The 114,498-nt window shown below is 37.2% G+C and carries 120 protein-coding genes, 1 pseudogene and 2 riboswitches (1 of these 123 cut by a window edge); of the genes and pseudogenes, 84 read left to right on the top strand and 37 right to left on the bottom strand.

From position 1 onward, the window contains the following. A partial coding sequence (locus MWJ95_RS20485; protein WP_249075658.1) for a hypothetical protein occupies positions 1-331 on the bottom strand: 331 nt, incomplete at its 3' end. Positions 332-496: 165 nt separating this feature from the next. Here MWJ95_RS20485 and MWJ95_RS20480 point away from each other — a divergent pair. From MWJ95_RS20480 to MWJ95_RS20405, 16 genes are all read left to right on the top strand, one after another. Further along, positions 497-1,204 (top strand): lantibiotic protection ABC transporter ATP-binding protein, encoded by a 708-nt coding sequence (locus MWJ95_RS20480; RefSeq protein WP_249075659.1) that lies wholly within the window; start codon positions 497-499, stop codon positions 1,202-1,204. 1 nt (position 1,205) lies between these two features. Then, positions 1,206-1,934 (top strand): lantibiotic immunity ABC transporter MutE/EpiE family permease subunit, encoded by a 729-nt coding sequence (locus MWJ95_RS20475; protein WP_249075660.1) that lies wholly within the window; start codon positions 1,206-1,208, stop codon positions 1,932-1,934. Positions 1,935-1,937: 3 nt separating this feature from the next. Continuing rightward, positions 1,938-2,693, top strand: a complete 756-nt coding sequence (locus tag MWJ95_RS20470; RefSeq protein WP_249075661.1) for a lantibiotic immunity ABC transporter MutG family permease subunit — start codon at positions 1,938-1,940, stop codon at positions 2,691-2,693. Positions 2,694-2,721: 28 nt separating this feature from the next. Then, positions 2,722-3,384 (top strand): response regulator transcription factor, encoded by a 663-nt coding sequence (locus MWJ95_RS20465; RefSeq protein ID WP_249075662.1) that lies wholly within the window; start codon positions 2,722-2,724, stop codon positions 3,382-3,384. Further along, positions 3,372-4,814: a sensor histidine kinase gene (locus tag MWJ95_RS20460; RefSeq protein WP_249107119.1), complete on the top strand. Its 1,443-nt coding sequence runs from the start codon at positions 3,372-3,374 to the stop codon at positions 4,812-4,814. Before MWJ95_RS20465 ends, MWJ95_RS20460 begins: the two co-directional genes overlap by 13 nt. A gap of 170 nt (positions 4,815-4,984) precedes the next feature. Continuing rightward, positions 4,985-5,362, top strand: coding sequence for an ELKS/Rab6-interacting/CAST family protein (locus MWJ95_RS20455; RefSeq protein WP_249075664.1), 378 nt, complete (start codon positions 4,985-4,987; stop codon positions 5,360-5,362). Between the two features lie 745 nt (positions 5,363-6,107). Continuing rightward, positions 6,108-7,652 (top strand): tRNA (N6-isopentenyl adenosine(37)-C2)-methylthiotransferase MiaB, encoded by a 1,545-nt coding sequence (gene miaB / locus MWJ95_RS20450; protein WP_249107118.1) that lies wholly within the window; start codon positions 6,108-6,110, stop codon positions 7,650-7,652. Next, positions 7,653-8,090 (top strand): YlbF/YmcA family competence regulator, encoded by a 438-nt coding sequence (locus MWJ95_RS20445; protein WP_249075666.1) that lies wholly within the window; start codon positions 7,653-7,655, stop codon positions 8,088-8,090. Between the two features lie 127 nt (positions 8,091-8,217). After that, on the top strand, positions 8,218-8,835 hold the full coding sequence (gene cotE / locus MWJ95_RS20440; RefSeq protein ID WP_249075667.1) for an outer spore coat protein CotE: 618 nt from the start codon (positions 8,218-8,220) through the stop codon (positions 8,833-8,835). Positions 8,836-8,953: 118 nt separating this feature from the next. After that, on the top strand, positions 8,954-11,530 hold the full coding sequence (gene mutS, locus MWJ95_RS20435; RefSeq protein WP_249107117.1) for a DNA mismatch repair protein MutS: 2,577 nt from the start codon (positions 8,954-8,956) through the stop codon (positions 11,528-11,530). Between the two features lie 14 nt (positions 11,531-11,544). Further along, entirely contained in the window at positions 11,545-13,431 is a 1,887-nt protein-coding gene (gene mutL / locus MWJ95_RS20430; RefSeq protein WP_249107116.1) for a DNA mismatch repair endonuclease MutL, read from the top strand. A 515-nt stretch (positions 13,432-13,946) separates the two neighbouring features. Then, a complete protein-coding gene (locus tag MWJ95_RS20425; RefSeq protein WP_249107115.1) occupies positions 13,947-15,593 on the top strand; it encodes a glycerol-3-phosphate dehydrogenase/oxidase in 1,647 nt (548 codons plus the stop codon). A gap of 3 nt (positions 15,594-15,596) precedes the next feature. Further along, the gene (locus tag MWJ95_RS20420; protein ID WP_249075671.1) at positions 15,597-16,511 is read left to right on the top strand and encodes an alpha/beta fold hydrolase; all 915 of its coding nucleotides are present in this window, start codon (positions 15,597-15,599) and stop codon (positions 16,509-16,511) included. Next, entirely contained in the window at positions 16,498-17,400 is a 903-nt protein-coding gene (gene miaA, locus MWJ95_RS20415; protein ID WP_249075672.1) for a tRNA (adenosine(37)-N6)-dimethylallyltransferase MiaA, read from the top strand. The genes MWJ95_RS20420 and miaA overlap by 14 nt, the downstream gene beginning before the upstream one ends. A 91-nt stretch (positions 17,401-17,491) precedes the next feature. After that, positions 17,492-17,722 carry an RNA chaperone Hfq gene (gene hfq / locus MWJ95_RS20410; protein WP_249075673.1) on the top strand — a complete coding sequence of 77 codons (231 nt, stop codon included), beginning with the start codon at positions 17,492-17,494 and terminating at the stop codon, positions 17,720-17,722. A gap of 356 nt (positions 17,723-18,078) precedes the next feature. Next, positions 18,079-18,381 carry a rhodanese-like domain-containing protein gene (locus MWJ95_RS20405; protein ID WP_249075674.1) on the top strand — a complete coding sequence of 101 codons (303 nt, stop codon included), beginning with the start codon at positions 18,079-18,081 and terminating at the stop codon, positions 18,379-18,381. Between the two features lie 57 nt (positions 18,382-18,438). Here the strand turns inward: MWJ95_RS20405 and MWJ95_RS20400 are convergent, their stop codons facing one another. Next, the gene (locus MWJ95_RS20400; protein WP_249075675.1) at positions 18,439-18,834 is read right to left on the bottom strand and encodes a PaREP1 family protein; all 396 of its coding nucleotides are present in this window, start codon (positions 18,832-18,834) and stop codon (positions 18,439-18,441) included. A 271-nt stretch (positions 18,835-19,105) separates the two neighbouring features. On the opposite strand from MWJ95_RS20400, the gene MWJ95_RS20395 reads away from it, so the two are divergent. Together MWJ95_RS20395 and cobT are read left to right on the top strand one after the other, a co-directional pair. Then, positions 19,106-19,975, top strand: coding sequence for a DMT family transporter (locus MWJ95_RS20395; protein ID WP_249107114.1), 870 nt, complete (start codon positions 19,106-19,108; stop codon positions 19,973-19,975). A 114-nt stretch (positions 19,976-20,089) separates the two neighbouring features. Further along, positions 20,090-20,266: riboswitch (cobalamin riboswitch) on the top strand. Between the two features lie 114 nt (positions 20,267-20,380). After that, complete coding sequence (gene cobT, locus MWJ95_RS20390) at positions 20,381-21,436, top strand: nicotinate-nucleotide--dimethylbenzimidazole phosphoribosyltransferase (RefSeq protein WP_249075677.1); 1,056 nt, start codon at positions 20,381-20,383, stop codon at positions 21,434-21,436. Positions 21,437-21,539: 103 nt separating this feature from the next. On the opposite strand, the gene MWJ95_RS20385 is transcribed toward cobT, so the two are convergent. Then, the gene (locus MWJ95_RS20385; protein WP_249075678.1) at positions 21,540-22,145 is read right to left on the bottom strand and encodes a trimeric intracellular cation channel family protein; all 606 of its coding nucleotides are present in this window, start codon (positions 22,143-22,145) and stop codon (positions 21,540-21,542) included. Between the two features lie 566 nt (positions 22,146-22,711). Between MWJ95_RS20385 and MWJ95_RS20380 the strand changes: the two genes are divergently transcribed. Together MWJ95_RS20380 and MWJ95_RS20375 are read left to right on the top strand one after the other, a co-directional pair. Beyond that, a complete protein-coding gene (locus tag MWJ95_RS20380; RefSeq protein WP_249075679.1) occupies positions 22,712-23,962 on the top strand; it encodes a methionine gamma-lyase family protein in 1,251 nt (416 codons plus the stop codon). Between the two features lie 355 nt (positions 23,963-24,317). After that, positions 24,318-24,692, top strand: coding sequence for a MerR family transcriptional regulator (locus MWJ95_RS20375; protein WP_249075680.1), 375 nt, complete (start codon positions 24,318-24,320; stop codon positions 24,690-24,692). A gap of 12 nt (positions 24,693-24,704) precedes the next feature. On the opposite strand, the gene MWJ95_RS20370 is transcribed toward MWJ95_RS20375, so the two are convergent. After that, complete coding sequence (locus MWJ95_RS20370; protein WP_249107113.1) at positions 24,705-24,902, bottom strand: hypothetical protein; 198 nt, start codon at positions 24,900-24,902, stop codon at positions 24,705-24,707. A gap of 185 nt (positions 24,903-25,087) precedes the next feature. Here MWJ95_RS20370 and glnA (MWJ95_RS20365) point away from each other — a divergent pair, with 185 nt between their 5' ends. Next, positions 25,088-26,422: a type I glutamate--ammonia ligase gene (glnA, locus tag MWJ95_RS20365; protein ID WP_249075681.1), complete on the top strand. Its 1,335-nt coding sequence runs from the start codon at positions 25,088-25,090 to the stop codon at positions 26,420-26,422. A 122-nt stretch (positions 26,423-26,544) separates the two neighbouring features. On the opposite strand, the gene MWJ95_RS20360 is transcribed toward glnA (MWJ95_RS20365), so the two are convergent. Next, positions 26,545-26,949: a CotD family spore coat protein gene (locus MWJ95_RS20360; protein WP_349294160.1), complete on the bottom strand. Its 405-nt coding sequence runs from the start codon at positions 26,947-26,949 to the stop codon at positions 26,545-26,547. A gap of 598 nt (positions 26,950-27,547) precedes the next feature. On the opposite strand from MWJ95_RS20360, the gene MWJ95_RS20355 reads away from it, so the two are divergent. Both MWJ95_RS20355 and MWJ95_RS20350 read left to right on the top strand, forming a co-directional pair. Beyond that, positions 27,548-28,903: a YjiH family protein gene (locus MWJ95_RS20355; protein WP_249107121.1), complete on the top strand. Its 1,356-nt coding sequence runs from the start codon at positions 27,548-27,550 to the stop codon at positions 28,901-28,903. Positions 28,904-29,076: 173 nt separating this feature from the next. After that, positions 29,077-29,634, top strand: coding sequence for a hypothetical protein (locus MWJ95_RS20350; RefSeq protein WP_249107112.1), 558 nt, complete (start codon positions 29,077-29,079; stop codon positions 29,632-29,634). 175 nt (positions 29,635-29,809) lie between these two features. Here the strand turns inward: MWJ95_RS20350 and MWJ95_RS20345 are convergent, their stop codons facing one another. From MWJ95_RS20345 to MWJ95_RS20335, 3 genes are read right to left on the bottom strand one after another with little or no spacing between them, the layout of a single operon-like run. Next, positions 29,810-30,490: a hypothetical protein gene (locus tag MWJ95_RS20345; protein ID WP_249107111.1), complete on the bottom strand. Its 681-nt coding sequence runs from the start codon at positions 30,488-30,490 to the stop codon at positions 29,810-29,812. Continuing rightward, a complete protein-coding gene (locus MWJ95_RS20340) occupies positions 30,487-31,353 on the bottom strand; it encodes an ABC transporter ATP-binding protein (protein WP_249107110.1) in 867 nt (288 codons plus the stop codon). Before MWJ95_RS20340 ends, MWJ95_RS20345 begins: the two co-directional genes overlap by 4 nt. Positions 31,354-31,356: 3 nt before the next feature. Further along, complete coding sequence (locus MWJ95_RS20335) at positions 31,357-31,716, bottom strand: GntR family transcriptional regulator (RefSeq protein WP_249075685.1); 360 nt, start codon at positions 31,714-31,716, stop codon at positions 31,357-31,359. 278 nt (positions 31,717-31,994) lie between these two features. Here MWJ95_RS20335 and queF point away from each other — a divergent pair, with 278 nt between their 5' ends. From queF to MWJ95_RS20300, 7 genes are all read left to right on the top strand, one after another. After that, positions 31,995-32,495 carry a preQ(1) synthase gene (gene queF, locus MWJ95_RS20330; protein ID WP_249075686.1) on the top strand — a complete coding sequence of 167 codons (501 nt, stop codon included), beginning with the start codon at positions 31,995-31,997 and terminating at the stop codon, positions 32,493-32,495. Further along, positions 32,495-33,121, top strand: coding sequence for a queuosine precursor transporter (locus tag MWJ95_RS20325; protein ID WP_249107109.1), 627 nt, complete (start codon positions 32,495-32,497; stop codon positions 33,119-33,121). The genes queF and MWJ95_RS20325 overlap by 1 nt, the downstream gene beginning before the upstream one ends. 749 nt (positions 33,122-33,870) lie before the next feature. After that, positions 33,871-34,122, top strand: coding sequence for a phage holin (locus MWJ95_RS20320; RefSeq protein ID WP_249075688.1), 252 nt, complete (start codon positions 33,871-33,873; stop codon positions 34,120-34,122). Positions 34,123-34,214: 92 nt separating this feature from the next. Continuing rightward, a complete protein-coding gene (locus tag MWJ95_RS20315) occupies positions 34,215-36,320 on the top strand; it encodes a DUF2339 domain-containing protein (protein WP_249107108.1) in 2,106 nt (701 codons plus the stop codon). A 364-nt stretch (positions 36,321-36,684) separates the two neighbouring features. Further along, positions 36,685-37,437: a prepilin peptidase gene (locus MWJ95_RS20310; RefSeq protein ID WP_249075690.1), complete on the top strand. Its 753-nt coding sequence runs from the start codon at positions 36,685-36,687 to the stop codon at positions 37,435-37,437. 83 nt (positions 37,438-37,520) lie between these two features. Next, on the top strand, positions 37,521-38,246 hold the full coding sequence (locus MWJ95_RS20305; protein WP_249107107.1) for a gamma-glutamyl-gamma-aminobutyrate hydrolase family protein: 726 nt from the start codon (positions 37,521-37,523) through the stop codon (positions 38,244-38,246). 24 nt (positions 38,247-38,270) lie between these two features. Further along, positions 38,271-38,435 carry a hypothetical protein gene (locus MWJ95_RS20300; protein ID WP_249075692.1) on the top strand — a complete coding sequence of 55 codons (165 nt, stop codon included), beginning with the start codon at positions 38,271-38,273 and terminating at the stop codon, positions 38,433-38,435. A 497-nt stretch (positions 38,436-38,932) separates the two neighbouring features. Here the strand turns inward: MWJ95_RS20300 and lexA are convergent, their stop codons facing one another. Then, complete coding sequence (lexA, locus tag MWJ95_RS20295) at positions 38,933-39,550, bottom strand: transcriptional repressor LexA (protein ID WP_249075693.1); 618 nt, start codon at positions 39,548-39,550, stop codon at positions 38,933-38,935. 161 nt (positions 39,551-39,711) lie between these two features. Between lexA and yneA the strand changes: the two genes are divergently transcribed. Together yneA and MWJ95_RS20285 are read left to right on the top strand one after the other, a co-directional pair. Continuing rightward, positions 39,712-40,026 (top strand): cell division suppressor protein YneA, encoded by a 315-nt coding sequence (gene yneA, locus MWJ95_RS20290; protein ID WP_249075694.1) that lies wholly within the window; start codon positions 39,712-39,714, stop codon positions 40,024-40,026. Then, positions 40,023-40,691 carry a YneB family resolvase-like protein gene (locus MWJ95_RS20285; RefSeq protein WP_249075695.1) on the top strand — a complete coding sequence of 223 codons (669 nt, stop codon included), beginning with the start codon at positions 40,023-40,025 and terminating at the stop codon, positions 40,689-40,691. Before yneA ends, MWJ95_RS20285 begins: the two co-directional genes overlap by 4 nt. A 221-nt stretch (positions 40,692-40,912) precedes the next feature. Here the strand turns inward: MWJ95_RS20285 and MWJ95_RS20280 are convergent, their stop codons facing one another. From MWJ95_RS20280 to MWJ95_RS20270, 3 genes are read right to left on the bottom strand one after another with little or no spacing between them, the layout of a single operon-like run. Next, positions 40,913-41,425 carry a GNAT family N-acetyltransferase gene (locus tag MWJ95_RS20280; RefSeq protein ID WP_249075696.1) on the bottom strand — a complete coding sequence of 171 codons (513 nt, stop codon included), beginning with the start codon at positions 41,423-41,425 and terminating at the stop codon, positions 40,913-40,915. A gap of 46 nt (positions 41,426-41,471) precedes the next feature. Next, positions 41,472-41,909 carry a DUF3021 domain-containing protein gene (locus tag MWJ95_RS20275; protein ID WP_249107106.1) on the bottom strand — a complete coding sequence of 146 codons (438 nt, stop codon included), beginning with the start codon at positions 41,907-41,909 and terminating at the stop codon, positions 41,472-41,474. A gap of 5 nt (positions 41,910-41,914) precedes the next feature. After that, positions 41,915-42,367, bottom strand: a complete 453-nt coding sequence (locus tag MWJ95_RS20270) for a LytTR family DNA-binding domain-containing protein (protein ID WP_249107105.1) — start codon at positions 42,365-42,367, stop codon at positions 41,915-41,917. Between the two features lie 243 nt (positions 42,368-42,610). On the opposite strand from MWJ95_RS20270, the gene MWJ95_RS20265 reads away from it, so the two are divergent. From MWJ95_RS20265 to tkt, 3 genes are all read left to right on the top strand, one after another. After that, complete coding sequence (locus tag MWJ95_RS20265) at positions 42,611-43,228, top strand: CPBP family intramembrane glutamic endopeptidase (protein WP_249107104.1); 618 nt, start codon at positions 42,611-42,613, stop codon at positions 43,226-43,228. A 279-nt stretch (positions 43,229-43,507) separates the two neighbouring features. Further along, positions 43,508-43,741, top strand: coding sequence for a DUF896 domain-containing protein (locus MWJ95_RS20260; protein WP_249075697.1), 234 nt, complete (start codon positions 43,508-43,510; stop codon positions 43,739-43,741). A gap of 126 nt (positions 43,742-43,867) precedes the next feature. Continuing rightward, a complete protein-coding gene (gene tkt, locus MWJ95_RS20255; RefSeq protein WP_249075698.1) occupies positions 43,868-45,862 on the top strand; it encodes a transketolase in 1,995 nt (664 codons plus the stop codon). A gap of 28 nt (positions 45,863-45,890) precedes the next feature. Here the strand turns inward: tkt and MWJ95_RS20250 are convergent, their stop codons facing one another. Further along, a complete protein-coding gene (locus tag MWJ95_RS20250) occupies positions 45,891-46,238 on the bottom strand; it encodes a hypothetical protein (RefSeq protein ID WP_249107103.1) in 348 nt (115 codons plus the stop codon). Between the two features lie 135 nt (positions 46,239-46,373). Between MWJ95_RS20250 and MWJ95_RS20245 the strand changes: the two genes are divergently transcribed. Then, a complete protein-coding gene (locus tag MWJ95_RS20245; protein ID WP_249107102.1) occupies positions 46,374-47,360 on the top strand; it encodes a serine hydrolase domain-containing protein in 987 nt (328 codons plus the stop codon). A gap of 20 nt (positions 47,361-47,380) precedes the next feature. Beyond that, positions 47,381-48,040: an HAD family hydrolase gene (locus MWJ95_RS20240; RefSeq protein ID WP_249075701.1), complete on the top strand. Its 660-nt coding sequence runs from the start codon at positions 47,381-47,383 to the stop codon at positions 48,038-48,040. Between the two features lie 217 nt (positions 48,041-48,257). On the opposite strand, the gene MWJ95_RS20235 is transcribed toward MWJ95_RS20240, so the two are convergent. The 6 genes from MWJ95_RS20235 to MWJ95_RS20210 all read right to left on the bottom strand — a co-directional run bounded on the left by MWJ95_RS20235 (position 48,258) and on the right by MWJ95_RS20210 (position 52,942). Continuing rightward, complete coding sequence (locus MWJ95_RS20235; protein WP_249075702.1) at positions 48,258-48,890, bottom strand: response regulator transcription factor; 633 nt, start codon at positions 48,888-48,890, stop codon at positions 48,258-48,260. Continuing rightward, positions 48,865-49,902, bottom strand: a complete 1,038-nt coding sequence (locus tag MWJ95_RS20230) for a sensor histidine kinase (RefSeq protein WP_249107101.1) — start codon at positions 49,900-49,902, stop codon at positions 48,865-48,867. Before MWJ95_RS20230 ends, MWJ95_RS20235 begins: the two co-directional genes overlap by 26 nt. Then, complete coding sequence (gene liaF, locus MWJ95_RS20225; protein ID WP_249107100.1) at positions 49,899-50,591, bottom strand: cell wall-active antibiotics response protein LiaF; 693 nt, start codon at positions 50,589-50,591, stop codon at positions 49,899-49,901. The genes MWJ95_RS20230 and liaF overlap by 4 nt, the downstream gene beginning before the upstream one ends. Before the next feature lie 93 nt (positions 50,592-50,684). Continuing rightward, positions 50,685-51,839: an alpha/beta fold hydrolase gene (locus MWJ95_RS20220; RefSeq protein WP_249107099.1), complete on the bottom strand. Its 1,155-nt coding sequence runs from the start codon at positions 51,837-51,839 to the stop codon at positions 50,685-50,687. Positions 51,840-51,934: 95 nt separating this feature from the next. Then, on the bottom strand, positions 51,935-52,573 hold the full coding sequence (locus MWJ95_RS20215) for a PspA/IM30 family protein (protein ID WP_249075706.1): 639 nt from the start codon (positions 52,571-52,573) through the stop codon (positions 51,935-51,937). 15 nt (positions 52,574-52,588) lie between these two features. Further along, on the bottom strand, positions 52,589-52,942 hold the full coding sequence (locus MWJ95_RS20210) for a lmo0954 family membrane protein (protein WP_249075707.1): 354 nt from the start codon (positions 52,940-52,942) through the stop codon (positions 52,589-52,591). Between the two features lie 284 nt (positions 52,943-53,226). Here MWJ95_RS20210 and sirA point away from each other — a divergent pair, with 284 nt between their 5' ends. From sirA to MWJ95_RS20195, 3 genes are all read left to right on the top strand, one after another. Further along, the gene (sirA, locus tag MWJ95_RS20205) at positions 53,227-53,652 is read left to right on the top strand and encodes a sporulation inhibitor of replication protein SirA (RefSeq protein ID WP_068983025.1); all 426 of its coding nucleotides are present in this window, start codon (positions 53,227-53,229) and stop codon (positions 53,650-53,652) included. Positions 53,653-53,753: 101 nt separating this feature from the next. Next, positions 53,754-53,972, top strand: a complete 219-nt coding sequence (locus MWJ95_RS20200; protein WP_249075708.1) for a YneF family protein — start codon at positions 53,754-53,756, stop codon at positions 53,970-53,972. Positions 53,973-54,138: 166 nt separating this feature from the next. Beyond that, on the top strand, positions 54,139-54,609 hold the full coding sequence (locus tag MWJ95_RS20195) for an S-ribosylhomocysteine lyase (RefSeq protein ID WP_249075709.1): 471 nt from the start codon (positions 54,139-54,141) through the stop codon (positions 54,607-54,609). Between the two features lie 311 nt (positions 54,610-54,920). Here the strand turns inward: MWJ95_RS20195 and MWJ95_RS20190 are convergent, their stop codons facing one another. Then, positions 54,921-55,892, bottom strand: a complete 972-nt coding sequence (locus MWJ95_RS20190) for an alpha/beta hydrolase (RefSeq protein WP_249107098.1) — start codon at positions 55,890-55,892, stop codon at positions 54,921-54,923. A 247-nt stretch (positions 55,893-56,139) separates the two neighbouring features. On the opposite strand from MWJ95_RS20190, the gene MWJ95_RS20185 reads away from it, so the two are divergent. Beyond that, entirely contained in the window at positions 56,140-57,324 is a 1,185-nt protein-coding gene (locus MWJ95_RS20185) for an acetyl-CoA C-acetyltransferase (protein ID WP_249107097.1), read from the top strand. 23 nt (positions 57,325-57,347) lie between these two features. After that, complete coding sequence (locus tag MWJ95_RS20180; RefSeq protein WP_249075712.1) at positions 57,348-57,614, top strand: YqkE family protein; 267 nt, start codon at positions 57,348-57,350, stop codon at positions 57,612-57,614. Positions 57,615-57,671: 57 nt separating this feature from the next. On the opposite strand, the gene MWJ95_RS24750 is transcribed toward MWJ95_RS20180, so the two are convergent. Then, a complete protein-coding gene (locus MWJ95_RS24750) occupies positions 57,672-57,983 on the bottom strand; it encodes a Fic family protein (protein ID WP_481817364.1) in 312 nt (103 codons plus the stop codon). A gap of 282 nt (positions 57,984-58,265) precedes the next feature. Between MWJ95_RS24750 and MWJ95_RS20175 the strand changes: the two genes are divergently transcribed. Beyond that, positions 58,266-58,769, top strand: coding sequence for a GNAT family N-acetyltransferase (locus MWJ95_RS20175; RefSeq protein WP_249075713.1), 504 nt, complete (start codon positions 58,266-58,268; stop codon positions 58,767-58,769). Positions 58,770-58,790: 21 nt separating this feature from the next. On the opposite strand, the gene MWJ95_RS20170 is transcribed toward MWJ95_RS20175, so the two are convergent. Beyond that, on the bottom strand, positions 58,791-59,261 hold the full coding sequence (locus MWJ95_RS20170; protein WP_249107096.1) for a VanZ family protein: 471 nt from the start codon (positions 59,259-59,261) through the stop codon (positions 58,791-58,793). Then, positions 59,258-60,157 (bottom strand): aldo/keto reductase, encoded by a 900-nt coding sequence (locus MWJ95_RS20165; protein ID WP_249107095.1) that lies wholly within the window; start codon positions 60,155-60,157, stop codon positions 59,258-59,260. The genes MWJ95_RS20170 and MWJ95_RS20165 overlap by 4 nt, the downstream gene beginning before the upstream one ends. A 76-nt stretch (positions 60,158-60,233) precedes the next feature. On the opposite strand from MWJ95_RS20165, the gene MWJ95_RS20160 reads away from it, so the two are divergent. From MWJ95_RS20160 to MWJ95_RS20105, 12 genes are all read left to right on the top strand, one after another. After that, positions 60,234-60,770 (top strand): NUDIX domain-containing protein, encoded by a 537-nt coding sequence (locus tag MWJ95_RS20160; protein WP_249107094.1) that lies wholly within the window; start codon positions 60,234-60,236, stop codon positions 60,768-60,770. 73 nt (positions 60,771-60,843) lie between these two features. Next, on the top strand, positions 60,844-61,356 hold the full coding sequence (locus tag MWJ95_RS20155; protein ID WP_249107093.1) for a hypothetical protein: 513 nt from the start codon (positions 60,844-60,846) through the stop codon (positions 61,354-61,356). A gap of 118 nt (positions 61,357-61,474) precedes the next feature. Next, positions 61,475-61,939, top strand: a complete 465-nt coding sequence (gene fur / locus MWJ95_RS20150) for a ferric iron uptake transcriptional regulator (RefSeq protein WP_004232171.1) — start codon at positions 61,475-61,477, stop codon at positions 61,937-61,939. Positions 61,940-62,085: 146 nt separating this feature from the next. Beyond that, the gene (xerD, locus tag MWJ95_RS20145) at positions 62,086-62,988 is read left to right on the top strand and encodes a site-specific tyrosine recombinase XerD (protein ID WP_249075718.1); all 903 of its coding nucleotides are present in this window, start codon (positions 62,086-62,088) and stop codon (positions 62,986-62,988) included. A gap of 84 nt (positions 62,989-63,072) precedes the next feature. After that, positions 63,073-64,254, top strand: a complete 1,182-nt coding sequence (deoB, locus tag MWJ95_RS20140; RefSeq protein WP_249075719.1) for a phosphopentomutase — start codon at positions 63,073-63,075, stop codon at positions 64,252-64,254. Positions 64,255-64,268: 14 nt separating this feature from the next. Continuing rightward, a complete protein-coding gene (locus MWJ95_RS20135; RefSeq protein ID WP_249075720.1) occupies positions 64,269-65,519 on the top strand; it encodes a thymidine phosphorylase in 1,251 nt (416 codons plus the stop codon). Positions 65,520-66,414: 895 nt separating this feature from the next. After that, positions 66,415-66,768, top strand: coding sequence for an anti-sigma F factor antagonist (gene spoIIAA / locus MWJ95_RS20130; RefSeq protein WP_249107092.1), 354 nt, complete (start codon positions 66,415-66,417; stop codon positions 66,766-66,768). After that, positions 66,761-67,201, top strand: coding sequence for an anti-sigma F factor (spoIIAB, locus tag MWJ95_RS20125; protein WP_249075722.1), 441 nt, complete (start codon positions 66,761-66,763; stop codon positions 67,199-67,201). The genes spoIIAA and spoIIAB overlap by 8 nt, the downstream gene beginning before the upstream one ends. 10 nt (positions 67,202-67,211) lie before the next feature. Beyond that, positions 67,212-68,003, top strand: coding sequence for an RNA polymerase sporulation sigma factor SigF (sigF, locus tag MWJ95_RS20120; RefSeq protein ID WP_249075723.1), 792 nt, complete (start codon positions 67,212-67,214; stop codon positions 68,001-68,003). Between the two features lie 15 nt (positions 68,004-68,018). After that, complete coding sequence (locus tag MWJ95_RS20115; protein WP_249075724.1) at positions 68,019-69,464, top strand: spore germination protein; 1,446 nt, start codon at positions 68,019-68,021, stop codon at positions 69,462-69,464. Positions 69,465-69,666: 202 nt separating this feature from the next. Further along, a complete protein-coding gene (lysA, locus tag MWJ95_RS20110) occupies positions 69,667-70,986 on the top strand; it encodes a diaminopimelate decarboxylase (RefSeq protein ID WP_249075725.1) in 1,320 nt (439 codons plus the stop codon). Between the two features lie 199 nt (positions 70,987-71,185). Continuing rightward, a complete protein-coding gene (locus tag MWJ95_RS20105; protein ID WP_249075726.1) occupies positions 71,186-71,560 on the top strand; it encodes a GNAT family N-acetyltransferase in 375 nt (124 codons plus the stop codon). A gap of 380 nt (positions 71,561-71,940) precedes the next feature. Here MWJ95_RS20105 and MWJ95_RS20100 read toward each other — a convergent pair whose 3' ends face one another. After that, complete coding sequence (locus tag MWJ95_RS20100) at positions 71,941-72,447, bottom strand: DUF309 domain-containing protein (protein WP_249107091.1); 507 nt, start codon at positions 72,445-72,447, stop codon at positions 71,941-71,943. A 55-nt stretch (positions 72,448-72,502) separates the two neighbouring features. On the opposite strand from MWJ95_RS20100, the gene MWJ95_RS20095 reads away from it, so the two are divergent. The 13 genes from MWJ95_RS20095 to MWJ95_RS20035 all read left to right on the top strand — a co-directional run bounded on the left by MWJ95_RS20095 (position 72,503) and on the right by MWJ95_RS20035 (position 87,644). Then, entirely contained in the window at positions 72,503-73,282 is a 780-nt protein-coding gene (locus MWJ95_RS20095; protein WP_249075728.1) for a segregation/condensation protein A, read from the top strand. Beyond that, complete coding sequence (scpB, locus tag MWJ95_RS20090; protein ID WP_249107120.1) at positions 73,254-73,847, top strand: SMC-Scp complex subunit ScpB; 594 nt, start codon at positions 73,254-73,256, stop codon at positions 73,845-73,847. Before MWJ95_RS20095 ends, scpB begins: the two co-directional genes overlap by 29 nt. Positions 73,848-73,925: 78 nt before the next feature. Further along, positions 73,926-74,996: a D-alanyl-D-alanine carboxypeptidase family protein gene (locus tag MWJ95_RS20085; protein ID WP_249075729.1), complete on the top strand. Its 1,071-nt coding sequence runs from the start codon at positions 73,926-73,928 to the stop codon at positions 74,994-74,996. A 723-nt stretch (positions 74,997-75,719) separates the two neighbouring features. Then, on the top strand, positions 75,720-76,451 hold the full coding sequence (locus tag MWJ95_RS20080; protein ID WP_249075730.1) for a pseudouridine synthase: 732 nt from the start codon (positions 75,720-75,722) through the stop codon (positions 76,449-76,451). A gap of 348 nt (positions 76,452-76,799) precedes the next feature. Further along, positions 76,800-77,333: a thiol-disulfide oxidoreductase ResA gene (gene resA, locus MWJ95_RS20075; RefSeq protein ID WP_249075731.1), complete on the top strand. Its 534-nt coding sequence runs from the start codon at positions 76,800-76,802 to the stop codon at positions 77,331-77,333. Between the two features lie 13 nt (positions 77,334-77,346). Further along, positions 77,347-79,008, top strand: coding sequence for a cytochrome c biogenesis protein ResB (gene resB, locus MWJ95_RS20070; RefSeq protein ID WP_249075732.1), 1,662 nt, complete (start codon positions 77,347-77,349; stop codon positions 79,006-79,008). Further along, on the top strand, positions 79,005-80,192 hold the full coding sequence (ccsB, locus tag MWJ95_RS20065) for a c-type cytochrome biogenesis protein CcsB (RefSeq protein WP_283164819.1): 1,188 nt from the start codon (positions 79,005-79,007) through the stop codon (positions 80,190-80,192). The genes resB and ccsB overlap by 4 nt, the downstream gene beginning before the upstream one ends. 153 nt (positions 80,193-80,345) lie before the next feature. Then, positions 80,346-81,062 carry a response regulator transcription factor gene (locus MWJ95_RS20060; RefSeq protein WP_049668637.1) on the top strand — a complete coding sequence of 239 codons (717 nt, stop codon included), beginning with the start codon at positions 80,346-80,348 and terminating at the stop codon, positions 81,060-81,062. Further along, the gene (locus tag MWJ95_RS20055; RefSeq protein ID WP_249075733.1) at positions 81,055-82,830 is read left to right on the top strand and encodes an ATP-binding protein; all 1,776 of its coding nucleotides are present in this window, start codon (positions 81,055-81,057) and stop codon (positions 82,828-82,830) included. Before MWJ95_RS20060 ends, MWJ95_RS20055 begins: the two co-directional genes overlap by 8 nt. 72 nt (positions 82,831-82,902) lie before the next feature. Then, positions 82,903-83,436, top strand: a complete 534-nt coding sequence (gene sigX / locus MWJ95_RS20050; RefSeq protein ID WP_249075734.1) for an RNA polymerase sigma factor SigX — start codon at positions 82,903-82,905, stop codon at positions 83,434-83,436. Then, positions 83,433-84,689 (top strand): RNA polymerase subunit sigma, encoded by a 1,257-nt coding sequence (locus tag MWJ95_RS20045; protein ID WP_249075735.1) that lies wholly within the window; start codon positions 83,433-83,435, stop codon positions 84,687-84,689. The genes sigX and MWJ95_RS20045 overlap by 4 nt, the downstream gene beginning before the upstream one ends. A gap of 245 nt (positions 84,690-84,934) precedes the next feature. Beyond that, positions 84,935-85,132, top strand: a riboswitch (FMN riboswitch). Positions 85,133-85,353: 221 nt separating this feature from the next. Further along, the gene (locus MWJ95_RS20040) at positions 85,354-85,941 is read left to right on the top strand and encodes an ECF transporter S component (RefSeq protein ID WP_249075736.1); all 588 of its coding nucleotides are present in this window, start codon (positions 85,354-85,356) and stop codon (positions 85,939-85,941) included. Positions 85,942-86,297: 356 nt separating this feature from the next. Then, positions 86,298-87,644, top strand: coding sequence for a sodium-dependent transporter (locus MWJ95_RS20035; RefSeq protein ID WP_249107090.1), 1,347 nt, complete (start codon positions 86,298-86,300; stop codon positions 87,642-87,644). A 65-nt stretch (positions 87,645-87,709) separates the two neighbouring features. Here the strand turns inward: MWJ95_RS20035 and MWJ95_RS20030 are convergent, their stop codons facing one another. Genes MWJ95_RS20030 through MWJ95_RS20015 form a run of 4 tightly spaced genes read right to left on the bottom strand, consistent with a single transcriptional unit; the run spans position 87,710 to position 91,440 of the window. Then, complete coding sequence (locus tag MWJ95_RS20030) at positions 87,710-88,096, bottom strand: STAS domain-containing protein (protein ID WP_249075738.1); 387 nt, start codon at positions 88,094-88,096, stop codon at positions 87,710-87,712. Between the two features lie 57 nt (positions 88,097-88,153). After that, positions 88,154-89,848, bottom strand: coding sequence for a methyl-accepting chemotaxis protein (locus tag MWJ95_RS20025; protein WP_249107089.1), 1,695 nt, complete (start codon positions 89,846-89,848; stop codon positions 88,154-88,156). A gap of 23 nt (positions 89,849-89,871) precedes the next feature. Next, positions 89,872-90,294: an ATP-binding protein gene (locus MWJ95_RS20020; protein ID WP_249107088.1), complete on the bottom strand. Its 423-nt coding sequence runs from the start codon at positions 90,292-90,294 to the stop codon at positions 89,872-89,874. A 3-nt stretch (positions 90,295-90,297) separates the two neighbouring features. Continuing rightward, positions 90,298-91,440, bottom strand: a complete 1,143-nt coding sequence (locus MWJ95_RS20015; RefSeq protein WP_249107087.1) for a SpoIIE family protein phosphatase — start codon at positions 91,438-91,440, stop codon at positions 90,298-90,300. A gap of 437 nt (positions 91,441-91,877) precedes the next feature. On the opposite strand from MWJ95_RS20015, the gene glnA (MWJ95_RS20010) reads away from it, so the two are divergent. After that, positions 91,878-93,212 (top strand): type I glutamate--ammonia ligase, encoded by a 1,335-nt coding sequence (gene glnA / locus MWJ95_RS20010; RefSeq protein WP_249107086.1) that lies wholly within the window; start codon positions 91,878-91,880, stop codon positions 93,210-93,212. A 140-nt stretch (positions 93,213-93,352) separates the two neighbouring features. On the opposite strand, the gene MWJ95_RS20005 is transcribed toward glnA (MWJ95_RS20010), so the two are convergent. Continuing rightward, positions 93,353-94,474 (bottom strand): hypothetical protein, encoded by a 1,122-nt coding sequence (locus tag MWJ95_RS20005; RefSeq protein WP_249107085.1) that lies wholly within the window; start codon positions 94,472-94,474, stop codon positions 93,353-93,355. 47 nt (positions 94,475-94,521) lie between these two features. Next, positions 94,522-95,340 (bottom strand): MBL fold metallo-hydrolase, encoded by an 819-nt coding sequence (locus MWJ95_RS20000; protein ID WP_249107084.1) that lies wholly within the window; start codon positions 95,338-95,340, stop codon positions 94,522-94,524. 171 nt (positions 95,341-95,511) lie between these two features. Between MWJ95_RS20000 and MWJ95_RS19995 the strand changes: the two genes are divergently transcribed. Both MWJ95_RS19995 and MWJ95_RS19990 read left to right on the top strand, forming a co-directional pair. Next, entirely contained in the window at positions 95,512-95,688 is a 177-nt protein-coding gene (locus MWJ95_RS19995) for a sporulation protein Cse60 (RefSeq protein WP_249075745.1), read from the top strand. Positions 95,689-95,710: 22 nt separating this feature from the next. Continuing rightward, positions 95,711-95,920: a hypothetical protein gene (locus MWJ95_RS19990; protein WP_249075746.1), complete on the top strand. Its 210-nt coding sequence runs from the start codon at positions 95,711-95,713 to the stop codon at positions 95,918-95,920. Positions 95,921-96,028: 108 nt separating this feature from the next. Here MWJ95_RS19990 and MWJ95_RS19985 read toward each other — a convergent pair whose 3' ends face one another. Beyond that, on the bottom strand, positions 96,029-96,421 hold the full coding sequence (locus tag MWJ95_RS19985) for an NUDIX hydrolase (protein WP_481817363.1): 393 nt from the start codon (positions 96,419-96,421) through the stop codon (positions 96,029-96,031). 429 nt (positions 96,422-96,850) lie between these two features. On the opposite strand from MWJ95_RS19985, the gene MWJ95_RS19980 reads away from it, so the two are divergent. Beyond that, complete coding sequence (locus tag MWJ95_RS19980) at positions 96,851-97,714, top strand: AraC family transcriptional regulator (RefSeq protein ID WP_249107082.1); 864 nt, start codon at positions 96,851-96,853, stop codon at positions 97,712-97,714. Between the two features lie 43 nt (positions 97,715-97,757). On the opposite strand, the gene MWJ95_RS19975 is transcribed toward MWJ95_RS19980, so the two are convergent. Further along, positions 97,758-98,282, bottom strand: a complete 525-nt coding sequence (locus MWJ95_RS19975; protein WP_249107081.1) for a GNAT family N-acetyltransferase — start codon at positions 98,280-98,282, stop codon at positions 97,758-97,760. 173 nt (positions 98,283-98,455) lie between these two features. Here MWJ95_RS19975 and MWJ95_RS19970 point away from each other — a divergent pair, with 173 nt between their 5' ends. From MWJ95_RS19970 to MWJ95_RS19950, 5 genes are all read left to right on the top strand, one after another. Next, entirely contained in the window at positions 98,456-99,226 is a 771-nt protein-coding gene (locus MWJ95_RS19970) for a GNAT family N-acetyltransferase (protein WP_249107080.1), read from the top strand. 160 nt (positions 99,227-99,386) lie between these two features. After that, on the top strand, positions 99,387-99,557 hold the full coding sequence (locus tag MWJ95_RS19965; protein WP_249107079.1) for a hypothetical protein: 171 nt from the start codon (positions 99,387-99,389) through the stop codon (positions 99,555-99,557). An 85-nt stretch (positions 99,558-99,642) separates the two neighbouring features. After that, entirely contained in the window at positions 99,643-99,915 is a 273-nt protein-coding gene (locus MWJ95_RS19960) for an HAD family hydrolase (protein ID WP_249107078.1), read from the top strand. An 87-nt stretch (positions 99,916-100,002) separates the two neighbouring features. Continuing rightward, on the top strand, positions 100,003-100,554 hold the full coding sequence (locus MWJ95_RS19955; RefSeq protein WP_349294164.1) for a GNAT family N-acetyltransferase: 552 nt from the start codon (positions 100,003-100,005) through the stop codon (positions 100,552-100,554). 547 nt (positions 100,555-101,101) lie between these two features. Then, positions 101,102-101,446: a hypothetical protein gene (locus MWJ95_RS19950; protein WP_249107076.1), complete on the top strand. Its 345-nt coding sequence runs from the start codon at positions 101,102-101,104 to the stop codon at positions 101,444-101,446. 724 nt (positions 101,447-102,170) lie between these two features. Here MWJ95_RS19950 and MWJ95_RS19940 read toward each other — a convergent pair. After that, on the bottom strand, positions 102,171-102,734 hold the full coding sequence (locus MWJ95_RS19940) for a hypothetical protein (RefSeq protein WP_249107075.1): 564 nt from the start codon (positions 102,732-102,734) through the stop codon (positions 102,171-102,173). Between the two features lie 43 nt (positions 102,735-102,777). Continuing rightward, positions 102,778-103,512 carry a hypothetical protein gene (locus MWJ95_RS19935; RefSeq protein WP_249107074.1) on the bottom strand — a complete coding sequence of 245 codons (735 nt, stop codon included), beginning with the start codon at positions 103,510-103,512 and terminating at the stop codon, positions 102,778-102,780. A 566-nt stretch (positions 103,513-104,078) separates the two neighbouring features. On the opposite strand from MWJ95_RS19935, the pseudogene MWJ95_RS19930 reads away from it, so the two are divergent. Next, positions 104,079-104,407 (top strand): annotated as a pseudogene (locus MWJ95_RS19930) (transposase); the annotation flags it as partial. A 430-nt stretch (positions 104,408-104,837) separates the two neighbouring features. Here MWJ95_RS19930 and MWJ95_RS19925 read toward each other — a convergent pair. After that, positions 104,838-105,035, bottom strand: a complete 198-nt coding sequence (locus MWJ95_RS19925) for a hypothetical protein (RefSeq protein WP_249107073.1) — start codon at positions 105,033-105,035, stop codon at positions 104,838-104,840. A 488-nt stretch (positions 105,036-105,523) separates the two neighbouring features. On the opposite strand from MWJ95_RS19925, the gene MWJ95_RS19920 reads away from it, so the two are divergent. From MWJ95_RS19920 to MWJ95_RS19895, 6 genes are all read left to right on the top strand, one after another. Next, the gene (locus tag MWJ95_RS19920) at positions 105,524-106,270 is read left to right on the top strand and encodes a MerR family transcriptional regulator (RefSeq protein WP_249107072.1); all 747 of its coding nucleotides are present in this window, start codon (positions 105,524-105,526) and stop codon (positions 106,268-106,270) included. Further along, the gene (locus MWJ95_RS19915; RefSeq protein WP_481817365.1) at positions 106,263-107,981 is read left to right on the top strand and encodes an ABC transporter ATP-binding protein; all 1,719 of its coding nucleotides are present in this window, start codon (positions 106,263-106,265) and stop codon (positions 107,979-107,981) included. The genes MWJ95_RS19920 and MWJ95_RS19915 overlap by 8 nt, the downstream gene beginning before the upstream one ends. 391 nt (positions 107,982-108,372) lie before the next feature. Beyond that, positions 108,373-109,833 carry a beta propeller repeat protein gene (locus MWJ95_RS19910; protein ID WP_249107070.1) on the top strand — a complete coding sequence of 487 codons (1,461 nt, stop codon included), beginning with the start codon at positions 108,373-108,375 and terminating at the stop codon, positions 109,831-109,833. Between the two features lie 1,017 nt (positions 109,834-110,850). Continuing rightward, positions 110,851-111,417: a hypothetical protein gene (locus MWJ95_RS19905; protein ID WP_249074442.1), complete on the top strand. Its 567-nt coding sequence runs from the start codon at positions 110,851-110,853 to the stop codon at positions 111,415-111,417. A gap of 178 nt (positions 111,418-111,595) precedes the next feature. Then, on the top strand, positions 111,596-112,096 hold the full coding sequence (locus tag MWJ95_RS19900) for a pyridoxamine 5'-phosphate oxidase family protein (RefSeq protein WP_249074441.1): 501 nt from the start codon (positions 111,596-111,598) through the stop codon (positions 112,094-112,096). A 223-nt stretch (positions 112,097-112,319) separates the two neighbouring features. Beyond that, positions 112,320-112,733 (top strand): hypothetical protein, encoded by a 414-nt coding sequence (locus MWJ95_RS19895; RefSeq protein ID WP_249074440.1) that lies wholly within the window; start codon positions 112,320-112,322, stop codon positions 112,731-112,733. 748 nt (positions 112,734-113,481) lie between these two features. Here MWJ95_RS19895 and MWJ95_RS19890 read toward each other — a convergent pair. Then, entirely contained in the window at positions 113,482-114,000 is a 519-nt protein-coding gene (locus tag MWJ95_RS19890) for a GNAT family N-acetyltransferase (protein WP_249107069.1), read from the bottom strand. Between the two features lie 143 nt (positions 114,001-114,143). Next, on the bottom strand, positions 114,144-114,498 hold the 3' portion of the coding sequence (locus MWJ95_RS19885) for a carbon monoxide dehydrogenase (RefSeq protein WP_249107068.1). The gene runs 197 nt beyond the window's last position; only the last 355 of its 552 coding nucleotides appear in the window; its start codon lies off the right edge, out of view — the gene reads right to left on this strand; its stop codon occupies positions 114,144-114,146.

The following is a 114,498-nucleotide window of genomic DNA, read 5'->3' as shown; positions in this document are numbered from 1 at the left end:
ACAGATAAAACATTTGTTGCTGTCGCTTCGCTTTCGCACAGATAAAACATTTGTTGCTGTCGCTTCGCTTTCGCACATAAAACATTTGTTGCTGAAGTTTAGTTTTATCATTATAAATGAGTAGATACATGCACTGTGAAGTAGTTGATTGGAGTGGAGACTGAGCGACTCCTTGGGGATTAGCAATAGAGGAACGAAGGCTAAAACCATCACATCCTGTGATAACGCCTTCGTGACCAACATCGTGTTGGCCCGAGACCCTGGAGCGCAGCGGATGTTTTCTGTGCGAAAGCGTAGTGCTAACGTAGCGGTAGCAACAAAAGCGGCTCATCGGACGCCCCCAGGAAAGCGCTCAGTCGGAACGAAATTCAACGCCCTCGTTTTGCCGACCAATTTGGTTTTTATAGTGTTGTTCTTCAAAAAATTTTCGATATCCTTATAAAATCCTTATAATCATTTTCTACACTATAATCATCGAAAGGAAGATGATTATCAGATGGAAGATATTATTTTACAAACAGAAAATCTTAGTAAAAGTTTTAAAGGACAAAAAGTTGTAGAGGATCTGTCATTAACGATACCTCGCAATACTGTTTATGGTTTACTTGGTCCGAATGGTGCTGGGAAATCAACAGCGTTAAAAATGATAACAGGGATGCTGCGTCCGAATGCAGGAAAGATACTTTTTAATGGGCGTGAGTGGAATCGTAATGATTTAAAAGACATTGGTGTATTAATTGAAACACCACCTTTATATGAAAATTTAACGGCAAGAGAAAACCTCAAAGTTCGTACAATTGCTCTCGGATTGCCACAGTCACGTATTGATGAAGTATTAAGAATCGTAGACTTGACGAATACAGGAAAAAAACGAGCAGGACAGTTTTCGTTAGGGATGAAACAACGTCTTGGAATAGCAATTGCGCTATTAAACTATCCAAAGCTTTTAATTCTTGATGAGCCAACAAATGGTCTCGATCCAATCGGCATTCAAGAGCTTCGTAAACTAATTCGTTCTTTTCCAGAGCAAGGCATTACAGTCATTTTATCTAGCCATATACTATCAGAGGTAGAGCAGGTTGTTGATGAAGTCGGCATCATTGCTGGAGGGAAATTAGGCTATCAGGGAGTTGCTCCACAAGGTCAGGAATTAGAATCATTGTTTATGCAAGTAGTGTCTGCTAATAGAAAGGTAGGCATGTAACATGATTTCAATTATGAAGGCTGAAAGATTAAAGTGGAAAAAGACTTTTATTCCTAAATTAGTTTGGCTAGCACCCATTGTGACGATCTTGCTAACTGCATTATTAATGGGAGGGAGTTTTTTTCAAAGTGGCGCTTATAATTGGTGGTATACAATGCTCTTACCAGGTGCTCTAACGATATGTTGTGCATTGGTGATCGAAAAAGATTCTAAATTGAAATATCATAGTATTCTCGCAATGCCACTCGATCTGAAGAAGATTTGGTTTGGTAAAATACTTGCATGTAGTACATGGTTGTTAGTAATTATACTTATTTTCTTTGCAGGAATAACTGCTGGTGGAATACTATTTGGCAATAGCTATTCTTTCATAAATAGTCTGACAGGTAGTTTATTAATTTTTGTCACGTTTTTATGGCAAATTCCGCTTTGTTTATTCCTTGCGGCAAAATTAGGAACTTATATGGCTATTTTAATAAATTTAGTCGGCAATATTGCTGGTATGATTGCATTTGCGAATGGGAATTATTGGTATAGTGTTCCTTACGCCATTACAGCAAGACTAATATGTCCAACATTAAAAATCTTACCAAATGGTCTGCCAGTACCTGAAGGCAGCCCGTTATTAAGTATGTCGGTGATAGTTCCGGGTATATTAATTGCTTTAGCGTGGTTTGCAATAATTAGCTACCTTACTGCCCGTTGGTTTCAGAAAAGGGAGGCGAAATAGTGCATGGTAATGTTAAGATTACTGAGAGCAGAGTTTCTTAAAACAAAAAGAACGCCATTTTTGCTTACGCATTTAATAGTACCTATTATTATTTCAGGGATGTTTTTAGCATACTATTCTTATTCACCATGGAATTTTGATTGGAAAATATCCGGTTATTTTCAGGCTCTTTCATGTGGGTTTCCGATTATTATTGGATTAGTTTGTGCAATGGCAGCGGAGCAAGAAGCAACTGCAGGACATTTTCAGGAAATGCTAACAGCTACAAAAACAAAAATAGTGGTCTATTTAAGTAAGTTGATACTGTTATTGTTATTTAGTTTTGGAGCAATATTACTGTCCTTCGGTATTTTTAGTGTTGGTTTTATTGAACTGTTGCATGAAGATACTTTTGGTTATCAATTTTATTTCATAGCGGGATGTATTTTATTTGTAGGCTATGCATTTTTATATATTTTACATTTTTTTGTTAGTCTTCATTTTGGTAAAGGTGCCTCAATCGGATTAGGTATTGTGGGATCGCTATTAGTAGCCTTACTACTCACTGGACTAGGTGATGGGATTTGGTCATTTATACCTTATGGTTGGGGTGGTCACTTTGTTTCGTTATGGACATTGAAGGCGTCAGGGCTTGACCTATCAACGGTGGAATTAGGACTACCAGAAGGTATTATTACTTCCGTTTGCGGAACATTGCTAGCGTTAGTATTATCTTGTTTGTGGTTTTGGAAATGGGAAGGTAGAAAGTCTGATAATTAGGGTATGAAGAAATGATGAGGGTAGAAATATGGCAAAAATATTAGCAGTAGATGATGAAAAAGGTATTTTAGTATTGATAAAAAATGCATTACTAAAAGATGAACATTTAGTAACGGCAGTCTCTGATGCAACAGAAGTAAGTAAAATGGATCTTGGTGCCTTCGATTTAATTTTACTGGATGTGATGATGCCTGAAATAGATGGGTTTACTCTATGTGGCCAAATACGCCATGCGGTAGATTGTCCTATTCTTTTTTTAACGGCTAAATCATTGGAGGAGGATCTAATGTATGGTCTTGGTCTCGGCGCTGATGATTATATTATCAAGCCGTTTGGCATTGGGGAGCTACGTGCAAGAGTGAATGCACATTTGAGGCGCGAAAAAAGAGAACGACGTAGTATCCTTTTTGTAGATAACATTCACTTCAATCTATCTGGCAAAGAGCTGTTTGTAAATGATGAAAAGGTTATGCTGACAAAAAGCGAATATGAAATATGCGAATTTTTAGCTCGAAACCGAGGACAGGTGTTTTCGAAAGAAAAGATTTATGAAACTATTTTTGGGTTTGATGGGAAGAGTGACAGTACCGCTATTACCGAGCATATTAAAAATATTCGTTCAAAGTTACATACCTTTCATGTTGACGCCATTGACACTGTTTGGGGGATCGGATATAAATGGAGACAATAAAGCCAACTAAAGGAACTCGACTACATACTTTTTTTCTACGATATCTCCTTTTACTGTGTTTAGGCACTATTCTATTAGTAGTACTACTGTTTAGTATATTTTTATTTACCTTTTCTGCCAACATCGTGTTGCCAGCAAATTATGCAGAAAATCAAATTTCATTATCTAAGGATCGCATTGCATCTAGTAGTTCGGTAACAGCTGATATTATTCCAGACCTTGTTGATTATGCCGTCTATTCTAAAAATGGACAATTTCTTGCAGGGAATCTTTCAGAAAAGGAAGCTTTTAAAGCCTGGGATGTAATGAAAAAAGGGGAAACTCAAAGTGGTTCCCAATTTTACTCGTTTATAGAGCGAGAAAATGAGATTTGTATATTACGATATTATTTAGTACCCCAATATCGTTCAGAAATTTTAAGGAAATACTTGCCTAATCCGCAAATGTTAGAATTTCTACTATTTATTATAGGAATAGTAGCTTATGCAACTGTGCTTGCTATTCACTTTGGCAGAAGTTTAAAGAAAAAAATGTTTGGCTTGCAGGAAGCGATTGAAAAAATACAAAATCAAAATTTGGATTTTACGATTCACCATTCAGGAATTCGTGAAATAGATGAAATATCGATTTCTCTTGAGCAAATGAAAGAAGCCTTAAACAACTCGTTAAAACAGCAATGGGAAACAGAGCAGACCCGTAGAGAACAAATTTCTGCTCTTGCTCATGATCTGAAAACACCGCTCACAATTATTCGGGGGAATGCAGAGCTTTTGCAGGATACCGATCAAGATGATAGTCAAAGAGAATATAATGACTATATTTTGAAAAATACAATGGAAATAGAAAAATTCACGAAAGAGCTAATTGATTTATCGAAAATGGAGAAAAATATCGTTCGTGAAAAAACGAATGTTAAAACGGATGCATTTATAACAGGTGTAGAAGATCAAATGAGAGCTCTTACGTTGGAAAAAAGGCTTCAAGTAGATGTTCAAAAGGAATCCCTTCCTGTATGTATTTTTATCGATGAAGAGCAGTTCTATCGTGCGATTATAAATGTTATTGCTAATGCTGTAGAGCACACACCTGAAAACGGAAAGGTGACATTAACTGTTCAAAGCGCTTCTGACTTTATTCAGTTTACCGTTACCGATAGCGGCCGTGGATTTTCTCCGAGAGATTTAAATGAGGCTACCAAACAATTTTATCGCGGAGATCCAAGCAGAAATGCGGGAAATCATCATGGGATGGGACTTTATATTGCCCAATCAATTGTTCAGAGTCATGGTGGAAAACTGCTAATTTCCAATGATTCATCAGCTGGTGGAGGTAAAGTGACCATTACAATCCCAATCCCAACCCCAACCCCAATCAAAGAAGCGCCCAGCCAGAACGGAAATCAACCCCACGCTATGATGACGAGCCTTTAATTAATAAAAATGGTTGGGTAGCACACCTGATAAAATACCTTGAGAAAAGAATGATTATGGCAAATTTGCTACGATCATTCTTTTTGTTTTGGTAAATGGAAAAAATGGGGAGTGTGTTCGGGCAATAGTATTGTGAAAAATGATACAATAAAAGAAAAAAAGAAGAGGCGATGCACGTGGATAACGTCATTGATTTTGTTGCGAAGAAAAAAGAACGTGAAGAAAGACAGCGCGCCCAGGATTTAGAAAGGTATGTTGCGACACAATGTAATTTCCAACAACCAGAAAATATTGATGCACTAGTTGAAGGAAAAGTGATTGAAATCAAGGACCATTCGTTGTTTTTAGGTTTTCTCTCAATATTAAAAGATGAAAAGATTGATCCACTGGATATTTTTCAGGATGTTTTTACATTAGAACCTGCTCGCTTTGAGATGTCCTACAATATGAGATGGTGGTCAGTTGTACAGCTTGCCTTTACATTTTTAACAATTTTAAAGGAGAACGAGCCGCATACATATGCAGATTTTCTTGGTTTACAAAATTAATCTAGAGTATGTGCACGTCTTGGAAAGCTACATAAACGTGCGCATACAGGGCTAGATTCCTTGGAGGACGACTAGAGTCGTTGATAGGAACTGATGAAGTGACGGATAGAATATGCGAAGCGACGGAAAGAATTCAAGGCGACGGATAGAACCGACGAAATGACGGAAAGAGAAGTCAAAGGGACGGATAAAATCGTCGAAGCGACGGAAAGAATTCAAGGCGACGGATAGAACTGGCGAAGCGATGGAAAGAGAATTCAAGGCGACGGATAGAACCGACGAAGTGATGGAAAGAGAAGTCAAAGCGACGGATAAAATCGGCGAAGTGACGGAAAGAATTCAAGGCGACGGATAGAACCGACGAAATGACGGAAAGAGAAGTCAAAGGGACGGATAAAATCAGCGAAGCGACGGAAAGATGTCAAGGCGACGGATAGAACCGACGAAATGACGGAAAGAGAATTCAAAGCGACGGATAAAACCGTCAAAGTCGTGGATAGAACCATCAAAATGACGGATAGAGTCCTTAAAATGGTGAAAATAACTGTTAAGCCGACAAAGAGCCCCTCCCGTAAAACTGACGCCCCCCGCAACCAAATGAAAATAGCCATCTAGCTAAGAGTAATTAAGTCTAAACCGCGACATTTAGTACACAAGCCTTGTAGGATGTTGCCATTATTCAGTATAATAGTGAAATGGGATTTCAAATGTATGGAATTCGTTTGAAAGGAGTTACCTGATTGCGATGAATGAGGAACAACGCTTAGCTAATCAACAAGTCAATCAACCAAAAAAAGAAGACAAGCCTGAAAAGGATTATAGTAAATATTTTGAAACGGTTTTTACAGCACCTTCATTAAAAGATGCTAAAAAACGTGGGAAAGAAGAAGTTAAGTACCATAAGGACTTTAACATTGCTGAAGAGTTTGCTGGTATGGGGACGGGGCGTACTTTTTATATTCGTACGTACGGCTGCCAAATGAACGAGCATGATACGGAAGTGATGGCTGGGATTTTTATGCAGCTAGGGTACACGCCTACAGATATTATTGATGAAGCTGACGTCGTGCTACTGAATACTTGTGCTATTCGTGAAAATGCAGAAAATAAAGTATTTGGGGAACTGGGCTTCCTTCTTAAATATAAACGTAAAAATCCAGAAATGCTGATCGGGGTTTGTGGCTGTATGTCACAGGAAGAATCCGTGGTCAATAAAATTTTAAGAAGTTATCCGCATGTTGACATGGTGTTTGGAACACATAATATTCACCGTTTACCGAACATTTTAAAGGAAGCCTATATGTCTAAGGAAATGGTCATTGAGGTTTGGTCTAAAGAAGGCGATGTTATTGAGAATCTGCCGAAAAAACGTCTTGGCTCCATCAAAGCTTGGGTAAATATTATGTACGGTTGTGATAAATTCTGTACGTATTGTATTGTCCCTTATACGCGTGGTAAGGAGCGTAGTCGCCGTCCAGAGGAAATCATTGCTGAAGTTCGTGAGCTAGCGGCTGCGGGCTATAAAGAAATTATGCTACTAGGACAAAATGTCAACGCTTACGGCAAAGATTTTGAGGATATTGAATATCGACTTGGTGATTTGATGGATGAATTACGTAAAATTGATATCCCACGTATTCGTTTTACAACGAGTCATCCACGCGACTTCGATGATCATTTAATCGAGGTTCTTGCAAAACGTGGTAACTTAGTAGAACATATTCATTTACCAGTTCAATCTGGTTCAAATGACGTGCTGAAAATTATGGCGCGTAAGTATACACGTGAGCATTTCCTTGGATTAGTAGCAAAAATTAAAGCGGCTATTCCGGAAGTAACGCTAACAACTGATATTATCGTAGGTTATCCTAACGAAACAGAGGAGCAATTTGAGGAGACATTATCCTTGTACCGAGAAGTCGGCTTTGAAATGGCCTTTACTTATATTTATTCTCCTCGTGAGGGTACACCTGCTGCCAAAATGGTGGATAATGTACCTGAAGAAGTGAAAAAAGAACGTCTTCACCGATTAAATCAGGTTGTAGGGGAATACTCTCGCAAAGCATTAGAAGGCATGAAGGGTGAAGTAGTAGAAGTCTTAGTTGAAGGTACAAGTAAAAAACGCGAAGATGTGTTAGCTGGATATACGCGTAAAAATCGTCTTGTAAACTTCAAAGCGCCAGCAGATCTAATTGGTCAATTAGTGAAGGTAAAAATAGTTGAAGCTACTTCGTATTCACTTAGTGGTGAGTTCGTAGAAGTAGTAAAAAATGAAAAGGTGGAAGCGTAAATGTCACAAGTATTATATACAAAAGATGATTTAATCAAGAAGTCACACGAAATTGCGCATATGATTGCCAATACGCCAGAAGTTGAATTTTTCAAAAAAGCAGAAGCACAAATTAATGAAAACCAACTAGTACGTGAACGTATTGCAAGTCTAAAAAGCCTACAAAAACAAGCTGTTAACTTCCAACACTTGGGAAAAGAAAAAGCGCTTAAATTAATTGAAGACAAAATCGAAAAAATCGAAGAAGAAATCAACGCAATCCCAGTGGTTCAACAATTTAAAGAATCTCAAGGTGATGTCAATGATTTATTGCAATTAGTGTCGAATACAATTGCTAACAATGTAACAAATGAGATTGTTCGCTCAACTGGTGGGGATTTACTTTATGGTGAAACTGGCTCACAAGTAGCAAATAGAAACCCAGGCAGCTGCTCTTAAAAATAATAGAAGGAATAGCTCGAATGAATGATTTCATTCGAGCTATTTTTATGATCATATGAAAATCCGCAATTCGATTCTATAAAAATATATGTTCACCCAATAGGCGCTACCTGCATATGATGGAGTGAAAAGAGTCGAAGGAGGAATTGCGCTGAAACGTTTACGACAAATCGTGACGAGAGCAGTAGTTGCCAAAGGGAAGAAGAGAACGGAAGAACGAGTAACATTAAGTCCATCAAATAAGCCGACGAGTATTCTCGGTTGCTGGGTGATCAATCATACTTGCTCCGCAAAAAAAGTCGGTAAATTTGTAGAAGTATCAGGGAAATTTGATGTCAATGTATGGTATGCCTATAGTAATCATTCGAAAACAGCAGTGTTTTCTGAAACGGTTCACTATAAAGACAAAGTGAAGCTTTCTTTTAGAGACGGTGAAGTGAGTGTTGGTGATGATGTTCGTGTACGCGTTATTCAAGAGCCTAACTGCATAGAGGCAATCATCTCTCCATGTGGAACGAAATTTGAAATCGTTGTAGAACGCGAAGTCATTGTAGAGGTAATGGGAGAAACGACGATTTGTATTAGTGTACATCCACTAGATTTCGAAGAAGAATGGAACTTTGATGATGAGAGCTCATCCTCGTCTTCATCTAGCTCTAGTTCCAGCTCATCGTCTAGTTCAAGTGGTGAAGGAAGGTATGCTTTAGAGTCCTCATCGTTTCCTGATGAAAGACCAAGATAATACGAAAGATTTTATACATGCGAAGCGCTAACATCTTTAAAAGGTGAATGAAGCGTTTCGCATGTATCTTTTGTTATAATAAAAATATCTATATTGTTAGAGCGAGGTAAATGTTTAAATGACAACGTATACACCAATGATGCAACAGTATTTGCAGGTAAAAGAAGATTACAAGGATGCCTTTTTATTTTTTAGATTAGGCGATTTTTACGAGATGTTTTTTGAGGACGCTATAAATGCCTCTCAACTTTTAGAAATTACATTAACGAGCCGGGATGCGGGAGCAAAAGAGCGTATTCCAATGTGTGGTGTTCCACATCATTCGGCAAAAAATTATATAGAAACACTTGTGCAAAAGGGCTATAAGGTTGCAATTTGTGAGCAAACAGAAGATCCGAAACAAGCAAAGGGTGTAGTGAAGCGTGAAGTCGTACAGCTTATTACACCGGGTACAATCATGGAAGGTAAGTCGCTTGAAGGTAAATCCAATCATTTTATTGGTGCTGCGGAACAATTCGACGATACGACATTTGGCTACGCTTATTTAGACTTATCTACAGGTGAAGCAGTAGCCTCCTCGATGGAGGGCGACGGTAAAGCGCTATTAATGCAAATGCAGGCTTACGGTATTCGTGAGTTAATTGTCACAGAAAGTTTACAGCTTCTATTAGCGGAGCATGCAGTAAACGCAGGTATCGTCCTTTCTATTGAAACAGATGAAATGATGTCGGATAAAGCTACACATTATTTAGAAGCGGTACCAAATGATTTAAAAATTGCTTGCTTGCGTTTGCTAGCTTATATCGATAAAACACAAATGCGTTCATTAACACATATTCAAGCATTTACTTATAATGAAATGAAAAATTATTTACGTATAGACTCTAGCTCGAAGCGTAATTTAGAGCTTATTCAATCTATTCGCGGTGGCGATCAAAAGGGTACACTTTTATGGTTATTAGATGACACCGTGACGGCAATGGGAGGGCGAAAGTTAAAGCAATGGTTACATCAACCTCTTGCTTCACGTTCTGCGATAGAAGAGAGACTAGCAACTGTCACTGATTTATTGGAGGAATATTTTGTAAGAACAGAACTCCAAGCTTCTTTAAAACAAGTATATGATTTAGAGCGTTTAGCTGGGCGTGTAGCTTTTGGTAATGTAGGTGGACGTGATTTAGCACAGCTACGCGATTCATTACGTCAAGTACCTACCATTCAGCAACAATTACTTAGCTCCAATAAAGCAACATTACAAAAGCTAGGCGCAGCGCTTGATACGTGTGCGGATGTTGAGGAACTATTGGCTCGTGCGATTACAGACAATCCTCCAATTGCGATTAAAGAGGGTGACGTCATTCGTGATGGCTATGATGGTCGCTTAGATGAACTACGCTATGCTTCTCGTAATGGGAAGGATTGGATCGCACAGCTAGAGCAAGAGGAACGGACAAAAACAGGCATTAAAAACTTAAAAATCGGCTACAATCGAGTTTTCGGCTACTATATTGAAATTACGAAATCTAACATCCATTTAGCCGATTTAACGCGCTATGAACGTAAGCAAACTTTGGCAAATGCTGAGCGTTATATTACTCAGGAGCTTAAGGAAAAAGAAGCGTTAATTTTAAATGCTGAGGAAGAAAGTTTAACGTTAGAGTATAACTTATTTGTGTCCATACGTGATGAATTAAAGGTGTTTATTCCACGTGTCCAAGCGTTAGCGGCAAGCATTAGTGAGTTAGATGTGTTATTAAGCTTTGCGAGTGTTTCAGAGAAATATCGTTTTACGAAGCCTGAGTTTCATGGCGGGCGTTCGCTAGAAATTATCGAAGGACGTCATCCAGTTGTTGAGAAAATGCTTAATAAGCAAATGTATGTACCAAACGATTGTGTACTTGAGGATAATAACAATATGATGCTTATAACAGGTCCGAATATGTCCGGTAAAAGTACGTATATGCGTCAGGTTGCACTCATTGTTGTGATGGCACAAATGGGCTGCTATGTGCCTGCTGAAAAAGCTAGATTACCAATTACAGATCAGATTTTTACACGTATCGGTGCTGCGGATGATTTAGCTGCAGGACAATCAACATTTATGGTGGAGATGTTAGAATCTCAGCACGCGATTACGCATGCTACAAAAAATAGTTTAATGCTCTTTGATGAAATTGGCCGTGGGACATCTACTTATGATGGCATGAGTCTTGCTCAATCCATGATGGAATACATCCATGACAAAATCGGAGCAAACACACTGTTTTCAACGCACTATCATGAATTAACGGCACTCGAAAACGAGCTACCACGACTGCAAAATGTACATGTATCTGCTACTGAAAAAAATGGCACAGTTGTCTTTTTGCATAAGGTGAAAAAGGGGGCTGCCGATAAATCTTACGGAATTCATGTAGCGCAGCTTGCACAATTACCAGAGGAAATTTTAACAAGAGCACAAGTGTTACTTGAAAACTTCGAATCTGGAAACGAAGTAGCTGTGGCACAAGAGGTTGTTGAAAAGCCAATGCAAATGTCACTATTTACAGAGGAAGAACCAACCTCTCAAACTTCTCCGGCAGAGGCAGAGGTACTTAAAAATCTTGAAAAAGTAAATATTCTAGGTACCTCACCAATGCAAGCGATGAATATTTTATATGAATTACAGCAGCAATTATTAAACATAAAAAAATAAAGGAGTGAAGCGCTATGGGAAAAATACAAATTATGGACGAGTGGCTGTCCAATAAAATCGCGGCAGGGGAAGTAGTTGAAAGACCAGCCTCTGTCGTTAAAGAGCTTGTTGAAAATGCCATTGATGCTGGGAGTACGTCCATTGATGTTTTTTTACTAGAAGCGGGCCTCACTTCAATTCAGGTCATTGATAATGGTAGTGGTATGGATGAAGAGGATGCACTTATATCATACTCTCGCCATGCAACAAGTAAAATTCATCAGGAACATGATTTATTTCGAATTCGTACGCTTGGCTTCCGTGGTGAGGCATTAGCATCCATTGCATCTGTGTCTAAAATGACACTCATTACATCAAACGGAGAATCAGGAACGTATTTAGAGCTTGAGGGTGGACATGTCGCTACGCATAAACCAGGCCCTTTGCGTAAGGGAACAGATATAACAATCGCACAGTTATTTTTCAATACACCCGCGCGGTTAAAATATATGAAAACAATACAAACCGAGCTTGGACATACAATTGATCTAATGAACCGTCTTGCACTCGGAAATCCACAAATTGCCTTTAGATTGCTGCATAACGGCCAGCAATTGTTACAAACAAATGGACGTGGTGACGTGCAGCAAGTATTAGCTGCAATTTACGGTGTGCATAATGCTAAGAAAATGATGGCGTTCAATGGAGAGTCACATGATTATAAAATTTCTGGATACGTCACTCTACCAGAGGTGACTCGTGCTTCAAAAAACTATATGTCGTTATTTGTAAATGGTCGCTGGGTGAAGCATTATTTGGTGCAAAAAGCGATTGTAGATGCTTATCATACGTATTTGCCCATCGAACGTTTTCCAATTGTCGCGCTCTATATAGAGGGAGACCCTTATTTAACAGATGTCAATGTTCATCCTGCCAAGCATCAAGTACGTTTAAGTAAAGAGCCTGAACTTCTTAAGTTAATTGAGGAAACGATACGAGAGAAAATCCGCAATGTTATTCGAGTCCCTCAAATGGAGAAGAAGGAGAAGGTGGCAAAACCTGCAACAGAGCAGTTAAATATTTGGAAACCAGCACCAAAGCTGAGTGTGGAGAAAATGAATGCTATTGTAGAAAAACTTTATGATGTGCAAACAGTTCAGGAATCGAACACATTAGATCCTATAGTGCCACAACCTGAATCCGCCCCTACTATCATTGAAGATAGCTGGAAACCGACACCGGTGATGGAAGTAAATAGTCCCGAGGGAGTAAATCCTCCAGAAGAAGTGAAGCTAGAGGAACCAATAGAAGTTCTACAGGATGAACCAGAAAAGGAACCATTCCCTACGCTCGAAGTGGTAGGACAAATTCATGGTACGTATATTGTTGCGCAAATGGAGGATGGCTTTTATTTAATTGATCAGCATGCCGCTCAGGAGCGCATCAAATATGAATTTTTCCGTGAAAAGGTCGGTCAGGTGAACCCAAATGAACGCCAAACTTTATTGCTTCCATTGACCTTCCACTATGCTGCTGACGAGGCTCTTATATTAAGAGAAAATAGGCAGGAGTTAGAAGCTGTTGGGGTGTTTTTAGAGGAATTTGGACAGGCTTCATTTGTCGTGAGAGAGCATCCTAGCTGGTTCCCTAAAGGAGAAGAACAGGAAATTATTGAAGACTTGATTGAACAGGTGCTGACAACTAAAAAGGCAGACGTCAAAAAATTACGTGAGGCAGCAGCGATTATGATGAGCTGTAAAAAGTCGATAAAGGCCAACCATTATTTAACGAAAGAACAAATGGACACGTTATTGCAAGATTTGCGCAATGCCGACAATCCGTTTACATGCCCTCACGGACGTCCAGTACTGATTCATTTTACAACGTATGAAGTAGAAAAAATGTTTAAACGGGTAATGTAGTTGGGACGCCTAACAAAGGTTCAAGAGCAAAATGAATAGATCATGCGCATAAAAGGAATTTTGTAGGTAAAGCATATACAAATGATTCATCATCAAAAGTTGTGAATGACATTTTAAAAAATGTATGCCGTTTATCTTCATTCAGTAGAGACTTCTACCTTATTAATAATGAGGTGAATGTGGATATGCTTTGCAGTGGGGCATCCAAGCATCTATTGAAATAGAGGAACTCAGTCTAAGAACGCCACGTCCTGTTGCAACGACTGAGTGACCAACATCACGTTGGCCCAAAGGCTCCGGCAGATATCACGGATTTTTAAAGCGATGAATTGTGCGGATACAATTCAAAATCCAAACGTAATTACGCCAAGGCGAAATCAACCACACGTTATGGTGATGAGCTATAAAAATGACATTAGAATTTCTATGCTTAAGGTCATTGCTAGTTAATAGGCTAACATACGCAATAGAGGTTACACGTATTTTCAAATTATAGCTAATGGGGGGAGAAAGATATGTTTTCATTTGAGCATCGTCCTAAAATTATAAATTTTTTAGAGCAATATAGCTTTGATGTTTTAGTTATTGGTGGAGGCATTACGGGTGCTGGTATTGCGCTAGATGCCGCATCTAGAGGATTATCAGTCGCTTTGATTGAGAAGCAGGATTTTTCTGCTGGCACATCAAGCCGTTCAACAAAGCTTATTCATGGTGGACTTCGTTATTTAAAGCAGCTGGATGTTAGTGTAGTAGCTGAGGTTGGGCGTGAGCGTGAAATTGTCTATGACAATGCTGTTCACGTGACAACCCCTGAAAAAATGTTACTACCATTATATAAGAAGGGCTCACTTGGACCATTTACTACATCAATGGCATTGAAGGTATATGATCGATTAGCCGGTGTTAAAAAGCATGAACGTAGAACAATGTTAAACGCCCAGGAAACGGCAGAGCTAGAGCCTTTACTCAATCGAGATGAGCTTATTGGTGGAGGGTATTACGTTGAATATCGTACAGATGATGCCCGTTTGACAATTGAAGTGCTGAAAAAAGCTGTGGAATATGGGGCGCTTTGTTTAAATTATGCGGAGATGACAGAATTTTTATATGAGAAGAAAAAGCTTGTTGGGGTACAAGTGAAGGATCATGTTACAGGGAAAACAATCGAATTGCATGCTGCGCAAATCGTCAATGCTACTGGACCTTGGGTAGATGAGGTCCGCCACAAGGATAAAGTAGTAGATAAAAAACAATTACGTCTGACAAAAGGGGTCCATATTGTCCTTGATCAAAAGGATTTTCCATTAAGGCAGGCAGTGTATTTTGATATAGTGGATGGGCGTATGGCTTTTGCTATACCACGTGATGGTAAAGCCTATGTAGGGACAACAGATACAGTTTACGAGGGAGACCCTGTTCATCCTGTCGCTACCCAAGAGGATGTTGATTATTTAATTGCTGCTGCAAAAACAGTCTTTCCAACTGCAAATATATCAAGAGATACGATTGAATCGTCGTGGGCAGGTGTGCGTCCACTTATATTTGAAAAAGGCAAGGATCCATCTGAAATTTCACGCAAAGATGAGATATGGATGGCACCAGGTGGACTAATGACGATCGCTGGTGGTAAATTAACGGGATACCGTCAAATGGCAGAAACAATCGTTGATAAAATTGTGAAAAATCATAAATTTAAGCACGCAAGTCCATGTGTAACACGTGAGTTATCGCTTTCGGGTGCAAAGGGTATTAATGCCATCAATTTCTCTGATTATAGTACTTATAAAGCTAAAGAGGGCGTTCAGTATGGTCTTAATTATGATGAAGCAAAACAGCTTGTACAAAAATATGGTACAAATGTTGATGCCTTATATAACCAAGTGAAATACTTACATGAGCACGGAAGTACGATGCCATTAGCCTTACATGCCATGCTACTTTATGCCATAGAAGCGGAAATGGTATACACACCAAGTGATTTCTTTATTCGTCGAACAGGCTTATTATACTTTGATATTGATGCAGTAAAACGCTATAAACAGCAGGTCATTCAAGTGATGCAACAACATTTTCACTATACAGAGTCACAAAGAAATACTTATATAGCTCAATTAGAGCAAGCCATTTTAGATGCAACAAATTTTGCGGAAGAAGGAGTGTAAGTAATGCGTTATATTGAAATGTCAGATGGCCATTTTCTGTTTACTCGAACATTAAAGCCAACGAAGCCATGTATTGGCCATATTCATATTCTGCATGGTATGGCGGAGCATAGTGGACGTTATGTTAAATTTGCCAATAGCCTAAATGAAGCTGGCTATGCAGTGACAATGCATGATCATCGAGGGCATGGAGAAACGGCAGCCTATAATGGCACACTAGGTTTCTTTGCTGAAGAAAATGGGTTTGAACGTGTCGTAAAGGATGCGCATGAAGTAGTAACAATATTGCATGAACAATTTGCTGATGTACCTTTGATTTTATTTGGACATAGTATGGGGTCGTTCATTACTAGAAGGTATATTCAATTGTACGGTGATCAAGTAGACAATGTGATTTTATGCGGAACAGGTAATGTTACAGCATTGCATACGATGGGGAACTTAGTAGCAAAAGTATTGGCCAAACAGTCCGGTAAAGAGACGGAGAGCAAGTTATTAAATAAGCTGAGCTTTGGTAGCTTTAATAAACAGTTTCCAAATTCGAAGACTGCATATGATTGGTTATGTTCAGTAGAGGATGAAGTGGAAAAATATATCGATGATCCATATTGCGGTTTTATCCCAACAAATCAATTTTTTGTCGATTTAACAACAGGTTTTATGTCGTTAAATCGTAAAAGTGAGATAGCAAAAGTAAAGAAAGATTTACCGATATTATTGATAAGTGGTAGCAAGGATCCAGTCGGAGAACAAGGCCAAGGTGTGTATGCTGTTGCTGAACAATTTGCAGAAGCGGGTCTACAAGATGTGACGGTTTACCTATTTGAGGATAAGCGACATGAAATCCTAAACGAAGATAACCGAGAGGCAGTCTATCAACTTTTATTACGGTGGTTAGAAAAATATGATACAAGATAAATTACAGCAGGCAGAGGTCGTAGCAATCGTAGGGCCTACTGCTTCTGGGAAAACGGCATTAAGCATTGAATTAGCCAAAAAATATAATGGCGAAATCATCAACGGTGATTCCATGCAAATCTATCGAGGCTTAGATATTGGTACAGCGAAAATTACTGAGGAAGAGATGGAGGGTGTCCCCCATCATTTATTAAGCTTCAAAGAGCCAACGGAGTCCTTTTCAGTAGCAGACTATCAAAAATTAGTACGAGCTAAAATTGCGGAAATTCAAGAGCGGGGAAAGCTACCGATTATTGTAGGGGGCTCAGGCTTATATGTGCAGGCAGTTCTCTTTGATTTTCAATTTACGGAGGAGCAGGTAGATGAGGTAGCTCGGAAAGCCTATTATGAAGAGCTAGAGAAATTAGGTCCAGAGGCCATGCATGCTAAGCTTAAAAAACTTGATCCACAAACAGCTGAGGCAATTCATCCAAACAATACCCGCCGTGTTATACGTGCATTAGAGATGATTGAGCTTAGTGGCGTTTCAAAGGCTTCTGAAGCACAAAATCGTGGAGAAGTTCCACTTTACAATCATGTGATTATAGGGCTTGGGCAAAATATGTCACGTGAAAAGCTCTATGATCGTATTAATCTTCGCGTGGATATTATGATGGAAAAAGGGCTTTTAGAAGAAGTAAAGGGCTTATGGCAGCAAAATATTCGCGGCGTGCAGTCCATCCAAGCAATCGGCTACAAGGAATTATATGATTACCTTGATGGAAAATGTTCATTAGAAGAAGCCGTTGATAGTTTAAAGCAAAATTCTCGCCGTTATGCGAAAAGACAACTAACTTACTTCCGTAATAAAATGGATGTCTATTTTGTTAAAAATGACGAAAAACTTTAATTAATTTCTGAAAATTACTAATTGCCAAATTGGGAGAACATGCTACTATAGGAATGAAGAGGTAGAAAGAGAGTATAGGGAGGCATTTTTGATGAAATCAATTAACTTGCAAGATACATTCTTAAACCACCTACGTAAAAATAATGTTTTTGTAACTGTGTTTTTGTTGAATGGATTTCAATTAAAAGGAACGGTGAAATCCTATGACAATTTTACAGTATTATTACTAGATGCTGATAGCAAACAACATCTTATTTACAAACACGCTATTTCAACATTTGTTCCAGGAAAGCAAGTGGATTTTTTAGAGACAGATGAATAGATCATTCATCATCAAAAGTTTTGGAATCAGATTTTATAAAACGTTTACTATGTGTATAAGTTGATTGGAGTGAAGACTGGGCGACTCCTTAGGGATTAGCGACGCCCCTAGGAAGCTCTGTGCGAAAGCGAAGCGTCAGCTACAAATGTTTTATCTGCGCGACAGCAGCAAATGTTTTCTGTAGCGAAAGCGAAGCGTCAGCTACAAAGCGCCCAGTCGGAACGGAAATCAACCCCACGTTATGATGAAGGGCCTTAAAAAACTAGATTAAAACAGTTAGTGTTCTTGACACTAGCTGTTTTTTTGCCTACAGGCTATAATGTAAGAGGAAATCGACATATTGGAGGACAACACAAATGAAATCAATGGATACAACTGAAATAGTAGCACTATTAGATGCAAACGAAGACCTATATATTATTGATGTTCGTGAAGATGAAGAGGTGGCACAGGGCATGATTCCTGGTGCTCAGCATATTGCACTTGGGACAATCCCAGAGCGATTAGATGAATTAGATGCTTCTAAGCCATACATTATCGTTTGTAAGGCAGGCGGTCGTTCAGCAAATGCTTGTGCATACCTTGAAGCTCAAGGCTTTGACGTAACAAACCTTGAAGGCGGCATGCTTGCTTATGATGGAGAGTTAGAATTTAAATAATGACGTACTGTAAAGAGAAAGAGCCTATCAATAGTTGCTCTTTCTTTTTTCTTGTTCTTATTTTTTTAGTGAGTTCATGATAAGGCTAAAGTTTTTTTCGAAATTCTTGTATGGATTAACATTTTTTTGCCCGCGAATCTTTGAAGTGTAACTAGCAAAGTTTAAACCAGCACCGTAAATTTGTAATGCGCCATTCGCAAGATCTCCTTTCTTAAGAAGTTCAATACCTTCCTTTAAGAAGTTTTCGCTCTCATCTAAGTGACATTCAGTAATGTTTTTATCGCCACTGTGAAATAACTTTAAGTTTTCAATGATTTTATTTGCCGTATCTTCTCCTATAGAAGCGTCTACATTGATTAATATTTGGTTTATCGGTTTTACTAGCTGAGCATATAGGCTATCATAATTTTCGCATGTTTCAGCAATTGCGTTTCTTAGCTCTTTTGTGTCCATCGTCTCTTCTCCTATCTTTTGATTTTGTCCTACCCTTACATTGTATGAACGCCCAAACTTATCTAGCATTAATATTCTTGTGCATGAATATTCAGAAATATGTTACAATTAAATCCGTTAAGGAGGGATAAGTATGTATCGAACGATTGCACCCCCAGCAATGTCTTTACAGTAGAATCTACTGTTTAGGCATTCGATAAATGCTTGCTAATTCTCAATAGATTCTACTGTATATCGAAGACTTTATACATGTAGAAAGTAGGAATTAGAAATGAGCGGAAAACTATCTTTTATTTTATCAATGGTTATTTTTGGCGCTGTCGGTGTTTTTGCAAAATATATTAAGTTACCTTCAAGTGAAATTGCCTTTTGGATGAGTCTCATTGGCACTTGTTTTTTACTATTGATGTTCTTTTATAAAAAAGAAAGATTTACGAAAACTACAGTTTTGCAAAACAAATGGCCATTAGTACTTTCGAGCTTAGCCTTATGTGGTAATTGGATTTTTCTTTTCCAAGCGTACAAGGAAACAACCATCGCAAATGCAGCTCTTAGCTACTATTTTGCTCCAGTACTAGTGATTTGTTTATCACCGATCGTTTTGAAAGAGAAAATAGTAGTAAGAAAAATTTTTTATGTTTGTGTTGCACTAGTAGGGCTGTTTTTTATTGTCCAAAGTCAAACTACCGAAACGAGTGGACATTATATCGGTATTATCTATGGGCTTATTGCAGCTTGCTTCTATACAATAGTGACATTCACCAATAAGTATATTCGTGGATTAAAAGAGCCAAATAATACGATTATTCAACTTGCTTTAGCAGCGTTATTTCTTGCCATTTATCTTTTTGGGACTAATGGGTTCCAAATAGTTCAAATCGATATAAAATCAATTAGTTTACTTATAGCATTGGGCATTGTCCATGCTGGAATAGGCTTCTATTTGTTCTTTTTTGGAATGCGTCATCTAAAAGGGCAAAGTATAGCTATTTTAAGCTATATTGATCCACTAACATCATTAGTAATTTCGACGATGATTCTAGGAGAGAAAATGACGGCCCTACAAATATTAGGCGCTATCCTTTTACTTGGCGCAACATTTCTGAGTGAAATAGATAAAACAAAGCGAATTTCACAATAGTAAACTAACAAGAAGCCTTTTGTAGATATCCAAATTTAGAAATATTTTTGATGTTTAGGTTTTCGGAAAAATTAAAACATTGACACAAAAAACACTTTGCCGTAGATTTAAAGTAATTGCATAAAAGCATTAGGTGCCCATTGCGGGAGAATAGGGAATAAAGTGAAAAGCTTTAGCGGTCCCACCACTGTAAAAGAGAGTTTCATAGAGAATGCCACTAGCATCGTGCTGGGAAGGTTCTATGAAATGTTGAAATTGAGCCAGGAGACCTGCCTATCTGCTTCGTATTATATAGACGATGGAAAAGTCTGTAGTTTATTTGTTATGAATAAACTACAGGCTTTTTATTTTTTTCTCTAAATCATTCTTCGAGTAACAAGGGCAAAAAAGAAAGGGGAAATTTTCATGCAATTATTACAACAAACGATTCAAAACATTCAAAGTGCTGACCACAAAATGATGGAGGCAGCAAGGGAACGCATAGATGCACTTTGTAAGCCGCCTAGTAGTTTAGGGAAGCTGGAGACTCTAGCTGTGCAATTATCAGGAATTACAGGCGAACTATTTCCTGCAATTGATCATAAAGCGATGATTGTTTGTGCCGCAGATCATGGTGTTTGTGATGAAGGGGTGACCTCAAATCCACAAAATGTGACGGTCTTTCAAACATTAAACTTCCCTAGAGGAGGAACTGGTGTCTGTGCTATCGCAAAAATCACAGATGCTAAAATTGTCACAGTAGATGTTGGCGTAAAAGAGGATATTCCACATGATGCGGGTGTCATTATTAAAAAAATTAAATACGGAACGGACAATATGGCAAAAGGTCCTGCTATGTCAAGGGAAGAAGCCATTCAATCCATTGAAGTAGGAATTGAAGTAGCTTCGGAAGAAATCCAAAAAGGGGTCAATGTACTCGGGACAGGTGAAATGGGCATTGGTAATACAACACCGAGTGCTGCCATATTATCGGTTCTTCGCGAATGTCATCCGAATGAAGTAACAGGCTTTGGCGCAGGTGTTGGACCAGGGGGAATAGCGCATAAAGTAGAAGTCATTCACAATGCTATTGCATTAAACAAACCAAATCGTCAGGATGCAATAGATATTCTTGCGAAAGTCGGAGGGTTAGAAATAGGTGCTATGGCTGGGGTAATACTTGCTGCTGCTGCACATCGCAAACCTGTTGTTATTGATGGCTTTATTTCTACCATCGCTGCCCTTATCGCTTTCGAACTCGAACCAAACGTCAAAGACTATATTATTCCTTCGCACGCCTCAGAAGAACCAGGTGCTAAAATTGCCGCTGAAATGCTCGGAATTGAACCGATGCTACAAATGAATATGCGATTGGGAGAGGGCTCTGGTGCAGCGTTAGCCTTTCCTATTTTGGACGCAGCTTGCTCGATGATGAAAAATATGGCTACTTTAGAAGAAGCTACGTTGTTGTTGAAAAAGTAACTTTATTAATTTTCGGGTGCTTATTGTCGCTGCCGTGGATAGATAAATAAGAAATAACAAGCCCAAATTTGATATTTGGGCTTGTTATTATGCAACAGTATAACTATGCTCGATTCAACCTCCGCAACGGTAATCGCCATTTCTTCATATAGGAAAGTATTCTTAGTACTGTGATCACACCAAATAATACATATAAAAAGAGATCCCCTGAAAATAGTTGAAGTCCGATGATAAGCCCAGCTAGTGCTGCCCAAACACCATAGATTTCATCACGGAGGACTAATGGTTGTCGTCTAGCTAATAAATCGCGAATAATTCCACCACCTGACCCTGTTAAGACAGCAGCTACAATAACCGCGCTAATTGGCATGTCGAGCTTTACAGCATACAGAGCACCTTGAATCGCAAATGCAGATAATCCAATAGCATCAGTGATATTGCCCCAGCGATGCCAATGTTGAATAAGTCGATGCGGAAATAAGAAAAAAATTGTAATGGCTGCAATGGCAATTTGAAACATCATATCCTGCCCCCACAGTGTAGTTACAGGTAACCCTATCAATAGATTTCGTATAGCTCCACCACCGAATGCGGTTACGATACCGAGTATATAGACACCGAATAAATCGTATTCTTCCTCCATTGCAATTATTGCCCCGGAAATAGCAAAGGCGATTGTTCCAATGATACTAAAAACCTCCCAAGCCAACCCTGTCACCCCTTAGTTGAATAAATCATTTTGTTTTCATTCAGTAGGTGTTTGGACACCTACTGAATGAAGATAAAGCCTCCGTACGCAATTTCGTCCAGAAAAAATTGATGTTGTTGTAATTAAAAATCATGAAAGACTTCTTTTTGGTATATAAGAGTTATTACAAAGAAAGTAACGCCTTATAATTTGGAATTATCCGACATTAAATAACGGGCGTGTTGATTAGGAAAAAATAGGTTTATTATGTATTCCCATTTTAACTGATTGTAGCGAAGGGCTACTCGACGCTCGCCCGCAGGAAGCTTTGCTCTGCGCGAAAGCGAAGCGTCAGCGACAAAGCGAGTAGCCCGTAGCAGAAATCAGCCTCTTCAAATTAATTTGGATGTATAAAAAATGGTTTTTAACACACCTAATTAAATAACTTATTATAACAAAGAAAAATAGTTTAAGTTTGCAATTTGAACTTTGCAAGTAATGCAATCAGAAACGAAAGCAATTTTTGCAGGCAGGCTCACAAATTGTTAAGATAAGATTTGAACAAATGTGAAATGGAGAAGAACAGTATGACTTTTACAACCAATCTAACAGAAGAGACATTAGCATTAGCTGCTAAAATAGAAGCAAAGGTACGCCCTTTTCATGCAAAGGTAGAAGAAATGGCGTTCTTCAATCAACAAAAAGTGCTTGCTGCGTTCCGTAAGCATCAAGTAAGTGATTATCATCTGCACCCATCTAACGGTTATGGCTATGATGATGAGGGGCGTGACAATTTAGAACGTGTTTATGCAGAGGTCTTTGGAGCGGAGGCTGCCATTGTACGTCCGCAAATTATTTCTGGTACACATGCAATCACACTTAGCTTATTCGGAGTGTTACGTCCTGGTGATGAATTACTTTATATTTCGGGTCAGCCGTATGATACATTGCAATCAATCGTCGATGGTGGAGACAAGGATACTGGCTCGTTAAAAGATTATAAAATCGGTTATAGCCATGTGGATTTAATCGATAATCAAAAGATCGATTGGAAAGGCGTTGCGGCTGCCATTACAGCAAACACAAAAATGATTGCTATCCAGCGTTCGAAAGGCTATGCAACACGCCCATCCTTTACCATTTCGCAAATTACAGAAATGTGTGTAAAGATCCGTGAATTAGCACCAGATGCAATTATTTTTGTTGATAATTGCTACGGTGAATTTGTTGAGGCGCAGGAACCGACAGAAGTTGGGGCTGATTTAATGGCAGGCTCGCTCATTAAAAATCCTGGTGGAGGCTTAGCAAAAATTGGTGGTTATATTGCGGGTCGTGCGGATTTAGTAGAGAAATGTGCTTATCGTATGACATCACCAGGTATTGGTGCTGAAGCAGGAGCAACATTAAATACACTTGGTGATTTCTATCAAGGATTTTTCCTTGCCCCACATGTTGTATCGCAAGCTTTAAAAGGTGCTATTTTCACAGCTGCTATGCTAGGAGAAATTGGCATGAATACATCACCAAGATATGATGCTAATCGTACGGATTTAATTCAATCGGTTTCTTTCCAAACTGCGGAACAAATGATTGCTTTTTGTCGTGAAATTCAAGCAAATTCACCAATTAATGCGCATTATGCACCGGAGCCAGCGTATATGCCTGGCTATGAGGATGATGTCATCATGGCAGCTGGAACATTCATCCAAGGTTCAAGTATTGAGCTTACGGCAGACGGTCCTATTCGTCCGCCATTTACAGCATTTATTCAAGGCGGGTTAACATACGAGCACGTAAAGTTTGCTATTTGCAGTGCTGTTCAAAAAATCCAAAAATAAGTAACGAAAAACTATTCAAAATTTCCGTTTTGAATAGTTTTTTCTTATGGATGAAAGAAGATGATATTTTATAAATGTCATTTATATAAGTTGATTGGAGTGAGGCTTAGCGACTTCTTGGGGATTAGCGTTAGGGGAACGAAGGCTAAGAGCATCACATCCTGTGATAACGCCTTCGTGACCAACATCGTGTTGGCCACGGAAATCAACCCCACACTAGAATAGTAAGTTTAGTTTTTTACAATTTTTCATCATTTCAAAAAAATTATTTTATTCCATGTTAGGAAACCTTACATGAACTGTTGACAGTGTGAATTATTCGTTATATTATTAGCAGGTATTGGAGGGGACTTAAATGAGTCGTGAAATTAGACGAACTATGCCGTTATTATCAATGAATATCGTAATGCAATTGACCGAGCTTTCGGCACGTCAGATTCGTTATTATGAAGAACACCATTTAATTGAGCCGCACCGAACAGAAGGCAACCGTCGAATGTTTTCATTAAATGACGTCGATACATTGCTGGAAATTAAAGATTACTTGGAACAGGGCATGAACATGGCAAAAATTAAAAAGCTGTTCGCTAAAAAGAATGAACCTGTTTCAACAGATGAACCTAATTTAAGTGACTCAGAATTACGTCGCATTATGCGTGAGGAAATGCTTCAAGCACAACGCATGCAAAAATCATCCATCCGTCGTGGGGATTTATCTCGATTCTATTAATAAAAGGCAACATCACCAAAAGTAGTGGATGACTTTTGTTAAACGTCTACTATGTAAATAAGTTGATTGAAGTGGAGGCTGGGCGACTCCTTGGGGATTAGCGTCACAGATGAGACCCTGGAGCGAGCACATAGAGGAACGAAGGCTAAGAGCATCACATCCTGTGATAACGCCTTCGTGACCAACCTCGTGTTGGCCCAAGCGGCTCATCGGACGCCCCCAGGAAGCTCTGCTCTGCGCGAAAGCGAAGCGTCAGCGGCAAAGCGCCCAGTTGGAACGGAAATCAACCACACGTTTTGGTGATGATCCAATAAAAAGGCAATATTATTCATGTCTTTATTAATAGAGTAGGGTAATGATAAAAAGCTAGACAATTTATAGGAGTGTGGAAAACTGTGGGTAAATACACTAAAGAGGACATTAAACGTCTAATCGAAGAAAAAAACGTAAGCTTTATTCGTCTACAATTTACAGATATTCTTGGCACTATCAAAAACGTTGAGATTCCTGTAAGCCAATTAGACAAAGCACTAGAAAACAAAATGATGTTTGATGGCTCATCCATTGAAGGCTTCGTACGTATCGAAGAATCAGATATGTATTTATATCCTGATTTAGATTCTTTCGTAGTGTTCCCTTGGACTTCTGAAAAAGGGAAAGTAGCACGTTTCATCTGTGATGTATACACTGCTAAAGGCGAGCCATTTGCTGGTGACCCACGAAACAACTTAAAACGCATCCTTAAGAAAATGGAAGATATGGGATTCTCAAGCTTCAATTTAGGACCTGAGCCAGAATTCTTCTTATTCAAATTAGATGCAAAAGGTGAACCGACATTAGAAGTAAATGACCATGGTGGTTACTTCGACTTAGCACCAACTGATCTTGGTGAAAACTGCCGTCGTGATATCGTATTAGAGCTAGAAGAAATGGGCTTCGAAATTGAAGCATCTCACCATGAGGTAGCTCCAGGACAACACGAAATTGACTTTAAATATGCAGACGCAATTACAGCTTGCGACAATATCCAAACGTTTAAATTAGTTGTTAAAACAATTGCTCGTAAACACGGTCTACATGCTACATTTATGCCAAAGCCATTATTCGGTGAAGCTGGCTCTGGTATGCACTTCAACGTTTCATTATTCAAAGGGAAAGAGAATGCATTCTACGATGAATCTACTGAACTAGGTCTTTCAGAAACAGCAATGCAATTCATGGCAGGTGTCCTTGCTCACGTTCAAGGCTTCACTGCTGTGACAAACCCAACAGTTAACTCTTATAAACGTCTTGTACCGGGTTATGAAGCACCATGTTATGTAGCATGGTCTGCTCAAAACCGTTCACCACTTATCCGTATCCCTTCAGCACGTGGTCTTTCAACTCGTGTAGAAGTACGTTCAGTGGACCCATCTGCTAATCCATATTTAGCGATGGCTGTTATTTTAGAAGCTGGACTTGAAGGTATTCGCCGTAGCTTAACACCACCAGCTGCTATTAACCGTAACATCTATGTGATGTCTGATGAAGAGCGTAAAGCGAATGGTATCGCAAACTTACCACCAGCACTTGATGATGCTCTAGCATTACTTGCTAAGGATGAAGTAGCTCAAGCAGCTTTAGGTGAGCATATCTATGCAAACTTTAAAGAAGCAAAAGAAATCGAGTTCGACATGTACCGTACAACAGTACACCAATGGGAACGCGATCAATATTTAAAAATGTACTAAAATTAGTAAACCGAGTACCTAGTAAAAGGTGCTCGGTTTTTCTAATGAAATGAGCGTTAAATAGTAAACCACATTATAGAGTAAATATGCGATGAGGTATTTTTATCCTCATCGCATATTTATTAATAGCCCATATGATGATGACCCATATGATGATGACCCATATGATGATGGTCCATGTGATGGTGATGGTGTCCCATATGGTGATGATGATGCATATGGCAAGGATCAGGTGGCATTTCACAAAGTGTATGAGTTTCGCAACATTCATTCACTACAGACTCCGTGCAAGGGAAATGATACTGATGATCAATTATATGTTTATTTACTGTTGTGACATGTGCTGGCTGTACATGTGGTACAACTGTATGGATGTAATTAGTGCGTACAAATTCCTCCGGTGGACAACAATGTGGTGGTTCAAATTGAGTTGGACATGTAACTGGTGGACAACAATGTGGACCTTTTGCATGATGATGGTGATGCATATGTTGCATATGTTGCATATGATGCATACGTCTATCCATGGTAAAACCTCCTGTTTTGATAAGTTGTGGTTCATAATTAACATATGAGATGAAAGACAATGTGGTCTATTTGTATGCCTATTAAGGGCTGGTTAAATCTCTTAGGCAATTAAAATAGATATGATTCATGGAGGGTTTCACCAAATTTTAACTTCTTTTAGACTTCAGTTACTGTAAAATTGAGCTTTGTTGAAAGGGAATGGTGCAAAGAAGAAATGCAAATAATATTAGCAGAGAATAATAATAATATTAAAATTTTTGATTGAATAAAAATGCATTTTGTTGTAGAATTAACCGAAGTATTGTAGGTTTACGATATTTTTTAAGTTCATAAAAATGAAAGATAATGATTATTCTAAAAGACTTAATGCATAAAATTTTGCATTGAGGATGTTAATTATAAAAAGTAGTGTTTGGGCATTCCTTTATTACTTTTTAAAGGAATGTTTTTTATTTTATCCTTCATTAACTACTCGTAAATGCCCGATTGATGAATGAAACATTTTATACAGATATACATTTCTTGGTGGTTTTACAGTACCTAACAAGCTAGATGTATAAAACTTCGAAAAAACCAAAAGAAATGAGGCTTTAAATGATGAAAAAATATCCTACTTCTTCATACTTTTTCTTCATAATTCCGTCTCTTATTGGTGTACTTTTATTTATGACACCAATCTTAACGGAAGATGGATGGAAAGTTCCAATTGCTATTTTAGCAAGTTTATTAGCAGGTTTTGTTGCGCCTGTTATTAGTTATTTTACTATAATTATGTTTGCGATTTCGGCAATTGGTTCACTCATTGCTAAACTTATTCCTCGAAATCATACAAAAGAGCCTAGTATTTTATCTACATTATTTTATGTAAATTGGTTTTGGACAATTATAAGAGTCATTGGTTTAGTATTTGCTTCAATGGTAGTGTTTGATTTTGGACCATCAATGATTAATAATAAAAATACTGGTGGATTATTAATGAATCCAGATGATGGTTTAGTTACATTTTTATTTACGATTTTCTTATTTGCTGGAATACTATTACCATTTTTAACGAACTTCGGATTACTTGAATTTTTCGGAACGATGATGGTAAAAATTATGCGTCCGCTCTTTAAAAGCCCTGGCCGTTCATCGGTTGATGCACTTACATCGTGGGTTGGTGACGGAACAATTGGCGTTCTGATGACGAGTAAGCAATATGAAATGGGGAACTACACAAAGAAAGAGTCTGCCATTATTGCAACGAGTTTCTCTGTAGTATCTATAACATTTTGTATTGTAGTATTAGATACAGTGGATTTAGCACGCTATTTTATTCCATATTACTTAACGGTTGTGCTTTGTGGTCTTGTGTTAGCAGTAGTGATGCCACGAATTTTCCCGCTTGCTAACAAAGAAGATACTTATATCGACGGTACACCAGTAGATTTATCACGTGAGGAATTACCTGAAGGTTATAATTCGGTGTCCCATGGCTTAGAAAATGCTTTAGCTGTTGCGCATGCCAATCGTAACCCACGCCAATTTTTAAAAGATGGGATTAGAAATGTCTTGGATTTATGGGTTGGTGTAGCACCAGTCGTTATGGCATTTGGTACGGTTGCTTTAATGCTTGCTGAATTCACGAATGTTTTTGCATTTTTAGGCAAGCCGTTTGAACCAATTTTAACTGTGCTTGGTTTACCAGAAGCAGCTGAGGCAGCACAAACGATGGTTGTTGGCTTCGCTGACATGTTCTTACCCTCCATTTTAGGAGCAGGAATTGAGGCTGATTCTACACGCTTTGTGATTGCTGTTGTTTCTGTGACACAGCTTATTTATATGTCTGAAGTCGGTGGCCTTATTTTAGGTACAAAAATTCCACTGAAGTTTTTAGATCTAGTTATTATTTTCTTAATGCGTACAATTATTTCACTACCAATCGCAGCATTAGTTGCACATATACTCTTTTAGACTAAAAAGGCAATTGTTCGAATTTTACTAACGCGAACAATTGCCTTTTGCTATAGTAAAATTCATACGAAAAAGGAGAGTATATAAAAAAATAACAGTGAACAAAAGACAACTTGCACATAAATTCAAGGAGTTGGGAAAAACTACGCTTAAAGTGATACTGAGGTGATAAAATGGACAGAATTTTTTCTCTCTGCTTAAGTTCCTGTTATTTGTTATTTTCTCAACCTAGTGATGCCTATATAAAAGACTCGCCCAGTTCATATGAAGAAGTCTATCCTGAAATAGGCTATAAAACGGTTGAAGGAGCTGCCTCCGATTTTGAACGGCACTTTCATCAAGGACTAAAGCTACCACTTCGAGTACCTCCTATTAGTTTTACACATCATTTTGGTCGCTTTAATGACCTTGATGGTGACATGAACGATTTTTTTGAAGTGACATTTATTAATCATCAACTTCCGGAGCATCATTATAAAATAACGGTTCGACCTATTCAGTATAAGTTTCCAGTTAAAAAGGAAAGTGTTGTCAACACTTTCGTTTTGAAAAATGGAACGACTTCAATTTATATGGAAATTTCAGGTTTTAATGTACTTATTTTCGAAAGAGAAGAATGGCAATATATGTTGTGGATTGACAAGAGAGTTTCAAATAAGGTGACACCTGAAGTGTTAGTGGATATTGCCAATTCAATTGACTATACAACGCAAGAGGATGAACAGGATTAATATAAAAAATGCCAAGTTCAAGATGTACTTTGTAAAAAAGCATTGGGTATTAATTTCCCAATGCTTTTTATTCGGTGTTACACATTATATAAAATTAGGAGATACTTTTAATGGTATTTGACCACGAGTAAACATCGAGCAATAAAGGAGCCTTTATCCACTCATTCAGTAATCATTATGCTGGATTGACTGAAGCATTTCGCATTGCCATTGTTATGATAGAGTAGAGTAATGTACTAATAACTAATAAACCACTTAATAGAGCAAAGCCTGATATATTTGATAGGAAATCAAACAAAGAAGAATACCACTTGAAAATGATTGTAACAATTGTCGTTAAGCCGAGTAACCCTACAAAACTGTAACCGCCAATAGTTCCTAAGCGATAAAAGACAACATTCAGCAAAAGGCCAGCAGTTAAGAAGAAAATCAGTAAAATAGAGTCTAATGCCATCGTTTGAAAAAATGATGGGGAATGATTTAAAAGTAAAATAGGATGAATAATGAAAATTTCAGAGACAGAAGTAATTACTTTTTGAATACAACCAATCATAAAGGAACCAATTAAGCTCCAACAGATGAAAAAGAGCCCCACATTCAACATAAATTGTAAGCGACTTAAACCAAGTCTTAAAAAATAGGATAAGGTTTTATTTAGTAATTTTGCTGTCATGACACAGGAAAAAATATAAACAGGGATAGAAATCATGATGGAAAAAGAATAAACATGCAGTTCAAAAAAAGTATCTATGAAAAGTGAAAATAGGACGATTGAAAATAAAATGCACCAAAAAGTTATAATTTGTTTTTTATAGCTTTGAAATAATACATACAAACTGCCCTTTACTGTATTCATTTACTAGTCCCCGCTTTCTGTTGTTTACTTAAATACACCAACATATCGTGTAATGAAACACGTTCGAGCCTAATATTTTGTCCTTCAATGGATTGACCATCAGTGAAGATAATTGCCGTTAGCTCCTGCATAAACGTATGCTTATAAATAATCTTTAGACCATTAATTGCCTGCTCAACATCAGAAGGACTACCTTTTACTGCAACAATTTGCTCATGCCATTCCTCAGCAGTTTTCTGAAGCAATAATTGTCCTTCGTGTAAAATAAGTATTTCTTCAAATAGCTCACTTGCCTCATCAATTAAATGGGTAGATAAAATAAAAAGTCTTGGATTTTCGGTTTGTTGTTCAATCAATAAATCATAAAAAGTATTTCGTGCAGCTACATCAAGTCCAATATAAGGTTCATCGAAGATCGTAATCCCTGCATTACTTGCAAAGCCTGTGATAATGCCTAACGCAGACACCATTCCTTTCGATAAACTGCGAACCTTGTCCTTTGGATTTAGCGCAAAAACCTCTAGTAGCTCCATTGCAAGATTCTCATCCCATTTTGGATAAAAGAAGCTATTCGCCTTTAATGTTTGGGCAATTGTCATTTCCTCTTGAAAGTTTCCGCTCTCTGCAACAAAACAAATATCACGTAGCGTTAAAGGTACATTGAAAACATTCTCTCCATTGACAGATAGGTTACCGTTAGTTGCAGTAATAAGCCCTGATAATAAGTTTAAGAATGTGGTTTTACCAGCACCATTATGACCTAAAAATCCTATAATTTTAGGTCCTTCAATTGTAAAAGAGATATTTTTTAAAGCTTCCTTTTGTCTATAGGATTTACTAACATTTTTCGCTTCGATTTTCATAAGTTAACCCCTTTGTAACATATTTTGTAATTCTTTATCTGAAATACCTAATCGTATCGCTTCTTTTTTCAATGGCTCTATATGTTGCTTAAAAAAAATTTCCTTGCGCTCCGCAATTAATATGTCACGTGCGTCAGTACTAACAAACATGCCGACGCCACGTTTTTTATAAATTACCCCTTTATCTACTAATTCGTTCACTCCCTTTCCAGCTGTTGCAGGATTAATTTGATATTCCTTTGCAAATTCATTAGTGGATGGAATGCGATCTTCGGGTTGTAGGTGTCCATCTAAAATTCCATCCTCTATTCGTTCGCGAATTTGTTGGAAAATGGGCTTTTCATTGTTTAAAGAGTGAATCACAATCCACCTCCTTGTGTTAATTGGTTAATTACTTGTGTAACTAACTGTATAACGTGAGGATATTTTTGTCAATGCCATATTGTGAAAAAATTGGTTGACTGAATGCGTTTATTAAGTTAATATAACTAGCGAATAAGAAAGAGGTTCATAGCGCATACCCTCTATAAAAAACTATGGATGATGTCATCTACGCCATATCCCAAAAATGCGGATATGGCGATTTTTTTTTATTAGGATTCACGCACAATGGACTTCTCACAATTGAGGAGGCATTTTTTATGACAGGAAGAAAAGAAGAACAAGGCTTACAGGACTTAACACTCCTTGGTAACCAAAATACAAAATATTTATTTGAATACTCACCGGAAATACTTGAAGCAGTCGATAATTTACATACGACAAACGATTTTTTTGTGAAATTTAATTGCCCGGAATTTACGAGTCTATGTCCAATGACAGGGCAGCCTGACTTTGCGACAATGTATATATCGTTTATTCCAGATAAAAAGCTAGTCGAGAGTAAATCATTAAAGCTCTATTTATTTAGCTTCCGTAATCATGGGGACTTTCATGAGGATTGCGTGAATATCATCATGAATGATTTAATAAAACTAATCGAGCCACGTTATATTGAAGTATGGGGTAAGTTTACGCCGCGTGGTGGCTTGTCCATTGACCCTTGGTGTAACTATGGTCGCCCAGGTACAAAATATGAAAAAATGGCAGAGCATCGTTTGATGAACCACGATATGTATCCTGAAAAGGTGGATAATCGCTGATGCTTTACTATTTAAACGGATTGTTTGTTGGCTTTTTAATTTTAGCTAATGTGTTAGCTGTTAAAGTGTTTAGTATAGGTGAATGGATAGTACTTCCGGGTGCAGCAATTTTAATCATTTTCACTTATCCTCTTATTGATGTGATTTGCGAGGTATATGGTAAAGAAGCGGGCAGTCGCACGGTCAGAACTGGGCTTATGGCACAAGTGTTTGCAGTATGCTTTATCGCTATTGCCATTGAACTACCACCAGCACAAGCTTTTGCTCATCAGCAGGAGTTTGAGATAATTCTCGGTGGGAGTATGCGTGTCATTATTGCAAGTCTTGTAGCCTATACGGTCAGTGTTAATTTGGATGTAGTCATATTTAATAAACTAAAAGAAAAGCATGGAAACGGTAAGTTATGGCTTAGAAACAATGCGTCTACGATGTTAAGCCAACTCATCGATACGGTCATATTTATTTCGATTGCCTTTTATGGAATAATGCCATTTAAAGTGTTACTGACATTATTTATCACACAATATCTGTTTAAATTTTTAGCGTCTATTGTAGCAACACCACTTGTTTATGGGTTAGTTTTCGTTGCAAGAAAACGTAAAGGCTTAGAACCTTCTCATTACTAAAGTGTTGAAAATGGTTTCTATCGCTTCGTCATCACTCCGCCAAATAATGTCGGTTCAATTTATCGCTATAATTTTTGACTTAATAATATCTCGACAACAAAAGCCATCTCAATACTGAGATGGCTTTTACTTGCCAATTAAATAAGCACTAAAAGGCAAGAACGAAAGTATTTTTAGAATGAAAAGTTATTGAAATTATAAGTGGATTCATCATCATGAAGTGTTGTGTTTGCTGCATAGAAAATACTTACTACTACAAATGGAATATAACAAATTGATCTAAAAAATTTAGGAGGCAGCTTAACTTAATAGCATTTTGCTAAAATAATATAAATGCTGTCGTCGCGAAACATAATAGTATCCTAAAAAATTGATAGTACGAATTTTTGATATAGCCATTAATAATTTCCGTATTCGTTGTAACAGGTAATAACACAATCGATAAGCAGGCAATTGCCCTCAAAACATTCCGCGCATTTACCATCTCATTACTCACATATGTCAAGTTTGAAGGCATCAATCAACAAGATGCACCCTAAATCTATATGACTAAAGTACTCATCGTAAAACCATTTGATATATAAGTTTGGAAATTTTTTATAACAGGTTCCGAGTTACATAATCTGCTCTGAAGTTGATGGAACGCTCATCGAATCTCTGTTATTCCACGTTTATCGCTCCATTTTTGCATATGTGCCATATGAAGGTGAAACATATACTAGGGTGAGAAGGGGGGGAGGTGAGCAATTATGAGAATTAACTGGAAGATCCGTTTTCAGCATAAACCATTCTTAATTGCGTTTTTTTCGTTGATTGTATTACTCGCTCAGCAAGTAGCTGCTATTTTTGGCTACGATATAACAAGTGCAATGAGTGAGCAAGCAATGACGATCGTCAATACCGTATTATCAATTTTAGTTTTAATAGGAGTTGTCATAGATCCAACTACACGGGGAACCAGCGATAGTCAACGTGCTTTAATGTATCGAAGACCTAGATAATAAAAAGTAAAATTAAATTAAAAGTGTAATTTTACAATATAAATAAATGTGTTATAATGGTAAAAAATTGATAAAGCAGGGAGGATGATTGAGTGTCACTTGAAATGGAGCGGAGGGTTGCCAAGCTCGAGCAAGAAATGATGGATTTACGGCAGGAAGTAGAGAGCTTAAGGCGTCAGCAAAATGTTGAAAAACCTAGTACATTAAGTGCCAAGAAACCCATGATTGATCAATTTGCGCCAAAACCAGCGCAAAACCTAAAGCCAAATTCAGAGTTGAAACCGAAGCCAAGAACTATGACAGATCCAGAAAAAAAGGTGCAACCACAGCGATCGTTGGAAGAGCGTATGATGTGGGCACTTCCAAAATTATTTATGGTCATTTTAGTGATGGGTGTGCTGTGGGGTCTTAAGCTTGTGAGTGATTATGGCTATTTATCGAATGAGGTTAAAATCATCCTCGCCTACGCATTATCGCTTGCCTTAGCTGCAATAGCTTATATGCTAGAGCGTAAAAAGATTGGCTCATCGGCCGTGACCATTTCTTTATACGGTGGGGCATTTATTGTTGGAATCTTAACAACAGCTGCTAGTGCGATATTGTATGAAATCATCGGTTTAACGATGGCACTTTGCATTACCGTAGTTTATATCGGCTATGGTATTGTTATTAGTTATTTAAAGAAAAACGAAGTACTAACTATATTTGTAGCGTTTACCTCATTATTGCTACCTTATTTACTAGAATATATGAACTTTAGTCCTATAATTATCTTAATCTATGTGGTTGTGCTCTTTACGATGCTGCAATTTGTCATTTATCAACATAAGCAGAAATTGGCACTCTATATAGCTTCCTTTTTCTCCGTGCTAGCTGTCAGCATTATAGCGTTTATGAACCAGGATAATCGAGTTGTTTTTGCAATAGGTTTCCTGATTGTTCTATCTATTTTTTACACGAGTTGGTGCCGTTTATACAATGCAGAATCGAAATTGAAATATATGCATGTCGGACTTCAATTTAGTATAGGAGCCTTTAGTTTATTGCTCTTAAACTTTATTATTCGTCCCATTAATTATAGTGAGGCACTTTTACTCATAGTAGTTTGCTTGTTTGCAGCTTTAGCGGGTTATGGCTATAAGCAAAAATGGCAGGAGGCATTTGATAGTGCCGTAACACTCGCATTTATGACATTATGTAATACGCTACTAGTTATGAATTTGCCGGAGAAAGTGGATTATTTGCTAATTCCGTTCATTACCTTTGCTGGCGTTATGATGAGTTTACGCCTACGAATTAGTATGATGAAGGTTGTCAGCTCATTTTCTTTTATGATTACACTCGCTTTAAGCTTTATAATTCATGAGCCAACACCATTTTTCAGCATAGATCATGCTAGTTTGATCATGCCAGGAATATATCTCCTGATTATTTATCTATATGCAAGACGTCCAAAAGAGACACTGACATCCTTTGAAAAATTTATGAAAGAAATGTTTATGGTAGATATTGTGGCAGTTCTGACGACTGGTTATTTCTTAGCCTATATCGGAAAGCTCGATGTAACGTACTTTGCAGGTGTTGGTCATATTCCACATCTAATGTGTATTATCCTAGCTTTACTTTTTACAGGATCACTTTTAGTGTCAACAAAATACAAAGGGCGTGCATTAACACCTGTCCTTAGTGTATTTTTCATTCTTTTTACACTAATGCTTGAAGTTATTCCGTATAATATGCAGGGTATCGAGTGGTTAAATATAGTAACGAGAATCGTCTATATCGCTGTTATCGTAGCAATTATGATTGATTTACTGATGAAGGGACGCATTTATCAGACCTATCATGCGCAAATGGAGAAGTTACTAGACCCGATCGTAAGTGCAAGTGTTGTATTTACGATGATATCCATTTGGGGTCTCATATCACAGCTTTCCTACAACAGTTTGCTTGATTGGAAACTAAGCATTGCCTTCACAACGATTACATTATTCCTAACAGCCAGTATTTCACTATGGCTTAGCACCGTGCGTGACTTACGAACATTACGCATGACAGGTCTTGTCATCTTAGTCTTTGCGTTTATTAAGCTTATATTCTTTGATTTGTCAGCACTAGACTTACTAATACGGGCTGTTCTATTTATCACGATCGGTGGGATAGGGTTGCTGTTGTCGGGTAGGTTGTTAAGGAAATAAAACAGAGTTATTTAGAGTATCATTCAATTACGATACTCTAAATAACTCTTTATTGTTTAATAGCATTGTATACATCGAATATTGAGGTAAATGGAAGTTTAGATTATGATAGATAATAAAGAGTGGTTAGAATATTTGTAATTATTAGTATAATGAATAGAACCTGAATTAACGGTAGAGCCTCAAAATACATGCGCTTCGAATACAGCATTATTTGTAATAACATTTAGCTGTTCTTGCGTATCCGTACGAGTAACGACGTTTGATAATGAAGGACAACCATAAATTTAGGCCTAAGCAAAAAGTCGAATCCAGACGCAATACTTTAAATGTATGAGCGTCTATTAGTATAGGAGGACCTGAAATGGAAATTGCTTATACAGTTACAGTTTTAATACTTGGGTTCGTTCTTGGCTCATTTTTTAATGTCGTTGGCTTACGTGTGCCGTTGAAGGAGTCCATTGTCCATCCACCATCGCATTGCACTTCTTGTAAAAGGCAGTTGACAGCGCTTGATTTGGTGCCTGTTTTGTCTTATGTATTTTTAGGTGGAAAATGTCGTAGCTGTGGACAAAAAATTTCTTGGATGTATCCATTGATGGAACTTATCACGGGCGTATTATTTGCATTTGCTTATTGGCAATTAGGCTTTAGTGCAGAATTTTTCGTAGCGCTTTTATTCATTTCATTATTAGTCATTATTGTTGTGTCGGATTTTGCTTATATGCTTATTCCCGATAAGGTGTTATTATTCTTTTTACCATTGCTAGTTTTTGGACGAGTGATCTCTCCTTTGTCTCCATGGTGGGACAGTATAGTAGGTGCTGTAGTGGGTTTTAGCATATTGTATTGTATAGCTGTTCTATCAAAAGGTGGAATGGGTGGAGGCGATATTAAATTATTCATTTTACTTGGTCTCGTACTCGGTTCAATACATACAATTCTTACACTGTTTATAGCTGCTGTGATTGGTATGATTGTTGGAATCGTTGTGTTAAAGGTAAGCGGACAAGGAAGAAAAACGCCTATACCCTTCGGACCTTCTATTGCTGTAGCTGCTATTATTATCTATTTCTATGGGGATGCGTTGATGAATTGGTATCTCGGTTTTTGGTAATTAATCGTGGGGGATTCCTTCAATATAGTCTTCCCTAAATAAGCTTTTACAGGTAGTTCCAAAGATATGATCATGGAGGAGATATGATGAAACCAATTATCGGTATAACGGCTTTTGCGGAGGATGATTTGTCCTCAAGATTAAATGCTGCTTATAGCAAAAGTATAATTGAAGCTGGGGGTGTCCCACTTATAATTCCGCTTGGGGTGGAAGAGGATGTAGCGCAAGTTTTATCGTTGACAGACGGATTATTACTATCGGGTGGCTATGATGTACACCCATTCCTTTTTAACGCAGAACCTACACCAAAATTAGGGAAGGTTCATCCAGAACGAGATTCAGTGGAGCTTGCTTTAATGAACGCGGCCAAAATTCGCAAAATGCCGATTCTAGGAATCTGTCGAGGGCTTCAAATACTAAATGTTGCATTTGGAGGCACGCTCTATCAGGATATTGAAAGTGAATATCATAGCAGAAAATTAATAAAGCACACGCAACAGGCAGCACGAGGCATTACAACACATTATGTAAATTTAACACCTGATACATTATTAAAGACGATTATTGAGGAAGAAAAAATAGCTGTAAATTCATTTCATCATCAGGCCATAAACGTAGTAGCAGAAAAATTGAAAGTGGTAGCGAAATCAAGCGATGGCATTGTTGAAGCGGTAGTACACGAAGATTTACCATTTTGTCTAGCAGTACAGTGGCATCCTGAAGAGCTAGCTATTGCAGGAGATGAAGGTTCAAAGAAACTATTTGCTGCATTTGTAAAGGCAAGTTTGAAGTTTAAGGTAGAGGCATAAAAGAGGATTTAGAAGTAGCAGAGAATGAAAATATTTGTAAAAAATGGGGTAAAAGCATTATATCAGCCAAACGAGAGTCAACTAACTTTTGTTCATGACAGTCTAAAATATTCAATTCGTATGGAAAGTGAAATAACACAAGATTTCACCATGCAGGATTTGCTTGAAATGGCTAATTCAATGTTTTAAAGGCTATCACCATAACGTGTGGTTGATTTCCGTTCCGGCTGGGCGCTTTGTAGCTGCCGCTTTGCTTTCGCACAGATAAAACATTTGTAGCTGCCGCTTTGCTTTCGCACAGATAAAACATTTGTAGCTGCCGCTTTGCTTTTGCTACAGAAAACATTTGTTGCTGTCGCTTCGCTTTCGCACAGATAAAACATTGCCGCTGCCGCTTTGCTTTCGCGCAGAGCTTCCTGGGGGCGTCCGATGAGCCTTCGTTCCCCTATCGCTGATCCCCAAGGAGTCCGCCCAGCCTCCACTCCAATCAACGTATATACATGTAGTACGTTTTTACAAATGTCAACCTCAACTTTTCGTGGATGAGCTATAAACCCTAAGTGTAGGAATCCATTTTAAAGTGGGTTCTTTTTTAGTGTAAATAGCACTCAAAACATAAGAAAAAGAGGAATATGCCCATCTGTGAACATAATATCCTCTTGTTATATTTTAATATTGAGATACTTTTAATGTACACGACGATAAAGACCTACAACATGTCCCAAAATAGAAACTTGGTCTACGATAATTGGCTCCATTGTTACATTTTCAGGCTGTAAACGAAAATGATTTTTTTCCTTGAAGAAACGTTTTACAGTTGCCTCATTTTCCTCAGTCATTGCTACGACAATATCACCGTTATCAGCAGTAGCTTTTTGTTTAACAATCACTAAATCCCCGTCTAAGATGCCAGCTTCAATCATTGATTCACCCATAATTTCTAGCATGAATAATTGATCTTCACTTGTACCATAAATATCTGGTAGCGGGAAATATTCATCGATATTCTCAACAGCAGTTATCGGAGAACCTGCAGTAACCTTCCCGACTAGTGGGACATGTATAACTTGTTGCTTTTGAATAGAATCCTCAGGTTCTAAAATTTCAATTGCACGGGGTTTAGTTGGATCGCGTCGAATTAAGCCCTTTTGCTCTAAACGAGCTAAATGTCCATGAACTGTTGAGCTTGAAGCAAGTCCAACTGCTTCACCAATCTCGCGGACAGATGGTGGATACCCCTTTGAGCGCACTTCTTCTTTAATGAATTCTAATATGGCCTCTTGTCTTTTCGAAACTTTTTTCATAATTGCTCACCTCTTTTTTAATCATTCTACTTATTAATAGTATAACAGAATGCGAACACTTAAGCAAACATAGGTTCGAAAAGTGTTTGACAAAAACATTTGTTCGTATTATTATGAGAACATATATTCCGAACAAACATTCTCGAAAAGGGGTTATAAACATGAACTGGTTAAAGAAAAATCCACATATTACAACTTTATTAGGAGCTTGTCTACTTTTTGCAGCATACCTTTTTATAACAGACCCAGGTGATGTAACGTACACAGAAATTGAAATCGCACATGGTGATAGCTTATGGTCGTTAGCCGAACAGTACCGTGGTAAAATGAAAACGGATGAATGGATTAAGCTTGTAAAGGCGGAAAATGAATTAACGAACGTACAAATTATTGCGGGTAAATCCATAGTAATCCCAGTAGTAGGTGACCAACCTTACCCTATAAATTCAATTGAAATTGCGAGAAACGAAAAATGATAAATAATCAACAATCGGCTGTTGTCTATTGCCGTGTGAGTACAGAAAAAGAGACACAACATTCCTCGTTAGAGCGTCAGCAGGATGAGTTGATGCGCTATGCTAAAGAACAAGGTTACGTAGTTAAACATGTTTTTAAGGACAAACATAGCGGCTATGATGTAGAACGTGAGGGTCTGCTAGAAATGCTCGATTTCATAAAAGAAAAAGAAATAAATGCATTATTTGTGCAGGATGAAACACGTTTAGGACGTGGAAATGCTCGAATGGCAGTGTTGCACTTATTGCAGAAAACTGAAACGGATGTTTTTTCGATGCGAGATGCGGGACCTTTACAATTAAATGAAATGGATACGATGCTCCTAGAAATTTTAGCAATTGTTGAAGAGTATCAGCGCAGAATCCATAATGCTAAAATACGTCGTGGTATGCGTCGTGCCGTTGAAAATGGCTATCGCCCTGAAAATAATTTATCTAACCGTGGAAATCCAAACGGTCAGGAACGTAAGGATGTACCTGTGGAGGAAATTGTCAACCTGCGTAATCGAGGCTTTACCTTTGAGGAAATTGCTATGACTCTTAGAGGTCTGGGCTTTGATGTAAGCAAAGCTACAGTCCATAGGAGATATCGGGAACATCAAAAGGGAATCGAATCAATAAAGTAACGTTTTAATCAGTGGGCGTTTCATCGTCCTACTGATTTTTTGTATGTTTAAAGGTCTAGACAAAGATAAAGGACCGAGCAGGAACGAGTCGAGAGACGAATACCATTATCGCAATGATAAAGAACTGTTTCCAATAGAAAAAAAGAGAAGTAGTGATTTTTCTACCTCTCTTTCTCGTATTTTCTCTTTACCCACAAAATTGAGTTGATTCAATCAATCTCTTAAGCCCATTCCTCATCTAAGGCAGCATAATAGTATTCATCCCACCACTCATCCTTGTATGGGATGCATTTTTTAAAATAACCTTCGCGTCTCATACCGATTTTCTCCATCACTCGATAGGATGGGATATTTTCTGGCTGGCATGTGGCAATAATTCTATGAAGTTTCATTTCATTAAATCCGTAGTCCAGTATAGCTTTTGCCGCTTCAGAGGCGTATCCGTTATTGTAATAGTTCGGATTTAAAACCCAGCCAATCTCATAAGTATGATCACCAAAATATTGATGGAAGGCAATATGACCAATCACAGTATTTTCGCTTTGTAAAATAACAGGATAGTGTTTTGCTTTTTCACCGCTATTTTCAGAAACAAACTTTTTTGCTGCTTCCTCATTAAAAACGCCCTCTGGAATATACTTCATCACATCTGGATTTGACGTATATTCATAGACAGCTTGCCAATCTTGAATTTCAAATTCTCTTATTACTAGTCTGTTTGTTTTGATAAACATTTCTCTTTCCCCCAAGTAATGAAAATTTCAAACCTTTATAAAAATATTATAGAGTATTATTCTTATTAATCAGCTCATTAATCTTTTTATTCATTTTTTTTACTTCAGATTGGTTATATAAATAAAATAACAGCCAAACAAGAGTAAAAAGCAAAACGCTAAAGAATAGCATTAATATAGTTATTGCTATAGATGATGTTGGAAGCCAATTTAAAAATAGCGCAACAACAATAAAAGTACTTATAGTAATTGAAAAATGGATACCTGTTTGTAATAAAAAAGTTAAACGTTCTACTTGATAAATATAGGATGGTAATACACAAGCAAGCCCCACAATAATTGAACCTATAGCTTGTTGTATAAAGTTAGCTGTAGTAGCTTTAAAAAAAATATTTCCAAAAATCCAAGAACCAAAAAGATTAATAAATACAAAAACTGTACAGCCCATACTTACACCAAACGCTACATTTTTAAAAAAATGCATCTATCTTAAACCCCCAAACGCTTTTTAAATTGCTTTCGATAATTACGAGAAATAACTTCTTTAATTCCTAAAACTAGCTCAATTTCCATTGTTCCGTTAAATGAAGCTTCGATATTTTTGACTTTTGCTAGATTAATAATTGCAGATTTAGAAATCCGTATAAAATTATTCCCTAATTGTCGCTCTAATTCATATAAAGGTTTGTTCACAATGAGTCGATTATTTTCTTCATCATATAAAGCTAATTCTCTTCCTTCGGTTCGAATAACAATTATTGAATTTGGATCAACGATATATGTTTTATTATTTGCTATTCCTGTTAAAATTTGTTCTTCTTGCTCTTGTTGTAATAAAGAAATAGCAGCTTGTATCGTAGGAGTAAGTTTTGCTGTACAAATTGTTACATGCGGCTCTTCATACTCTGAATCTATTTGTACCTCTATTTTCAGCTTTATCACCTCCCAAAAAAATTATAGCATATACAGCATTTTGGAAAATGCAGGTCATGCTTTGTAAAAGGCAACTTACACAATCATAACAACATGTTACGCCAAACGTATTGTTGGCATATTTTGCGTTCGTTATATTGAGTTCAGGTAAGATGTACTGCAAACGAAATAGAGGTCTAAACAAAATTGGGGCATGAATTTTTCGGAAAAATGAGTATTCGGCAAGTTCATGGTTAGGAGGCTAGGGCTATTATGAATGGATTAACTACTTCAAGTGAAAGAAATAAAACTAGTTGGATACTAGTATGTATTTCAACGATGCTCACAGCAAGTATAATCTTTTGGTATTTTAATAATCCTGAAGGTTTTATTGAAAATGGAATTGGCTTTAGGACAGATGTATTTTCGAATATATTTATTTGGATTTTTGCGCTTTTTATTTTAATGGGATACATTGCTTATACATGCATTGCAATACCTTTCGTAAAAGCACACTTATTTACTATTTCTTGGCTTAAAGTAATTGGAGTATGGGCTGCTATTGTGGGAGGGATAGTGGAAGAAGTTATATTTAGACATTTACTTATGGAATACTTATTAACTATTGGAGCTTCAGACGTAATGCAAATACTAATTTCGGGGATACTCTTTGGAATTGCTCACGGTCTATGGGTACTTTTGAAAGGGGATTGGAAGTTTGCTTTACCTGCTATTATAAGTACCACAATTTTGGGAAGTCTTCTCGCAATGCTTTATATTATGGCTGGAAGAAGTACATTTGCACCAATCTTAGCTCATATTTTGATTAACATGTTTATTGAACCATGGCTAATGTTATCTGCTGTTTCTGGAAAATGGGCTAGTAAATAAAGAACAATTTGATAATGTATATATACTTTAGAAACGTATAGCCATGACAGCGTGTCAGGCTAGTTATATGCCTTAACTTGCACCTTTTATAAGAAGGTGTTTTTTTATTTCCTGACGAGTGAGTATCGAATGAGGTATCAAAAGTTTGATTTTCCCTACACTATGTTTGTTAAAGAATAAACTGATACGAGAAAGGTTGGTATAACTGCATTCTAAGGGAAAACATGCTATACTTTGCATACCATATTCATTATGATATGTATTGAAAGGTGTGTAATTATGTTATCAAAAGAAAAAATTAACCGAATCAATGAACTTTCTGCTAAGGCTAAAAGTGGTACTTTAACAGAGGCAGAGGCGAAGGAACGAACAGCGCTTCGTAAGGAATATCTAGATACATTTAGAGCGACGATGCGTGATACAATTGAAAACGTAAAAGTGGTAGATGCAGAAGGAAATGATGTTACACCAGAAAAAGTGAAACAAGCGAAAAAAAATAAATTTCTAAATTAATGTGACACATTTCTATAAAGTATGTAACAAATCATTAATAGTATAACAAAAACATTGTTTTCTGAAGCAATGTTGACTAAACTGTATAAGAACAATATATAGGACGAGAAAGGATGTCACAACATAATGACTCAACATGCGGATCAATTAGCAATTAATGCTATCCGAACTTTGTCAATCGATGCAATTGAAAAAGCAAACTCTGGTCACCCGGGTTTACCGATGGGGGCTGCGCCAATGGCTTATACGCTTTGGACAAAACAACTTCGCCATAATCCAGCTAATCCAAAATGGTATAACCGCGATCGTTTTGTACTTTCTGCTGGTCACGGCTCAATGCTTTTATACAGCTTACTTCACCTTGGAGGCTACGGTTTACCAATGGAAGAAATTCAAAACTTCCGTCAATGGGATTCATTAACTCCGGGACATCCTGAATATGGTCATACTGTTGGGGTAGAGGCAACAACAGGTCCTCTAGGTCAAGGTATTGCTATGACAGTTGGTATGGCTATGGCTGAGCGTCATTTAGCAGCTACTTACAATAAACCAGGGCATGACATCGTGGATCACTATACATTCGCACTTTGTGGCGATGGCGATTTAATGGAAGGTGTTGCAGCTGAAGCGATCTCTTTAGCAGGTCACTTAAAACTTGAAAAGCTAATCGTTTTATACGATTCAAACGATATTTCTTTAGATGGTGATTTAGAAAAATCATTCTCAGAAAATGTCCAAAAGCGATTTGAATCTTATGGTTGGAACTATTTAAAAGTAGCTGACGGTACAGATGTTGAAGCAATTAATGCAGCGATCGAAGAAGCTAAAAAATCAACTGGCAAACCAACACTAATCGAAGTGAAAACTGTTATCGGTTTTGGTTCACCAAACAAATCAGGTAAAGCTGCTTCTCATGGTGCACCACTTGGACAAGAAGAGGTCGTTTTAACAAAAGCAGCTTATGAATGGGCACACGAGCCATTCCAAATTCCTGCTGAAGCATATGATACATTCGCAGCAGCAGCTAAAGTTCAAGGGGAACAACCTGAAGAAGCTTGGAATGCTAAGTTTGAAGCATATAAGCAAGAGTTCCCAGAATTAGCAGCACAATTTGAAAATGCAATGAATGGACAATTACCAGAGGATTTCGCTTCAGAATTACCAGTCTATGAAGCAGGTAAATCAGTAGCTACTCGTTCTTCTTCTGGAGATGCAATAAATGCAATTGCAAAGAAAACACCATCATTCTTTGGTGGTTCAGCTGACCTTGCTGGCTCAAATAAAACGACGATGAAAGACGCTGGAGATTTCTCTGCAGACGATTATGCTGGCCGTAATATTTGGTTCGGTGTACGTGAATTTGCAATGGGTGCAGCTATGAATGGTATGGCTCTTCACGGTGGTCTTAACGTATTCGGCGGTACATTCTTTGTATTCTCTGACTATGTTCGTCCAGCTGTACGTCTTTCTGCTCTAATGGGTCTTCCTGTTACTTATGTATTTACACATGACTCAATCGCTGTAGGGGAAGATGGTCCGACACATGAACCAATCGAACACCTTGCATCGTTACGTGCAATGCCAAACTTATCTGTTGTTCGACCAGCTGATGCGAACGAATCAGCGGTTGCATGGGAGCTAGCAGTAGCATCTGAAAAAACACCAACTGTTTTAGTATTATCTCGTCAAAACTTACCTGTTCTTGACGCATCTATTGATACAGTACGTGAAGGTGTTACTAAAGGTGCTTATACAGTATCTCCTGCGACAAAAGAAGTGGCAGATGCCATTTTAATTGCAACAGGCTCTGAGGTTTCACTTGCAGTTGAAGCTCAAAAAGCGCTAAAAGCTGAAGGCATGGATGTAGCAGTTGTTTCAATGCCATCGATGGACCGCTTCGAAAAACAAGACGCAGCTTACAAAGAATCTGTTCTTCCAAAAGCTGTAACAAAACGTCTTGCAATCGAAATGGGCTCATCATTCGGCTGGCATAAATACACTGGTTTTGAAGGAGACGTTCTTGCAATTGACAAGTTCGGCGCTTCTGCACCAGGTGAAGTAGTAATGGAAAAATACGGATTCACAGTAGACAATGTTGTAGCGAAGGTAAAAGCGCTATAATTCTTAAAATACCGCAATACTCAGTAGGTTAAATCTCCTCTGAGTACTGCGGTATTTTTTCATGTTTAGAGGCCTTCACTAAAGAAATCCAAATAGCTGCACAATGAATAAGAAGCATCACGACAAAACAATAAAAGCCCTTGGAACTTCCTTCTAGATTTAGCTCATCCGCGATAATACCACTAAACCAAAGCAGTTGACCTGAGACAATTATTGAGAAGCTTGCAAAAAGTAAACAAAACCAAATAGATACTTTTTTGATCATCACAATGATGAGTAGCAAAACAGCAAAAAGTAGAGTAGCTTCAAAAATAGGATCAAGAAGTGAAAACGTATGTTCATCTAAGAAATGCTTATAAGTAAATAGAGTATTCACACAATCCCTCCTTAAAAATAATAACGATTTTGGTAATAAAAGGTTTCGCAGATGGAAAAACGCTTCTAGTATTAATTTCATTTGGTATACAATAATAAATGTAGGAATTGAACTACAAATGTTGGGGGGATTTAAATGAATCCACAATCTATACTTTCACAAGTAAAGAAAACTTTCTCACAATTAGATTGTACAGGTGGCGGAGTTATTATTAAAAAACATGGTCAAACCATACTAGAAGAATATTTTGGTGTGCAAGGACAACAAAAGGACGCTAAAAAGGTAGGACCACATACTCTTTTTCATCTTGCGTCTGTTCGAAAAGCATATGTAGGGTTTGCTGTAGCATATGCGATTTACCATAACTATATTGCCTCAATAGATGATGAACTTAGCGATTATTTAGACGATGAAAAAGTCTTTGCGGATGTGTCGATTAGACATCTTCTAACACATACTCACGGTTTACGTCGTCAACATGGAATAGTAATGAAAGAATTCAAAGCAGGCTATAACTGGGCATATCGAGATATCAATGTAGAACTACTTGCCAAAGTCATATTAAAAGTTACTGGAAAAACTATTGCGCAAATAGTAGATGAGCAAGTATTACAGAAGTTGTCATTTACTGACACAGATTGGTTCAGTGAAAAAAACGAACAACATATTGAAGTAAAACATAATAATAGTCCATTTTGGTATGAAAGCGACATATGTGATGGTAGCAAAATGAATATGTATAGCTCATTAAGTGAATTAGCTAAATGGGGGCAAGTGCATCTTGATAAAGGAAGGATAAACGGAAAACAAATAATACCTGAAGAAATCATACAGCTAGTAACGACAATTCAATCCCCAAATACTAAACCAAAGAACCTACCAACTAATGGCTTTTTCTGGTTTGTTCAGCCTCACCAGAAAGAGGGGATTACAGAGTTAAGTCCAATATTGCCACAAGGAAGCTTTCAATTACTAGGTTATACAAGTGTTGCTATATTGGTAATACCCGATGAAAATATTGTGGCAGTTCGTGGATTTAATAGCTTTGGTTCTCCGGAAGGGTTTGATTATATGAAGGATATTCATGATTTTGGTTCAACTGTGTATCAATCAATTCTTTAACAATAAAAGGAGGGCTAGTAATGAAAAAGTATAGCGTAGTGTTATTTGATTTAGACGGTACAATATCTGATCCTAAAATAGGGATAACAAAATCTGTTCAATATGCTTTAGGAAAAATGGGTATAGTTGAAGAAGACCTTGATCAGCTTGAAACGTTTATTGGGCCTCCGCTGCAAGTATCATTTCGAGAAATATATGGATTGGATGATGTTCAAATTGAGCAAGCAATTGCTTATTACCGTGAACGTTTTATCCAAACTGGCATGTATGAGAATAAATTGTATCAAAATATATCATCTTTATTAGAATATTTACAGAAGGATGGTTATCAGTTAGCAATAGCCACATCTAAGCCAACAGTATTTGCAGAACAAATTATACAATATTTTAACCTTGAACATTTTTTTGACCTTGTCGCGGGCAGCAATTTGGATGGTACACGTTCAGCTAAAGGTGAAGTTATCGCATATGTACGCGAACATTTTAATGTAGTGAATATCGATCAATTAATTATGATTGGAGATCGTAAATACGATATTGTTGGGGCACATGAAAATCAAATTGATTCTATCGGTGTTACTTATGGCTATGGTTCACTTGAGGAGTTGACGGAAGCACAAGCAACATACATAGTGAACAGTGTAAACGAGCTACAAGAATTTTTTACGAAACTGCATTGATAGAAATGCAGTTTCGTATTTTTTTTAGAAAACAGACTAATCGCTGATACCCCGGGTAGAAACGCTGATAAAAGCATGGAAATCGCTGATACCCCGGGTAGAAACGCTGATAAAAGCATGGAAATCGCTGATAAACCAAGCAGAAACGCTGATAAAAGTGCAAAAAACGCTGATAAACCCAGCTAAATCGCTGATAAACCAAACGACCCAAGAAAAACTACTTCGCTAGACCATTTTGAAAAGCGTAAACAACTGCTTGTGTGCGATCTTGAACATCGAGCTTCGATAGAATATTACTGACATGTGTTTTTACCGTTTTTAAGGCGATGAATAAATCGTCAGCGATTTCCTGATTTGCTTTGCCTTTAGCCATTAGCAATAATACTTCCATTTCACGTTCGGTAAGCTGCTCATACAGTGGGGTACTATTGCCGTGGCGCATGCGATGCATCATTTTTGATGTTACTTCTGGCTCTAAAACGGTTTCGCCACCCATTGTTTTACGAATGGCATCGGCGATTTGCTTCGCATTGGATGTTTTTAAAATATAGCTGACTGCACCAGCCTCTAATGCAGGATAGACTTTGTCATCATCTAAAAAACTTGTTACCATCATAATTTTTGCTTCTGGCCATGCAGCTAAAATTTCTGCTGTCGCCTCGGCTCCTGTCATAACTGGCATCACATTGTCCATTAAAATAATGTCTGGACGCAGGGTAAGAGCACGTTCCACAGCCTCTTTGCCATTTTCGGCTTCTCCTACAACGGTGATATCTGGTTGTGCAGATAAATAGGCGGAAACACCAATCCGCACCATTTCGTGGTCATCCACTATTAACACTTGAATCATTCACTTCAACCTCCTTATGTAGAGGGATTTTAACCTCTACAATTGTACCTTCTCCAGGCACTGATACAATTTTGTACATACAGCCAATTTCTACAGCGCGTTCAGCAATGTTTTGAAGTCCATAAGAAGTGGATTTATCAGCTTCGACATCAAAGCCGAGGCCATTGTCCTGAATACGTAAAATGGCTAAATCATCACGTGCAACAAGCAGTAATTCAACTTCGCTGGCTTTTGCATGACGTAGCGTATTCGATAATGCTTCCTGTGCAATACGGAATAAATGATCTTCCTCCGCTTTGGATAAAGCCATTTCTTCAAGCTCATATTCAATATGAAAAAATACTTTTTGCTGCAGTTCAATAATGAGCTCCTCAAGTCCTTGTGCGAGGGTTTTATTGTGCAGAGCTACTGGACGTAAATGTAATAATAATGCGCGCATTTCAAGCTGTGCCTGTTGGACAATTTTTTCGACCTGCTTTAGGCTTGTAGCATTTTCATCAGTTTCGGTTAATGCGGAAAGCAACATCGAAGCTGCGAATAGTTGTTGTGATACAGAATCATGGAGCTCACGAGCAAGGCGTTGACGTTCAGCAACAATGCGCTCTTGAATAATTTTATCATTAGCTTCTGCACGTTCATTGGATAAACGCTGTAAGCTTTTTCGTTGCGTATCAATTAACTCACTTGTTTGAACTAAAGCCTTTTTCAAAGGTTTAGGTAAAGGTTGTTTTTTAGGTATTACAAAATCAGGTTCAACTAACTGTTTCACGATGCGAGTTGCCTGAGCCTCTCTTGCACGGGCAATCATACTAATCCAGCTGGCAATTAGTAAACTAAGCGCAAAAAGAATAACAACAATAAAACCGCCAAGTGGGATATTATGATAATTCTGCTGCCATAATGGCTCCCATGTTTTTTCGTTAGGCTCACCCCAAACAGCGACAAGAAGACCGAATGCTGCACTCATCAAAATAAAAAGTAGCGTCAATATTCTTGAGATAAAGGCAATCATTTACGTAGCACCTCCAAGTCCCCAAGCCATGTTGCAACATGTATCACGAGTGTTCGCTTTGCATCCTCAGGATTTCCATCTGAGAAACTTACACTTTCATTGAGTAAGCGTTGTGGTCCAACATGTATACATGTTAATTCACCAAACAATGTCGTGTAGTGTAAGCGGAAGGGTATTTCATATGGGATATAAATTTGTACTTTACCAATCCCTTGTCGAATAGTAATGAGACTTGTGCCAGCAGGTAAAATTGTTTGAGTTGTATCGATCGTAATGTCACCTGCTAATCGCTGAATTTGAACATCATGCCATTTATAGGCTTCTAAAGGTGCAGGTATGGTACCGAATAATTCGTTTTTCGTAGCAGGTAGCTTTTCGAAAAGCTCCGAGCCAACCACTTTGGCTTCGTTTTCTCTTTGCAGGTATTGATAGAGCATATACAAGAGAATAACGACGATAAATAAACGTAAACTCCACATCGTAAAGAGTGCAATCGCGATAAAGAAAATTCCTGTCCATTTAAAGAAACGATTTTTTTTCGAGAAACTTAAATAAAGAAGCCCTACCCCAATCAATAGACAAAAGGCGCCACCGTTATTAAAAATTGTAAGCTCCATAAAAACGAGTAAAAAGAAGCATAGTACCCAAAATGTGAGCTTATTAGTTGTGAAATTTTGCAAGAGGGTCACCCTTCTTTCTACAAATTGATGAGAGAAGACGAACTTCTCTATAAATACGATATTTCATTTAAAAGTGTTTAAAATTATTATCTCCACCATAACTTAGGGTGGGGTGATGTCCGTTCCAGCTGGGCGCTTTGGTTCAAGCATTTTTTTGAATGTATCATTCATCAATGCTGCATCAAGTGTATTTGGATAATGAGCAGAGTGCTCTAAAGTGATAAATTCCTTACCATTCGGCGCATCTAAGAGCTCAAAGTATTGCTTTGCTAATTCATAATTCGTCTGTTTATCATACTTACCTTGTATAAAATAAACGGGTATATCTATACTTTTTACAGAATCAAAAAAATTAGTAAGGATAATTTCTTTTTTTAGTTCTTGGCTATCTATAAGGCTAAATTGTGGCCCTGAAATAAATGCTTTATACAGATCTTGTAAAGAGTAATCAGGGGAAGTAAATGCCCCTTTTATCAAGTCAAAGAGATTCACTTTTTTGATCGTATCATCAAAATAATTCATACCTTTATAGTGATTGATTAGATCGCTAAATTGATCCTCATCTTTTGCTAAATAAGGACCTTCTCCTATATCGTCTAAAATTCGAAGAGTTTTTTTATCTCCGTTAGATAGAGCTTCACTATGTAACCAATTGTAGCTAAGTTCATGACCTTTACTAATATTAGTTACTTGAGAAATCCCTAAATAGGCATGAAACTTCTCAGGATAATTGGATACTAATTGAGTGCCAACTATAGTACCGAAAGACTGACCTATGACAAATATTTTTTCCAGTTGATAATTTTCTTTAATATAATCAACTATTATATTAGCATCTTCTGTAAATTGAGAAAGGGTCAGTGTATTATTCGTTAATTTCTTGTTAAAACTTTTTCCGGAACCTCTTTGATCATAATAAACTGCTACGCAATTCTCGGTTATTTCGGGATACAATGTTCGAGCACTCACACCATAGGGGAATGGTGACCCCGGACCGCCATGTAAGAATAAACAAAATGGTTTCTCCTTATCTTTTCCTTCCACTAATATATATTGTTTATCTCCATTTACATCGAGTTCCTTTAACTCACTAATACCACCATTTTCGATAATTTCAGCACTTTTTTGTTTAATTTGTTGTTGGACAATGAAGCGATAACCTAATAACATGACTATAAGTACTATAAGAATAAAAAAAGCAAAAAGAAATATTTTAATCATAGGACTAAACCACTTTCTTTTTAATAGTAAATTCATTTTACCATATCCTTCATCTCCTACCTTCAAAAAGAGGAGGAAGCTTTTTTCTTCAAAGAAAGGGATGCTTCAATAATTGAGGCATCCCTTATTTCTTATTTGTTTTCAATTAGTAGTGGTGCGCTATCTTCTACGGATTTCTTTTCTAGTTGTGCAAGACGAGACTCGAAAGATGTTACTTCATGATCTTTGTCGATTTGGTAAGCAAGCTTATCGATATAGGATTCTAAATCTTCAAAGTTGGTTTTGTTGTTTTTCGCAATCATTCCGTCCATTTGATGGTGAGCGCGTGTGACATTTTCTTTGCCCATCAGCTGTAATTGGCGCACTTTCATGTCTTTAATTTTGTGTTTCATTGTTTCAAATTTGCGTTCAAGCTCGAAGTATTCACGTGTACTTGCCTCGATACTAGCTTGCAATGTATTGTTACGTGCTGTGTAAGCAGCAACTTCATCAGTAGCAAAATCGATTAAATCTTGCTCGCCGCTAGCAGTTGCTAATGTTAATTGAGACTCACGTTTTGCTAGTAATTCCGCATTTTGTTTGAATTCCTGCTCTAGTTTTTCTTTTAACTGACCTTGACGCTCTAATAATTTACCAGTTTGCTCTGTTTGTTTTTCTGCTTCACGAATGTATTGGTTTAACATCGCAATTGGATTTTTTTGTTCCTTCTTATCAAATAAATGATGTAAATCTGCCTCTATTGTATATCTAAAACGTTGAAATAAATTCATGAAAATTCGCTCCTTTTATTTTGTTAAGTTAGACCATTCTTTTTCAAAGTTTGTAAATGGATCTTCTTCTTTAGCTTCAATTGTTGGAATTTTTACATCTTCGTTGTTCCATTTTTTGTAGATCACATAGATGACAGCGATTGCTGCTAATCCTATCATTGCAGGGATATTAGAGATTGCTGATAGAACACCGATTAGACCTACTGTGAACCATATGATTTTGCCGAATGTCGATTTACTTGCAGAGTAGAAGTGCATACCGAGTGCTACAAACAATCCTGAAAATAGTAGACCTGCAAGCGGTCCAGTTAAAGCGAGTGCAACACATCCTGCGATAAAGCCTCCTATTAGTAGAAAAAATTTTCTCATATGTTTTAGCTCCTTTCGTTTGTACTTTTATAGTACCTGTTAGCGAGCTTTGCTAAAACGGACTGGAAATTGATTTTGCTCTAGGTCTTGAGGCTGAGAATATTCTAGGTACTTTTGCAGAAGCTTAAATTTGTAAAAAATAGATAGCTCAAAAAGTATTTGTAAGATCCGAAAGTAGAAAGTTTTCGACAAAAATAGAAGATTAAAGCCTCCTTCGTTTGACAAATTAAAGAGTTTGGATGAGCTATACTTATGAAAAAGAAATGAGCGAAGGAGGATTTCTAGTGAGAACCTATTCCATATATAAAATAAAAGAAGAGCATTTAACGTTTATTTTCGGCAGAGAGCGTAAGTTATTAGAGATGATGCAAGGCTGTGAAGACGCAAACGAGAAATCCTTAAAAGAGCTTGCATATATATGTGAAACCGTTCGCTTCGAGGAGATCGCTACGATGCTAGAGGCGCAACTAGATTCCAAATATGCACATTTAGAGAGAGCTCGTAATGCTTTATTTTTAGAACATCCTATAAAAGGAAAAATGGCTATATATTTAGTGGAACGTAAAATTTGTGTTTATTGTGAGGGTTCACGGATGCTTGATTTGGATCTATTCCAAATGCTTGCGAAGATGAGCGAGCGCTTTATTGCGTTTAATAAACAAGATAATGAGTGTGGGTGGCTAAAGCCAATGAAATATACAATGCATTAGGAAAATTCACTACAATATATAGTAACACGCTACTATTTTGTGTATAATGGAGCGTGGAGAGTTTTTTCTCGGTATATATTGTAGTGGAGGAGGTTGGTTGTATGCCTACATGGGGCTGGATTATTATCGTAATTATCGCATTAGCAGCGGGCGCGGCACTTGGTTTCTATTTAGCTCGTCAAGCTATGATGAAATATTTAAAAGAAAACCCACCAATTAACGAACAAATGATTCGTATGATGATGGCGCAAATGGGTCGTACGCCGTCTGAAAAGCAAGTACGTCAAATGATGACACAAATGAATAAATTCCAAAAATAATTGGAATGTTTAAAGAGCAACTAGTCCAAGCTTTGACTAGTTGTTTTTTATTTACTCATTGTCGGGGGTACTTGATGAAATGAGTGGGACAATTCGCAAAAATCATACAATTCTATCGGAAAACTCGTTATAATGGAAATATTCTATATAAAAGGAGTTGTGTAAGTTGCAGAAAGAAAAAACAAATGTTGAAAGCTTTGATCTAGATCATACGAAAGTAAAAGCACCATATGTACGTTTAGCGGGTGTGAAAGCAGGAAAAAATGGCGATGAAGTGTACAAATATGATATTCGTTTTAAACAGCCAAATAAAGAGCATATGGAAATGCCTGCATTACATTCCCTAGAGCATTTATCGGCAGACATTATCCGCAATTACTCCGACCATATTGTTGATTTCAGTCCGATGGGATGTCAAACAGGCTTCTATGTATCGCTAATCAATCACAATGATTACGAAGACTTATTAAATATTTTAGAAAAAACATTTACAGATGTAACAAAGGCCACTGCAGTCCCAGCCTGCAACGAAGTGCAATGTGGCTGGGCAGCTAGCCATAGTTTAGAAGGTGCACAAGCGTTAGCTAAAGAATTTTTAGCCAAACGTGATGAATGGCATATTGTTTTTGCAGAATAAAAAATATAAACCTTGCGTGCAGCTCATTCAGTGTCGCAAGGTTTTATATTGAGGGTCGTGCCGCTTAGCTTTCACACAAATACATTGTTGAAGAAATTATAATGACATGTGAGTGAATTGGTTGATTGGAGTGAGACTGGGCGACTCCTTGGGGTTTAGAGATAGGGGAACGAGGGCTAAGAACATCACATCCTGTGATAACGCCTTCGTGACCAACATCGTGTTGCCCCGACGCCCCCAGGAAAGCGCCCAGTCGGAACGGAAATCAACCCCTCGCTTTGCAGAAGAACTATATTTTGTTTTCATTTGCCCTAAAAATGAAATGGAATGACATTAGACGAAGAAGAATCACGATTAATTTTTTGATAAATGAAATTTTCTAAAAAGTCGTGGATTAAATCCTCATATTCAGCCATATTTTCATTAAAAGACTGTGCATGAGCACCTTTATCAAATAGCTTCAGCTTCTTAGGACCAGTTTTTTTATTGTATAAATCCAGTGACATGGAAGCCGGGATAAATGTGTCAGGAATACTATGGATAAAGAGTACCGGCTTTTCAATATTTGTTACAGCTTCAGAAGGTGTCACACTTTTAAAGGAATAACCGTCTCGCAAGCGGACAAAGAAATCGGCAAAACGAATTGGAATAATCGAGCCATATTTAAATTCCGTCTTCGCTATTTGTTTCAGCAGCATTGAAAAATCAGAAAACGCACAATCTGAAATATAGAAATCCGCACCATCCTCTACAGTTCCTGCATATAGTAACATTGTTGCGGCTCCCATTGATTCACCATGAATACCGAGAATGGCGTTTTCACCAATCATAGCCTTTATAGTTTTGACTACTGCATCAAGGTCATTTTTTTCATAATGGCCGTAGCTAGTCGTTTTCCCACCGGTCTCCCCATGTCGACGATGGTCAAAAATAACGGAATTATAGCCAAGTCGTTCAAAAAGTCGAGCATATTTAACGGAGTTGATTTTATTTTCTGTTACTCCGTGGCAAATAATGATGGTATTATTTGTTTCCAATGGCTGAAACATGATGCCACGAATGGTATAGCCATTTGGAGAGTCAATATTTAGTTCACATTTTAAGTTTTTATTGTACCAAGCTTCATCAAAGCGTTTTGCGGTAGTTTCACGTTCACGAACAAATTCAGGATCCTTTTGTTTAATGTACATTAATTTATTGGAAAGCGCGAAGCCGAACAGACCAGTTGCTGCTGCAGCAATCGTCGTCGTTATACCTGAAAATAATAGCATTTTCTTTTTCATTATTAACACCTCCACGTCCTGTTTCTTTTGTTGTCTAGGCATACAAGCGAAATGTATGCACTTTTCTTAATTGTAATGTTCCCAACTGAGATTGTTTAAAACACGTCAACATTTTACATTATCTTTGGCAAAACTGCGATTATTTCTGCTATCGAAAATCGTCAAAATATTTGTTAAAATAGATATATCTGCTAGTAGCATATGCATGCAGTGTTCATTTTTGAACGGGGAAAAGGGGAGAAAGTTTATGACGAAAGAGGTAGTAATAGTAAGTGCTGTACGTACAGCTATTGGTTCATTCCAAGGAACTTTAAAGGACGTACCAGCGACAACACTAGGGAGTATTGTTATTAAAGAGGCATTAGCACGTGCTGGTGTAGCAGGTGAACAAGTTGACGAGGTCATTATGGGGAATGTCTTATCAGCTGGACTTGGTCAAAATCCAGCTCGTCAAGCAGCGATTGCAGCAGACTTGCCACACAAAGTATCGGCATTAACTATTAATAAAGTTTGTGGCTCAGGGCTAAAAGCAGTTCACTTAGCGACACAAGCCATTTTAGCAGGTGATGCAGATATTGTCGTTGCAGGTGGCTTTGAAAATATGAGCCAAGCACCGTATGTATTAAAAAATGCACGAGAAGGCTTCCGCATGGGGGATCAAAAAGTAGTCGATACAATGATTCATGACGGATTGTGGTGTGCTTTTAATGACTATCATATGGGCGTTACAGCTGAAAATTTATGTGATGTTTATGAGATTTCTCGCGAGGAGCAAGATGCCTTTGCAGCACGTTCTCAACAGCGTGCAGAAGCGGCAATGGCAGCAGGGAAGTTTAACGAAGAAATCGTAGCAGTGGAAATTCCTCAGCGCAAGGGCGATTCTATTATATTTGATAAAGATGAATTCCCACGTCAAGGCGTTACAGCTGAGTCGCTATCTAAACTTCGTCCTGCTTTTAAAAAGGATGGCTCCGTGACAGCAGCAAACGCATCTGGTATTAACGATGGAGCAGCAGCTGTCGTGGTTATGTCGAAAGAAAAAGCGGAAGAGTTAGGGATTCACCCAATGGCATTCATTACAGCGAATGCAAGCGCAGGTGTTGACCCAGCTATTATGGGAACAGGCCCAGTAACGGCAGTGAAAAAAGCATTAGCAAAGGCTGATGTGACACTAGATAATATAGATTTAATTGAAGCGAATGAAGCTTTTGCAGCTCAATCTATTGCTGTAGATCGCGAATTAGGCTTTAATCATGATAAACTAAATGTGAACGGGGGAGCAATTGCTCTTGGCCATCCAATTGGTGCAAGTGGAGCACGTATTTTAGTCACGCTTTTACATGAGATGGAAAAGCTTGATGCAAAAACTGGTCTCGCAACACTATGTATCGGTGGAGGACAAGGTGTGGCAACAGTTGTCAAGCGCCCTTGAAGTGAATAAGAAGGTGAAATGCAATGGGAAAGAAACGAAAACAGCAGCAACGAGTAGATAATAGTGTGACATCTAGTCTACCGAAGCAGGAGGCAGTCACATTAGCCGATCAATTAGGCGGTGACGTGCTTGCCAAATTAAAAGCGGCAAAGCAAGATTTAACGGTGAAAGAGCAAGCTGCAGAAGAAGAACGCCAAGCAAAGCTAGCCTTTGAGCGCAAGCAACGCGAAAAAAACAAATCGTTTGAAGAACTACTAAACGAATATGGCGATAAAGGCTCAAAATTCTAAAAGAGAAACAGTGGATCCAAATGCGGATTCACTGTTTTTTGTTTTATCGGATTTTAATTAGATAAATTCGATAGTATTAAAAAATAGCCTTTCTAGTAGTTCTGTTTTGGTAACAGATTGAATCATTGCGTTTAAATAAATTTCTTTAACACCTTTAGAAAGTGCATATGCTTGCACAAAAATACGAATAGTTCGCTCGTTTCCCTCTCGAAAAGGATGAAACATATTCAATTCGGATTTGTAAAATGCTAATCTATTCGCAGCTTGATGAATGGTAGTCCAGGCCGGTTCATTATTTAAATGATAAAACACTTCATCGGTATAGGGATTAATAAATTGAAATTGACAAAACCTAGTAGAGTCTTTCATTAATTGTGGGCAGTCACGGGGTTTAAGATGATTCAGGTACTACCAGTGAAGGATTTGCTCGAAAAGCTAGTAGAAGAAGCGAATTTGTAAAGTATGAACACAAATCACAATATATTGTAAGTTAAAAGTCATTTAAAAAGAAGGCTGTTTTCTCAAAGATTATTGCTGTATTTTCAAGAGAGCAACAATCTATAAGAAAACAGCCTAAATAAAAAACAGGAGACGTTGCCAATACATATATCTCTTAATAGTTTTAGATAAATCTAAGATAGGAGAGAAAAAATGATTGAATTAAGCACTAATAGATTAAAACTAATCCCATTAAACGCAAAGAATTTAGATTTACTAATTCATGAAGAAAAGACATTTGAAATAGAGTTGCCATTAAGTAGTAAAGAAATCTTTCTTGATGAAGAACTTAGACAAGCTTTGAAGTTTAGACGATCGAAAGTATTAGAGAATGAGGAAAATTATATTTGGTACACGAATTGGATAATCGTATCGAAAGAAGAAAACTGTATCGTTGGTGGCATTATGTTAAAAGGTCTACCAAATGAACAGGGAGAAGTCGTGATCGGATATTATACATTTTCGCAATATCAGGGAAAAGGATACATGACGGAAACTGTTAGGATGATGAAAGATTGGTTACTACGTCAATCAAATGTTAAGTATGTGGTTGCTGACACTGAAAAAAGTAATATCTCCTCACATAAAGTCTTACAAAAAGCAGGGGCAATGTTATATTCAGAATCTGAAGAACTATTTTTTTGGAGATTCGTTTGACATCAAATAAAAGACAAAGGGTTAAAGCGCCCTTTGCCTTTTAAAAATCTTCCTCACCAACAGGACAATCCCAACAAAAACAATGGCACCAGCTGTATCCACCATAACATCCTGTCCGCTCATTGTGCGTCCTGGTGTAAAGCTTTGGCGAAACTCATCAAGCATTGCTATAAGAGCTGTCCCGGCAATAGCGACAACTGCGGCGAACCGACGTTTACCCCATGCGAAGTAAATGCCGAGTGCGATGCAGCCGAATCCAGCGAAATGCGTGAATTTGCGAATTAAAAATTCTACAAACTTAAAGTAACCCCGTTCTTCTACAGAAACAACTGTGTCCCAATAAGGAATTTTTAAAACCGATAATTGCTTTTCAAATGGTTTATTTGCTAATATTTGCTCCAATTCAGGAATAATAGACTGTTGTTCATAGGTCATACTAGAGGATATGACAAGTACTACTAAAAACACTAGTAAGATAAGCCATTTTTTCATCGGTGATCCATATATTGTTCGGCTTTTGTTAGCTCTTTTGCTGCTTTAAAATCTGTTATCAAATTCATTTTTTCATAGGCGGCAAGTGTTTGCGCCAGCTGTTCTTGTGAGCTAGCCCCAATCACGGTTGAAGCGATAGCAGGTTCCTTTAGATTAAAGGCGATAGCTAGTGCATGTAAATCGTCAAAATGTGAGGATAAGCCTGTTAATACTACTGTTAATTCGTCCGCTGTATAGGTGTTAAAGCCGTTGACACGTTGTAAACGTTCTTTCCAGCTATTTGTTAGTAAACCTTTTGCAACAGTCCCACGTGTTACGACGGAAGCACCTTTACTTGCAATAAAGTCTAACCATTCCTCTGGGCGACGATCTAAAGCGCTATATTGCATCATGACACTTTTGGCAGAGCTTGCGGGTAAAAAACGCTTTAGTACATTTGGTCGAATCGAGGAAATACCATATTCTCGAATCAATCCATCTTTTTTCAAATTTTCAAAAGTGTCGATAATGCCATCCCAATCGTCTTCTATCGTCCCACCATGTAACTGATAAACATCAATATAGTCAGTACCTAGTCGTTTCAAGCTAGCGTGTAGAGCTTCCTTTATATAAGAAGGGGATGCATCCCAATGCCAACCGTCTACACCTTCTGTCCAACGATTACCAACTTTTGTAGCAACTAGAACATCCTGACGACGTTTCCCTAAAATAGCGCCAATCATTTCTTCATTGGTCCCAAAATCATATAAATCGGCTGTATCGATATAATTAATGCCAGCATCTAGCGCCATATCGACGATTGCAGCAGCCTTTTTCTTATCTGTCGAAAGAGACATGCCCCCTAAACTAATTTCTGAAATGAACAATTCACTTGAGCCAAGCTGTCTTTTTTTCATGCTAATGCCCTCCTTCGATTTCTCTACTTGTAATGGTACAATGAACATATCTGAAGAACAAGCGAGGTTATAGTCAATGAAAAAGTTTGAAGAAAAAACGATAAAGACTACACCCGTTTATGACGGGAAAATTGTAAAACTACAAATTGATGATGTCACTTTACCAAATGGTAATGTTGCAAAAAGGGAGATTATTAAGCATCCAGGCGCAGTTGCGGTTATAGCTGTTACAGATGAAGGCAAATTAGTATTAGTGGAGCAATATCGCAAAGCTTTAGAACGTTCAATTATTGAAATTCCAGCTGGTAAGCTTGAACCAGGGGAGGAACCTATTGTAACCGCGCGCCGTGAATTAGAGGAAGAAACAGGTTACGGAGCACAGAGCTTAACTTATTTACAAGCGTTTGCAACATCCCCAGGCTTCGCAGATGAAATCATCCATCTATTTGTAGCTAAAGATTTATATAAAATTGACAATAAGGCAGATCTAGATGAGGATGAATTTGTCGAATTAATAGAAGTTTCGTTGGAAGAGGCGGGGCAAATGGTGGCAGATGAGCGTATATACGACGCCAAGACAGCGTTTGCAGTACTTTGGCTTGCAACACAATAAGATCATAATCTTTAGCATAATAGAAGCGGACGAGCATAAGCTGTACAAACCTTGATAGAAAAGGAGCATGTTTATGTCTCGTACGGTGTCTATATTTTATCACGCTTCCATTATTGCTATGAGTTTCGTTTGCGGCGTTATCTTATTTCATATTATTGGTGGGCCGAAAGCAGAGCCTTTTATTTCATTTATAGAGCCTCGTTTAACAAATGGGGACAGGCATTCTCTGTTTCGTTTAGTGTTACCTGTTGCTGTTTCAATCGCTCTCGTAATATTGCTTGCAACACATAATGTCCTAAAGGTTCTAGTGCGTGTTACAGTGGCAATGCGTGCAACCTTTTTTGGCTTTAGCTCGGTTTTTTTATTACAAAAGCTTGAGGCGTTCTGGGTTTATACGATTTGGTGGTTTCCATTTCAGCTTATCTATTGTATATTGTTGCTAAACCTATGCAATTTACTTGTGCCAGCATGGTCAAAGCGAAAAATCGGAAAAATGATAAATGGTCGGACAATTTTGTTGAATTTTATCGCATTTTTCATCATAATAGTGGCTGAGTTTATTGTTATTTCTTATATTTTAAATTGATAACTACAGAAATTTAGCATTAGGTAAAAATATACAAAAGCATATTCGAAATCTATTCACTATCTTGTAATAGGATTTACTCCTTTGGTATAATGGAAAGAGTTTAGGGGGGCGTCACATGGAGAGCCGAATTGATCGTATAAAAAAACAGTTGCATAGTGCTAGTTATAAGCTGACGCCGCAGCGAGAAGCAACAGTTGCTGTACTGCTGGAGCACGAGGAAGACCACCTAAGTGCAGAAGATGTTTACCTTTTAGTAAAAGAAAAGGCACCTGAAATTGGTCTTGCTACTGTCTATAGAACGTTAGAATTACTAACTGAGCTCAAAATTGTCGACAAAATCAACTTTGGCGATGGCGTTTCGCGCTATGATCTACGCCAAGAGGGAGCTGCGCATTTCCACCATCATCTAGTTTGTATCGAATGTGGTGCGGTTGATGAAATTCAAGAAGATTTACTTGAAGATGTGGAAGCCGTTGTTGAAAAACGTTGGAACTTTATCATAAAAGATCACCGACTAACATTCCACGGTATTTGCTGGCGCTGTCATGATAAAAACGACGAATCGAATGAAGAAAAATAACAAGAAGCTGTCTGTTTTAATCTTTTGATTAATCGGGCAGTTTTTTGTTTTATATGAAATTAGCAATGTAGAATAGGGGACCGTTTTAGCACAATTCAAATTGCCGTGCTAAAATAGAGAATAATTGACAGTAAGGGGGCGTTATGATGAATGAATTCCAATATGCCATAGAGGATTATATCCATTTTATCCAAGTTGAACGACAATTATCCGATAATACATTAGCATCCTATCGCCGAGACTTAGAAAATTACGTGAATTTTTTGCGGGAAGTAGAGGGAATGTCTGATTTTCGAAGAGTGGATAGGACGACCATTTTACGCCATTTAGAGCAGCTGCGAATGCAAGGAAAGACAAGTCGTACTGTGGCTCGACACATCTCCTCCATTCGTAGTTTCCATCAATTTCTACTACGGGAAAAACGAGCTGAAACAGATCCGACTGTCCATTTAGAAATGCCGACCATTGAGCAAAAGCTACCAAATGTACTCTCTATCGAGGAAATAGAAGCTTTATTAGCGGCACCAAATCGCAGCAAACCACAAGGTATCCGCGATGTAGCGATGCTAGAGCTGTTATATGGGTCAGGAATGCGCATTAGTGAGCTGATTGCATTGGATTTAGCGGATATTCACTTGACGATGGGCTTTGTCCGCGTCTTTGGTAAGGGAGGCAAGGAGCGTATCATTCCACTTGGAAAAAGTGCCCTTTTTGCATTAAGTACTTATTTAGATGGCGCACGAAGTCAATTACAAGGGAAATCTCCCAAAACAGAAGCTTTTTTTATCAATCAACGAGGAAAACGTTTAACAAGGCAAGGTTGTTGGAAATTAATGAAGGAGCACGCCTTAAAAGCGGGCATCCAACATGAATTAACGCCACATACATTACGTCATTCTTTTGCAACACATTTAGTGGAAAACGGTGCGGATTTGCGAGCAGTACAAGAGATGCTAGGGCATGCCGATATTTCCACAACACAAATTTATACACATATTAGTAAATCCCGACTATCAGAGGTTTATAAGCAATTTCATCCACGCGCTTGAAAATTATTAGTTAGTCGGATGTCTGACCTTTATTTTTCGCTGTTTTTTGGTAAAATAGAGACAAGAGAGTAGGAGGCAAAATGAATGAATAAACCATTTGAAAAAATCCATGTAGTAGTATTGGACTCGGTTGGAATTGGTGAAGCTCCAGACGCAGCAAATTTTGGAGATGTGGGTTCACATACTCTAGGACATATCGCTGAAAAAATGAATGGGCTTACAATGCCACATATGGAGTCTTTCGGCTTAGCAAACATTGAACCATTACAAGGTATGCAGGCTACTGACAAACCAAAGGCATACTACGGAAAAATGCAAGAAGCATCTGTTGGGAAAGATACGATGACAGGGCATTGGGAAATTATGGGTTTGAATATCGATAAACCGTTTAAGGTGTACCCTGAGGGATTCCCAGCTGAGCTTATTGCAGAATTGGAAAAACGTACAGGCCGCAAAGTACTTTGCAATAAACCTGCAAGTGGCACACAAGTAATCGAAGACTTCGGCAAGGAGCATATGGAGACAGGAGCGATTATTGTCTATACATCTGCTGATCCTGTTTTGCAAATTGCTGCCCATGAAGAAATTATTCCATTAGAGGAATTATATAAAATTTGTGAAATTGCTCGTGAGCTAACATTACAGCCAGAATATTTAGTTGGCCGTGTTATTGCTCGTCCATTTATCGGTACACCAGGAAACTTCACGCGTACATCTAATCGTCATGACTATGCGTTAAAGCCGTTTGGTCGTACAACGATGAATGTCTTAAAGGATGCAGGGTTAGATGTTATCGCAATCGGAAAAATCTCAGATATTTTCAACGGTGAAGGCGTTACTGATGCTGTACGTACAAAAAATAATACAGATGGTATGGATAAGTTTGCAGAGGTAGTGCGCCGTGATTTCCATGGTATTAGTTTCTTAAACTTAGTGGACTTTGATGCGAATTTTGGACATCGTCGTGACCCAATAGGTTATGGCAACGCACTTCAAGAATTTGATGCACGTTTACCAGAAATTACTGAAGCGATGACAGAGGATGATTTACTAATCATTACGGCAGACCACGGGAATGATCCAACATTCCCAGGGACAGATCATACGCGTGAATATGTACCGTTAATTATCTATTCACCACGCTTTAACGGTGGTAGTGAACTAGCACTACGTGAAACGTTTGCAGATATTGCAGCAACAGTAGCTGAAAACTTCAAAGTAGAAGCACCAGCGTTTGGCAAAAGCTTCTTAAATGATCTGAAGTAAGGGGGATTATCGATATGAATATGGCGCAGCTATTTGAAAAGAAGAAACAAGGCAAGGAGCTATCACAGGCTGAAATTCAGTATTTTGTAGAGGGTTATACGACTGGTACAATTCCTGATTATCAAGCAAGCTCACTACTGATGGCAATCCGTTTATTGGGTATGACATATGATGAAACATTTTATTTAACAAAGGCAATGATTGAATCTGGAGATGTCATTGATTTATCATCTATTGAAGGTTTTAAAATTGATAAACACTCAACAGGCGGTGTAGGAGATAAAGTGACACTAATCGTCACGCCTATCATTGCTGCACTAGATATTCCGGTAGCGAAGTTTAGTGGTAAAGGTCTAGGTATTACAGGTGGTACAATCGATAAATTAGAATCCATTCGTGGCTTAAAAACAGAGCTTTCATCACAAGAATTTATCGACAATGTCAATAAACATAAAATTGCAGTGGCTGGTCAAACAGGCAATCTTGTACCAGCTGACAAAAAATTATATGCGTTACGAGATGTGACGGGTACTGTCGATTCTACCCCACTAATTGCCGCATCTATTATGAGTAAGAAAATTGCAAGTGGTGCTGACGGCATTGTACTTGATGTCAAATGTGGCTCAGGTGCATTTATGAAAACAGAAGAAGAAGCGCAGGTTTTAGCTGAAACGATGACTGCTATCGGTGAAAAGCTGGGGCGTAAAGTAGTCGCTCATATTAGTGACATGGACAATCCACTTGGAAAAATGATTGGCAATAAGCTTGAAGTAGTGGAAGCGTTTGCTTTATTAAGCGGTCGTATGGATGAAACACATGAGGATCTACTGGAGGAATGTATTATTATTTCTTCTTTAATGTACCAAGTGGCAGCAGGCGTAAATGAGGCGGAAGCAACAGCAGCTGTGAAACGAGTATTAGAGGATGGTTCAGCCGCTACAAAATTCGAGGAATTTATCGTAGCACAAGGTGGCGATTTAGCTGATATCGTGCAAAAAGACACAGCTAACAAAGTAGCTGTCAAAGCACCTACTGAAGGGACTGTAGGGACTATTAATGCACTATTAATCGGAGAAGCTAGCGTTGGTCTTGGCGCAGGTCGATTAACAAAAGAATCAGCGCTTGATTACGATGCTGGTATTCAATTAATCGCTAAAAAAGGTGACCATGTTCGCGCTGGCGAGACGATTGCTTATCTATATTCAAATCGTCAAATCGATGAGGAAACCATCGAAAAAGTACTAAAAGCTTATACAATTGCATAAATGATGAATGGAAGCGAGAACTCTCTTTAAAGGGGGCTCTCGCTTTTTTGTGTTCTAAAAAAACGTAGAGTTAAAGCGGGAAAAACAGTTAAAGCGGGGGAAAAAGAGTTAAAGCGGGGGAAGAATAGTCAGGGCGAGGTGAAAAAGACAGAGCGACGGAAAGAATGGCCCAGACAATGGAAAGAAGGGGCAAAGTGACGGAAAGAAGGGCTGAAGCGACGGAATGAAATCAGAGAGAGGGAAAGAAGAGCCAGAGCGACGGAAAGTAGGGGCAAAGTGACGGAAAGAAAGGCCGAGGCGACGGGAAGAATGGCCAGGGTGACGGAAAGAAGACAGAGCGACGGATAGAAGAACCGAAGTGACGGAAAGAATAGTCAGAGCGACGGAAAGAAGACAGAGCGATGAATAGAACCGACAAACATGGATAGAACTGCCAAAATCATGGATAGAACTATCAATTTCCGTGGATAGGCCCGCCAAATCCGTGGATAGAACCTCCAAAGTGACGGATAGCCCCGGCAAACGTGGATAGAACCGTCAAAATAGCGGATAGAACTATCAAATTCGTGGATAGAGCCACCCAAAATCGTGGATAGAACTGCAAAAAAAGTGGATAGAACCGTCAAACGTGGATAGAACCTTCAAAGTGACGGGTAGCCCCGCCAAATCGACAGAAAGAACAGCGTAAACATTTGCTGGCCGTTAGCATAATAATAATTCTTGTGAAAAGTGTCAGCCAGGTTTAAAAAATGTTGATATATCCCATACTGCAATTAACCTAAAAGGCTATGAGTATGTCGATTTGCCACTATTTCGGAAGACTTTGCACTAGTTCTGTCAGCCGCAAGGAATCACCACAGTGAATGTGGAATTGCACGAGGAGGAGGCGATGTTCATGCATTTTCAATTAGAAATGGTAACAAAAGAGACAGTAGTTATACGTTTATTTGGGGAGCTCGATCATCATGCAGTTGAGCAAATTCGAGCTAAAATTTCTACAGCAATTTTTCAGGGGACTGTTACGACTATCATTTGGAACCTAGAGGGGCTTTCTTTTATGGATAGTTCAGGTGTTGGTTTAGTGCTTGGGCGAATGCGTGAGTTAGAAGCAGTCGCTGGACGAACAATTTTATTGAATCCATCGCCGACAATGCGAAAGGTATTTCAATTTTCAGGGTTAGGGCCGTGGATGATGGATGCAACTGAAGAAGAAGCGATTGATCGAGTTAGGGGGATTGTAAATGGATAACGAAATGACATTAACTTTTTTAGCAATTAGTGAAAATGAAGCATTAGCGCGAGTAGCTGTGACTGGTTTTATTGCACAATTAGATCCAACAATTGATGAGCTATCTGAATTTAAAACGGTTGTCTCGGAGGCTGTTTCTAATGCCATTATTCACGGTTACGAAGAGAATGGTAAAGGTGTTGTTACAGTTCATGCAAAACGTGAGGATGATGTTGTAACGGTGTCTGTTATGGATAAAGGGATTGGTATTGAGGATGTAAGTCGAGCGATGGAGCCATTATTTACGACGAAAAGTGCGATGGAGCGTTCGGGTATGGGCTTTACTATTATGGATAGTTTTTCAGATCAGTTGACAGTCATGTCCAAGTGGCAAGAGGGTACAACTGTCACATTTACGAAGAAATTTTACTCGGTTCGCACACCGGTAATGTGAGGCTACGATTGTGAAGCCGCTAGAACAGTCGTCCGATAAGCTATTGTCACAGGGAGAAATGCGAGATTTAATTGCGCGTGCACAGCAGGGCGATCATGAGGCTCGTAAACGAATGATTGAAGGGAATACGAGGCTTGTGTGGTCTATCGTCCAGCGCTTTACAAGTAGGGGCGTGGAGCTCGAGGATTTATTTCAAATTGGCTGTATCGGGCTCATGAAGTCTGTGGATAAATTCGATCTAACATATGATGTTAAATTTTCGACATATGCTGTACCAATGATCATCGGTGAAATTCAGCGTTTTCTAAGGGATGATGGTATGGTGAAGGTTAGTCGATCTATTCGTGAGCTTAATTTTAAAATTCGTCATGCCACTGATGAATTCATTAAAAATAATGAGCATCCACCGACCATTCATGAATTGGCGCAGGTTCTTGGTGTCACAACTGAGGAAATTGTAACAGCTTCAGATGCATTAAGAGATCCTGCTTCCTTGCATGAACAATTGTATGAGAGCGAAGGGGATTCTATTACTTTAATGGATCAGATGAAGGACGAAAAATCTGAGCAGCCATTTGACTATATTCCACTAAAAGAGGTGCTCACAAGACTTGAGCCTAGGGAGCAATCCATTATTTATTTACGATACTTCTCAGATTGTACCCAAACTGAAATTGCTAACAGGCTTGGCATTTCACAAGTTCAGGTATCAAGATTAGAGAAAAAAATTCTTGCTCAATTAAAAAATTGGATGGCTACAAGTGCCACAGTTGAAGAGGAAGAAGTAAAAAAAGACATCTAAGAAAATGGTGACAGCATGACAGAAGATAAACTATTTAACAGCTTAGAAGAAGCCGAAAATTTTCTTAAAGAACAATTTGGAGACGGCGAATCATTTGACATAAGTATTAAGCATTTATTCGTCAAAGATTTGCCGGTTCTTTGCGCATATATAAGCGGACTTGTGGATGGAATAGTCTTAACACAATTACTCTCTAATATGTTGCCTGATGAGGATATTGATATTGAGGATGAAAAAGAGTATTTTGAAGCCTATTTCAATTTTCAGGGGCGTTCTGAGGAAACCAAACGTGAAGCCATTTTATTATCAATATTAAGTGGACAAGTAGCCTTTATAACGAAAAGTGGTTATGGCTATGTTGCTGAGATTCGAAATTATCCAGGACGTACCCCTGCGGAGCCTGATAATGAAAAGGTTATTCGTGGTTCTAGGGACGGCTTTGTAGAAGGTATTTCACAAAATACTGCTTTGATTCGTCGGCGAATTCGCAATAGTAATTTACGTTTCGAGCTACATAAAATATCCGAAATCGGTCAAACCGATGTCGCGCTAGCGTTTATAAAGGGTATTGCGAGTGATGAAACGCTCGATAAATTACGACAGCGCATAGAACAAATTCATCATGATGGTTTAACGATGACTGATAAATCACTAGAAGAATGGCTGTTTAAACAAAAGTTTCATCCAGTTCCTTTTGTACGTTATACGGAACGACCAGATATTACTGCGGCGCATTTACTTGAGGGCCACATAGCCATTATTGTCGATACATCTCCTTCTGTTATTATTGTGCCAGCTACGGCTTTTCATTTACTGCAACATGCAGAGGAGTATAGGCAGGCACCATCAGTCGGAACCTTCGTCCGTTTTATGCGTTATTTCGGAGCAATTATGGGTTTACTATTATTGCCCTTATGGTATTTATGTGCAACGCATGGGATACATTTACCAGATGAGTTAGCCTTTTTAGGAGCAAAGAAAAAATCGCATATCCCACTTTTACTACAAGTATTAATTGGAGATATTGGGATAGAATTTTTGAGGATGGCCGCCATTCATACCCCGTCCCCATTATCCACTGCGATGGGTTTGGTAGCGGGTGTAATTATTGGTCAAATTGCTATTGATGTTGGGGTGTTTTCACCAGAAGTAGTGTTATATACAGCAATTTCAGCCATTTTAACTTTTATTATTCCGACATATGAGCTAGGTATCTCCATTAAACTCTTTAGATTAGTGTTGTTAATAATGACTGGTATTTGGGGAGTAAATGGGTTATTTATCGGGTTCTTTATATTATTTACGTATTTATGTTCATTACGTCCGATGCAAGCGCCATATTTGTGGCCACTTATTCCGTTCTTTCCAAATGCGATGCTTCGCGTACTTATCCGTTTCCCAATGACAGCAGATGCATTAAGACCTTATGTAGTCGATTCCGCACAACGAAAAAGATCATAGGAGCCGTTGCACTCGTTTTTTTCATGTGATAAAGTTCACATATAGTATTTTGTGATTTTTGCGAAAATTATCTTCATTCAACACAAGGTTCCACCACGACACGAGGTATTTGTGCACGTGTACTGGTCGAACTATTGTTAGATGTAACATAAGGTGCAATTTTTATCACAAGATGGAACGATGTGAAAAGGGAGAGATGCACATGCATTTATATGGAACACAAGCGATTTCTGAAAATGGTCATTTAACGATTGGACAGGTAGATACTTTAGAGCTTGCAAAAGAATATGGTACACCTTTATTTGTGTACGATACAGCGCTTATTCGGAAGCGTGCACGCAGCTTTATGGATACGTTTAAAAAACTAGGTGTAAAAGCAGAAGTAGCTTATGCTTCGAAAGCATTTGCATGTGTAGCTGTGTACCAATTAGCGGCAGAAGAAAATTTATCTTTAGATGTTGTCTCTGGTGGAGAATTATTTACAGCTTTAAAAGCTGGATTCCCAGCAGAGCGCATTCATTTCCATGGTAATAATAAGAGCATGGCTGAATTAGAATTAGCCTTTGACTCGAAAATTGGTTGTATTGTCGTGGATAACTTCTATGAAATTCAACTTTTACAAGAAATCTCAGAGCGCCGTCAACAAAAAATGCGTATTTTACTACGTGTCACACCAGGTGTTGAGGCACATACGCATGATTTCATTACGACAGGTCAAGCGGACTCTAAATTTGGCTTCGATTTAAATAATGGTCAAGCAGATGAAGCTTTCCAACGAACGTTTAACCATGAATACCTAGAGCTTCTTGGATTACATTGCCATATCGGCTCACAAATTTTTGACACAGCGGGCTTTGGCTTAGCAGGAGAAAAATTAATTGAAAAGATTTCTGATTGGAACAAGACTCACGATTTTACATGTACTGTGTTAAACTTAGGAGGGGGCTTCGGTATTCGTTATACTGAGGAAGATGCACCGCTTGAGCCGCAAGTATATGTAGAGGATATGATTACAGTTGTAAAGAACAAGGCGACTGTACTCGGTCTAACTATGCCGGAAATTTGGATTGAACCAGGACGTTCACTTGTAGGCGATGCAGGAACATCACTTTATACGATTGGTTCACAAAAAACAGTACCGAATGTTCGTAAATATATTGCAGTCGATGGTGGTATGAGTGATAATATCCGTCCAGCTTTATATGATGCGAAGTATGAGGCAGTCATTGCAAGTAAAGCAAATGAATCAAAAAGTGAAACATATACAGTGGCTGGAAAACTTTGCGAATCTGGTGATAAATTAATTATTGATGCAAAGCTACAGGAAGCAGCTTCTGGAGATGTGCTAGCAATCTTCTGTACTGGAGCGTATGGATATTCTATGGCGAGTAACTATAATCGTGTGCCACGACCAGCAGTTGTATTTGTAGAAAATGGTCATCATCAATTAGCTATTCGACGCGAAAGTTATGAAGATATTGTCCAAAACGATCTCCCGCTAACGTTAAAAAAGGGTGAGTAAATATGAGAAAAAACAAATGGGTATTACTAGCGTCCATTTCAACTTTTATTTTGTTGTGGGGCGTTGTCTATTGGGTATTAGCGTCTAAAGGTATTCTCGGACCTGGTTCGTAAGACAGAAATTGACTTGCGGTAAAAGTACAAATCGTGTAGGATAATCAAAGATTATGTACAGCTAGAAAATGAGGGAATAGACAAATATGTTAATTCGATATAAAAAAGCTTTCGAGAAAATAGCAATGGGGCTACTCTCGTTTATGCCTAACGAAAAAGACATAAAAAAGCTCAAAGAGACAATCCACTCCTATGAAAATGATAATAATTGGGTTTTATATTTATGGAAAAAGAACGATGAGTATGTTGGCATTGTTGGACTTGTAACAGACAGTAATAATATAGCTACGATTCAACATGTTTCCGTGGTACCTTCTTATAGAGGTGAAGGTGTTGCGAAGGAAATGCTACAGGAAGTAGCAGACCTTGGCCAGTATGAAAGTGTAAGTGCAACGGAGGAAACGCGTAATATTGTTCAAAAATGTATAAATTGTATGGATGAAGAAGCAGACGATCATTGACGTCTGCTTTTTCATGTTGCTAGGGTCTTCGGCAAAACGAGGGGTTGATTTCCGTTCCGGCTGGGCGCTTTCCTGGGGGCGTCCGATGAGCCGCTTCACTCGCGCTGCTCGCTCCAGGGTCTCATCTGTGACGCTGATCCCCAAGGAGTCGCCCAGCCTCCACTCCAATCAACCGTGCATCAATTTATAGTGATAAAATGAAACTTCTGCAACAAATGCTGAAGTGGAAGGCCACTCGAATCTCTTGCTATTTTGCGTTCGTCACAGAACAAGGCTTACTAAGCATGCGTGTAGCCAAGAATCAACTTTAAATAAAGTGCCACGAAATAGATAGAGATCTCCTTGACCATTTTGTTTTTCAGCACTAGAGAAGCAGACGATCATTGACGTCTGCTTTTTCTTTGTTTGCTTTCTTGACGTTCAGCAAGAATATGTGAGCGATCTCGAAGCATATGTTTATGAAGAAGATAATTAGCGTTACTTGCTGGTAAAAGCTGTATGCGAGCAAATACTAATTTTTCTAATATAGGTGAAAGAGGAAGTTGAAATGCTTGAAAGGACTTGCCTATTTGGATAGCAGCAAGTGTATCTGTTAGTTGTGTTAGTAGTTTTTCGTAGTCGATTTCATCAAAAAAGATATGTCCCATGTTATATTGAAAATTATTGAGTGCTTTTTCTAAGATTCGCGCAGCGCCAATATCATTGTCGCGCCGCCAATGATATAATCCTGTTGCGAGCTGTACGTATCCAACGAGAGGGTGCTTTTTATCACCTGGAGCGATAATTTTCCAGTATTCCTCGAGGACTTCATGGCATTCAAAAAAATCTTGATTGCCGTTGAAAAAAGCACAGTAGTCGATAAATAAAGTATGGTGCTGAGGATGCATTTTGGACTCCTTTCTACTATACTAAAAGAACATAGAATCTCAGGGTGGTAAAACAATGTCTTATGAAGTAAAATTAGAAGCCTTCTCAGGGCCTCTTGATTTATTATTGCATTTAATTCACAGATTGGAAATTGATATATATGATATCCCAATGGCTGAAATAACTCAACAATATATCGACCATATACATGCAATGCAGGTACTGGAGTTAAATGAAGCTAGTGAATATTTAGTGATGGCTGCTACATTATTAGCCATTAAAAGTCGTATGCTCCTACCAATTCATGAAGGTGAGCTTGAAGATGCCGAATTAGAGGTTGACGGTCCTGACCCTCGTGAAGAACTGGTCCAACGTTTAATAGAGTATAAGAAATATAAAGAAGCAGCGAGCAGCCTGCAAGAGCTTGAAACAGATCGTGCACAGGTATTTACAAGGCCCCCAGCAGATTTATCAGCGTTAGCATCAGATGAGCAAATGGCGTTATTTGATTTGAACGTCAATATCTATGATATGCTTGGCGCCTTTCAAAAACTGATGCGTCGAAAAAAATTAAAAAAACCGCTAAAAACAACTGTAGCGAGACAAGAACGCTCAGTGAAAGATCAAATGCGTTCGGTTGTCGATTCATTACGAACTACAGGTGGACGTGCATCATTTTTCGAGCTTTTTCCCTATGAAGATAAGCCAACACTTATTCTGACGTTTTTATCAATTCTTGAACTGATGAAACGTCAGGTCATCATCGTAGAGCAAGACGGTAACTTTGAAGAATTAACAGTTACATTACAGAAGGAGGAATGGGATGATGCCGAAAACAATGATGCTACAGAGTAGAATAGAAGCCTTATTATTTGTTGTTGGTGATGACGGTTTAACCATAAAACAATTGTCACAACTTTTAGGCGAACCGGAAGAGTTAGTCGTACAAACAATGGAAGTGTTGAAAACAACATATGAAGAAGATTTAGCAAGAGGCCTTAGTATAAAAGAAATGGCTGGAGTTTATCAGCTTATCACAAAATCTGAGCTAGCAGATACTATTCAAAGATTAGTAGAAAATCCAACTGCTCAATCATTATCGCAAGCCTCGCTTGAGGTATTGGCTATTGTTGCATACAAACAGCCAATTACACGTGTAGCAATTGAAGATTTACGTGGTGTGAAATGTGAAAGACCAATTCAAACGCTCGTTTCTAGGGGGTTAATTAAGGAGGTTGGTCGTTCGGAAGGAACAGGACGTGCAATCTTATATGGAACGACAAAAGAATTCTTAAACTATTTTGGATTAAATAGTATAGAAGAAATGCCTCCGTTACCTGAAGAAGAGTTAGTCGAACAAGAGCAAGAAACAGATTTATTTATGACGAAATTCCAAGAAACCTTTAGTGGAGTAAAGTGAATGAGCAAGGTATAATGCTTTGTTTGAAACATAAATATAAGTTATATTTTCCTATTACTTTTAATAAGGAGTGGCTCGTTGCTTCGGATAGTACGTTTAATATTGCTCATGATAGTCGTGGTAATAGTAATGCTTCCTCAAACCAGTCTAGCGCGAGGGGGCAGCGGATATGCTGTTTTAGATGGTGATACGGGCCGTGTTTTATTCGAATCAAATAGTGATGCACGGTTACCAATTGCTAGCTTAACAAAAATTTGGACAGCTCTTGTGGCAATAGAAAATAGCAATCTTCAAGATGAAGTGGTTATTTCACCAAGGGCTGCAACGGCTGAGGGCTCGTCCATTTACTTGCAAGCAGGTGAAAAAGTTACGGTAGAAACACTGTTATATGGTTTGATGCTTCGTTCGGGTAATGATGCAGCAACAGCTTTAGCAGAGCATGCCGGCGGATCGGTAGAAGGGTTCGTCAAGTTAATGAATGAGCGTGCTGTTGTTGCTGGACTCACAAATACAGTATTTATGAACCCTTCTGGCTTGCATCATGATGAACACTTATCGTCAGCGCGAGATACAGCTGAAATGTTAAGGATTGCTCTTCAGAATAAAACGTTCAAGAAGATTGCCTCCACAGTTCTATTTCGTGCCAATACTGAAAACGGAATGTTATGGGAAAATAAACACCGTTTATTACGAGAGGGCTCAGGGGTTGCGATCGAAATAGGCGAGGAAACACAACAACCTGTTAATGCACTAAAATCAGCAAAAGGTTCAGCTTTTGCCGGAAAAACAGGCTTTACGAAGGTAGCAGGTCGAACCCTTGCGACTGCCTTCCAAAAGGACGGGCAGACATGTATTGTCGTCACTTTGAATGAATCCGATGACTGGAATGTACATCGGGGTTTAGCCAACAAGGTTTGGCAAGATTACAGCCTTGAGACTGTAGTGAAAAAAGGTAAATATAAAGTGAATAAAAACCTTTCCATTCGTTTAGAGGAACCAATTCATTTGCAGTTAAATAAAGATGAAAAAGAAAGTGTAAGGCAAGTTTTGCATGTTTCTAGAAAACGTAAGGAAGGTGTACTGTCCATCTTTTTAGGTGAAGAGCGTATCTATGCAGTACCAGTAAAAGTTGAATCGGCGGATCGTTAAAAGCGATCCGCTGATTTTTTTATGTTTTTTAATTGCTGGTGTCACATTAATGCAAAAGTCTCGCTGTACCGTTGACGGGGAGATTAAAAGCGACAACTTGAATATCAATCTTTGTTTATTGATACAAAGCTCATCATCATAACGTGTGGTTGATTTCCGTTCCGACTGGGCGCTTTCCTGGGGGCGTCCGATGAGCCGCTTCACTCGCGTTGCTCGCTCCATGGTCTCATCTGTGACGCTGATCCCCAAGGAGTCGCCCAGTCTCCACTCCAATCAACTTATATCAAGTTAGCCCTTTGCGTATATATTGTAGCTGTCGCACAGATAAAATCCAACAAGGACGTGGCGTTTTTAGATTGAGTTCCTCTATTTCAGTAGGTATTTGGATGCCTACTGAAAGTGAACCACACCCGCATTCATCTCATCGCTTTCAGAGGTAAGAGCCTTCTACTGAATGAATATACATGGCATACGGCTTTATAAATGTCATCCCCTAACTTTTAATTTCTATCTAAATATGTGTAAAAACACCAAAAAAATAGTTGATAAAAACAATTGCAAATAATTTAATTACTTATGCATAATTAGTTTTTCTTTAATAATGTATAAAAGTATGACATAATTTTCACAGATTAGCGGGAAAAATAACCTTATTCATATTGTGCGAATGAGGTTTAAAGATTGGTGTCAAAACCAAGGTGAATGAAAACTAGAGGTGAAAGAATGGAAAGATTACAAAAGGTCATTGCGTATGCTGGTGTGGCGTCTAGGCGTAAGGCAGAACAAATGATTTTAGAAGGTAAAGTAAAAGTGAACGGAGTAGTAGTTCGTGAGTTAGGTACAAAAGTTTCTAACTCAGACACGATAGAAGTAGAAGGCGTGAAACTTGAGAAAGAAGATAAGGTTTATTATTTATTATATAAACCACGTGGAACGATATCGGCTGTAACAGACGACAAAGGACGAAAAACTGTCACAGATTTGTTTAAGCATATCCCGCAGCGAATTTTCCCAGTTGGCCGTCTGGACTATGATACATCTGGGTTATTGCTATTGACAAATGATGGTGAATTTTCTTATATGCTGACGCATCCAAAGTTTAAAATCGACAAAACCTATATTGCTCGTGTTAAAGGAGTTCCAACGATTGAAGGTTTAAAAAACCTACAACGAGGAATTAAACTTGAAGATGGTAAAACAGCCCCAGCAAAAGTTAGTATGACTTCGTTTGATGAGAAAGCAGGTAAAGCAATCTGTGAAATTACGATCCACGAAGGGAAAAACCGTCAAGTGCGTCGCATGTTCGAGGCGATTGGTACGCCTGTTGTGAAACTAAAACGTGAACGCTTTGCGTTTTTAGATTTATTCGGACTAGCTCCGGGGGAATATCGTGAATTAACGAAGCATGAAGTGAAGCAATTGCGAGTGTTAGCAGAGACAGGGAAAATCGGATAAATAAGCAATAACTAAGAGAAAGTGAATACGTCTATGTGTAATAGTAATGTATTCACTTTCTTATTAGTGAAATCGTTCATAAATCATTCATAATTATTAGCTAAGTGTTTGTGTTTCGTTTTGCTATAATAGGTGAGAATGGCTCACCTTAATTAGTTGCATCTAAATGAAATCGTTCCCATGATTTGCAAGGTAGTATTTGACGCACAAGTGTATGACTACTATAAAATTTGACAAACATGTAAATGCTGTAAATTAGACGGTGAAAATTATACATAATGTTTGGTTGAAAAGACTTAGCGTCAGTAGGAGTTACTCAAAGCTGTAATTGATAGGGGGTTTATTAACATGGAGAAAAAGAAAAAACGTCTCGTCATTCGTACCATTATTTTGGCTGTTTTAGTCTTTGCAATTGGTTACACAGTATATGGAACAGCGACAAAGGATAAAGTAGAGTTAATAAAGGTAGGCTCTAAAGCACCAGACTTCACGTTAGTAGATTTAAACGGTGAGAAACATAAGCTGTCTGATTATAAAGGGCAGGGCGTATTTTTGAACTTCTGGGGAACTTTTTGTGCTCCGTGTGAGAAGGAAATGCCTGCAATGGACCGTCAGTATAAAGTCTTTAAAGATCAGGGTGTACAAACGTTGGCGGTCAATGTTGCGCAAACAGATTTTGAAGTACAAAATTTTGTCGATAGACACGAGTTATCGTTCCCAGTAGTTATTGACAAAACGAAAAGCGTTACGACTACCTACAATGTAGGTAATTTACCAGCAACTCTCCTTATTGATCCAGATGGTAAAGTAGCTAAAATTATTACTGGTGAAATGACGGAGGGAGATATTGCTTCGTATATGGAATTAGTGAAGCCAAAATAAGGAGAAAATGACTATGGAAAACATCATTTGTGCTTGTGGTCATAGTAACCCATATGGCACGAAGCTTTGTGAGAAATGTGGTCGCCCTTTAACTGAGGAAGGTAAACAGACAAAAGTTGTTGATATGCGCTACGATGGAACGGCGATTCGTTCAAAAACGTATAATACAACAATTGTAGATAAAATTTGGAATTTCTTCTCGAATGTAAAAGTGGGGATTGCCCTCATTATTATTACGTTGGTCGCAGCGTCAATTGGAACAATACTACCGCAAGCGATGTATGTGAATGCCCCAGAACCTAGTAAAGCAGAGTATTATGAAAAAGTGTATGGTGTTTTGGGTAAACTCTATAATAATTTAGGCCTTTCTAATTTGTATAGCACTTGGTGGTTCCAAATTTTAGTGGGCATGCTTGCGATCTCTATTATTGTTGCGAGTTTAGACCGTGGTTTACCATTGCATAAGTCGCTTAAGAATCAACGCGTGAAACGTCATGAAAGTTTCATGAAGCGTCAACGTATCGTTGCGGAAGGACAAGTGCCAAACCCTGATGAAACGCTAGATAAAGTAGAGCAAAAAATGACTGAATTAAAATATCGTGTTCGCCGTGATGGAAGTGCACTGCTAGCAGAGCGCGGCCGTTTTGCTCGGTACGGCCCATACATAAATCATGTCGGTCTCATTATCTTTTTAGCAGGTGTTATGTTGCGCTTGGTACCTGGTTTTTATGTGGATGAGACAATTTGGATCCGTGAAGGTGAGACACGAGCTGTACCAGGTATGGACGGCTATTTTATTAAAAATAATAAATTTATTTTAGAAACTCATGGTGATAAGCCGCAGGACGAGCAAATGAACCAAGGCGTAAATGCTATGGCGAAAAACTATCAAACAGACGTCACATTATACAAACAACCTGACGGAGCTCTCCCTGGAGATATAGACAATCTTGAAAAATTAAGAGATTACTCTATTCGTGTCAATCATCCGTTAAAAGAAAGCGGTTTTGCGCTGTATCAAATGAATTATCGTCTTAACGAATTGAGACAGATGAACTTTAATTTAGTGAATAAAGCAACAGAAGAAGATTCACTAGGTCAAATTGAAATTGATTTAACGAATCCTAAAAAAGAATATGATTTAGGAAATGGTTCCTCCGTACAGATTCTAATTTATACACCGGATTTTGATGGTTTTAAAGATGGTGAACCACAGACAAAATCATCCATACCAAATAATCCAGCATTTTTATTCAGAATGACAACACCAGAAACGCCAAAAGGTGAAGTAAGCTTTGTAGAGATTAGGAAGCCACCACTTGAACCACTTGGTGAAAATAAATATAGAATGAAATTCGCTGGAGCAGAAATGCGTAATACTTCAAACTTTACAATTCGTAAGGACAGAACGATACCAATTTTATTTGTCGGCGGTATTATTTTCATGATTGGTGTAGTTATTGGATCGTATTGGAACCACCGACGTTTATGGTTACAGGTGGAGCCAGACGGTCGAGTGTTGATGGCTGCCCATGTGAATAAAAATATGTTCAGTATGAAAAAGGATTTAGATACAGTCACTACATTTGCTGGTCTACCACCATATGAAGATCAGTTAGAGTCAGAGAATGGCAAGAAATCCACAAAGGAAGAGGAAGGTGACAACACCTTATGAGTTTGATTGACATCAGTGGAAACCTATTATTTGTAGCATTCATTGCCTACCTTGTGGCAACTTTATTGTTTGGTGGTTCGATAAAGCAATCGAATGCAACAGGCAAAAATACCGAAAAATGGGGCAAGGTAGCAATTGTTGTAACAATTATTGGTCTACTTGCGCAGCTTGGTTATTTTATCACTCGTTGGATTTATGCAGGGCATGCACCTGTTAGTAATATGTTTGAATTTACGACTGCGTTCGGTATGTTCATTGTTGGGGCATTCATTTTAATTTATTTTATTTATCGCGTGACAGCTCTAGGCTTAGTAGCATTACCTGTGGCGTTATTAATAATAGCCTATGCGTCGATGTTCCCGAAAGAAGTTAGCCCTTTAGTGCCGTCTTTACAAAGCTACTGGTTAACAATTCATGTTATTACGGCTGCTTTAGGTCAATCCATTTTAGCAATTAGTGCTGTAGCAGGGCTTATTTATTTATTAAAAGTAGTGGATCTCACGAAAGCTTCTAAACAACGTTTCTGGTTAGAAGCAGTAATGTTCTTCCTTGTGGTAGTCGTTGGTTTCGTTGCTGCTTCATCAATCTTTAATATGATGGATTACGATTCAACATATACGTATGTTGATAAAGAGGGTAAGGAACGTCAAATTGCATACCAAATGCCACCACTATTTGGTATGAATGAATATAAGGCTGTGGAAGAACATGGCATGTCTCCGTTAGTAGAAATGCCCGCGCTTATTAATGCAAAGAAATTAACAACAGTTGTCTGGTCGTTATTGGTAGGATCTGTTTTATATTTATTCATTCGATTAATTGCACGACGTCGAATTAGTGCGATTTTCCAACCTTTTGTCAAACGGGTAAATTTACAATTAGTTGATGAAATTGGTTATCGTTCAGTTATAATTGGTTTCCCAGTATTTACGTTAGGGGCTTTAATCTTTGCAATGATTTGGGCACAACTAGCGTGGAGTCGTTTCTGGGGATGGGATCCGAAGGAAGTCTGGGCACTTATTACATGGTTATTCTATGCAGCATTCCTACACTTACGTTTATCAAAAGGTTGGGAAGGTGAAAAATCTGCATGGTTAGCATTGATTGGTTTTGGCATTATCTTATTTAACTTAATTGCTGTTAACTTGATTCTTGCAGGTTTACACTCATACGCTTCAGCTTAAATTGGTTAATTTGAGCACATAGATTTTTAATGTCGCTAGTATTTGAAAGAAGAGCCTTCTTGCTGTGGCAAGAAGGCTTTCTTTTCTTTTCAATATGTGCTGTACAATGTACAATAGAAAGTAGAGAAAGATTAGAAGAGAGGGATCGTGAAAGTGTCAGAAAATATTTCAGTATTAGTAGTAGATGACGAGGATCGTATTCGACGCTTATTAAAAATGTATTTAGAGCGTGAAGGGTACCTTGTTGACGAGGCAGAAAATGGTGAACAAGCGATCGAAAAATCTTTGGAAAAAGAGTATCACTGTATTTTATTAGATATTATGATGCCTGAAAAAGACGGGCTTGAAGTTTGTGCGGAAATCCGTGAACGAGCAGCAACACCGATTATTTTATTAACTGCAAAAGGCGAGGAAGCGAATCGTGTACAAGGTTTTGAGCTTGGCGCAGATGATTATATTGTAAAACCGTTTAGTCCTCGTGAGGTTGTGTTACGTGTGAAAGCTATATTACGCCGTTCACAAGCATTCTCACCTTCGACAAATGCATCTTCTTCAAAAGATTTAGTTGTCTTCCAACATTTAATGATTGATCATGATGCGCACCGTGTAACAGCAGAGGGTATTGAAGTGAATTTAACGCCTAAAGAGTATGAATTGCTTTATTTCCTAGCTAAATCACCAGATAAAGTATTTGACCGTGAACAATTACTAAAAGAAGTTTGGCATTATGATTTCTTTGGGGACTTACGTACAGTTGACACGCATGTAAAACGTTTACGTGAAAAGCTCAACCGTGTATCTGAAAACGCTGCAAAAATGATTGTTACTGTATGGGGCGTTGGTTACAAATTTGAGGTTGTCAATGAATAGAATATGGAACAGTGTTGTCGGGAAGCTATGGGTAACCATATTGCTTCTCGTTTCATTTGTATTGTTTGTTTTCACGGTTTTAATGCTTGAGTTTCTTCAGAATTACCATATGCAACAAGCAGAAAGCTCTTTGCGTCAAACGGCAGCAACAGTTGCAAGTATAGTAGATGATAATGAAACGGCAGAATCTACTTCGGAACTATTAAAAGATATTTTACCTGAAAGTACAAATGCACTTATTGCTACTTACCAAGATAGCGTTTCTTTCGCTATGCAGGAAGGTGTCAATAAAAAAGAAATCCAGGATATGATTTTAGCCAATAAATCGTTCAAAGAAGTTTTTCAATCAGATAAACCGATTATTAAGGAAATGATGATGCCGTCTTCCACAGACAAAGAAAAATTGGAATCGTATGTTGTGCTTGGTTTCCCCTTAAATGTGGAAAATGCAGTGCATGGGGCTGTCTTTATTTATCAAAGTCCAGATGCGCTACATAAAACATCGAAAGAGACGACGAAAATTGTCTTTTTATCTGCATTCATTGCCTTTGTCTTGACGACATTTTTTGCATTTTTCCTATCCTCACGTATTACGTCACCATTACGTAAAATGCGTGAATTGGCGTTTGAAATTTCGAAAGGGAATTTTGAAGCGAAGATGCCAACGACACAAAATGACGAAATTGGCCAGCTTGCAGTTGCCTTTAATCAAATGGGCCGTCAATTGAAACATAATCTAGAAGTGATCAATCAAGAAAATGAACAGCTTTCGAATATATTGACATCGATGACAGATGCCGTGATTACGTTTAATCGTGATCGTACAATATTATTAAGTAATCCGCCAGCGGACCGTTTAATGCAAAAGTGGTTTGTCAATAAGGGGTCACAAAGTGCGAAGCCCATTCCGCCAGAGCTTTATCATATGCTCGATCATGTACTGATGTTCGAAGATAAGCTTGAAGAAGAGATTGAAATGGATGGCAGTTACTATACGTTTACGATTAGCCCTCTTTACAGTGAGGAATCGATACGTGGAGCGGTTGCGGTTATTCGTGATATGACGGAGCAGCATCGCTTAGAAAAATTGCGTTCAGACTTTATTGCTAATGTTTCACATGAGCTACGGACGCCGATTTCGATGCTTCAAGGTTATTCAGAGGCTTTAATGGATGATGATTTTATTCAGGATCAAGAAGAACGTAATGAGATTACAAAAATTATTTATGATGAATCAAAGCGTATGGGACGTCTCGTAACAGATTTATTAGACCTTGCCCGAATGGAATCGGGGCATATGACGCTTTACAAGGATGAGCTCCCTATTAATTCAACATTCGAACGTATTACGCAAAAATTTGCACAGGTTGCAAAAGAGAAGCATGTTCGTCTAATATTTGACAGTGAATTTAATGACGATGCTTGGATTAGTATCGATGAGGATCGGATTGAACAAGTGTTAACAAATTTAGTTGATAATGCTCTACGTCATACGGATGAAGGTTCAGTCACCGTGAAGGTTGAGCAGGAGCCAACCTTTGCCAAGATTTCTGTCCAGGATACAGGGCACGGTATTCCACAAGAGGACTTACCCTATGTCTTTGAACGTTTCTATAAAGCAGATAAAGCACGTACGCGTTCTAAAGGTGGGACTGGCCTAGGTTTAGCTATTGCGAGAAATATTGTCAAAGCACATTCAGGCAATATTATGGTGGATAGTGTGCTAAAAGAAGGGACTACCTTCACGTTTTATTTACCATTCGATTAGAATGGTGTTTATTGGATGTAACTTTTGTGAACATTTAGACGACAAATATAAATAGAACGGGGGTGGAGTGCTTTGAATGACTCCGTGTTCCATCGTTTATACGATGCATATCATCAAGACGTGTTCCAGTTTCTTATTTATTTAGTAAAAAACCGTACAGTTGCTGAAGATTTGGCGCATGAGGTTTATGTCCGCGTATTGCGCTCATATGATCAATTCGCCGGAAATAGTAGCGAAAAGACTTGGCTTTTTGCTATTGCTAAAAATGTCGCGATTGATCATTTTAGAAAGCAGACTGTACGCCAAAAACATTCACTTGATTTTTTTGATTGGGAAACGGAACAACTACATTCAACCACACCATCACCGGAAGATGTGCTGCAGGCCAGTGATGAATTTATGAAAGTGCAATTAGCACTTGAACATTGTACGGGTGATCAAAAAATGGTCATTATTATGCGCTACTTTCAAGATTTATCCATTGCAGAAACTGCGCAAATACTAGATTGGACAGAAGCGAAGGTAAAAACCACTCAGCATCGTGCCATTAAATTTTTAAGGCAACAGCTACAACAGATTAGAGAACAGGAGGCGAAATGGCAATGACACATAATCCATTTGATGATGACCAACTGGATCATCTATTAAATAATGCCCCTAAGCTTTCTGATCACCGCTCTAAAGAGGAAGTGTTAAATCGATTATTGGCAGATGCTCGTTTACAGGATAATGTCCATCTTCAAGAAGCACAACAACCAACAAATGATGAAATACTAATGCAAGAGCAACAACAGCCAGAGAAAACAAAGAAGGTAGTTCGTAAATGGCCAATCTTTATGGGTGTAGCAGCTGTTTTCGCCTTAACAGTACTTACAGGCTCCGAGTTAAATAATCATACAAAAATGAAACAAGCTAATGCTCCGGAAGTTTCTCCATATTCAACAGTGCAGGAAAGTCAGGCAGCGAAAAGCTATGTCAACCATGATCGGATTGTGGAATCCAACATAGTAGCAGAACATTCAAAGATCATGTCTCTACGATCTTCTGTTTATACAGATGATTTAAAAGATGCAGTAGTATTCCATATAGGGTTGGCAAATCGTGAAAAGGAAAGTGTACCGATGTCGTATATCATTCCAAAGGAACGAGTGGCTACTGATTTTGGGAAGAAAAAGCCTTCCACATTACAAATGTATGAAAAATATGCGCCACAAATTGATGAGGAAGCAAATGGTTTTACGAACTATCATCCTTATAAAGGAGAATTAAAAGAGAAGGGCGATAAACTAGTGCATGTAATGCCGGAGAAGAATGACTATGATGTCGCTTCGGCGGATAATAGCGAATATGTAGGGACGTTACAGGATACATTCTCAGACTCAGAGTATAAAAATATTGAGTTTGAAAAACCAAAGGATAAAGCCGACGAAATTTCCAAGGAAGAAAAGCCTATGGTATTAACTAGCTCCAATCATTTTAATTATTATTTATATAAAGGTGAAAATGGAGAAGAATATTTATCTCCTGATTCTCGTAAAACTTTTTCCACTGTAACAGAAGCACTTACTGGTATGCGGAATAAAAATGATGATGTATACGTTCCAGTTGTACCGGAAAATATAACATACACTGTCAAAGAGGTGGCGGAAGGTGTCATTGTTACATTTGATGAGCCGCTTGACTTAACGACGATGGATGCTGTTCGTGCGACGCAATTAATTGAAGCAATGATGCTCACCGCTGCAAGCTTTGATAAACAAATACGTTTAGACAATGTTGTACAGGAAAGCTGGGAAGGATTTAATTTGAAAAAATTCTTGCCGAAGCCTGTGGGAGCCAATAAACGATATATGCCATAAACGAAACGAACGGAACATAAATAAATTTTTTTGGAGCATTCTCGCCGCATATGTGCGTGAATGCTCTTGTTAATTTCATGGACAGTAAACCGGCTATTAGGAGCATCGATAAACATACAAGTTTAATCGGAAGCGGCTTTGTTTTTTGCACAAAACCGAACTAGGGCACAAACATAATTGATGCAAAGCTATTTACTTTTCGCTAATAATTCATTATAGTAAGGCTATGAAATAAAAAAATATTGATTCATCTTCGGGGCAGGGTGAAAATCCCGACCGGCGGTAATAGAGTTGTAAATCGCTAATATTTCTTTTACGATACATTAGCTCGAATGATTTACTAAAGACTCTTCAGCCCGCGACCTGTGCAAATAGTTTTTTGCATGGCTGACTTGGTGTGATTCCAAGGCCGACAGTTATAGTCTGGATGGGAGAAGATGGAGGTACGATCGTCATTCATTGTTATGAATTTAGCTATGTACGAGCGTTTTTTCGATGTGACTTCACACCGTATCTGCTCAAAAATAGTTAAGTATTGGCGTTTTTTAATCATGCCTATTCTCCCTTATGCTCTTTTGCATAAGGGTTTTTTCATGATAATAAGTGATGAGGTCGTAACCTTTCTTCTTGCGAGATTGAATCAGCAAAGAGGAGAGAGTTTTCTATGAAGAAAAATGTTAAACTTCAATCGTTTATTACGATTGGCATGCTGAGCAGTATTTCGTTTTTATTAATGCTTTTTAATTTCCCAATTCCGCCATTTCCAGCGTTTTTGGAAGTGGACTTCAGTGATATGCCAGCATTACTAGCTGCCATCACAATGGGACCTGTAGCTGGTATTTTAGTAGAGTTCTTTAAAAATGTGTTGGACTGGATTTTCTCTGGAACGCCAACGGGAGTACCGGTTGGGCATATCGCGAACTTTGCAACAGGTATTTTATTTATTCTACCAGTGAGTTTTGTTTTTAATCGCGTGAAAACAGTTAAAGGTCTTATTGGAGGTTTAGCTGCTGGAACTATCATCATGGCAGTGGGAATGAGCGTCCTTAACTATGCAGTATTTTTACCAATGTACACTTACTTTTTAGGTATGGAGCCTGTTGTAGGTGATTCACTATATAAAATGATCGTAGCTGGTATCTTGCCATTTAACATTGTGAAAGGTATTTTAATTACTATTCTCATGGCATTACTATTCACAACAATGCGTAAATGGATACATCAGCAGCGTTCAATGTATTTAACAAAATAATTAGGATGAAACCTCGAGCTACGTTAAGCGCTCGAGGTTTTTTTGATGGAAAGAAAGGTCGGAGTGATGGAAGAGTCAAAGCGACGGATAGAGAGCGGAGCGACGGAAAGAAGGGCCAGAGCGACGGATGAGAGAGTCGAAGCGTTGGATAGAGAGCGGAGCGACGGAAAGAAGGGCCAGAGCGACGGAAAGAAGGGCCGAAGCGACGGAAAGAAGAGCCGGAACGACGGATGGAAGAGTCAAAGTGACGGATTGAGAGCGGAGCGACGGAAAGAATGGAAAGAATTAATCTAGTCGAGTTTAGTATTTTCATGTAGAATAAGAAAGAGTTTAGAGTGTTAGAGGAGTTTGAAGAGATGAGCGAAAAAAAGAGTCAGTGGTCTAGTAAACTAGGCTTTATTTTAGCATCGGCTGGAGCTGCAATCGGACTAGGGGCAATTTGGAAGCTTCCGTATGTTACTGGGCAAAGTGGAGGGGGAGCGTTTTTCCTTATTTTTGTTCTATTTACACTGCTGATTGGATTACCGATGCTATTATCAGAATATGTTTTAGGTCGTGGTACACAGTCTGAGGCTGTGACGGCCTATAAAAAAGTGGCACCAACGAAAACCGGGTGGGCCTGGGTTGGTCGTTTAGGTGTGCTCGGCTGTTTTTTATTATTAACTTTTTACAGTGTTGTAGGAGGTTGGATTTTTATATATAGTGGCCTTGGTGTGACTGGGGCTGTGATTGATCCTGCCAATGATCCGAGTGAGCTATTTGGAAAGATTGTAGGAACGCCTTGGATTACATTACTTGGTTTAGGACTGTTTACGTTGGTTAATGTATTAGTTATTTCACTGGGTGTACAAAATGGCATTGAGAAGGCCAATAAGTGGATGATGCCTTTATTATTCATTATGTTTATTGTCCTTGTTGTGCGAGCTTTAACGTTAGATGGAGCAATGGAAGGGGTTAAATTCTTCCTGTGGCCTGACTTTTCCGATATTACTGGAAAAGCTATATTAGAGGCGTTAGGACAGTCTTTCTTTGGCTTAGCGGTAGGGTTTTCTTGTCTTGTGACGTATAGCTCCTATTTAAAGAAAGATGTGAGTTTACCTAATTCGGCAGGCTCTGTTGTTCTACTTACTGTGCTTGTATCGTTTTTAGCAGGATTAGCAATTTTCCCTGTTGTATTTGCCTTTGATTTAGAACCAGCATCTGGACCGGGCTTATTATTTATGGTTCTGCCAACGGCGTTTAGTCAAATGCCATTTGGTGAAATATTCTTAGCGATGTTTTTATTATTATTTTTATTCGCAACGTTAACGTCTTCCTTCAGTTTATATGAAATTATCGTAGCGGCATTTATGGAGAAGGGGCGTATGTCTCGTTCTGCAATGACTATGCTTCTAGGTGTAGTAGTCTTTATGGCGGCGATTCCTGCAGCGCTTTCATCAAGTACATTAGCGGATGTATCGATATTTGGGAAAACGATTTTTGATGCAACAGACTTTCTAGTGTCGAATTTAATGCTTCCGTTAGGGAACTTATTGATTGCGATCTTTATTGCGTATGTAGTCGATAAAGAATTTGTGAAGCAGGAATTATTAATGGGGAGTAAAATGGGACATGGGTTCTATTCAACCTATCGTCTACTAATGTTAATAGTTGTACCTCTTGTCATTATCGTTGTTTTCGTCAATATGCTTTTACAATATTAAAGAGAGTAGGTTGCGTTCCGTTTAAGGAATGCAACCTTATTTTAATGATGGGGGCAGCAATAGAGTTAATATTCGCTAAGTGAAAGCTCGCCTAGCCAGCCTTCTTTAATGATCTGTCTCGCTTGCTCTTCGCTTTTAGTAATAGGGAACACTTTATCGACTTGTGAAATAGCAAACAAGCTGTGAATGAAATCATCTATGACAATAATAGCGATTTTCTTTTCTTTTACAGATACTTTCTTTGCGAAATTGACAATCATGCCAAAGCCGGTACTATCAATATTTGTAACCTTCTGCATATCGATAATGTATCCATGCTTAGTTTCCAAGCTTAACGATTGAAGTTCAATTTTTATCTCTTCGATCATCCCATATTCTAAATCGCCAGTAAACGCAATTAAAATATAATCAGCCTTTGTGTCAATATCCATCGCAATTTTTTTCTGATTCATACTATAGCGCCTCCATTTTCTTTTTCGTGTTAGGGAACTCTTCTAGTTTATTAGAAGTTAAAACTTGAATTTATTGACTTCATTTTGTAATTTATCAGCAATAGATGCTAATTCATCTGAACTTTGTGTAATTTCTGCAATGGTTGCATATTGTTCTTCCGATGTTGCGGCGATTTCCTCCGTTGCTGCAGCGGAGTCTTCAATGATGCGGGAAATATCTTGAATCGCTTTTTGAACCCCTAAGGAGTTATTGTTTACAAGGGTAAATGCCGTCTTCATTTGCTCAACGCCTTTTTCAGTTTCTTCGACCTTTTCAACAATTTCCTTTAATGCGGTGCCTCCTTTATTGATAATTGTTACTTGCTCCTCTACTGCTAGTAGATTACTTTCCATCGTGCGAACTGTCACAGAGGTTTCGGCCTGAATATCTTTAATAAGATTTGTAATTTGCCCTGATGCTAAACTTGATTGTTCGGCTAACTGGCGTACCTCCGATGCAACAACGGCAAACCCTTTTCCTTGCTCGCCTGCTCGTGCTGCTTCGATGGCTGCGTTGAGGGCAAGTAGATTTGTTTGCTCTGCAATACCGGTAATAACGGTAATAATGCCACCAATTTCTTCGGAGCGTTTACCAAGTTTTTGGATAGAATCTGTTGCGTAAGACACTGTTTGTGTGACGTCGCTTAAATGCTTAATCGCCTCATTGATCGCCTCTTCACCTTGACGTGCGAAATGGGTCGATTGTATAGCGCTATTTAACGTGTTTTCGGCCTTTTGTAAACTGCTCGATACTTCTTCAATTGTTTTTTGCATCATTGATACTATTTGCTCAGCTTGATCAGATTGAGTCGTAGTGCCAACTGCAATTTCATTCATCGTCAGTGCGATTTGGTTAGAGGCCTCGCTTGTTTGGTGTGATGATTCTGCTAATGAGTGCGATGAGTTAGCTATTTGATTGGCGCTGCCAGCTACGATTGTTACCGTCTCTGTTAAACGATTTTTCATATCACTAAAGGCATTTGCTAACACAGCAATCTCATCTTTACCTTTAGGGTTTAATAACTTAACATTTAAATTTAAAGCTGATAACTCTTTGGCATTTGTACTTAAAATATTAATAGGGTTAATGATTTGTCGCTGTAAAAACCAACTAATCCCGACAATCATTAATATGGCAATTCCTAAGGAAATCGCTACATTTTCCAGTGCAGACTTTGTAGCAATACTTATATAAGGAGCGGTTGGAACGGCTGTCGCCCATACACCAATAACATCTCCTTGGCTATTTAAAATTGGGTCATAGGCTCCTTGGTGCATACTACCTAAGACATTTGCTGATCCGATATAGCGTTTTTTTTCTCCCAACACAACAGTCGCAACGTCATTAGAAACCTTTGTATTTAATGCACGTTCGCCATTTTCGACTATATTTGTACTAATGCGAGTATCATTTTGGAAGATTGATACAGCGTTTCCGTTTGTTAGCTCCCCAACTTTATCAGCTATCTCAAAATTGTCTACCATTTTGACGTCGCCTTTATACAATTGATTGTCTTTAATAGACCATTCTCCTGGGAATGTAGCATCTAAATATTCATAGCCCAATTGAATATCTGATAAAAGTTTTGTATTTGCACTTTCTAACAGATTTTTTTTGGCAACATAAAAATTTATTCCTGCTAAAAGTGTAGTAAGTAGCAAAATACACCCGAATATTAACAAACTCATTTTCTTTCGGATTGACAGCTTCATGAAAACTCCTCCAATTTTACGTTTTATACACGAATCTTTTTTGAAACTCCAACTAAAAATTTTGTGTCAGATATATTTTCAAACCAAATATGGTCAACCATATTTTTTACAAAAAATAAACCTCGCCCACGATCTGAATAATCCAGTTCGTTTAAATCAAATTGTAGAACCTTATCCCAATCATTTTCTGCGATTCCTTTCGCTTCATCAGTAACTGTAATTTTAATTTCTTTATTAGAGTGGGATACGTGTACTTGAATTGCTTTTTTGCAGTATGGCCCAATCTTTTCAACAGCTGCCACAGCATTTATCACTAATTCATGTACGACAAATCGTAATTCTCTTTTAAAAGGTAGATTATATACATCTGTATAATTCTCCATAACTTGATCTACGTAAGCTATTGCTTGTGTATCAGGATTTACATTGAGTATGAATTCCATCATCAATCACCGACCCTGTAATGTAATTGTTATTGAAACTACTGTAATATCATCGCTGTAATCATTATCGAATAAATCGTATTTTTGAGAAAATTTCCGCAAGGCGTAGCCATTATCTTGTGAAGCATAAGAATGGAAAAAGTCCAAATCGACAACATGTTGCTCATTGATTGTCAATAATCCATCTGTATAAAGTATTATGCGATGCCATCCGGATAAAGGGATCGTTTTTTTATTGATTTGAATGGTTGGGAATAGCCCTAAGATAGGTGTATTTGCTGGAAGGAACACCGTCTCGCCGTATTTTCCAAATAAGAACCCAGATGGATGAGCCGCATTAACATAGTTTACAGTTCCGTTTTTCGTATCAATAAGTATGTAGATGGCTGTCATTAAAAACCTGTCTATATCTTCATCAGAAAATAACTCGTAAATTTGGCGGTTAAGTTCTCGGATGACTAATACTGGATCAATTAATTTCGTAATGATTCCTTTTAACAAAGATCTAATGGACATTGTAACGAGCGATGCGGCAATACCATGTCCCATTGCGTCATAAAGAAGAATAGCGGTTAAATGTTCATTAATCTTAAACCAGCAGTACATGTCACCTCCTAATGTGTTGGATGTAACATAGAGTCCATCAATCTGAATATACTCAAGATTCAATGAAGGAGATAATGCATTTTTTTGAAACTTCTTTGCGACAATTAAATCTTTTTGAATACTACTTTCTTGCTGTTTTCGCAGCTTGGTTTCTTTTTGATATTTAAGGGCCACTTGAATCCGAGTTTTAAACTGAGTAAAATCAAATGGTTTTAAAATAAAATCGAAAATCCCAGCTTCAAAAACCCTATCAATTGTCATACTTTTTTCGTAAGTAGTAGAAAGAAGGATAGGGGCGTCAAGCCAATTCTTTAGTTCGTCAATTTGTTGACAAATGTTCTCGCAATTTTTAAGCGTCATTTTTGCATCAAGAATAATTAATTCCAGCTCTTCTTTCAAAGAATCTGATAAATAATTCATTGCTACGTCAGTTGTTGTGAAGCAATGAATATTTTTGATGTCGATACGATGAAAATATTTTTGCAGACGCAATACATCATTACTTACGCTGCCAATAATTAATACTGACATACCTTCTCCCATTCACCGCCTTATGTATCTTTAACAAAGATAAAGCCACTGGACACAATTACGCAGAGGCGAAATCGATATAATAATTCCCGCCTATTATTATATACGCCTAATTTACTTATCTAATGAATAATTCAGAAATTCTAATTTGCTATAAATTTACCAATAATTATGACATTATACAAGACTATTGTGATATAAAATGTGGAAAAAAGTTCTTGCTTCTTGTAATAAAGTCGAAAAAGTTTTAATGAAATCACATTTTAGTAAGTCTAAAGGCCTTAAAGAAAGATAGATGACTCTATTCATCTGAAAAAAAGATTAATATATTCGGAAAATCGCATGTTATAAAACCTTACATAGATATTGTGTTTTTTATCGTTGTGATGTATTTTAAAAACAGTTACAAAGGAATTGTGTTAATTAAAATTACGTGGGAGTGGTGAAAAATGAAACATTATACAAAAGAAGATATTATACGTTGTATGAAGGAAGAAAATGTGAAATTTATTCGCCTGCAATTTACGGATATATTAGGAACAATAAAAAATGTTGAAGTACCTGTTAGCCAATTGGAAAAAGCATTGGACAATAAAATTATGTTTGATGGTTCATCAATTGAAGGTTTTGTCCGCATTGAAGAATCAGATATGTATTTGAGCCCTGACCGTGATACATTCGTTATTTTTCCTTGGACTGCTGAAAAGGGCAAGGTGGCTCGTTTCATCTGTGACATCGTTAGACCTGATGGTACTCCATTTGAAGGGGACCCCCGCGCCAATTTGAAGAGAGTTTTAAAGGAGATGGAGGAATTAGGGTTTAGCTCATTTAATTTAGGGCCAGAGCCAGAGTTTTTCTTATTGAAGTTAGATGACAAAGGGCATCCAACACTGGAGTTAAATGATAGTGGTGGTTACTTCGACTTAGCCCCAACAGACTTAGGAGAGAACTGTCGACGTGATATCGTATTAGAGCTAGAAGAAATGGGCTTTGAAATTGAGGCATCTCATCATGAGGTTGCACCTGGTCAACATGAAATCGACTTTAAATATGCAAATGCTATTGAAGCATGTGATAATATTCAAACGTTTAAGCTAGTTGTAAAAACGATCGCTGCCCAGCATGGACTGCACGCAACCTTTATGCCAAAGCCACTATTTGGTGTTAACGGTTCTGGCATGCATTTTAACTTATCATTATTTGAAGGGGATAACAATGCATTCTATGATGAAAAGGCAGAATTGCAATTAAGCCAAACGGCGCGTAGCTTTATGGCAGGGGTATTAAAGCATGTACACGGCTTTACAGCTGTAACGAACCCGCTTGTTAATTCCTATAAACGATTAGTGCCTGGCTATGAGGCTCCTTGCTATGTGGCATGGTCTGCACAAAATCGTTCACCGCTTATTCGAATTCCAGCTGCCCGAGGACTATCCACACGTATTGAGCTTCGTTCTGTCGATCCAGCAGCAAATCCTTATTTAGCAATGGCAGTAATTTTAGCATCTGGGCTTGATGGCATTCGAAAAGATCTCACACTGCCGAATGCTGTAGATCGAAATATTTATAAAATGTCACGAGCAGAACGTGAAATAAATGGGATCGATAGTCTGCCATCGTCATTGGAATTTGCACTCCTTGAACTAGAAATGGATCATGTTGTACGAGATGCACTTGGAGACCATATCTTTGAAAAATTCACGGCTGCTAAAGAAATAGAATGGCATAAATATCGGACACGTGTCCATAACTGGGAGCGGGAAGAATATTTAAGAATGTATTAGAAAGGAGTGTTGGGGCTTTGGGGCTCCAACACTTTTTTTATCAGTCCATAGATAGAGAGCTTGTTCCATCGTCTTAACAGCCATAAAATTTAACAAAAAGAAGGCCATCCCAATCATGTCTTGATAGGGATCGCGATTTTTTAGTTAGGTAGTTCACTTTGGATCATTAATGTGCTTTTGTGTTTTTTATCTGAAAAAACCTGGTTAATAATATAGACATTATTGTCAGCAGAAAGTTTATAAAAGTTAGGCGTGTCTAATGCCTCATTCAATTCCCCATCTTCAACTAGAAAATTATTCTTCACTTTAAATGTTCTCATCCCCTCATCGTTATAAGAAAAAAACACTTGATTGTTAAAATCTGTATAATAGGAATTTACAGTTAACACATCCGAAACAACTTCTTGAGTATGTTTAGTAGAAAGATTATAAAAAAGAAGCTTTTGGTCATTACTTGAAGATTCACTAGGGTTATCAAAGGTTAGACAAATAAATTGTTGTCCATTTAGCAAACTTGCCCAACCAATGAATTCATAGTCAGTTTTAATTTCTTCTATTTTTTTACTTTCTACATCATATAAATACAAATAACCAACATTATTTTTTTTATCTGTGAATAATATTTTTCCATCCTTTGAAGATAGATGCATATTCATAAATGTATAAGTGTTTAAATCAAAGATACTTTCGGTTTCATTAGTTTTTAGATTCTTTAGCAGTACTTCGGCTTTTTCATTTTTTCTATCTGATTTAATCCAAGCTGCATAGTCCCCAATTAGGACAGGGAAATCATTAAAGACATTTTCTTCATTTTCTTTTGTTAATGGTTGAATTTCTTTCGTCTTTAAATTCATAAAATAAGGGTTCAACTGCCATCCACTTTCATCGGCATCTACCCATACTAACCAATGATCATTTAATTCTACACCTTGAACTGATGGCATTTTGAATTTACTGTTAAATATGGATGTGTATTTTTGGGTTTTTCGATCGTATTGAATAATTTTATTATCAAGACTTGAAGGACTCTCTTGATCTACACTCATATAAATATAGTCAGCATTACCTCTAAATGAGGTGATACTTGTAAAAGGTACGTCATCTGTTTTATTGAAATCTTTATCGATTATTTGGTAATAATCTGAATCTTTAGGTTTAGCTTTATAATTATTAATATGTACATTATTATAGACGGCTTTACAAACAATGAATACGAATATAGCTGCACATGACAGTATGATTGTTCTCTTTATTATTTTCAATATGAATCTCCCCATTTAGACTAAGGTTATAACTTTTGTAACATCTACTAAAGCTCAATCATTTGCCCCGTTTTAAAAGATTGTAATTTTTCTTTTAAAACGGTTTTGAGAATGTTAAATCCTTTTGCTCCAGTACAATGGCAAGAATAAATACAATCTATTTTCATTTCATTTAAAGTATTGCCAATGGAGATCACTTCTTCTTTTGGTTTTCCTAAAGTGTTAACTATGGGTAGACCAATTAAATGAAATCCCCCAATAATTGCGTTGATTTTCTTATTTGGAAATTTTTTAGTTATAGCTTTAGTTATATTTACAATTCCGTGATGACTACAACCGCTAAATAATACTAACTCATTGTCGTTTTCGATCACTAACACGATTTCGTGATTAAAATCGTCTAATTCCTTCTTATCCCCTTTATAAAGATTGTTCGTATATTCATTCGTAGGCTCTAAATGAATAATATGAATGCCCTTTGTAAGTTCTATATCATCGTAAAAAAACTTCAAACGATTATCGAAGTTTTTTATTGTATCCTTTGCCCCTACATAATGATAATAAGGTCCAATTTTTATCCAATGTGATTCTAAGGCATTCGAAGACAAATAGATGGGAGCATGTTTATTTACTTCATCCAAATAACTTAATCCTCCAATATGATCAGAATGCCCATGTGAAATAATTACTGCATTCGCTTTGTTTAAATCGATACCTAAAGCTTGTGCATTTTTGATATAGGAGTGATCCGGGCCCAAATCAAAAATGATGTTCATTTGTTCGGTTTCTATATACAAGGATAAACCATGCTTGGCTGTCAATTTTTTATCTGATTTCGAATTTTCGAGGATAGCAGTAATTTTCAAAAAAACCCCTACTTTCTAATGAATGCTAGATATTTTACAATGGACAATATTCAGTGCTTATATTTTACCATATAAATGGTTATTTGCCTGTTTTTATCAATTTACTAAAAATAATTTGTTGTGACAAATACTTCCTTTTGCACTATGATTAGAAGAAAAGGGTGAAAATGTATGGTGCAAGCGACTCAAGTAGTAACGATACAAAATAATGATATTGTGCAATTTGAACATGATATTAATAACGCTCTATTAGATTTAAGCGATTATTTAATTGTTGATATTAAATATAATACGTTATATATAGGAGAGCATACAGTTATACATTCAGCTTTAATTATTTATAAATAATTGACTCTAAGGGGGACATACCTTGTCAAAAATATATTGGGTATCCATTGCTAAAAGAACAGATGAACCTGAAGTGAAGCAGAATATCATTGAAAGAATATTTGCGAGGAAATCAGAATTAAAGGATTTTCTAGAAAGAGAAGGCTACTGTAAGGCAGCGAAAAATCAATATATTAAAATTGATGATGAATTGATTTATGAAGCGGCCGTTGAAAAAGTCAAAATGAAATAATTCATCGTAAGAGTTTACCCGCGGGTGGTAGGGAAATACCCGCGGTTGTGGATATGTGTGAGGGGGACTTCAAATAGGATGCTCTTATCCTATGTCATGATGGTTCTATTATTGAAAAAATGATAATAGGAATGGTCTATCTTCAGGAAAGGTTAACGTTAAATTTAGTAATTCATCTTTTGATTTCCAGGCAATTTCATAAATCAATTCATCGGGGTCATGGATCATCATTTGTCCACCTTTCATAATTGTTTCAAAATAACGAACTTCTACTACATCATTATTTTTATGTAACACTTCTTTGACGATGTCTACTACATATCCTGTTTCCTCATACACTTCGCGGATACAACATGTCTCATAATTCTCAGTAGCTTTTTTTCCTCCCGACGGTACTGACCATGTTTTTACTTCCTCTTTCGTACCTTGCAAAACCATTAATAATTGATTGTCCTCATTGAAACAAATTCCTGCAGCCCCTTGCCATTTACCCAATATCAATATCTCCAATCTAATTGTGTTATTTAATAATAATTTTAACCTATAGTATCTAAAAGTTGAGATGACATTTGTTTAAATGTTTTCTATGTAAATAGGTTAATTGGAGTGGAGACTAGGCGACTCTTGGGGATCAGCGTCAGAGGAACGAAGGCTAAAACCATCATATCCTGTGATAACGCCTTCGTGACCAACATCGTGTTGCCCCGACGCCCCCAGGAAGCTCTGCTCTGTAGCGAAAGCGAAGCGACAGCAACAATGTTTTATCTGTGCGAAAGCGAAGCGACAGCAATAAAGCGCCTAGTCGGAACGGAAATTAACCCCACACGATGATAAAAATATAGCTTTCATTTTTACCAGTCCAACGTTAGCATAAAAAGACAGGAATAACTAATTTTGATGGTTTATGCTATAAGCAAGGAGTGAGGGCACTTGAGTTGGATTGAGTCGATTCAAAAAGCAATAATTTATATCGAGGAGCATTTATTAGATGACATCACAATGGAGCAAATCGCACGAGAGGTAAATTCTTCGGTCTTTCATTTTCAACGGACATTCTCGATTTTAACGGATATGTCTATTGCTGATTATATAAGACGTAGAAGGCTAACATTAGCAGCGCAGGAGTTAATAAACACAGAGCAAAAAGTAATCGATCTCGCCTACAAATACGGCTACGACTCTCCTGAAGCCTTCACCAAGGCATTTCGGAAGCAGCATAACGTAACGCCTAGTGAAGCAAGAAAGAAGCAAGGACAACTACAATCATACAATCGCCTGGTCATCCAGGTAAGCCTGAAGGGAGCAGAACCAATGAAGTATAAAATCGTAGAAAAAGAAAAGTTTCAAGTAGTAGGGGTAAAAAGAACATACAATTGTCAAAATGGTGAGAATCTGCAAGGCATTCCTCAATTTTGGGATGAGATGAATTCGAAAAACTTTGATCATCAACTTATCCAATTAAATAACGGAAGTATCAAAGGGACGCTCGGTGTTTGTGTACCAAATACAGACCAAGGGCAAAGTGGTTTCATTGATTACTGGATTGCAACGGATCATGTAGGGGATGTGGAAGAAAATCTATCGGCGCTGGAGGTACCTGCATCAAAGTGGGTAGTGTTTGAAGTGCATGGCCCTATGCCAGATGCGATGCAAAATACTTGGAAACAAATTTTTTCAGAATGGTTCCCATCCAATCCATATAAACCAGCAGGAACAGCTGAACTTGAAGTTTACCCTGATGAAGATGCATATAGCCCTGATTCATACTCTGAAATTTGGATTCCGATTAAGTAACAGCAATGAAAGTAGCCAAGAATGTTCATTCTTGGCTTATTTTTTATTTTAGTAAAGTATAAATATTTAGGTCATAAAAAGATTCTTTGGATTCATCATATTCCTGAAATGTTCCTTTAAAAGTAAAGTTCAATTTCTCTACAACTTTTATAGAATTTACATTACCAGGCTCAATTTTTGCTTCAATACTATTTAGGTTTAAAGTGGTGAAGGCATAATCAATTAAAGCCGAAATACCTTCTTGCGCATAGCCATTTCCCCAATAGGCCTTAGCAAGATCATAGCCAATCTCTGCTGAGGCGTTGTCTACGTCAAATGAATTAAATCCACAAGAGCCGATTATTTCGTTGGATTCCTTCTTGATCATTGTAAAGCGAATAGCCTTACGCTCCGCAGCTAATTGATCAAAAAGAGCAATCATTTCTTTCGCTTGTTCTTCATGCGTAAAATTAGTGATATTCATAAATTTTGTAACTTCTGGGTCTGACCAGATAGTAAATAGACTGTGTGCATCCGACATCTTCATTTTTCTTAAATATAATCTTTTTGTGTAAATTTGTTCAATCAATACTTATCCCTCCAAGGTTTTAATTAAGTTTGGATGAAAAATATTGCTATCTGCGCATAATTCAGTCCCTTCAAATTTTCTATAGCGATTATACAATATTTCAATATTAAACAATAGTTCTAGTAATTGCTAAAAACGTTATAATGTATACAAAAAGAATAGGAGAAATGAAAATGATCAAAGTAGCGGCCACGAATTATTCGATTATAAAAGAAACAATAGAAAGGGCGCCAACATTTGTCTACAGCATACTAGATCAGGTAATAGAAGGTACTATCTATGCCGACAATGAAAGCCTACAATCACTACTGTTTCAAACCAAATCAGGGATATACTATGTTTATGGCGATTCGCCCAGCGAACAAGTCGTAAGTAAACTTGCGGCTTTACGACAACAATCTATTGAAGAAAGGAAACGTTTCACATTATTTTCTTTTTCAGATGATTGGAACGCTAAAATTGAACAACAGTTAGATGGTCATGTAAAAAAACTAGAAAGATACACTTTTACTTTTGCAAAAAATGCTTATAACGATAGAGAAAGAAGAGAGTTACTTGACTACGAAATCACTAAAATCAAGCAACCTCAAATTGAGCATAGTTTAGAATTTGACAATCAATATTATGATGAATATTGGGATTCTACTAATAATTTCCTTGAAAATGGCTTTGGTTTTTGTTTGCAGCATGGAGATAAGATTATTAGCGAAGCGGTCTCTATTTTTAAATCGCATCAATTGGCAGAGGTGGATATAGTAATTGATCCTAGTTATAGAGGAAAAGGGTTAGCAAGCTTCATTGCCGAGACATTCATTGATTATTGCCTTTTCAATGATATTCAGCCTTGTTGGGATTGCGATATTCATAATCATGCATCCTATCAATTAGGCACAAAGCTAGGCTTTAGTAATCCTCAAAAATATGCAGTTTATACAAAATCTTAACGCTCAAAGCAGGTCCTTAAGATCAATGTAGAAGCATGTATATGTTGTAGGGTATTGAGAAAATTTCGCATGAAAGAAGGAGGTTGCATATGGACAAAGATAGCATTATTTTCGATTTGGATGGGACACTTTGTTATTCAAGAAAAACAGTAGCAGAGTCATGGGCGTAGGTAGTTCGGCGTCTCCTTTCGGTAAAGGCAAGATAATCGAAGAATTATCTAAAATGATGGGGTTACAAATTAAAGAAATAGCCGCTGTATTATTTGATGATCTTGATGAAGAAAAGCAGATGGAGCTTTATTTTAGCATCCTGCCAGCAAGAGAAAGTTGATTTATTACGTTATGTTGGTATTTTATATCCGCAGTTAGAAGAAACTTTGCTAAGCCTTTCGAAAAAAATTGTCAGAAGGGCTACATTGAAAACATTTTATGCTTATCATAAACTAGAAAAATACTTTCTCGACTTTGAAAATCCGGGGCGCACAGGTTTGTCAAAAGGTGAAAACATTCAATTAATTATGGAAAGAAATCACATAAAAAACGCTGTTTATGTGGGTGATACACAGGGAAACATGGCTTTAGCAAAGTTTGCAGGGATTCCTTTTATTTTTGCATCATATGGTTTTGGTAAGCCAGAGGAGTATGACTATATCATCGAAAGGCCAATAGAATTATTGAATCTATTTTAAACTAGGGCTGTTTTTGTAAAGATTGTTGCTCTTCGACTAACTGTGCAGAATAGTTGAATAAGATAGATTGGAATAAAAGGGGTGTAGATTATGAAAATCTATGAAACACAAAGGTTAATATTAAGACAAATTGATGAAAGTTGGGCAGAGGAAGTTCTTCAATACTACAATAGAAATCGCTTCTTTTTATCTGAATGGGAACCTCTACGCTCAGAGGAATTTTATACTCTTGATTTTCAGAAGAAGTTCCTTCAAGAAAATTTCAAGTCTAATGAAAACGGTACAATATTTAGGTTATGGATTACTAATAAACATGACGAACGAAAGATTATAGGGTGTATATCATTTAACTTGATTGTCCGTGGTGTTCTTCAATCTTGTATTTTGGGTTATAAATTAGACAAAGAGGAAATTAATAAAGGTCTAATAACGGAAGGAATGAAAAAAGCCATTTCCGTGGTTTTTGAAGAGTTAAAACTACATAGAATAGAAGCACCTATTATGCCCATTAACACTGCTTCTATAAAGGTTGTAAGCAAATTAGGATTTGAAAATGAGGGCCTTTCTAAAAAATTTATAAAGGTAAATGGAAGTTGGGAAGACCATACAAGGTGGGCATTAATTAATATCAACGGGTAATGGTAGTTCCTCAACTAACGAGTGTATCAGTCTAAAAAGAACAGGACTTGTGTTTATGATAAACCTCATTGTTCTTTCATCTTCAACGAATTGTGCAGGTTAGTTGAAGAAATTCTGTATCTTTATTCAACCTAATTCGTTTAACTGTATATTAAGACATTATTTATAGTATCTTGAGGGGAGAACGAATGAAGGTGGCCAAAGTACTTTGTTTAGGCATATAGTGGATGGCGTATATTATTTTTTCAATGGATCGTAAACAAATTACGCATTATTCTTGCGGTTGAAATTAATAAAAGAATACCTCTTATCGGATTTATTATACTAACAGTTCTATTTATTGTAGCGATACTATTATGCTTAGTTTTATTTGTAGCAAGAAGGATTTCGTTTGGCTAAATAAAAAACCGATAATGATAAAATGAAGTTTTTTTCTGTTCCAACAACATAAAACAAAAGAAATTGGTGTAGCCTTACAGTAGTAGGCTCTTTTTTAAAAATACAGTATAATAGTGGAGCAAAACTGAACAAACCAGGAGGAAGATTAATGTCAACAACAGAACCATGGAGACAACTAGTAGAAGTATTAAGATCTTATGAAAATGAAACATTACAATTCCAAATTGAATCAAAAGATAAATCTCTATACATGCTGCAAACAATCCCAAGTATGTGTCTCGGAGAAAATGAAGAGTTCGAAGAAATAAGTCATCTCATCGCTATATCAAGTGATGATATTAAATTTGCTCAAGTAAATATAACACTACAGAAAAAAGATATACTTAACGTTGAAAGTATTTATACTCCAGATGAAGTTGAATGGAGAAAAGATGGTTTCAAAATAGAATACAAAAACGATGTCACATTTACTTTCAATGTATTGTTAGACTAAAAAATGATTAGCGTGGGGGAACTTATTGAACACCTCTAGTTAAAAAACAAAAAGGAGTACCATTCGCTACTCCTTTGACAGCTCTTTTCTTACGATTAGTCAAGTATCTATAATAACTTTCTTAACTCTCTGATATTATTTTGATAAATTGGCCATGCCAAATAAGCCTAGTGATTTTTCGATTTTTCATAAGGCTTTAGTATGTTAAACTGATGCTACGACTGTACTAGGGAGCCAACCTGTAGTCGTAGTTTTGATTATGTGTGACAAGAAAGAAGATCGTTTTCAATAACTTGTTTACACATGCGACGGAGGCAACCTTATGACATTTTTTAACAACATTAAGAGAGTTTCGGTGGTCTTAAAGAATCTAACGAGACCCTTTTCTCCGAATTAAACCGGTAAATTCACCAGAACCAGAACCGTAAATGGGAACGGCTTGTTGTCAACGCTGTTTTTGCAATCTACGATAGTTATAAAGCGCATAAAGCAGGGAAAAACCAATTGCCTGGGTAAGGCATCGAGTTTTTTTTCCCCTTGGAAAAGAGAAGCGTATTTATCGTACAGCAAAATTTACCAGAAATATGCAAAATAACCATTTGTGCCTAGTGATTATTGGACGAGGAAAGCGCCGTATAATGCTTCTCCAAGTTCAAAGATAAAGATAACCCATTGCAGGAACTAGTTAGTCTTTTAATAGTTTAATACCTTCTATTGACAGTTTTCACTTTTCATTATTGATTTCAAACATTAATGCTTTTAATCTACCTATACTATCCATTTTAAAGAGTTTTTCTCTAAACGAAATAAATTCATTAGCAGCTTGAAGAATTTTAGAGAAAAATTCTTTTTCATTAACAATGTTTTTCGTTTCTTTGTAAACTTCGCAAGAGCTTTTACCTTCAAAAATCAGAGGATTCCTTTTTATTCTAAATACAATCAAGTTCTCTGGATTTGTAATGATTTTTTTAATACTCCACCTATGGTTATTCATAGCCATTAAGTGCTCTCCAAAACCTGTTCTTTTATACTCCAAAGTCATTTCCAAGATACCAATCCACATTAAATCAATATCATCCCAGTCCATAAAGTCAGTCATTATAGTATCTATTGTTTTAATAATTACTACACCCTCTAACTTATGGCCTTTATGCTGTTTTAATCGTCTGTTGACAACCTGAGTTGACAATGTATCATTTAATGAAATAAAGTAATCTAGAAAATTTTCTTTATTAAAACAAAACGAATCCAAATTTTTCTGTTCAATGTATGTGGTGATAGTAAGCATATACTACTCCCTTCATTACCTTAAAATATGTTATAAAATCCACTTAAAAAGGGTAGAAAGTATTTATTCTATAATTACTTACAACTAATCTGTACATTTGTCCATCTATACTAACATTTAGTGTAGCATATCCATTGCCATTTATAATTTTACTTCTATTCGCGTTGACAATTGAAATGATTTTTGTTCGTACATCATTTATAGCAAGATTATAATGAAAAGTTGTTTTACCAGTAGCGCCTGTCCAATATAGTGGGTGATGATTTACAAGAACATGATTCATACTGCTATTTTGTAAAGCTACAGTTCTACCACTACCAATAGATATATTTGTAGGAGTGAAAGATTTTAAAGCAGTCGCCGCTTTTTCAGGCGCTTGTTTTGTAAAAATCCTAGACCCAACTTGTACTACATACCTACCACCAACCCAGACAACCCTTCCGATAATATTCCACCAAAAAGGTTGAATTTCGCCTATTTGATCTTCATTAATTACTTCAATACCATACTCTTTTTGAATTGCCTCTGCCTCTTGAATACTAAGAAACTCGAATTCATCTAAATTTAACTCTTCACTATCATTAAAATCTTTGCGTTCATTATCTATTGGTGTCTCGTACCATTCAATTTGATCCCAATCAATTTCTTCTACACTTGTATCAAAATTCTCTTTTTCGCCGTGAATACTACTAGATAATTTTTCAGCAAAAACCGTATTTCCAAAAGAGCTAACAAATAAAACAAGCGACAAAAACACAAAACTACCTTTTTTGATCATCCCAATCATTCCTCCATATACTTTATTTGTACCAATTATATCATCTGTAGGAAATAATAGGGATTTAAATTTTTGCTAATTACTATTTAATAGGTAAATTTAGAATGGATCACTTAGTATGCTTGTAATAAATATTTCATTTGTGTTACATGTGTTACGAAGGCGTGTATTTATTTAAATTACACCAAAATCTGATTATTGTTGGCTTGAACAGGGAAATACGGTTATCAAAGATACGAAAGTAGGTGATAGCCCTGATTACAGAACGATGGTTGTCGTACGAGGTTAACTGTCATTTTGCTAGAACCAATGTTTAAGGGCTTTTTAAACGTGTATGGCATTGAATTAGACCAATCTTGTAGGTTATATAGAAAGGCTTCAGTGATGATCATGGGCTAGAAGCAGCTGCTGTTTTTTATTGAACGATTAAAGCCAAGAGGAGCTCGAATAGCTAACTCCTTTCTTTTTAGCAGAGCTGTCAGCAATTTAACGCCGGCATCAGTTTTTCATCAACTAAGTGGAATGGGAATATGTCAGATGAAATTAAAGCACAAGCACATGTTAAGGCGTTCGAACGTTTACCTGAGCACTACCAGCTACTCATGCATTCCGATCAAGGCTAGCACTATCAAATGGAAAAAATCGTCGCGCATTAGAATCAAGAGAGATTGTTCAAAGTATGTCTCGTAAAGGAGACTGTTACGACAACTCTGTCATGGAAATTTTCTTTGGCATTATGAAATCTGAATTCCTTTACATGAAAGGAATTTGAAAGAATAGAGCATTTTAAAATGTAATGGAAAAATATACAAATAACTATAATGCGAAACGGAGTAAGGCAAAATTAAAAACGAGTCCGATGCAATACCGAACTCGTTTTACCCAAGCTGCCTAATGAATAACCGTGTCTAACTTTTAGGGGTCACTTCAATATTGGAGAGTTCCCCTTTTTGTTATAGGGAATATTCTATCTGAATTAAATACACCTATTTTTATTCAAGGTGTTTGTATCTCAATTTCTGTTGGTTTTCTTTTTTCCGTATTCTTCATTCCAATCAATTTAAAAGTCGCTAAAATGGTTGGTGACATAAGACAAGAAAGTACCAAACAAATATTCAGTCGTTTACATATAACCTTTATCCTAATAAGTGCAATCGTATTTTTTTTGATCGTTATCTTTATTCTTTGGTCTCAAGGGGATTTTCCTACCTAAATATTCGTAATTATCGTTTGTTGTTCAACTAAAGGTGCCGTTTAGGGAACTTTGGACAGGGATAAAAACAGACTGTCCATAGACAGCCTATTTAATAAATTTATGCAGTTTTTTATATTTCTTCATTAGATTCTTTAGCAAATGGTGTTAATAAAACCCCTGCTAAAAACAAAATGTAACCTGTCCATTTTATCCATCCATAATATTGATGGTCTCTTAAAAAGTAAAATGAAGTAAGGATAATAGTAATACCGATAATAATAATACCGATAGCAATCATCCACTTTAAAGCAATCGGAATTTTTGACATTCTTAGGTCCCCTCTTTATGTATATTTTTTGGAAATAATATTACATATCCAAATGTACCATATAAAGGGTTTTGTGTAAAAAGTATATACTATTAAATGTTTTTAATATAACATCCAAATTTTACAAGTAGTGAATATTTAACATAGGTTCTCGACGCTACAGCAAACTAATGAACAATATGAGGAAAATAATAAATAAGGTAATCTACTACTTATTCGAATATCAAGAATTTTGTGAATAATCCCACTTTAACTAACGGTGCAGTTAGTTAAATAAGGAATTCCATTTTTATAACGAATTTAATATTAGTTACGCTGAACTAAGTGCAGTTCATAATTTCACAGAAATAAAAATCATCGTATTAAGTATATAGATTTTCATTTATTCAAGAACGCAATAGGTTGTGTTCTTTTTTTGTTAAGTGAATTAAAGTAGTTGCATCTGACGTAACGGTAGATTTTATACTAAAGAAAAGGGAGATGAAAATATGTATTCAATAGGTCAATTTGCGAAAAAGACGGGGCTAACGGTACGAGCGTTACGATATTATAGTGAAAAGGGATTGCTAGAACCATGTTTTATTTCAGATTCGGGTCATCGTTATTACAATGATGATAGCATTGAAACAATTCAAAAAATAGTAACATTAAAATATTTAGATTACTCATTGGAGGAGATTGAAGATCTTTTACGGAATGGGGAACAGCAGCTAATAGAATCATTAATGTTTCAAAAACTACAACTAGAGAAGAAGCGAAACCAAATTGATCGTGTTATTGCTAGTTTGGATCAGGCGATTGAGATAGGAAAACAAAGTGAAGTAATTGATACATCAATTTTTTTAACGGTTATTTTTAACTTACTAAAAGAGGATGAACAAAGGGACTATTGGAGAAGTATATTACCTGATGAGTTGGTAGAGCGCCTATATGACTTTTTCGGAATGAATATTATTGAATTAAATCAAAAATACATAGATTTAGCAAATCAGTTGAAGCAGGCATACATTCAACCGACTCAAGACGAATATTTGAAATCGTTAATCGAGCAGTTATTCTCACTAATTCCACAAGAAATGATAGAAGAGTTAGTAGAAGTATTAATGGAATATGAGGATGAGGATATTCAACTAAATGAATGGTTATTTCCTACGCCCTTTACAAAGGAAGAGGAAGAGTGGTTGATTTCGCAGGCTGAAAGACTTGGGGTGTATGGAGATGTGGATGATGAATAATTCTGTACGAGGAATTTGGCAGCTTGTTAATAGTAATCGATTGTCGAAGAAACTCACGATAGGCACTCTTTTACTAAGTATCGTTGAGACGCTTATCGGGTTGGCTGTTCCCTTAGTTACGATGAGAATGATTAATGACTTTTCAACGATTGGCTTTTCATTGCAGTCGATTTTATTAGTAGGTGCATTTCTAATTTTCCAAGCTGTACTGAGTGGAGTAACGTTTTATATGATGCGTAAGCTTGGGGAAAGAATTGTGGCAAATTTGCGCAATACAGTATGGGCACATGTTTTACGATTACGTATTCCTTACTTTGATGCACATGAATCTGGTGAAACAATGAGCAGAATTACGCAAGATTCTAATGTTATTAAGGAGCTTATTACAGATCATTTCATTAGTTTTATTTCGGGTTTATTTGCTATTGTCGGTGCAGTAATAATATTAATCATCATTGATTGGAAAATGACACTACTGATGCTAACTGCAGTTCCAGTAGCAATTTTATTGACACTGCCTCTTGGACAACGTATTCATAAAATCGCAAAAGAAAATCAAGACGAGCTTGCTAGTTTTACTGGACAGTTGGGGCGTGTATTAACGAATATTCGACTCGTGAAAACTTCGCAAACAGAAAATTTTGAGCAGCAAAATGGAGAAGAAAAAATTCATTATTTGTATCAATTTGGGTTGAAGGAAGGAAAAATTTTAGCGGTTTTATCACCGATTATGACGTTCATTATGATGGTTGTACTAATTTTATTATTTGGCTATGGTGGCGCGAAAGTAGCAACAGGTACGATTTCAGCGGGTGAACTAGTAGCAATTATGATTTATCTTGTGCAAATTATTATGCCATTTACTCAAATGGCAACATTTTTCACTGCACTTCAAAAAGCGATGGGTGCAACAGAACGATTACAAGAAATTTTGAATGAACCAATCGAAGGGCATGGGATGAATGTTATTTCGTCTCCCCATGAGTCGATAGTTTTTGAAAATGTTGCGTTTCAATATAATGATAACCCTATTTTAAAAGGTATTTCCTTTACGATCCCAGCAGGAAAAACAACCGCATTGGTTAGTGCCAGTGGGGGAGGAAAGACCACAATGTTTTCATTAATAGAACAATTTTATGATGTTACAGATGGTACTATTCGATTTGGAGAACAGCCTATTGAAAGTATCGATTTAAAGCAGTGGCGCAGTTTATTTGGGTATGTATCGCAAGAAGCACCACTCATGAATGGAACAATTCGAGATAATGTAACTTATGGCAAAAGTGAGGTTTTAGAAGCAGATATTATAAGGGCATTAAAAAACGCTTATGCATGGGATTTTGTTCAACAATTTGAAAAAGGGTTAGATACAGAAGTAGGGGAGGGAGGTATTAAATTATCAGGTGGGCAAAGGCAGCGGATAGCGATAGCACGTGCATTATTCCGAAATCCAGCGATATTATTATTAGATGAAGCAACATCTAACCTTGATAATGACTCAGAGAGAGAAGTACAAAAGGCATTCGAGCATGTAATGAAAGAACGTACAACGGTTATTATTGCACATCGTTTATCGACAATTACACATGCGGATCAAATTCTAGTATTTGAGGATGGTCTGATTACTGGTTCTGGAAAACATGAGGAGCTTCAAGAAAACCATACTTACTATAAACAGCTAATTAAATTAATGACGACAGAAGCTATATAATAAATGAAGAGGAGTATCATTCACATATAAGAATGATGCTCTTTAATTTAGTTTTTAGTCTCTTTTAGAAAGAGATATAAGTTGAACTAACTATTTGTGAATGAATACACTTAAACTAAACCAGCTAATAGATTGTCAATAAAAATCTTTTAAATTAAAAAACACTTCATGCTATATTAAAAAGCGCAACCCAAATAACCCTCAGAATTCAATTTGCACGACTGGAGATTCGGTGTTGCAGGTTAGTGCAAGAAGGACGCTCTGATAAATGGAGTATTTTGTTTGTTATATTGATTCTAAGATTGCATATAACAATGGATTTACTCCATCCTAAATAGGCATATTAATCATATGATTAATATGCCTATTTAGTTATGGGATGGTGTTCATTTTGAGTTTCTTAAAAAAAATCGCCTGTTTTTTAGTTGTTTTTTTAGTTTTTGTAAATTTGATTGGTAGTGAAGGAAAGGCTTCAGATGGTGAAATTACGTTAAAAGAAGCGATTAATATTGGATTACAGAGAGCAAAAGAATGGAATGTAAACGCAACACTTACTAGTGTAAACAGTGTAGATGAAACGATGGGAGGCTCAAGAGGAGAAACTGGGAGACGCTTTAATTGGTTTATGATTTTTATGGTTCCAGGAACAGAGGATTATGTACTAATTGGTATCTCAGAAAAGAAAATTACCGTGTTTAGACCGACTAAGCAAACACCGGATCCTGATCCAACAATACACTACAATGAGATTAAGTTGGATAGCTCTGATGTTCTTCAACTAGCAAAGGATAAATACGGACTAAAACCAGGAAAGGATTGGGCAACTGGATATCATTTTACACTTGATAGCATCGATGGATTGCCTATTCTAACAGTGTTTGGAAATGATCGAGATAACCGTTTTACTCGAATTTCATTCAATGCTCAAAACGGTGATGTGGTCAGTGCCATTCATAAATTACCATACGGTGGAGGATTAATAGCCAAACGTAATGGCATCAATAACCTAACAAAAAAAGGCATGGCGATTACGGGAGTTGTCGCTGGAAAAACCACTTTAGTGGTATGGGGAGACAAAAAGCCAACACAATTTAGTATAACCAAGCAACCTTTTATTGAATGGAGCCATAACAATGGAGAATCATGGACAGAACTCCAAGTTAATAATAATGTAACACACGCGTGGTTTGATAGGAATGATCGCTTATATATAGCGACCAAAAATGAGTTGTGGGTAGGTATGACATCAAAAAGTAAAGGAACGAAAATTCTTTCATTAGACCAATCAATCGAGAAAATCGATTATTCAATCAACAACCATATTGCTGTTCTATCAAATGGAAAGGTTTACTATACGACCAATCAAGGGAAGAGTTGGGAACAAGGTATAGTACCTAAACCACTTGATGTGATTCAAATATCGGATGATGGGGAATTGGTAGGACTTACAGAAGAAAGGAAGATTCTTCAAAAGAAAAATGATGAGTGGAAAGAGATAACTATGCCGAATAGAAATGATGAGCCTCTAGATATGAAAGTGATTAATAATAGGCTATTGATTACCACACTAAGTGGAATTTGGATCCGAGATCTTCAAGAGGGAAATTGGAGAAAAATTAAAGTTGATGAAGAGGTAGTTAAATTCGTTAAAAAAGGAGAGAAATTATTCGGAGCTACACTTAGAGGTGAAGCTATTTATTCCATCAACATGAAAGATGAAAGAAAATCTGAAAAAGTGTTTGATGCGAGGAATTTCATGGTTTGGGATGTGGATATCATGGAAGATACTTTATGGATTGCAACTATACCCGATTATTCGTGGGAAGAAATGACGATTCCGCAGAGACGGTAAAAGTTTGAAGTATATATCCATGAAAAAACAATGTGAAGCATTTCACTTAAACGAGCGGGGTGCTTTACATAAAATCATTGGGGTTGCAGACGCAGCTTTTTTTTTCTTTATTGAACTAACGGTGTAGGTTAGTTGAGATAAAGTTTGGCCAGATTCTGAAAGAAAACTTAATAAAAAAATTCGATATTTATGTTAAAATAGAAAGGTTATTATAAAATATACTTAAACGTAATGCAGGGAGCTAAGAATTAGCGAGTATATTATAGAAATGGTAAGGAGTAAATTTTCACTTTGGATAAAAAGGGTTTCTTAATAGGTTTTTTAACAGTTTTCGTGATATCTCTCACTTATAATATAATGAGCAGTATACAACTATCGAATATATGGATACTTAATCAAGGTATTAATTTGAGTGTCAGTCTTGTAGTGTTTTTTATCTTTACACGTATCTGGAGTTATTTTAAAAAGGAAAAATTTTTCAGCTAAATATGTATGGCATGCCTCCCATCCAATATTACTGGTATTGATGAAAGAAAAAATTTTGTTGAACTGAAGGGTGCTAAGTTAAACAAGGTGTTGCAGCGGCAGCATCTTGTTTTCTTGTTGTCCTAACGAGGCAGGATAGTTGAGGAAGGTAAAATCAAATATATAAGGTGTAAGGGTAAAAATAATGTATCAATTCCAACACGAAAGACAAAGAAAAGATATATAAAGTATATGTCATTTTATTTATTATATCTGTATTGATAGATGTAGTTTCATTATTTGTAGATGGTAGTATCCTTCGTGGAATATTCTGTCTTTTGGTTATTTTTCTTGTTCATCACTATAGTTTACTAAAAAATGTTTGGGCGGTATTAATCATAAAATTTATAGTGTGGATACATATATTTTTACTGTTTATTATATTTCTCAATATATTAATCGATGTTTTAAAATAAGGTCCTTATTCAAAGAACGGAGCAGTATAGCTAAAGCGATTTAGGGTACGTTACTTCTAAAAAGGAGTAACCTAAGATGAAAAATCCATTCTTGTCTATACTTATATTTTCGTTCAGTCTTTCTATGTTATTAGGAGATCCTGTTTATGCACAAACTACACCTTCAGATAAAAATGAATATATATTTCCTGCAAATAAGGAAAAAGTTATTGATGAAACTGTAGATGAATTTTACCAGGCATTAAGAGACCTAAAGTATCCTGTACATCAGGAGGTTTATCAAAGATTTAAGAAGAAGCCAAAGCCACAGCAAAGGGATTTAGATATTGCTCTTTTTAAAGAAATACCTGATGCATCTGTAAATTTTAGGAAAAGGTTATTGTTTAATGAGGTAGAAGGATTAAATTATATAACCATTGATGGAAATATTCTTCGACCCTACCCTGATATAGATATTAATTACCATCAGGCTATTAGCCCTGATAGGCAAGTTTATTTCTTTTATTCCTTTAAAGACACAGAAAAAGAATTTAGAGGTAGATATGCAATTTATGATGTTGAAACAAAAGAAACCGTAGCAGGTGGATATACTTATATGCCAAAGATCAATCTTACAAGAAACACTTACGATAAAGGAAAATAAAATTGGCTAAAATGGCAAAGGTCGTTTTCGTCTTTTTCAATTAAAAGCTACGTGATCAGAGACTCATTATATTTTAATGATGAGTCTTTTTTTTATTATCTTAAAGATGTAAAATATATATATGTTAAAATAGTTAACATAGACTTAATTGTTATCTATTATAAAAGGGGGATGTAGGATGAGAGGGGCTATTCAAAATAAACGAGTAGAAATTTCAAAAGAGGAAGCACAGCAATTTTTGAAAGTAGGAAAAGTGGCACATGTTGCAACGGTTGATGAGGAAGGTTTTCCTTATGTTATTCCATTTGTATATGTGTATGAAGGTGACGACAAACTTTATTTGCACATTGGCAATATTCGAGAAAGCCATTTTTGGTCGAATATCAAATCAAATCCTAAAATATGTATAGAAATTAGTGAAATGGGTGACCTACACCCAGGAAAAAAATATGCCTGTCAGTCTGCCCTTGTTTACCAAAGTGTAGTGCTTTTTGGACATGTCGTTCGTATCGAAGAGGAGTCTAAGAAGGAATGGTTCTTTGATGCACTTCTTGAGAAATATGGCAATCCAGAATGGACATTTGAAAAAGAAGGGTATCCAATCATGCCTAAAATTGAATTATTTGAAGTACAGATAGAAAAGTTGACAGGTAAAATTAATCACGGCATGTTTCATTAAAAAAAGCTAAGAATGGTTGATTTTTACCATTCTTAGCTTTTTAATTTTATAAGCCCTTTTTGCAATTTTTTCTTTCGATAATCTTGAACGATTCATTTCATTTCTACATAAGTACCATCCTGTATCCAATTCAGTGAGCCACCAGTAACAACCATCATTCTATTTAAAACGTATGAATAACAGTCCAACGGGAATAATAGTGGTGAAATGGAGGGTTCGAAAGATGAAAAGAATTATTGTAGTATTAATAGCTATTGTTACCTTGAATCTAACTGGGAATGTTGTTGGAGTCTATGCTAATAAAAATAACGAAGAATTTAAAGACATTTATGAGAGAAAAGTTCCCCAAACATTTCATTATAAGTTTGATTACGATAAACTTTACCGGTTCCTTGATATAAGTGAAAAGGAATACAGGTCTGAATGGAATAACGGAAAAACGATAGCTGAAATTGCCGAAAAACGTGATATTTATCCCCAACAATTGATAGCATACCTAGCGGAAAAACAATTTGAAGCACTAGATAGAGCATTAAAAAATGGGGACATTGACCGTTACTTTTATTACGATTATGCTATATCTTATATGAAAAATGATATTATTGAGTTTATTGATCGAAATCCAAATAAAAAATAATACATTCTTACAAATGTTGGTTTGGAATAAAGTTTGAAAATATCCCTTTAAAATTGTAGCTATTTCTATTCGTTATATCTTTTTTATATAGTCTGTGGAATAAAAATAAAACAACAGTTAATAAACTCAAAATTGAAAATTGTATTGTTGATGTCAAAATTATAAGTATAACATCTGCGCCTAAAACAATCTCGCCCGGTGGCAATTCTTTAGAGGGCGAAGGGAATAAAATTATACAAGAATAAATAATAATAGAAAAAAAAGAATCCTAAATATATAGAAAGTACGTATTTTGGAATTCTAATTTGAATTTTATAAGCAAAAAGAAAATATAAATAGGCACAATGACAAAAGGAAGAATAAGAGCTTGCAAAAGAAACGAATCAATAAACACTTGAGCAAAGCAAACAATAACAATGTATGCGATAGATACTACTGCGTAGTTTATATTATTCATTGCATCCTTCACGATTAAATTCATACAACACACTATCCTCTCCTTTTAACCTGCTTTATAGTAAGACGAATGGTATGGTATGATGTTCCAATTTCCCTTCGACTAACCTGCGATATGAAGTGAAGATACAACAATCGTTGAGAAAATAGCCTAATTTAAAAATATAAGAACTCGTTTTGAAAAATGATTGATCAAAACGGGTTAATTCTTTGTCGATTACGGAATAAGACAGCGTTAACAAATTTTTTCTTCTGGATATTTGTGTTTATTACGGGTCGAGACGTTAATAGCTTACATTTTTTTTCGAGATTCTGTTATATCTAGATTTTTAATCGCCAACATCGAATTATCCTGAATGATTCCTGTATCTACGAAACCAAATGAAGCGTATAATGTTTTAGCTATGACATTACTTGTACGATAAAAGAGGGTTACATATTCTGCCTCACCATCTGGCATAGGTTCAATAGCCTCCAACATTTTTTCAAAAGCAAGTTTGCCATATCCTTTCCCTTGATAACCCTTCCCAATCATAATATGCCAAATAAAATAACTCTTCTTCCCGTAAAAAACTTCATTTTCAAATGATTCATGATCCAACGTATCATAAATATACATCAAAAAACCAATCACAACTTCATCGGCATAAATGGCTAAGGGAGTCGCTGGTATACCGTCTGCGTTCAACATATGAGCGTCCGCAAAGCTTCTGAGGTTAGTAGTTTCTATAAAGTCTTTCTGGTTTTCTTCAACTTCAAGTGCTATTATTTCATCTATGTTATCCCCGCTTATCTTTCGTAATTCAATCATTTTTTTATCGCCTCTCCTCTCCTAAGGCAAGTCACTTCCACACATAGCCTAAAACATTTCAAATCATTTCCGTAATTCTCGAAATAGGGTACACAAAATATTCACCAATATAACTTTTGTTCCCCTGTGATTATCTGAAGAAGTTAGTCAATTGAATTAGCTATTCTGACTAATATGTCAGGTGTTTCTGTATGGGTCACTTTATTATATATCCCCAACAAATACTGCAAATTATTTTTTTCAAAGACAAAAAAATTAAATAACTGGTCTTCAAAATAAATACCTTTACTACCATCTTGAAGTGTATACTCCTTACCATTAAAGTTCAGTTTATCTTTGAAGTTCAATTTATTTTTTGAAGGACGAATGTCCATTTTAAAGATATTTTCTCTTATATCTTTATTAACAAACCTGATTTCTAAGGAATTATTCATATTATAGTTCTTATCTTCAACAAACTTTCCAAATTTATGTGTGAAAGAAATTGAAGGTAACATT

Source organism: Lysinibacillus sp. Bpr_S20 (assembly GCF_023337835.1).
Taxonomy (GTDB): Bacteria; Bacillota; Bacilli; order Bacillales_A; family Planococcaceae; genus Lysinibacillus.
The sequence above is the reverse complement of the archived record's forward strand: the minus strand, read 5'-3'. Positions and strand labels throughout refer to the sequence as shown.

Coding starts and splice junctions, on each gene's coding strand:
- queF (WP_249075686.1), top strand. CDS start 31,995: ATGACAGGAAGAAAAGAAGAACAAGGCTTACAGGACTTAACACTCCTT.
- MWJ95_RS20240 (WP_249075701.1), top strand. CDS start 47,381: ATGAAAAAGTATAGCGTAGTGTTATTTGATTTAGACGGTACAATATCT.
- MWJ95_RS19900 (WP_249074441.1), top strand. CDS start 111,596: ATGAGAGGGGCTATTCAAAATAAACGAGTAGAAATTTCAAAAGAGGAA.
- MWJ95_RS24750 (WP_481817364.1), bottom strand. CDS start 57,983: ATGAAAGACTCTACTAGGTTTTGTCAATTTCAATTTATTAATCCCTAT.
- MWJ95_RS20115 (WP_249075724.1), top strand. CDS start 68,019: ATGACAGAAGATAAACTATTTAACAGCTTAGAAGAAGCCGAAAATTTT.
- MWJ95_RS19895 (WP_249074440.1), top strand. CDS start 112,320: ATGAAAAGAATTATTGTAGTATTAATAGCTATTGTTACCTTGAATCTA.
- MWJ95_RS20160 (WP_249107094.1), top strand. CDS start 60,234: ATGAAAAAGTTTGAAGAAAAAACGATAAAGACTACACCCGTTTATGAC.
- MWJ95_RS20165 (WP_249107095.1), bottom strand. CDS start 60,157: ATGAAAAAAAGACAGCTTGGCTCAAGTGAATTGTTCATTTCAGAAATT.
- MWJ95_RS20310 (WP_249075690.1), top strand. CDS start 36,685: ATGGAAATTGCTTATACAGTTACAGTTTTAATACTTGGGTTCGTTCTT.
- MWJ95_RS20475 (WP_249075660.1), top strand. CDS start 1,206: ATGATTTCAATTATGAAGGCTGAAAGATTAAAGTGGAAAAAGACTTTT.
- MWJ95_RS20135 (WP_249075720.1), top strand. CDS start 64,269: ATGAATATGGCGCAGCTATTTGAAAAGAAGAAACAAGGCAAGGAGCTA.
- MWJ95_RS20325 (WP_249107109.1), top strand. CDS start 32,495: ATGCTTTACTATTTAAACGGATTGTTTGTTGGCTTTTTAATTTTAGCT.
- MWJ95_RS20180 (WP_249075712.1), top strand. CDS start 57,348: ATGGGAAAGAAACGAAAACAGCAGCAACGAGTAGATAATAGTGTGACA.
- MWJ95_RS20260 (WP_249075697.1), top strand. CDS start 43,508: ATGTTATCAAAAGAAAAAATTAACCGAATCAATGAACTTTCTGCTAAG.
- MWJ95_RS20170 (WP_249107096.1), bottom strand. CDS start 59,261: ATGAAAAAATGGCTTATCTTACTAGTGTTTTTAGTAGTACTTGTCATA.
- MWJ95_RS20455 (WP_249075664.1), top strand. CDS start 4,985: ATGCACGTGGATAACGTCATTGATTTTGTTGCGAAGAAAAAAGAACGT.
- MWJ95_RS20350 (WP_249107112.1), top strand. CDS start 29,077: ATGGACAGAATTTTTTCTCTCTGCTTAAGTTCCTGTTATTTGTTATTT.
- MWJ95_RS20340 (WP_249107110.1), bottom strand. CDS start 31,353: ATGAAAATCGAAGCGAAAAATGTTAGTAAATCCTATAGACAAAAGGAA.
- miaB (WP_249107118.1), top strand. CDS start 6,108: ATGAATGAGGAACAACGCTTAGCTAATCAACAAGTCAATCAACCAAAA.
- MWJ95_RS20100 (WP_249107091.1), bottom strand. CDS start 72,447: ATGCATCCTCAGCACCATACTTTATTTATCGACTACTGTGCTTTTTTC.
- MWJ95_RS19940 (WP_249107075.1), bottom strand. CDS start 102,734: ATGCTTACTATCACCACATACATTGAACAGAAAAATTTGGATTCGTTT.
- MWJ95_RS20465 (WP_249075662.1), top strand. CDS start 2,722: ATGGCAAAAATATTAGCAGTAGATGATGAAAAAGGTATTTTAGTATTG.
- MWJ95_RS20370 (WP_249107113.1), bottom strand. CDS start 24,902: ATGAGCCGCTTGGGCCAACACGAGGTTGGTCACGAAGGCGTTATCACA.
- MWJ95_RS20300 (WP_249075692.1), top strand. CDS start 38,271: ATGAAAATATTTGTAAAAAATGGGGTAAAAGCATTATATCAGCCAAAC.
- MWJ95_RS19995 (WP_249075745.1), top strand. CDS start 95,512: ATGGTGCAAGCGACTCAAGTAGTAACGATACAAAATAATGATATTGTG.
- MWJ95_RS20030 (WP_249075738.1), bottom strand. CDS start 88,096: ATGAATCAGAAAAAAATTGCGATGGATATTGACACAAAGGCTGATTAT.
- hfq (WP_249075673.1), top strand. CDS start 17,492: ATGAAATCAATTAACTTGCAAGATACATTCTTAAACCACCTACGTAAA.
- resA (WP_249075731.1), top strand. CDS start 76,800: ATGGAGAAAAAGAAAAAACGTCTCGTCATTCGTACCATTATTTTGGCT.
- miaA (WP_249075672.1), top strand. CDS start 16,498: ATGATACAAGATAAATTACAGCAGGCAGAGGTCGTAGCAATCGTAGGG.
- MWJ95_RS20210 (WP_249075707.1), bottom strand. CDS start 52,942: ATGAGAAAATTTTTTCTACTAATAGGAGGCTTTATCGCAGGATGTGTT.
- yneA (WP_249075694.1), top strand. CDS start 39,712: ATGAACTGGTTAAAGAAAAATCCACATATTACAACTTTATTAGGAGCT.
- MWJ95_RS20235 (WP_249075702.1), bottom strand. CDS start 48,890: ATGATTCAAGTGTTAATAGTGGATGACCACGAAATGGTGCGGATTGGT.
- MWJ95_RS20445 (WP_249075666.1), top strand. CDS start 7,653: ATGTCACAAGTATTATATACAAAAGATGATTTAATCAAGAAGTCACAC.
- MWJ95_RS20045 (WP_249075735.1), top strand. CDS start 83,433: ATGACACATAATCCATTTGATGATGACCAACTGGATCATCTATTAAAT.
- MWJ95_RS20375 (WP_249075680.1), top strand. CDS start 24,318: ATGAGTCGTGAAATTAGACGAACTATGCCGTTATTATCAATGAATATC.
- MWJ95_RS19950 (WP_249107076.1), top strand. CDS start 101,102: ATGTCAACAACAGAACCATGGAGACAACTAGTAGAAGTATTAAGATCT.
- MWJ95_RS20395 (WP_249107114.1), top strand. CDS start 19,106: ATGAGCGGAAAACTATCTTTTATTTTATCAATGGTTATTTTTGGCGCT.
- MWJ95_RS19925 (WP_249107073.1), bottom strand. CDS start 105,035: ATGTCAAAAATTCCGATTGCTTTAAAGTGGATGATTGCTATCGGTATT.
- MWJ95_RS20305 (WP_249107107.1), top strand. CDS start 37,521: ATGATGAAACCAATTATCGGTATAACGGCTTTTGCGGAGGATGATTTG.
- MWJ95_RS19890 (WP_249107069.1), bottom strand. CDS start 114,000: ATGATTGAATTACGAAAGATAAGCGGGGATAACATAGATGAAATAATA.
- tkt (WP_249075698.1), top strand. CDS start 43,868: ATGACTCAACATGCGGATCAATTAGCAATTAATGCTATCCGAACTTTG.
- MWJ95_RS20320 (WP_249075688.1), top strand. CDS start 33,871: ATGAGAATTAACTGGAAGATCCGTTTTCAGCATAAACCATTCTTAATT.
- MWJ95_RS19905 (WP_249074442.1), top strand. CDS start 110,851: ATGAAAAATCCATTCTTGTCTATACTTATATTTTCGTTCAGTCTTTCT.
- MWJ95_RS20200 (WP_249075708.1), top strand. CDS start 53,754: ATGCCTACATGGGGCTGGATTATTATCGTAATTATCGCATTAGCAGCG.
- lexA (WP_249075693.1), bottom strand. CDS start 39,550: ATGAAAAAAGTTTCGAAAAGACAAGAGGCCATATTAGAATTCATTAAA.
- MWJ95_RS20095 (WP_249075728.1), top strand. CDS start 72,503: ATGTCTTATGAAGTAAAATTAGAAGCCTTCTCAGGGCCTCTTGATTTA.
- MWJ95_RS19970 (WP_249107080.1), top strand. CDS start 98,456: ATGATCAAAGTAGCGGCCACGAATTATTCGATTATAAAAGAAACAATA.
- MWJ95_RS20220 (WP_249107099.1), bottom strand. CDS start 51,839: ATGAATTTACTATTAAAAAGAAAGTGGTTTAGTCCTATGATTAAAATA.
- mutL (WP_249107116.1), top strand. CDS start 11,545: ATGGGAAAAATACAAATTATGGACGAGTGGCTGTCCAATAAAATCGCG.
- MWJ95_RS20400 (WP_249075675.1), bottom strand. CDS start 18,834: ATGGACACAAAAGAGCTAAGAAACGCAATTGCTGAAACATGCGAAAAT.
- MWJ95_RS20175 (WP_249075713.1), top strand. CDS start 58,266: ATGATTGAATTAAGCACTAATAGATTAAAACTAATCCCATTAAACGCA.
- MWJ95_RS20345 (WP_249107111.1), bottom strand. CDS start 30,490: ATGAATACAGTAAAGGGCAGTTTGTATGTATTATTTCAAAGCTATAAA.
- MWJ95_RS20190 (WP_249107098.1), bottom strand. CDS start 55,892: ATGAAAAAGAAAATGCTATTATTTTCAGGTATAACGACGACGATTGCT.
- glnA (WP_249107086.1), top strand. CDS start 91,878: ATGAAACATTATACAAAAGAAGATATTATACGTTGTATGAAGGAAGAA.
- MWJ95_RS20275 (WP_249107106.1), bottom strand. CDS start 41,909: ATGCATTTTTTTAAAAATGTAGCGTTTGGTGTAAGTATGGGCTGTACA.
- MWJ95_RS20015 (WP_249107087.1), bottom strand. CDS start 91,440: ATGGGAGAAGGTATGTCAGTATTAATTATTGGCAGCGTAAGTAATGAT.
- lysA (WP_249075725.1), top strand. CDS start 69,667: ATGCATTTATATGGAACACAAGCGATTTCTGAAAATGGTCATTTAACG.
- resB (WP_249075732.1), top strand. CDS start 77,347: ATGGAAAACATCATTTGTGCTTGTGGTCATAGTAACCCATATGGCACG.
- scpB (WP_249107120.1), top strand. CDS start 73,254: ATGCCGAAAACAATGATGCTACAGAGTAGAATAGAAGCCTTATTATTT.
- MWJ95_RS20080 (WP_249075730.1), top strand. CDS start 75,720: ATGGAAAGATTACAAAAGGTCATTGCGTATGCTGGTGTGGCGTCTAGG.
- mutS (WP_249107117.1), top strand. CDS start 8,954: ATGACAACGTATACACCAATGATGCAACAGTATTTGCAGGTAAAAGAA.
- MWJ95_RS20215 (WP_249075706.1), bottom strand. CDS start 52,573: ATGAATTTATTTCAACGTTTTAGATATACAATAGAGGCAGATTTACAT.
- MWJ95_RS20285 (WP_249075695.1), top strand. CDS start 40,023: ATGATAAATAATCAACAATCGGCTGTTGTCTATTGCCGTGTGAGTACA.
- fur (WP_004232171.1), top strand. CDS start 61,475: ATGGAGAGCCGAATTGATCGTATAAAAAAACAGTTGCATAGTGCTAGT.
- MWJ95_RS20230 (WP_249107101.1), bottom strand. CDS start 49,902: ATGATTGCCTTTATCTCAAGAATATTGACGCTACTTTTTATTTTGATG.
- MWJ95_RS20155 (WP_249107093.1), top strand. CDS start 60,844: ATGTCTCGTACGGTGTCTATATTTTATCACGCTTCCATTATTGCTATG.
- spoIIAB (WP_249075722.1), top strand. CDS start 66,761: ATGGATAACGAAATGACATTAACTTTTTTAGCAATTAGTGAAAATGAA.
- MWJ95_RS19935 (WP_249107074.1), bottom strand. CDS start 103,512: ATGATCAAAAAAGGTAGTTTTGTGTTTTTGTCGCTTGTTTTATTTGTT.
- MWJ95_RS20055 (WP_249075733.1), top strand. CDS start 81,055: ATGAATAGAATATGGAACAGTGTTGTCGGGAAGCTATGGGTAACCATA.
- ccsB (WP_283164819.1), top strand. CDS start 79,005: ATGAGTTTGATTGACATCAGTGGAAACCTATTATTTGTAGCATTCATT.
- cobT (WP_249075677.1), top strand. CDS start 20,381: ATGCAATTATTACAACAAACGATTCAAAACATTCAAAGTGCTGACCAC.
- MWJ95_RS20280 (WP_249075696.1), bottom strand. CDS start 41,425: ATGTTTATCAAAACAAACAGACTAGTAATAAGAGAATTTGAAATTCAA.
- MWJ95_RS20405 (WP_249075674.1), top strand. CDS start 18,079: ATGAAATCAATGGATACAACTGAAATAGTAGCACTATTAGATGCAAAC.
- MWJ95_RS20425 (WP_249107115.1), top strand. CDS start 13,947: ATGTTTTCATTTGAGCATCGTCCTAAAATTATAAATTTTTTAGAGCAA.
- MWJ95_RS19915 (WP_481817365.1), top strand. CDS start 106,263: ATGAATAATTCTGTACGAGGAATTTGGCAGCTTGTTAATAGTAATCGA.
- MWJ95_RS20355 (WP_249107121.1), top strand. CDS start 27,548: ATGAAAAAATATCCTACTTCTTCATACTTTTTCTTCATAATTCCGTCT.
- MWJ95_RS20035 (WP_249107090.1), top strand. CDS start 86,298: ATGAGCGAAAAAAAGAGTCAGTGGTCTAGTAAACTAGGCTTTATTTTA.
- MWJ95_RS20105 (WP_249075726.1), top strand. CDS start 71,186: ATGTTAATTCGATATAAAAAAGCTTTCGAGAAAATAGCAATGGGGCTA.
- MWJ95_RS20245 (WP_249107102.1), top strand. CDS start 46,374: ATGAATCCACAATCTATACTTTCACAAGTAAAGAAAACTTTCTCACAA.
- MWJ95_RS20185 (WP_249107097.1), top strand. CDS start 56,140: ATGACGAAAGAGGTAGTAATAGTAAGTGCTGTACGTACAGCTATTGGT.
- MWJ95_RS20380 (WP_249075679.1), top strand. CDS start 22,712: ATGACTTTTACAACCAATCTAACAGAAGAGACATTAGCATTAGCTGCT.
- MWJ95_RS20460 (WP_249107119.1), top strand. CDS start 3,372: ATGGAGACAATAAAGCCAACTAAAGGAACTCGACTACATACTTTTTTT.
- MWJ95_RS20265 (WP_249107104.1), top strand. CDS start 42,611: ATGAATGGATTAACTACTTCAAGTGAAAGAAATAAAACTAGTTGGATA.
- MWJ95_RS20020 (WP_249107088.1), bottom strand. CDS start 90,294: ATGATGGAATTCATACTCAATGTAAATCCTGATACACAAGCAATAGCT.
- MWJ95_RS20420 (WP_249075671.1), top strand. CDS start 15,597: ATGCGTTATATTGAAATGTCAGATGGCCATTTTCTGTTTACTCGAACA.
- spoIIAA (WP_249107092.1), top strand. CDS start 66,415: ATGCATTTTCAATTAGAAATGGTAACAAAAGAGACAGTAGTTATACGT.
- MWJ95_RS20025 (WP_249107089.1), bottom strand. CDS start 89,848: ATGAAGCTGTCAATCCGAAAGAAAATGAGTTTGTTAATATTCGGGTGT.
- MWJ95_RS19965 (WP_249107079.1), top strand. CDS start 99,387: ATGGGCGTAGGTAGTTCGGCGTCTCCTTTCGGTAAAGGCAAGATAATC.
- MWJ95_RS20360 (WP_349294160.1), bottom strand. CDS start 26,949: ATGGATAGACGTATGCATCATATGCAACATATGCAACATATGCATCAC.
- deoB (WP_249075719.1), top strand. CDS start 63,073: ATGAATAAACCATTTGAAAAAATCCATGTAGTAGTATTGGACTCGGTT.
- xerD (WP_249075718.1), top strand. CDS start 62,086: ATGAATGAATTCCAATATGCCATAGAGGATTATATCCATTTTATCCAA.
- MWJ95_RS20470 (WP_249075661.1), top strand. CDS start 1,938: ATGGTAATGTTAAGATTACTGAGAGCAGAGTTTCTTAAAACAAAAAGA.
- MWJ95_RS19920 (WP_249107072.1), top strand. CDS start 105,524: ATGTATTCAATAGGTCAATTTGCGAAAAAGACGGGGCTAACGGTACGA.
- MWJ95_RS20040 (WP_249075736.1), top strand. CDS start 85,354: ATGAAGAAAAATGTTAAACTTCAATCGTTTATTACGATTGGCATGCTG.
- MWJ95_RS20480 (WP_249075659.1), top strand. CDS start 497: ATGGAAGATATTATTTTACAAACAGAAAATCTTAGTAAAAGTTTTAAA.